Source organism: Streptomyces sp. NPDC002076, assembly GCF_053593835.1.
Window position 1 is genome coordinate 169299 of the sequence record NZ_JBSFDI010000001.1, and the last position, 112973, is coordinate 282271.

Sequence of the window (112973 nt, forward strand, 5' to 3'; positions counted from 1 at the left end):
CCCGTGCCGGGCGCCTTGGCGAAACCGGGCACGGTCTCGAACTTCCCGGAGCCCTTCAGCGTGGCGCTGAGCGGGTACGTCCGGTCCATCTTCTGTTCGTACGACAGTGTGACCGTGCCGGGCGAGGCGGACGGGGCCTCACTGCCGGGGGTGCGTGCGTCCCGGGCCTGGTCGGTGGCGGAGCTCGGCTGTCCACCGCCGTGGTGCTGCGACCCGGTGACCTGGCCGGCAACGATCACCGCGAGCACGGTGGTGACGGCGGCCGCCGCGATTCCGGTGAAGGCCCGCCCCTTGCCGCCGGGACGCTGCGCCGGCAGGCCGACGGAGGGCTGCGCGGGCGGGCCGGCCGGGGGTGCGTCACCGCCGTCTGCCTCCAGCGCGTCGGCCGGGTGCCCCTCGGCGGGGCGAGGCTTCCCCGTGCGGGGCGTGAAGACGTCGATGTCGTCGTCGAGGCCGACGCCGCCGCGCCCGTCGGCGAAGGCGTCGAGGTACTCCTGCCGGGGCCCGGCCCCGGCCCCCGGACCAGCCGGCCGCTGCCTCGGAACCACGACACCGGGACCGGCAGCCCCCGCGAACTCGCCCCAACCACCACCGGCTTCCCGCTGCTCGGGGTGCCCACCCCGAGCAGCCGGACCGCCCTCACGAAGACGGGGGACACCGTGCGCGGGGGTGCCGTCGGGAAGGCGGGGCATGCCGTGCACGGGGGTGCCGTCGGGAAGCCTCGGAACACCAGGCGCAGGCGTGCCATAAGGAAGCCTTGGCACACCGCGCGCGGGCGTCCCGTCGGGAAGGCGAGGCACACCGTGCGCCGGGGTTCCCTCACCGAAACGCGGCACACCCTGGGCCGGCGTGCCGCCCGGGAACCCCGGAACACCATGGGCGGGACCGCCGTCGGTAAGCCTCGGAACCCCACGCGCAGGCGTGCCGTCGGAAAGCCCAGGAATCCCGCGCGCCGGCGTGCCGTCGCGGAAGTTCTGGACGCCGCCCGTAGGAGTGCCGGGCGGGAAGGTCTGTGGGGACCCGGTGGTGGCTGGCGGTGCCTGTCGCTGGCCCGGTAGCAGGGGCTGCCCGTCTCGGGAGCCGGTCGTCCGCCCGGCGGCGGGTACGTCCGCGGAGTCGTCCTTCGGGGACGGGCCGCGGCGGCTGTGGCGTCCCACGCCGGCCTCAGCTCCCCGTGCCCGAGTCGGTGCCGGTGTCCCCGGTCGCCGCGAGGAGTTCCCGGAACGCCGTGGCCACCACGTCCGGGTACTCCATCATCGCCACGTGCCCGGCGTCCGGCAGGGACAGCAGGCGCGAGTCGCGGAAGGCGCGGGCGGCCCGGTGAGCCATGCGGAAGCCGACCAGCTGGTCACGGCCGCCGTAGATCAGCAGGGTCGGCGCGAGCACCCGCTCGGCCTGGCGCCACAGCCCGTGCTGTCCGCCGAGCGTGTAGGCGTTGACGATCCCGCGCGCGGAGCGGGCCATCGCGTCCCAGAAGTACGGCAGCTGCAGCCGTCGCTCCAGCTCCTCCACGGCGTGCTGGAACGCCTCGGGCGACACCCGCCCGGGGTCGCCGTAGCAGAGCGCCAGGACCCCGCGCACCCGCTGCTCGGCCGTCCACTCCTTGGTGAACCGGGTGAACAGGGCGGCGACACCGGGCACCCCGAGCAGCGCGGTCGGCGCCGCGGTGCGCTGGATGCGCAGCTCCGGCAGGGCCGGGGACACGAGCGTGAGCGTACGGACGAGGTCCGGGCGTACGGCGGCCACGCGCGTGGCGACCGCGCCGCCGAGCGAGTTGCCGAACAGGTGCACCGGGCCGCGGCCGGCCGCGTCGAGATAGCGGATCACCGCACGCGCGTGCCCGGTGACGGAGTAGTTCCCGTCGTCCGGGGGCGGTGAGTCGCCGAAGCCCGGCAGGTCGACCGCCTCGCTGTCGACGACGCCGTCCAGCTCGGCCATGAGCGCCGACCAGTTCTGCGAGGAACCGCCGAGCCCGTGAACGTACAGCGCGGGCGGCAGGCCCTCGCGCGCGGGACGGCGGGACCGGATCGACAGGGTGACCCCGGACAGTCCCACGGACCGCACCCGCTCGCCCTCGCCGACCCGGACGGGCGCCACCCGCGGAAGAACACTGGCGGCCGGCACGGACGGCGACTCGGTCGAAGACATGCGGCAATGTTACGAGGTGATCACGTCGTGGTTCATGTGTTCGCCGTCACAGAGCGACCCGCGAGTGACGGGTGAAGCGGAACCGCACCCGGATCCCAACCGGATCTCAAGCGGATCTCAACCGGATACGAACAGGTCCGCTGCGAACGGGCGAGACGGCATGGCATCCGGTTCCGGCGTCTCATAGGCTCGTACAGAGGGCACCCGTATGTGGCCCCTGCTGTTTCCAGGGACGTTCGTAGGAAGGGAGCCCACCATGGCCTATGACCCCACCGAACCCGACACGATCGAGGATCTGGAGGCCGACGCGGTCCCGGAGATCGACGTCGAAGCCAACGAGGTGGACGCCGCCGAGCAGCACGCCGACGTCAAGCCGGACCGTGACGACCCCCTGACGGGCGTGGATCCGGCCCGCGCGAACGAGGCCGATCTGGTCGAACAGGCGCGTGTGGTCTCACTCGACGAGGACGACTACCGCTGACCTCGCCGACCCCGCGGCCGCACGAGACGCCCGCTGCAGCTCGCACGGAGCCCGACTGCAGCTTTCGCCGCCGTCCGGTACGTGAAATTCTGCGCTCGCACCGCGCACACCACGGTTACCGAAAAGTACGATGGCCGCGCGGCTGACACCGCGAAATGGACGACTTTGGGAGGCGGCGTGACAGCCATCGAGCAAACTGAGGCGGCACGCCCGCGTGGCACCCGTCTGCCACGTCGAGCCCGACGGAACCAGCTGCTGGGCGCCGCCCAGGAGGTTTTCGTCGCGCAGGGGTACCACGCGGCGGCGATGGACGACATCGCCGAGCGGGCCGGCGTGAGCAAGCCGGTGCTCTACCAGCACTTTCCCGGCAAGCTCGACCTCTACCTCGCCCTGCTGGACCAGCACTGCGAGTCGCTGATCCAGTCCGTGCGCAACGCGCTGGCGTCGACGACCGACAACAAGCAGCGGGTCCGGGCGACCATGGACGCCTACTTCGCCTACGTCGAGGACGACGGCGGCGCCTTCCGGCTGGTCTTCGAGTCGGACCTGACGAACGAGCCCGCGGTCCGCGAGCGCGTCGACAAGGTCACCAACGACTGCGCCGAGGCGATCTGCGACGTCATCGCCGAGGACACGGGACTGTCGCGCGCGGAGTCGATGCTGCTTGCCTCCGGCCTCGGCGGCCTCGCCCAGGTGGTGGCCCGCTCCTGGCTGCACAGCGACCGCAGCGTGCCGCGCGACCAGGCGGTGCAGCTGCTGACCTCGCTGGCCTGGCGGGGCATCGCCGGCTTCCCGCTGCACGGCACCGAACACCACTGACGGCCGTTTGTTCCCGTGCGCTGTTCGCTGACGGCGTTCCGGCCCGCGGCGTGCGGGTCCTCTCACCGGGCTAATGTGTGCTGGGTACGGCGCGGAAGATCGCGCACATCACTGACCGTCGGAGGGACATAGCCGTGGAGGTCAAGATCGGCGTGCAGTACGCGCCCCGCGAGATCGTTCTGGAGAGCGGTCAGAGCGTCGAGGAGGTCGAGCGCCTGGTGAGTGACGCGCTGGCCGGAAAGACGCAGCTGCTGACCCTCCAGGACGAGAAGGGCCGCAAGGTCCTGGTGCCGACGGACCGCCTGGCGTACGTGGAGATCGGCGAGCCGACCGTGCGCAAGGTGGGCTTCGGCGCGCTGTAGGCGACGTCACGAGAGGGGCCCGGCGGCCGTGTGCCGCCGGGCCCTTCCGCATGTTCGGGGCGCACGGTCGGAGCACAACTCCGCCACAGCGGATGATTGCACTCCGCAGGTCACGGGTATGACCAGCTACGACCGCATGTGGGCAGGCCGGCCGTGGGAGGAACCCCGACATGATCCTGGAAGCACTCGCGTCCGCAGTGCTCGGTCTGATCCTCTCCTGGGCGGCGGCACACCGTCTGTCCCACCGCCTGCCGGCCCGCCCCATGGTGTTCTCCACGGGCATCGCCGGCGCCCTCTTCGGCGACTTCGTCACCCACACCGCCCTCGGCCCCGGCGCCGCCTGGCTGAGCCTCCTGGGTGCCGCGATCATCTCGGCGGCATCCCTGTCGCTGCTTCTGCGCCCGTCAGGCCGCCTGCGCCGACGATCATTGACGGCGTAGCCAAAGCCGAGCCGTCAGGGACGCGGAGGGTGCAGCGCCCCCGAAGGGGCGCGGGGCTGTTTTTGATGTGCGGCTCCGCCGCGGGGCGCGAGCAACCACACCCCACCCGCAGCCGCGCAACGCACCGCACCCACCCCCACAGAGCTCAGCGGACAGAGCGCACCGGCTCTCAGGCCGCGAGGCCCAGCGCAGCCATCCGCTTCGTGTGCGCCTCGGTGATCCGCGAGAACATCCTCCCGACCTCCGCGAGGTCGAACCCGTCGGCAACCCCGCCCACGAGCATCGTGGACAGCGCGTCCCGGTCGGCGACCACCCGCTGGGACTGCGACAGCGCCTCGCCCATCAGCCGCCGCGCCCACAGCGCCAGCCGGCCCCCGACCCTCGGGTCCGCGTCGATGGCGGCCCGCACCTTCTCCACCGCGAACCCGGCGTGCCCGGTGTCGTCGAGCACGGCGAGGACGAGTTCGCGCGTGTCCGAATCCAGACGGGCGGCGACCTCCCGGTAGAAGTCGCTTGCGATCGAGTCGCCGACGTAGGCCTTGACCAGGCCCTCCAGCCAGTCCGAGGGCGCGGTCTGCCGGTGGAAGCCGTCGAGTGCGGCGACGAACGGGTCCATCGCCGCCGTCGGCTCCTCGCCGATCTCGGTCAGCCGGTTCCGCAGCCGCTCGAAGTGGTGGAACTCGGCCGAGGCCATCTTCGCCAGCTCCGCCTTGTCCGCGAGGGTCGGCGCGAGCTTCGCGTCCTCCGCGAGCCGCTCGAACGCCGCAAGCTCCCCGTACGCGAGCGCGCCGAGCAGGTCCACGACGGCGGCGCGGTACTGCGGGTCGGCGGAGGCCTGCGCCCAGTCCTGGGCGGCGACACCGGTGGGTTCGGCGGAGGCGGCGGACGCGTTCTCAGGCTTGTCAGAGCTAGTCATGAGGCGCACAATAGCCCGCTCGCGCGGCACCGGAAGGTCGTTGCCGATCAGTGTGACGACCATGACGTGACCAAATCGGCCATCGCATGTGCGCGAATCCGGGGTATGGTGGTAATGCGCCTGCCAGAGTGCGTCGACGGTGTTCGACGTCTCCGAACAGGCTGCATGCATGAGGATGCCCGGTCGGTGGCCCGATCGGCTCCGACCCGACAGCCCTCCCTGGCCGTACGGAACAGTACGTACGACGACCGGAGGGACACCCTCAGCGGTACGAGCGCTAGAGCGTCGGCAGAGGTCCCGTGCCTTACGGCTTGCCTTGAGTGGCTCGCCCGTCCGGCAGCCGACGTCCCCGGCACGGTCGCACATGACCCCCGCGCTCGCCTCGCGCCGCGCACACAGAAGAGGCATGACCCTGACTACGACGTTTCGAGACCTTGGGATTCTCCCCGAGACCGCCGAGGCCCTGGAGGCCGTCGGCATCATCACTCCCTTCCCCATCCAGGAGATGACGCTCCCCGTCGCCCTTTCCGGCACGGACGTCATCGGCCAGGCCAAGACCGGCACCGGCAAGACGCTGGGCTTCGGTCTTCCGCTCCTCGAGCGCGTCACCGTCCCCGCCGACGTCGAGGCCGGACGCGCCGCCCCCGAGGCCCTCACCGACGCCCCGCAGGCGCTCGTCGTCGTCCCCACGCGCGAGCTGTGCACCCAGGTCACCAACGACCTGCTGACCGCGGGCAAGGTCCGTAACGTACGCGTGGTGGCGATCTACGGCGGCCGGGCCTACGAGCCCCAGGTGGAGGCCCTGAAGAAGGGCGTCGACGTGGTCGTCGGCACCCCGGGCCGGCTGCTCGACCTCGCGGGCCAGAAGAAGCTGAACCTCAAGCACGTGAAGTGCCTGGTCCTCGACGAGGCCGACGAGATGCTCGACCTGGGCTTCCTGCCCGACGTCGAGAAGATCATCGACATGCTGCCGGTCAAGCGCCAGACCATGCTGTTCTCGGCGACCATGCCGGGCGCGGTCATCGGCCTCGCGCGCCGCTACATGTCGCGGCCCACGCACATCCGCGCCACCGCGCCGGACGACGAGGGCGCGACGGTCGCGAACATCAAGCAGTTCGTCTACCGCGGTCACTCCATGGACAAGCCGGAGATGGTCGCCCGCATCCTGCAGGCCGAGGGCCGCGGGCTGGCGATGATCTTCTGCCGCACCAAGCGCACGGCCGCCGACATCGCCGAGCAGTTGCAGCGCCGCGGGTTCGCCTCCGGCGCCGTCCACGGCGACCTCGGCCAGGGCGCCCGCGAGCAGGCGCTGCGCGCCTTCCGCAACGGCAAGGTCGACGTCCTGGTCTGCACCGACGTCGCCGCGCGCGGCATCGACGTCGAGGGCGTGACCCACGTCATCAACTACCAGACCCCCGAGGACGAGAAGACGTACCTGCACCGCATCGGCCGTACGGGCCGCGCGGGCGCCAAGGGTACGGCGATCACGTTCGTCGACTGGGACGAGATCCCGCGCTGGCAGCTGATCAACAAGGCGCTGGAGCTGGACTTCAACGACCCGGTGGAGACGTACTCCTCGTCCCCGCACCTGTTCTCCGACCTCGGCATCCCCGCGGGCACCAAGGGCGTCCTGCCGCGCTCGGAGCGGACCCGTGCGGGTCTCGACGCGGAGGAGCTGGAGGATCTCGGCGAGACCGGCGGGCGTGGCGCTCGCGGCCGCGGCCGTGGTGGCCGGGGCGAGCGTGACAGCCGTCCCGAGGCCGGCACCACCGAGCGCGAGCGCACGGACCGTGCGGCGCGCCGTCGCCGCCGCACCCGTGGCGGAGCGCCGCTCGACGCCACCGCGGCCACCTCGGTGCCGGCGTCCGAGTCGGGCGCCCCGGAGGCCGCCGGTGTGGAGGAGTCCAGCGCTCCCCGCACCCTGCGCCGCCGTCGCCGTACGCGCGGCGGGGCACCGGCGCAGCAGGTGACGGCCACCGAGGCCGCTGTCGAGTCGGTGGACACGGCGGAGGGCCCGGCCCGGCTGGAGACCCCTGAGGTCCCGGAGGTCCCGGAGAAGCCGCGCCGCCGCCGCACCCGCAAGTCGGCGGAGCCGGCCGTGACCGAGACGGCGCCCGAGACCACCGCGCCGGCGGCGGAGACGGCACCTGTGGCCGCCGAGCCGCAGGCCGAGGCCGCCTCCGTGGAGGCCCCGGAGGCCAAGCCGCGCCGCCGTACGCGCAAGACGGCCGAGCCCGCCGCCGAGACGGCCGCCGCCGCGGCCGAGGGCACGGAAGCGAAGCCGCGCCGCACCCGGAAGACGGCCGCCGCCGTCGCCGAGGCGGCACCGGCCGAGGCAGCACCGGCGGACACGGAGGCGGAGCCCAAGCCGCGCCGCACCCGCAAGAAGGCCGCCGCCGCACCGGAGACGACCGAGGCCGCGGAGGCCGAGGCCGCCGTGGACACGGCCGAGGCCGCGGAGGCCAAGCCCCGCCGCACCCGCAAGAAGGCCGCCGCACCGGAGACGACCGAGGCACCCGAAGCCGAGGCCAAGCCCCGCCGCACCCGCAAGACGGCCGCTACCGTCGTCGAGGCGGACGGAGACGCCGAGGCGGCCACGCCGAAGGTCCGCCGGACCCGCAAGGCCGTCGCCAAGGCGGTCGCCGCGGAGATTCCGACGCAGGCCACCGAGGAGCCGGCGCCGGAGGCCAAGCCGCGTCGCCGTACCCGTAAGGCCACGGCGGCCGTCGAGGTCGCCGAGGGCTGATCCGGCGCACGACAAACGACGGCCCGGTCCCTGATGAGGACCGGGCCGTCGCCTTTCCCGGATGCCGCGCCGCGGTCTGCGCCTGCGCCCCTCCGAGACGCTCCCGCCCAGCCGCAGCACAGCGCGCGGCGCCGCGCCCGGTAGCCTCTCCCCATGAGCAGGCCCGCCACCTTCGTCCCGCCTCCCGGTGCCCGTGCGTACTCGCTGCGGACCGCGCGCGGGGAATTCGCCGTCGTCGACGCTCCCGTGGCCGACGGGGTCGAGCCCCGAGGGGTGGCGCTGTTGCTGCCGGGGTTCACCGGGAGCAAGGAGGACTTCAACCCGCTGCACGTGCCGCTCGCGCGGCGCGGGTACCGGACCGTGGCCGTCGACGGGCGCGGGCAGTACGAGTCGGACGGACCCGACACCGACGAATCGGCTTATGCGCAGCAGGAGTTGGCGCGGGACGTGCTGGCGCAGGCGGAGGCGCTCGGGGAGCCGGTGCATCTGCTGGGGCACTCCCTCGGCGGGCTGATCTCGCGCGCGGCCGTACTGCTCGACCACGCACCCTTCCGGTCGCTCACCCTCATGGCCTCCGGCCCCGCGCAGATCTCGGAACCCCAGCAGCAACGCGTGAAGCTGCTGCGGGACGCGCTCGCGGTGATGACCATGGGCCAGGTGTGGGACGCAATGCGGGCGATGGAGACGCCCGAGGAGACCGAGACGGCGGCGCTCGACGGCGGCCTCGACGACCGGGACGACCTGCAGCGCCGCTGGCTGGGCACCAAGCCCGCCCAACTCATCGCCACCGGACGCCAGTTGTGCGCGGAACCGGACCGCGTCACGGAACTGGCCGCGCTGCCGCTGCCGTTCCACGTCCTGTCCGGCGCGTGGGACGACACCTGGCCGCTGCACCTGCTGGACGACATGGCAGCACGGCTGAACGCACGGCGGACGGTGATCGAGAACGCCGAGCACTCCCCCAACACCGACCAGCCCCTCGCCACGGCCCGCGCGATCGCCGACTTCTGGGACAGCACCGCCGGGCAGGGCTAGTACTGCGTCTGCAGATGCTCCCAGAACCCGTCCCTGAGGGCGCGGCGCAGGTCCGCCTGGCCGCGCAGGGAGTACTGGAGCAGGCCCTCGGCCTCGACCAGCAGGTCCTGGTCGACGGAGCCGGGGAGGTAGGGGTGGCCGGGGAGCAACTCGACCAGGGCCTCGCGGCCTCGGGAGACGAGCCACTTCGCGGCGATCTGGGCGCCGACGAAGCGGACGTCCTCGCGGGTGGGGCGGGTGCCGGCGGTGGCGTCGTACGCGGCGGCCGTGCGGCGGGAGACGTACGGCTTGAAGAACTCCAGGTCGAGGGTGCGTTGGCTGTCGACCTCCCAGAGGAGGGGTTCCGCCTGGTTGCGGCCCTCGGGGGCCTCGATGCCCCACAGGTGGACGCGAGCGCCGTAGCCCTGCGCCGCCTCGACCGCCGAGACCAGGTCCTCGTCACCGCCGAGCAGGGCAGCGTCGCTGATCGCGCGATGCCTCGCCAGTGATTCGAGGTCGCTGCGGATCAGGGAATCGACGCCCTTCTGCTGGTTGTTGGCGTTGAGGTTGCCGAGCCGGACCTTGACGTCGGGGAGTTCGGCGATGGACTGCTGCTCGGCGGTGTGGATGCGCCGGCGGGCGCCGTCGTACCAGTACACACGCAGCAGGCGGCTGTCCGCGAAGACCTGGCGGGCCCGGTCGATGAGGGCCTCGATCAGGCCCTCGGCGTCGAGGTCGAAGGCCCGGCGGTCCTCGGTCCCGGCGACCAGCCGGCCCGCGGCCGCGTACAGATAGCCCGCGTCGACGAAGATCGCGTGGGTGGAGGGCGTCTTCGCCACCTCGGCGAGCATGCGTTCCAGCAGCTCGTTCGTGCGGTCGATGCGGGCGCCCAGGGCCGCCAGGTCGTCGTTCATCGCCTCCATTGTCCCGGTGGTCACGCTGCGAACACAACCGCTCCCGATCAGTCCCGCACCCTCTACTTACCGGTCGGTAATTAGCCGTTCGAAAAATTTCTTTAGCGTAGGGAATGTTTGTAACAAGAAGCACGTTGACTACTCACGAGGCCGGAAGACACTTCCGGCCCGCCAAGTAGTTCTCCGCAGGAGGATGACCAGACGAAGGGAGAAGCCATGCGCTTCGAAATCATGCGACTCGACGAGGTCGACGGCACGACCGTGGACAGCACCGTCGTGGACGCCGCCTCCGTCAACCGGATCGTTCAGCAGGCCGCCGCCATCGGACAGCGCCTGTGGATCCGCCCGGCCGACACCCAGGCCTCGTAACGCTCACGCGCTGCGCGCCACTCAAGCTTTCCGGGGGAGCCGAGCCGACGAGGGCTCAGCTCCCCCGGATGACCTGAGTGATCCCGTTGATGATCTGCTGGACGGCGATCGCGGAGAGCATCATGCCCGCGAGCCGCGTCACCAGCACGACACCGCCGTCCTTGATGACCCGGATGATCAGCAGCGAGTAACGCATCACCAGCCACAGCACGACATGGATCGCGAGGATCGCGCTCCACACCGATACCTGCGTGGCCACGCTGTCGGCCTTCTGCACGGCAAGGATCACGGACACGATCGCACCGGGCCCGGCCAGCAGCGGCATGCCCAGCGGTACGAGCGCCACGTTCACGTCCTTGGTCTGCTTCGGCTCGTCGGTCTTGCCGGTGAGCAGGTCCAGTGCGATCAGCAGAAGCAGCAGTCCGCCCGCGATCATCAGCGCGGGGACGGAGACGTGCAGGTAGTCGAGGATCTGGTGGCCCAGGACACCGAAGGTGGCGATGACCCCGCCCGCCACGCACACGGCCTGGAAGGCCATCCGCTTCTGCACCTTGGCCGGACGGCCGGCGGTGAGGGCGAGGAAGATCGGGGTGATCCCTGGGGGATCCATGATGACAAAAAGGGTCAGAAACAGGGAGCCGAAGACGGCGATGTCGAACATGGGGGAAGTACTGGCCTTGCTGGAAAAGGGTGAACTAGGGGCGCGCGAGGGCCGCTGACGGCCTCAGGCCCCGCCGGTCCCCGGCACGGGAAACGCCCCGGTGGCCCGCCTCGTGATCTCGCCGTACACCTCGGGGTCGGTCGCGTACGCGCCCAGCGCCACGGTCTTGCGGCTGCCGTGGTAGTCCGAGGAGCCCGTGACCAGCAGATCCAGGTCCTTCGCCAGGCCCCGCAGCCGGTCGCGCGCGTCGGCGTCGTGGTCCATGTGGTCGACCTCGATGCCGTCCAGACCGGCCTCGGCCAGCTCCGCGATCCGCGCCTCCGGGACCGTACGACCGCGCTTGGCCGCGGCCGGGTGCGCGAACACACAGACCCCGCCCGCGTTCTTGACCAGCCGGATCGCCTCGAAGGGGTCGGTCTCGTGCTTCTCCACGAAGGCCCGCCCGCCGTCGGCCAGCCACTCCTCGGTGAACGCGTCGCTCACCGTCGGTACGACGCCCAGCTCGACCAGCGCCGTCGCGACATGCGGGCGCCCCACCGAACCGCCGGCCGCGATCCGCTCGACCTGCTCCCAGGTGACCGGCACGCCCAACCCGTTGAGCTTGGCGATCATGCCCTTGGCCCGCGGCACCCGGTCGTCCCGCACCAGCTCGCGCTCGGCGAGCAGCGCGGCCTCCTCGGGGTCGAAGAGATAGGCCAGCATGTGCATCGAGATACCGTCGATCCGGCAGGACAGCTCGGCCCCGGTGACCAGGGTGAGCCCCTCGGGCAGCGCGGCGATCGCCTCGGCGTACCCACGGGTGGTGTCATGGTCGGTCAGCGCGACGACGTCCAGCCCGGCAGCGGCGGCATTGCGCACCAGCTCGGCCGGGGTGTCCGTACCGTCGGAGGCCGTGGAGTGACAGTGCAGATCGATACGCACGCAGACTCCAGGCGGTGACGGACGGAAGGGGACACCTAAGGATACCGGGGTTTTCAAGCCCACTGTCACACCCGCAACCGTTCAGCGCCCCCTACGGCAGCCAACCTGAATGGGGCGCGGGCAACTGCGCGGGCAACCCACCACAACCCGCAGCCGCCATCAGACAGCACCCGGCACCCCAGTGGGCGCTACGGCCGAAGCAAGCGCGGCGACAACGCTCCGAAGGGCACCAGATCCAGCTCCGCCCCCGCGTCCCGCAGATCGGTCAGCACCAGCTCGTCGTACATGAGCAGGCCCGCCTGCTCCGGCCACATCACCGCCCACAGCCACATGCCGAGGGCCTCACCGGCGAAGACGGCGCGGTCGTCGGGGGTGCGGTAGACGTGCCAGAGCGGGGTCGGGCGACCGACGGCCAGCACCTTGGCCTGGGGCGGCTTCTCGACGTTCATGTACGACCCCGGGTCCGGGCCGTCGATGCCCGCGTACCGCGCGCCGAGGCCGACGCCGAGCTCCTCGGCGACCAGGATGAGTTCCGCCGGGCCGCCGAGCGGGCCGGGTCCGGAGCAGGCGACGGCGGTCGCGCGGCCACCGCTGCGGTCGTCACCCGCGTAGGCCACGCCCGTGAAGAGCCAGCCGACGGGCAGCGGCCAGGGCATCCACAACGGCACGTGTGTGCGGTGCACGACGGCACTGAGGGCTTCGACACTGGGCGGGATCACGGGCTGCAGCGGATACACCGTGCCGTGCACATCGCACTGCCACGCATCGGCGAAGAGACCGGGCGCCCTGACCCGGCCACCGCACCTCGGGCAACTGGGTTCGCCCCTCATAGGGCTCCACGGTCCTACCCCCGAACGCCCACGTCAAGGACGATCACCCGTCCGGCAAACTCGATGCCATCTACATCGATCACCTGTGCGGTCGCATTCCTGGGCATCGGCCCGGTCGGCTCGATCCCGCCATCGGCCGCGCAGGGCCGCACGACACCGCGGACGGCGTCACCGTCTTTGCCAACTGGCCGAGTCCAGCCCTGCGTTGGTGAGATCGGTCACTTCCGGATCAGTCGAGCGGGACCGACCTGCGTGCGGGATCCCTCAGATCCGTCCCGTTCGCGAGCCATCGCTCCTGGAGGGCCTGGGCGCCGTGCACCCGCTTCCAGGCCGCCTCGTTCGGGGTCATCGGCAGCAGCGGCAGGAACCGTACGGGCTCCATCGGGTCGTCCAGCTCCAGGTCCTCGACCAGGCCGCCGGGCTCACCCACCAGGACCGAGGTGAAGGGGGCGCCGGGCCACAGCGGGTCACCGACGTCCAGGGAGGCACCCGGGGTCACGACCAGGCCCTCCACCTGCGGGGACGCGGCCAGCACGGCCAGCGGCCGGAGCACCTTGTCGGTGTCGGCGAGGCCCGCGCGGACGGACAGGACCAGCTCGGCGCGGGGGCCCTTGACCGGGTCGGCCAGCATCGCCGTGGGGTCGGTCATGGGGTGCGCGGACATGCCGAGGGTGGCGTACCGCACGACGTCCCCCTCCTGGAACCGGAGCACCTCGATGCGGTCCGTGCCGAGGAAGGTGACGGCGGCGCGCGCGTCCGGCTCGCCCAGCGCGGTGGTCAACCGTGCTTCGACCAGAGGAAGAACATCAACCATGCCGTGAGCATAGAACTCGTCAGTAGCGGGCAAAGCTGCGCCTTGACACATCGGGCGGCTGCTACGCTGAGCCGGTGGTTCGGGACAGCACGCAGAAGCGTCGCTATCGAGTCCCGACGCCGATGAGACTCCCTTACGAGGGACCGGCCGGAGGAGGTGGGGCTGTCATGGATCGAAGTCGACCGTGCAGTACCACTCGCTCTTCCGCCCGTTGATGTAGTCACTGGCTGGTTTCCGGCTGCTCTACGCCTTCCTGTGCGCGTTGCCCTTCGGAAGAGCACTTCGTTTCGCTTTGCCTGATCCGCCTGATCATCCGATCCGTCTGATCACCCGATCTGCCGATCGCATCAGTTCTGCATCAGTAGCGAAGTCGCCACCGCAACGGTGCGGTGCTCCCCGCTTTGTGGACGTGCCAAACATCCCGCAGTCAGGACGTCCCCATTCCGGGTAGTTCCACCCGTCGCCGGCGGTCTTTCGTTGCCTGTCGCGAAGGAGCCTGCCCATGTCGATGATCCGCGACCTGCGCGCCGTGGTCCGTCCGTCCCGCGTCTCGCTGCGCAAGCCCACGAGCACGTCGAGCGTGTCGTACGACACCACCCGCGACCCCGCCACCCCGTCGGCCGTGGTCGACTGCGCCGTCTACCGCGACGGCGTCCGCGTGCGCAACGACAAGCCGCTCAGCCCGCACGAGGCGATGCGGCTGGTGCGGCGCGACGGCGGCTTTGTGTGGATCGGGCTGCACGAGCCGACCGAGGCCGAATTCGCCGGTATCGCCAGCGAGTTCGGGCTGCACCCGCTGGCCGTGGAGGACGCGGTGCAGGCGCACCAGCGGCCCAAGCTGGAGCGGTACGACGACTCGCTCTTCACCGTCTTCAAGACCATCCACTACGTCGAGCACGACCGGCTCACCGCCAACAGCGAGGTCGTGGAGACCGGCGAGGTCATGTGCTTCACCGGCCGGGACTTCTTCATCACCGTCCGGCACGGCGGCCAGGGCTCGCTGCGGGCGCTGCGCCACCGGCTGCAGGACGACCCGGAGCTGCTCGCCAAGGGCCCCTCGGCGGTGCTGCACGCGATCGCGGACCATGTGGTGGACGGCTACATCGCGGTCGCCGACGCGGTGCAGGACGACATCGACGAGGTGGAGACCGAGGTCTTCTCGCCGGGCCGCAAGGGCGGGGTCTCCCGTGGTGTGGACTCGGCGCGGATCTACCAACTCAAGCGTGAGGTACTGGAGTTCAAGCGCGCGGTGGCTCCCCTGCTGCGCCCGATGCAGCTGCTGAGCGAGCGGCCGATGCGGCTGATCGACCCGGACATCCAGAAGTACTTCCGGGACGTCGCCGACCACCTCGCCCGGGTCCAGGAGCAGGTGCTGGGCTTCGACGAACTCCTCAACTCCATCCTCCAGGCCAACCTGGCGCAGGCGTCCGTCGCGCAGAACGAGGACATGCGCAAGATCACCGCCTGGGCCGCGATCATCGCCGTGCCGACGATGGTGACCGGCGTGTACGGGATGAACTTCGACTACATGCCCGAGCTGCACTGGAAGTACGGCTACCCGCTGGTCCTGGGCGTCACCATCGCCATGTGTGTGGGCATCCACCGGGTGCTGAAGCGCAACGGCTGGCTGTGAGCGGGCGCTGGATAGGCTGGGCGCATGACAAGCGAGCTGCTCGACCGGGCCCTCATCGAGGAGGCCTGCAAGAAGTCCGGCCTCATCTGGGTCAGGGGTGCCGGGGCCTCCGCCGCGCGTGCGCTGTGGCACGTGTGGCACGAGGGCGCGGTGTGCCTGGTCGGGGGCGGGCCCGGTGAGCAGCCGCTGGAGGGGCTGGTCGACGGGGGCACCGCCGAGGTGACGGTGCGCAGCAAGGACAAGGGCGGGCGGCTGGTGACGTTCCCCGCGACCGTGTCCGAGCTGTCCTCCGGCTCCGAGGAGTGGGAGGCGGCCGTCGCCGAGCTGAAGGGCAAGCGCCTGAACGCCCCCGACGGCGAGGAGATGCCGGCCCGCTGGGCCCGCGAGTGCCGGGTGCTGCGCCTGGTTCCGGCGGGGTCCGGGGTGCCGTTGCCTGCCGGCAGCCTGGCGGAGGCTCCTGTGCCGACGCCGGCGACCACGCGCCGACCGGTGCCCGCGGGCCTGCCGAAGCTTCTCGCCAAGCGCCGGAAGCGACGGTAGCGCAGAACCCTGCTCAGCCCACCCCTGAGCGGACCCGTCCGAACGCCTACGACGCCGGCAGCTGCTGCCCGTAATCCACGGTCTCACCCTTCGCGGGCTCGGCGACAGCGAAGTCCTTACCCCAGTCCGAGAAGCTGAGCGTGCCCGCGCCGCCGCCGCGGACCAGGCGGAGGGGATACGGGGTGCCCTCGAGGGAGACGTCGAGGCTGCCGCCGGAGCCCTTGTCGCCGGTGATGCGGATGGTGCGGGTACCCGCGTCGTCGTGGTGACCGTCCGTCGCCAGTGTTCCGTGCAGGCTGAGCAGTCCGTCGAGGAGGACGTCCTTGTCCGTGAAGCCGCTGAACTTCCGGTACGCGGGGTCCCCCTGCGGCACCTTCACATACTTGCCGTTCAGCTTCTCGCCCGCGCCGTCGGCGCCGTTCCTGCCGCCGGCCTGGTTCCAGAAGTCCGCGTCGGCCTTCAGGTACAGCTGCTTCCCGACCCGCAGCAGCTTGAAGGTCGCCCCCCTCGAGGTCACGGAGCCGGTCCCGCCGTCGGCCTTCAGCCGCATGTCCAGCTGGTACGTGCGGCCGCTGGTGACCACGGTGCCGGACAGCCGTACCGCCGACGCGCCCTGGGCGGCCGACCGGGTCTTCGCCTGGATCTCGCCGGCGGGCAGCTTGCCCACGCCGTTCGTCCCCGCGTCCGGATCCTCGGCGCCGCACCCGGTCAGCACCGCCGTCCCCGTCACGGCGCCGACGCAGATCGCGGCGACCAGCGCGGCCCGGCGGGTACGGCCCTGGGGAATCGCAGTCACAGGTGGGGTCGCCTTTCTGACGGTTCCTGAGCGGTGCACGGCAGCGTACCGGTGCCCCGGCCACCCGGCGGAGCCAGTCCGTCCGGACCCCCCACCGGGGCGTGTTCGACCGGTACGGGCTAGCCTGAAGCGCACCCGAGCGGGCAAATCCGAGCAATTCACTGATCTATTCACAAAGAAAGCGGAACACCCCACCAAAGGGCGATTCCCAGGCAACGTCAGCAGAGGAAGCAGAGCCATGGCAGCCGGCGCCCCCCGGATCTTCGTCTCGCACCTCGCCGGGGTCCCCGTCTTCGACCCGAACGGCGACCAGGTGGGCCGTGTGCGCGACCTGGTCGTGATGCTGCGCGTGGGCCGCAAGCCCCCGCGCCTCCTCGGGCTGGTCGTCGAACTGACCACCCGGCGCCGTATCTTCCTGCCCATGACCCGGGTCACCGGTGTCGAGTCCGGGCAGGTCATCATCACCGGCGTGATGAACGTCCGGCGCTTCGAGCAGCGGCCCACCGAGCGGCTGGTCTTCGGCGAGCTGCTGGACCGGCGGGTGACGCTGGTGGAGACCCGCGAGGAGGTCACCGTCCTCGACGTGTCCGTGCAGCAGCTGCCGGCCCGCCGCGACTGGGAGATCGACCGCGTCTTCGTCCGCAAGGGCAAGAAGGCGAGCGCCTTCCGGCGGGCCAAGGGCGAGACGCTGACCGTCGAGTGGTCGGCCGTCACCGGCTTCTCCCTGGAGGAGCACGGCCAGGGCGCCGAGAGCCTGCTCGCCACCTTCGAGCAGCTGCGCCCCGCCGACCTCGCCAACGTCCTGCACCACCTCTCCCCCAAGCGCCGCGCCGAGGTCGCCGCCGCCCTGGACGACGACCGGCTGGCCGACGTACTGGAAGAACTGCCGGAGGACGACCAGATCGAGATCCTCGGCAAGCTGAAGGAGGAGCGCGCGGCGGACGTCCTGGAGGCCATGGACCCCGACGACGCGGCCGACCTGCTCGGCGAACTGCCCGAGGAGGACAAGGAACGGCTGCTGAGCCTGATGCAGCCGGGCGACGCGGCCGACATGCGCCGGCTGATGTCGTACGAGGAGCACACGGCCGGCGGTCTGATGACCACCGAGCCGATCGTGCTGCGCCCGGACGCCACCGTCGCCGACGCGCTCGCCAGGGTCCGCAACCCCGACCTCTCCCCCTCGCTCGCCGCCCAGGTCTACGTCTGCCGACCACCGGACGAGACCCCGACCGGCAAGTACCTGGGCACGGTCCACTTCCAGCGGCTGCTGCGCGAGCCGCCCTACTCCCTCGTCAGCTCCATCGTCGACACCGACCTGCAGCCGCTCGACCCGGATGCGGCGCTGCGCCTCATCGCCGGGTTCTTCGCCACGTACGACATGGTCGCCGCGCCCGTGGTGGACGAGTCCGGGTCGCTGCTCGGCGCGGTCACCGTGGACGACGTACTGGACCACATGCTGCCCGAGGACTGGCGCGAGACGGAGTTCCACCTGAACGACGAGAACGAGGGGGTGGGCAGCTATGGCTCCTGAGCGTGACACCGCGACCCGCGAGCGCAACCCGGTGGGCGCCACCGCCGCCACCCGGCCCCGGGCACCCAGGCTGGACCAGCCGCGCCCGCCGCGCCGCCGGATCATCCCCGAGTGGGACCCGGAGGCCTTCGGCCGGCTGTCGGAGCGCATCGCCCGCTTCCTGGGCACGGGACGCTTCATCGTCTGGATGACGATCGTCATCATCGTCTGGGTGCTGTGGAACATCGCCGCGCCCCGCCATCTGCGCTTCGACGAATACCCGTTCATCTTCCTGACCCTGGCGCTGTCCCTGCAGGCCTCCTACGCGGCCCCGCTGATCCTGCTCGCGCAGAACAGGCAGGACGACCGCGACCGGGTCAACCTGGAGCAGGACCGCAAGCAGAACGAGCGGTCCATCGCCGACACCGAGTACCTGACCCGGGAGATCGCCGCACTGCGCTTGGGACTGGGCGAGGTCGCGACCCGCGACTGGATCCGCTCGGAGCTGCAGGACATGGTCAAGGAGCTGGAGCACCGACGGCATCACGACGGGCATGTCCTATTCCCGGCGGAACGGTCAGATCGTTCTCCGGGACGTGACACAGACGACCGCTGAGGGGCATCCCGGACGCCCCTCGGCGCGCCGTACCATCGTTCTTATGGCTACGGAAGACGCGGTGCGCGAGGCACTGGCGACGGTGAACGACCCCGAGATCAACCGACCCATCACCGAACTGGGGATGGTCAAATCGGTGGAGATCGGGGAGGACGGCGCGGTCGCGGTCACCGTGTACCTGACGGTCTCCGGCTGCCCCATGCGCGACACGATCACCCAGCGTGTCACCGAGGCGGTGTCCCGGGTCGAGGCCGTCACCCGTGTCGACGTCACCCTCGACGTGATGAGCGACGAGCAGCGCAAGGAGCTGACGGCGGCCCTGCGCGGCGGCCAGGCCGAACGCGAGGTCCCCTTCGCCAAGCCCGGCAACCTCACCCGCGTCTACGCGGTCGCCTCCGGCAAGGGCGGCGTCGGCAAGTCCTCGGTGACGGTGAACCTGGCGGCCGCCATGGCCGCCGACGGCCTGAAGGTGGGCGTCGTCGACGCGGACATCTACGGCCACAGCGTGCCGCGCATGCTGGGCGCGGACGGCCGTCCCACCCAGGTCGAGAACATGATCATGCCGCCGTCTGCGAACGGCGTGAAGGTCATCTCCATCGGCATGTTCACCCCGGGCAACGCCCCGGTCGTCTGGCGCGGCCCGATGCTCCACCGCGCCCTCCAGCAGTTCCTCGCGGACGTGTACTGGGGCGACCTGGACGTCCTCCTCCTGGACCTCCCGCCCGGCACGGGTGACATCGCCATCTCCGTGGCCCAGCTGATCCCGAACGCCGAGATCCTGGTCGTCACGACGCCTCAGCAGGCGGCGGCCGAGGTCGCCGAGCGCGCCGGTTCCATCGCGGTCCAGACGCACCAGAAGATCGTCGGCGTGGTCGAGAACATGTCCGGGCTGCCCTGCCCGCACTGCGGCGAGATGGTCGACGTCTTCGGCACCGGCGGCGGCCAGGTGGTCGCCGACGGCCTCACCCGCACCACGGGTACGACGGTCCCGGTCCTCGGCAACATCCCGATCGACGTCCGCCTCCGCGAGGGCGGCGACGAGGGCAAGCCGGTGGTCCTGACCGACCCGGACTCCCCGGCGGGCAGCGCGCTGAGGTCGATCGCCGGGAAGCTGGGCGGCCGCCAGCGGGGTCTTTCGGGCCTGTCGCTGGGGATCACCCCGAAGAACAAGTTCTAGCGGCCCTACGGCGAAGGGGCGCCGAGAACAACCGGCGCCCCTCAGTCATGCGTAGGCGGCAACGTCCTTCACCACGGCGAACCCAAGCCCGTACGCGCTCATTCCCCGCCCGTACGCACCCAGGTGCACCCCCGCCTCCGTGGTACCGGCGAGCACCCACCCGAACTCCGACTCCCGGTAATAGAAGGAGGCCGCAACCCCGTCCACCGGCAGAGAGAGCCGACTCCACTCCGGCCCCTCCAGATCGTCGGCCAAAGCCCATGCGGTCTCGGTCTGCTGCTCCAGCCAGTCGTCCCGCAGGCTGTGGTCCATCTGCGCGGGCCAGGTGAACGACAGCAGCCCCACCCCGGCCAGCCACGCCGCCGAGGAGACCGACGTGGCCTCCAGCAGCCCCGTGCCGTCGGCGCTCCTCCGGGACGGCTGTGCGGCCACGGTGACGACCACCGCGAACTTCTCCCGCGGCTCACCTGCGGCGCCGGCCTCGCCCCGTACGGAGGGCTCGTCGCCGTGCCCGATCGAACCGTGCTCGACGGCACCGTCGGCCGCCGTACCGACCTGCATCAGCCAGCGCGGCCCGGTGAACGCCTCGTCGAGGCCATACCACGGGAAGGGTGCCTGCAGATAACCGTCGATCGTACGCCGGGCGAAGGGGAGCTGTTGCGCACCCTCCGCGGCCGGCGCCTGCGCGCCCACCCGACTCGTCGTCTCCATCTGCCCGGACGCCTCCTCGCTCTCGTCGGACCGGGATGGCCCGCCCCCCTTCGGGCGTACTCGCCGGTCCGCACAACAACTCGGCAGCATATCCACACTGGTGAGAGCCGCAGGGCAGGCGCTGGATGCGTGGGTCGCGCGAACGGCCTGTTCAAGCCGTGTGCGAGGGGTGCGCGCTATGAAACGCGTCACGTGCGCGGCGTACGCCCGCGTGCGCGTGTCGGCGCCGGGGCGTGCGCCTAGGTGGCGTCCGCGTCGAAGGGCGGCCGCTCGTGCTTGCCGGGCTCCTCCGGCTTCTTGGTCATGTCGATCCGCCCCGAGGGGGCCGAACCCGAAGAAGACACGGAGGAGGGGGAGGACGAGGACGCTTCGCTCTCCCGCCCGTTTACGGCGTCCGTGACCTCGGCCATCTCCTTCTTCAGGTCGAAGCCGTTGCGGATCTCCTTGAGGCCCAGCTCGTCGTTGTCCAGCTGCTTGCGGATGAACGTCTTGGGGTTGAGGTCCTCGAACTCGAAGTCCTTGAACTCCGGACCCAGTTCGCTGCGGATGTCCTGCTTGGCGCTCTCCGAGAACTCGCGGATCTTCCGGATCGTGCGCGTGACGTCCTGGATGACCTTCGGGAGCTTGTCCGGACCGAAGACGAGCACGGCGAGCACAATGATCGTCACCAGCTCCAGTGGTCCTATGTCATTGAACACCTGACGCTCCTTGCGATGTCCTCGGTCGCTCAACGGTACCCGGCGTTCCTGTCCGACCGGTACCGTCCCGAGGTGAGACTTCTGTCAGTTCTGCTCCGCCGCGCCCAGTCGGAGCGGGACCTCCTGGTCCGTGCCGTCGCGCCGGACCGTCAGCCGCAGCCGGTCACCGGGCCGGTGGCTGCGGATCTTGACGATCAGCTCCTCGGCCGTGTGCACACGCTGCCCGTCGACCTCGGTGATGATGTCGCCCGCCTTGAGACCGGCTCGCGCACCGGGGCCGCCCCGGGTCACGGCGGGGCCGCCGTCCGCGCTCCTGCCGTCGATACGGGCGCCGTCGCCGGTGTACGCCATGTCGAGCGTGACGCCGATCACCGGGTGGGTCGCGTGGCCGTCGTTGATGAGTTCCTCGGCGACACGCCTGGCCTGGTTCACGGGGATGGCGAAGCCCAGTCCGATGGAGCCGGCCTGTTCGCTCTCCGAGTCGGAGCCGCCGTCGGCGGAACGAATGGCCGAGTTGATGCCGATGACCTGGGCCCGTGAGTCGAGCAGCGGTCCACCGGAGTTGCCCGGATTGATGGGGGCGTCGGTCTGCAGCGCGTCGACGTACGAGACGTCGCTCCCGTCGCCCTTCTCCCCGCCGGCCGTGATGGGCCGCTCCTTGGCACTGATGATGCCGGAGGTGACGGTGTTGGCGAGGTCGAAGGGGGCGCCGATGGCGACGACGGGGTCACCGACCTGGACGTCGTCGGAGTTGCCGAGGGGCAGCGGGGTGAGCCCGTGCACCCCGTGGACCTGGACGACGGCGAGGTCGTAGCCGCTGTCGTGGCCGACCACCTTGGCCTTGATCGTGTCGCCGCTGCTGAACGTCACGGATATCTCGCCGCCTGATCCGGCCGGCGCGACGACGTGGTTGTTGGTGAGGATGTGCCCCTGGGTGTCGAGCACGAAGCCGGTGCCGGTGTCCGACTGGTCGGTGCCGTTGACATGAAGGGTGACGACGCTGGGCAGCGAGCGGGCGGCTATCCCGGCCACGCTGTACGGCGCCCGCCCGACGGGCACGTGCCCGGCCTGCGGCAGATGTATGTCGTCCCCCAGCCCCTGCCGCTGGACCCAGGCGCCGGCCACCCCGCCGATCCCCGCGGAGACGACGGCGACCGCCAGGGTCCACGCGACCAGCAGTCGACGCCCCCGCCGCTTGCGCTGCTCCGCGGTCAGCACCCCGGCACCGGTCTGCTGCAACGCCCCCTGAGCGAACACCTGCTCCTTGGGCGGACCGGTGGCCCAGGGGTCGTACCGCTGACCCGTCTCCGCCGCCGAAAGGGGCGGTAGCGGGGGTCCTGCGGGGGCGGGGAGGCCGGGGGCGGCGGCGTGCGGCCCTGGTGTGGGCGCGGGTGCAGCGGCTACCGGTGGCGCTCCCTGGGCCGTTCCCTGGGCCGTGGTGACCGCGGGGTGCTGTACGGGCGGTGCGGGCGCCCAGGGGCCCGGCTCGCCGTACGGCGGGGTGCTGTAGGGGTCGGGGTCGTGCAACGGCTTCGGCCGCTCGGTGGGAGCCGCCCAGGCGCTGTTCTCGGGCTCGGGCTCGCTCGACGCGGCGGCCGCGGCGGTTCCGTCCGGTTCGGCCCCGTCGGTCACCTTCGGCACCGGCTTGGCCAGCTCGAAGTCCCCGTCGGCCACGGCGCCGGTGGTGTCCACCCCCGGCTGCTCGGCGTCGGTTCGGCCGGTCGGTGTCACATCCGCCGTTCCCTCCGGGGCGTCCTCCGGCGGGACACGGTTGCCCTTGTTCATGCTCTCCCCACGGCTGGCCGCGACCGCGCGCTTCGGCGGTGGCCGCGGAACGTCGACTACGTCCCCGGGTCAACGCCGCGGGAACGGCCCGCACAGATTCAACCAGGTTCGCGGGCCGTGGCGCAGTGGCCGGTCAGGGGGTCTGGCGGGGTGTGGAGGCGGACGGTGCGGGAGCGGGGGTGGTGCCGGGGACGGGGGCGAGCGGCAGTCCGGAGCCGGTCACTCCGGGAAACCTGGACCAGGCGGCGAGCGGGTAGACCACGGTGTCGTCGAGCGGACGTATCAGTGGGGAGACGGCGGCCGCACCGGCCATCACCGGCGCGGTCAGGCCGCGCGTGGCGTCGTCGCCCCGGATCCCGCCGGTGCCGGGCGCCGGCAGGCCGGGCACCAGTGGCGCGGTCATCGACGTCGGGACGGCCGGCGACGGTCCGAACCGGGTACCGCCCTGGGCGAGCAGCGGTCCCACCGAGCGGCGGCGCAGGCTGTCGGGCGTGACCGAGCCCGCGCCGGTGCCCGCCGGGCGCGCCGGTATCACATTGCTGCCGGTACCGGTGCCGCCGCGTGGGTCCGCGGTGGTGTCACCGGGGACGGCGGTGGTCACGCCGCCGAGGGCGACCGCGGCCAGCGACACCGCGCCGGCGGCGGCGAACGCGAACCGCAGTCCGCGCGAGGCGGAGCGGCCGTCGTCCGGGCGGCCGACGGGGTGGATGCGGAAGCCGCGCTCCTCGGCGGCCGGGACCGGGCTGCCCGGATGCGCGGAGCCGTGCGGGCGGGCCGGGACGTAGCCGAACGCGAAGCGCTCGCCGCGCCTCACCCCGAAGACGCCGGAGACTCCCGCCGGCCCGGTGGTCTCGCCGTCACCCGGGCCGCGGCCGAAGAGTCCTCCCCCCGGCGGCGACATGCCGTCGCCGTCCGGGTCACCTCCTCCGGGGAGGCCCTGGAGGCGGGCCAGGAGGCTCGCCGAGGGAGGTGGCGGGGCCGTCTCCGCGAACACGTTCTTCAGTCGGCGCTGGGCGTCCGCCTCCGCCTTGCACCGGGCACAGGTGGCCAGGTGCGCGAGGACCCGCTCACGCGACTCATGACCGAGCTCTCCGTCCACCAGGGCGGAGAGCCGGTCTCCCAGGTGCTGCTCTGCGAGGTGTGCCTCCGCAGGTTTGGGCCGAGATCCACTCACGCGGTCGCGCCCCCTCCCCCCAGAGCGGGGACACGGGCCACGAAGGAGCGGCGCTCGGCCGCGCGGGCCTCCGGGGACCGGTGGGCGAGCGCCTTGCGGAGCTGGGAGCGGCCACGGTGGATACGGGAGCGGACCGTGCCGAGCTTCACGCCGAGGGTGGCGGCGATCTCCTCGTACGACAGTCCCTCGATGTCGCACAGGACGACGGCGGCGCGGAACTCGGGCGCGAGGGTGTCCAGGGCCTGCTGGACGTCGGCGTCGAAGTGCGCGTCGTTGAAGAGCTGCTGCGGGGTGGGCTCGCGGCTGGCCAGGCGCTCGGCCGCGTCCTCGCCGAGGGCGTCGAAGCGGATGCGCTGCTTGCGCCGGACCATGTCCAGGAACAGGTTGGTGGTGATGCGGTGCAGCCAGCCCTCGAAGGTGCCCGGCGAGTACGTCGACAGGGAGCGGAAGACACGGACGAAGACCTCCTGGGTGAGGTCCTCGGCGTCGTGCTGATTGCCCGTCAGGCGGTAGGCGAGCCGGTAGACCCGGCCGCTGTGCGTGCTGACGATCTCCTCCCACGTGGGCGGAGTCCACGCCTGCCCGTCCGCGTCGGTGGAGAAGGTCGCGGTCTGGGGGGCCTCGCCTGCGGCGAGACCGGCGTGGTGGTCAGCAGCGGTGTCGGTCACGGATTTCGGCCTGCCCGCCGACCCGAGGAAGCGCCGCAGCACTCCACCCCGGTCTCCGGGCGCAGCCGCACCTCCCCTGTCAGCTCTGGTGGTGTCCAGTGGAGCCCCTACCATAGCCACCTCGCCCGTTAGCTCCCCATAAGCGGTTTTACAAGAATTTGATCTGGGCTGATACGGCTCATCCGGCCGCGTCAGCAGTTGCTCGGCGTCCCCATCCACCTCTGGCACCCCCGTCTTACCCCCGTCACGTCCCGGGCCACCGTCTCAACCCTTTAAACGCCTGGTCCTATCTGCGGGTTCCCGCCACCAACGGATACAGTCACGCCCAGGCAACCACGGGGACAGGAGAGGGTCATTACCGGCAACCGGCAGACGAGCTGGGCGTTCGCCGACGCCTTTGTCGCCGAGGACGACGCGCTGCGGTGGGCCCGCGACCGGGCCCGCGAGGCAGGGCTGCGCTCGGTGTCGCCCGGCACCGGCGCCGCGCTGCGACTGCTCGCCGCCTCCGTGGACGCGAAGGCGGTCGCGGAGATCGGCACGGGCTGCGGGGTGTCCGGAATCCATCTGCTGCACGGCATGCGCCCGGACGGGGTGCTCACCACGGTCGACCCGGAGCCGGACCACCAGCAGTTCGCCCGGCAGGCCTTCCGCGCCTGCGGTTTCGCCAGCAACCGGGCCCGCTTCATCCCCGGCCGCGCCCTGGACGTGCTGCCCCGGCTCGCGGACGCCGGCTACGACCTCGTCTTCTGCGACGGCGACCGGCTGGAGTACCTGGACTACCTCGCTGAATCGTTGCGCCTGCTGCGGCCGGGCGGTCTGGTGGTGTTCGAGGGCATATTCGCCAACGGCCGTACGGTGGACTCCGGGCCGCAGCCCACGGAGGTACTGCGGCTGCGGGAGCTGCTGCGCGCGGTGCGCGAGAGCCAGGAACTGGTCCCGTCGCTGCTGCCGGTGGGCGACGGTCTCCTGTGCGCGGTCAAGAGGTGAGGCCCGCCGCGGGGTCCGGGAGCGCGACTGCCCCGGCACCGCGTACGATGCCGGGGCAGTCCGAAGGACAGGATCGCTGGGACGTCAGACGACGACCTTCTTGAGGGCGTCGCCGAGCGCCTCGGCCTCGTCAGGGGTCAGCTCGACGACGAGTCGACCGCCGCCTTCGAGCGGAACGCGCATGACGATGCCCCGCCCCTCCTTGGTCACCTCGAGCGGGCCATCACCCGTCCGCGGCTTCATGGCCGCCATGCTCGTTCCCCTTCCTGAAACCAGCTCATCGTCTGCCGAGAGCCCTGGGAGGGCATCCGCGGTTCCGAAACGGACACGCGACACCGGCATCGAACACATTGCTTCCCAGCCATTATCCCGCATCGCAGGACCCGATGACCAACGTCAGTCGGCATCGCTTGAGCAACGCGCGCGAGCAAAACCACCCAATTCGGCGATGTGGCTGCGATACTGCACCGCCGCACCGACATCAACCGGCCGACTCCGCTCCGGTTTTCTTTGACGCAGGTCACACGTCGGGTCCGGTCCTTCGGTGGCGATCTCCGCCATGCTGTCCTTCGTACAGAGACGTACTGAGCGGTACGTCACCCGCGAACCGGAGGGGATGCGCCATGGCCGACACCGTGCTCTACGAGGTGAGCGACGGACTCGCGACGATCACGCTGAACCGCCCCGAGGCGATGAACGCGCTGAACATCGCGACCAAGGTCGCGCTGCGGGAGGCGGCGGAATCCGCGGCCGGGGACACGGCCGTACGGGCGATCCTGCTGACGGCGGCCGGGGACCGGGCGTTCTGCGTCGGCCAGGACCTCAAGGAGCACATCGGGCTGCTCGCGGCGGACCGTGAGACCGGGTCCGGGCAGACGATGAGCACGGTCAAGGAGCACTACAACCCGATCGTGCGGGCCCTCGCCGGGGCGCCCAAGCCGGTGGTCGCCGCGGTGAACGGGGTCGCGGCCGGGGCCGGCTTCGGCTTCGCCCTCGCCGCGGACTACCGGCTGGTCGCCGACACGGCCGCCTTCAACACCTCCTTCGCGGGCGTAGCCCTGACCGCCGACTCCGGGATCTCCTGGACCCTGCCCCGGGTGATCGGCCCGAGCCGCGCTGCCGACCTGCTGCTCTTCCCGCGCAGCATCAGCGCCCAGGACGCGCTGGAGCTGGGCATCGCCAACCGGGTCGTCCCCGCGGCCGAGCTGCGCGCCGAGGCCGAGAAGACGGCGCGGGCGCTGGCCGAGGGCCCGACGGTGGCGTACGCGGCCATCAAGGAGGCGGTGGCCTACGGCCTCACGCACTCCCTCTCCGAGACCCTGGACAAGGAGGACGACCTGCAGACCCGCGCCGGCCAGTCCGAGGACCACGCGATCGCCGTACAGGCATTCGTGAACAAGGAGAAGCCGAAGTACCTGGGCCGGTGACGCGCCACCCGGCCCGGTGAACCCCGACCACCGCCGCGTCCGTCGGGGCGGCCGGACCGGCGGCGCCATGATGCCTTCGGCGCTGCCCTGCCGCATGCCGACGGGCCGAACGGCGGCCAGCGGCCGGCGGCGGCAACGCGGGCCCGTGCGGCCACGGCCCTGGCGCGCGATGCGCAGGTCCTCCATCCCGACCAGGCGGCCGGGTGGGCAGCAGACCGCTGGCAGCAACAGCGGACCAGGCGACGGCACGCCAGCAGCAACGACCGCGAACCGGGCGACCCCGGAACCCGACGCGCACAGCCACCGCACCGGCCAAGCGGTCGGACCCGCGACACACCTCTACGACGAAGTCCGCATCCTCCATCTCGCCCGCCTCGTCGTGCCAGAGGAAGACGCGCACGGGCCGGCCGGCAACGACGCCGAACCGGACGCCGGCAGCAACAGCGGACCGGGCGGTCCTGGCGCGCGCGATGCGCAGGGGCCGCCACGTCGGCCAGGCGGTCGGGCCGGGCGGCCGGCTCGGGGGCTAGCGTGCGATGAGCAGGGACTCCGCACCCACCGGGCGGTAGCCCGCCGACTGGAAGGCGCGGATGCTGCGGGCGTTGCCCGCGGCCTGTTGCGACCAGATCCAGTGGCCCGGGGGAATGAGGTGCCGGGCGGCTGTGGCCAGAGCCCGGCCCAGCCCCCGGTGCCGCACGGCCTCGTCCACCTCGACCGCCGTCTCCCAGCGGCCCGCCACGCCCCGCCCGAGGACGACCACTCCGCCGTCCGTCGCCCAGACGCGCACGTCGTCCCGGCGCTTACGGGCGCTGTGCACGCGCGGATGGTCCGGGTCGGTCAGTTCGCGCAGGTCCACCGGGGGATCACCGGGCAGGGAGCTCGCCACGGTGAGCAGATCGACGCAGTCCGTCGTGCGTCCCGTGCGGGCCAGGAACGCGGCCAGGAAGCGGGGGTTCATCGCCGCCGCCAGCTCGTCGCAGTCGAGGGATGCGAGCGTGCTGTGCACCCACTGCGGGTCCTCGTCGGTGAACACCACCGAGTGCGCGGTGAACGCGATCGCCCCGGCGTCGCGGTGGCTCGGCTGCGGCACCACGGTCGTTCCGCCGTCGGGCGCCGGGAAGCGCCCCTGCGCCGCCGCGTCCAGGATGTCGGCCAGGGTCGGGGTCACGGCGGTCAGGCGCCCGCTCCTCTCGCCACGCACGTCTCCAGGTGGTCGTCGACCAGACCGCAGGCCTGCATCAGCGCGTACGCCGTCGTCGGGCCGACGAATCTGAGGCCCCGCTTCTTCAGCGCCTTCGACAGCGCCGTGGACTCCGGGGTCACGGCCGGGACGTCGGAGACGTTCTTCGGGGCCGGGCGGCCGGCCGGGTCCGGGGCGTGGGACCAGATCAGCTCGTCCAGTTCGCCCTCCGCCCAGTCGGCGAGCACGCGCGCGTTGGCGAGCGTGGCGTCGATCTTGGCGCGGTTGCGGATGATCCCCTCGTCCGCCAGCAGGCGCTCGCGGTCCTCGTCGGTGAACGCGGCGACCTTCTCGATCCGGAAGCCGGAGAAAGCCGCACGGAATCCCTCGCGGCGGCGCAGGATCGTGATCCAGGACAGGCCCGACTGGAAGGCCTCCAGGCTGATCCGCTCGAAGAGGGCGTCGTCGCCGTGGACCGGGCGGCCCCACTCCTCGTCGTGGTACGACACATAGTCGTCGGTGGACAGGGCCCAGGGGCAGCGCAGCGCGCCGTCCGGCCCGGCGAGGGCGGCGCCGTCGCTCATCGCTGGTCCTCGGGGTGATCGGGCTTCTCCATGTGGACGTGTGCGGCCGCGGCTCTGGCGCCGGCCAGCGCCGACTCCAGGTCGGCGATGCGGGCGTCCCGCTCGGCGAGTTCGGCGCCGAGCCGGCCGAGGACGTCGTCGACGTCCGCCATGCGGTAGCCGCGCGGGGCGACCGGGAAGCGCACGCTGTCCACGTCGGCGCGGTTCACCGGGCGGTCCGGGGGCAGCGGGTCCTGCAGCCGCTCCGGTGCCACCTCGGGCAGCGGGCCGCTGCCGCCACCACCCACCACGCCGAGTGCCACCGCGGCGACCACGACGGCCAGCGCGACGACCAGGAACAAGAACATCACCATCGCCAGGGTCCCCATGCTCTCTGCCGGACACTCCGCCGGACGTCGAAGGTCTCCGTCGAACCTCTCAGGGTCCGATCGTGCCATGCGAGTCTGACAGTTAGGGTCACAGGCGGCCGTGCTGCGGAACGTACTAGGAGAGGTCACAGCGGATGCTCAGGCTGGGCAGGCGGGAATTCGGGCCCCATGAGCCGGTGATCATGGCGATCGTGAACCGGACTCCGGACTCCTTCTACGACCAAGGAGCCACGTTCCGTGACGAGCCGGCCCTCGCGCGCGTGGAGCAGGCGGTGGCCGAGGGCGCCGCGATCATCGACATCGGCGGGGTGAAGGCCGGGCCGGGCGAGGAGGTCACGGCCGAGGAGGAGGCGCGGCGGACGGTCGGCTTCGTGGCGGAGGTACGGCGGCGCTTCCCGGACGTGATCATCAGCGTGGACACCTGGCGGGCCGAGGTCGGCGAGGCGGTGTGCGAGGCGGGCGCGGATCTGCTGAACGACGCGTGGGGTGGCGTCGACCCGGGACTCGCTCAGGTCGCCGCGCGGTACGGGGTGGGGCTGGTGTGCACGCACGCGGGTGGCGTGCAGCCGCGCACGCGTCCGCATCGGGTGACGTACGACGATGTGATGGCCGACATCCTCGATGTCACCGTGGGTCTGGCCGAGCGGGCGGTCGCGCTCGGGGTGCCGCGTGAGTCGGTGCTGATCGATCCCGGGCACGACTTCGGGAAGAACACGCGGCACAGCCTGGAGGCGACGCGGCGGCTGGACGAGATGGTCGCCACGGGGTGGCCGGTGCTGGTGTCGCTGTCCAACAAGGACTTCGTCGGGGAGACGCTGGACCGGCCGGTGAAGGAACGGTTGATCGGTACGCTGGCGACGACCGCGGTGTCCGCGTGGCTCGGGGCGCAGGTGTACCGGGTGCACGAGGTGGCCGAGACGCGTCAGGTGCTGGACATGGTCGCGTCCATCGCCGGGCACCGGGTCCCCGCGGTGGCCCGGCGGGGTCTGGCTTAGGTACCAGGGGGCTCGGCCCCCTGGACCCCCGTCCGCGAGGCCCCGCGCAGGCGGCCCGCTAGCGGCCCGCCTCCTTCGACACCAGTGCCACCGCTTCCTCCACCTCGTCCGTGACGTGGAACAGCAGCAGGTCCTTCTCCGCGGCCTTGCCCTGGGCGACCAGGGTGTTCTTCAGCCAGGACACCAGGCCGCCCCAGTACTCGCTGCCGAAGAGGACGATCGGGAAGCGGGTGACCTTCTGGGTCTGGACCAGGGTCAGCGCCTCGAAGAGTTCGTCGAGGGTGCCGAGACCGCCGGGCAGGACCACGAAACCCTGCGCGTACTTCACGAACATCATCTTGCGGACGAAGAAGTAGCGGAAGTTCAGGCCGATGTCGACATAGGGGTTCAGGCCCTGCTCGAAGGGCAGTTCGATGCCGAGCCCGACCGAGACGCCGCCCGCCTCGCACGCGCCCCGGTTGGCCGCCTCCATCGCGCCCGGCCCGCCGCCCGTGATCACGGCCCAGCCCGCCTCCACCAGGCCCCGGCCGAGCCGCACCCCGGCGTCGTACTCCGGCGAGTCCACCGGCGTACGCGCCGAGCCGAACACGCTGATGGCGGGCGGGAGTTCGGCCAGTGTGCCGAAGCCCTCGATGAACTCCGACTGGATGCGCAGCACGCGCCAGGGGTCGGTGTGGACCCAGTCCGAGGGGCCGCCGGCGTCCAGCAGCCGCTGGTCCGTCGTGCTCGCCGTCACCTGTCCTCGTCGGCGGAGGACCGGTCCCAGACGCTGCTCGTCCGGCGGGATCTTCTTCCCCTCGGGGTTGCCGGTAGGCATGTGCGCTCCCTCCGCTCGGGGGTGGTTCCACCTCAGCGTAGATCCACGCCGGTTACGGAGGGGGGACATGTGTATGTCCGGCACGCGTGCGCCGTACGGGCGTCCTACGACGTCCTATGCGGTGAGCCAGGTGCGCAGCCGTTCCTCGCCCGCCAGGATCTTCGCCGTCTCCACGCGCTCGTCGCGCTTGTGGGCCAAGTGCGGGTTGCCCGGGCCGTAGTTGACGGCCGGGATGCCGAGCGCGGAGAAGCGGGAGACGTCCGTCCAGCCGTACTTGGGGCGCGGGATGCCGCCCACCGCCTCGATGAAGGCGGCGGCTGCCGGGTGGGAGAGGCCGGGCAGCGCGCCGCCGCTGTGGTCGTCGACCACGAACTCCGTCACGCCGCAGTCCGCGAACACCTCGCGGACGTGCGCGATCGCCTCCTCCTCCGTGCGGTCGGGGGCGTAGCGGAAGTTGACCGTCACCACGCACTCGTCGGGGATGACGTTGCCGGCGACCCCGCCGCTGATGCGCACGGCGTTCAGGCCCTCTCGGTACTCCAGGCCGTCGATAACCGGGTAGCGGGGCTCGTAGGACGCCAGGCGGGCCAGGATGGGCGCCGCCGCGTGGATAGCGTTGGAGCCCATCCAGGAGCGCGCCGAGTGGGCCCGCTCGCCGCTCGTCCTCAGCAGCATGCGCAGGGTGCCCTGGCAGCCGCCCTCGACCTCGCCGTCGGAGGGCTCCAGCAGGACCGCGAAGTCCCCCTCCAGCCACTCCGGGTGGGCCACGGCCACGTGCTTGAGGCCGTTGAGCTCGGCGGCGACCTCCTCGTTGTCGTAGAAGACGAACGTCAGGTCGCGGTTGGGGGCGGGGACCGTGGCCGCGATGCGCAGTTGCACCGCGACGCCCGACTTCATGTCGCAGGTGCCGCAGCCCCACAGCACGCCGTCCTCGTCCAGGCGGGCGGGCACGTTGTCCGCGATCGGGACCGTGTCGATGTGGCCGGCCAGGATCACGCGCTCGGCGCGGCCCAGGTTCGTGCGGGCGATCACGTTGTTGCCATAGCGGTCGACCGTCAGGTGCGGCAGGGCGCGCAGGGCGGTCTCGATCGCGTCCGCGAGCGGCTTCTCGGTGCCGCTCTCGGACGGGAAGTCCACGAGCTGCGCGGTGAGCGCTGCGGCGTCGAGCGTGAGGTCAAGCGAGGTGTCGGCCATGGCGTCGACCCTAGCGCGCCGCTCACCGGGGCCGGCGGGTAAGCGCTGTCCGGTAACCCCCGGTGAGGGTCCGCCGGGCCTCCAGTACCTTGTACGCGTGCCAGAGCCGACCCCCACCCGTCCCAAGCGTCGCGGCCGCCTCTTCCGTTTCGGCGCGGCCCTGTTGGTCCTGTGCGGCGTCGCCGCGTACCTCGTGGTGCAGTACGTCACCGGAGGCGGCGGAGCGCGCGGCTGCAAGGTGGTCTCGGCCGACGGTGACACGACGTCGTACGAGTTCACGCCGGAGCAGGCGGTGAACGCGGCGACGATCGCGGCCGTCGGCACCGGACGCGGGATGCCCGAGCGGGCGGTGACGATCGCGCTGGCGACCTCCCTGCAGGAGTCGGGGCTGCGCAACATCGAGCACGGCGACCGGGACTCGCTGGGCCTGTTCCAGCAGCGGCCCTCGCAGGGCTGGGGCACCGCGCAGCAGATCATGGACCCGGCGTACGCGGCCGGCATCTTCTACGCCCACCTCGCCAAGGTGCCGAACTACACCGATCTGCCGCTGACCCGGGCGGCCCAGGAGGTCCAGCGCAGCGGCTACCCGGAGGCGTACGCCAAGCACGAGTCGGACGCGAAGCTGCTGGCAGCGGCGCTGACCGGGCGCGCGGCGGCCACGCTGACCTGCGACGGGCGCCCGGAGACCATGGCCTCGGCGACGGGCCCGGACGCGGTGCGGGCCGCGCTGGTACGGGACTTCGGGCGGGACGCGCTGCAGGAGACCGGTGCGGAGGTGGGCGGTACGCCCGTGCCGTCGCCGTCTCCCGCGCCGAGCGTGACCGCGACCGCGCAGGGGCGGACCGTGACGGTGCCGGTGCCGCAGGGCACGAAGGTCGACGCGATCGGGCGCGGCGAGCGGCAGCGGGGCTGGCAGCTGGCGCAGTGGGCCGTGGCCAACTCCTCGGCGCTGCACATCGAGCGGGTGTCCTACGCGGGGCGGGAGTGGGCCGCGGGGAGCGGCGGCGGGCAGTGGAAGGCGGCCGCTTCGTACGGGGCCCGCGGCGCGGGGGCGTCCCTGGGGGTCGTCCGGATCGTGACCGGACAGTAGTACGGGAGATCACTCCGAGGGGTTGTACGGCGCCGGTCCGGGCGGCGGCTGTGACGATACGCGTACCGTCTCCGGAATCCCTGGGAAATCAAGGGCCGTAAGGATTCTGCGGAATTTCGGGCAGACGTTCTTTGCCCGTTTTTATCCACACCTGATAATGCGATGCGTTACCCATTCTTTACCTGGGGTGTCCGCAACCTTCGCGGGTTTCGAGCGGTAGTCACGGCGTCCGAGCCACGACACGGACCCGGACACAGACACCGTTCATCCCCGTCGAATGGAGCATCATGTCCCTCCCTCTGACCCGCCGGATCGCCCGTGCCGCGCTGCTCGTCGCAGCGGGAGCGGCAGCCGGGGTCGGTGCAACCGGCTCCGCCGGTGCGGCCACGAACCTGCCGGCGGCGGCCCCGAACCTGGGTGGCCTGTCCGCCCTGGACACGGCGCACGCCGGCAACACGGTCGACGGTGCCGCGCAGACCGTCACCTCCCTCGCGGGCCACGCGGGCGGCAAGGCGGTCGAGCAGACGGTGCCGGCCGCGGGCAAGACCACGGGCGGTGCCCTGAAGAAGACGACGCCGGTGGCGCAGAAGGCCGCGGGTGACGCCGCCGGGGCGGCCGGGAGCGTCCTCGGCGGCGCCACGTCCAACGTGACGAAGGGCGGCGTGCCCCACCTGCCGGTGCAGGGGCTGCCGCTGGGTGGCTGAGCGCCGCTTCGACCGGTGACGGGGTCCAGGGAGTTCCCTGGGCCCCGTTCGCTTGTGCGCCTGCGCCGGGATCTACGCCGTCAGGCGCGACACCGCTGCCCGAATGCGTTCGTCCGTCGCCGTCAGGGCCACTCGTACGAACTTTTCGCCCGCCTCGCCGTAGAAGTCGCCCGGGGCGACGAGGATCCCCAGGTCGGCCAGGTGGGCGACCGTCTGCCAGCAGGACTCGTCCCTCGTGGCCCAGAGGTAGAGGCTGGCCTCGCTGTGTTCGATGCGGAAGCCGTGGCCGAGCAGGGCCGCCCGGAGGGCGTCGCGGCGGGCGGCGTAGCGCTCGCGCTGCTCGTGGACGTGGGCGTCGTCGCCGAGGGCCGCCACGACCGCCGCCTGGGTCGGTGCGGGGGTCATCATGCCGCCGTGCTTGCGGATCTCCAGCAGCGGGCCCAGGACGGCCGGGTCGCCGGCGATGAAGGCCGCGCGGTAACCGGCGAGGTTGGAGCGCTTGGAGAGCGAGTGGACGGCCACGATGCCGTCGCAGGAGCCGCCGTTGACGTCCGGGTGCAGGACCGAGACCGGGTCGGCCTCCCAGCCCAGCTCCAGATAGCACTCGTCGGAGAACAGCAGCACTCCGTGCTCGCGGGCCCAGGCCACGATGTCCGTCAGCTCCTGCTTCGACAGCACCTTGCCCGTCGGGTTCGACGGCGAGTTCAGCCAGAGGAGCTTCAGGCCCGTCGGGTCCAGGTCGCGCGGGTCGTCGTAGACCTCGTAGTCGGCGCGGGCGAGGCGGGCGCCGACCTCGTAGGTGGGGTAGGCGAGGCGCGGGTACGCGACCTTGTCGCCGGGGCCGAGGCCCAGCTGGGTCGGCAGCCAGGCGACCAGTTCCTTGGAGCCGACGACCGGCAGGACATGGCGGTGGGTGACGTCGCGGGCGCCCAGGCGGCGCTCCAGCCAGCCGGTGATCGCGTCGCGCAGCGCCGGGGTGCCCCAGACGGTCGGATAGCCCGGGGAGTCGGCCGCGTCGATCAGCGCCTTCTGGATCAGCTCGGGCACCGGGTCGACCGGGGTTCCCACGGAGAGGTCGACGATCCCGTCGGGGTGCGCGGCGGCCGTCTTCTTGTACGGCTCCAGCTTGTCCCAGGGGAAGGTGGGGAGCCGGTCGGAGACTGCGGACACGGGAATCAGGCTCTCTTTCGTACGGTGCGGCAAACGCCTCGGTCCCGTACGGCCGCGATCTGGGCGATCGGGCCGTACGGGACCGAGGCGGCGCGTTCGGTGCGGGCCGCTTGGCGCTTAGACGGTCACTCGCCCTGCGGCGGCAGCGCGGCGACGAACGGGTGGTCGCGCTCGATCAGGCCCAGCTTGCTGGCGCCGCCGGGAGAGCCGAGCTCGTCGAAGAACTCGACATTCGCCTTGTAGTAGTCCTTCCACTCCTCCGGGACGTCGTCCTCGTAGAAGATCGCCTCGACCGGGCAGACCGGCTCACAGGCACCACAGTCGACGCATTCGTCCGGGTGGATGTACAAGGACCGGGAGCCCTCGTAAATGCAGTCGACCGGGCACTCCTCGATGCACGCCTTGTCCTTGACGTCGACACAAGGCTGCGCGATGACGTAGGTCACGCTGTCGTTCCTCCTCGATAGGGCGCTGGCGGGCCTCCTCAGGCTCCGCCGCCTGGCGCGCGGGAGCGCGGCGTCGTCGATGCCCGCCCCTAGTATCTCCGTTCCGGAGCATGATCCGAACAGGAGGGGTGAACTGACCAGTGGAAATCTCGGCTGCAGGACGTCTGGAAGTCCGCATCACCCCTGCTGACGTGGGAAAACGTGTTTCCGTACGGCGGTTGAGCGAACCCGGCGCGGCGCCGGAGAAGTTCACCGACACGGTGGGTGTTCTCACATCATGGGACGCTGGCGTGCTCATGATCACACGGCGGGACGGGCAGAGCGTCCGGATCGCCGAGTCCGCGCTGGTCGCGGGCAAGGTGGTACCGGCCGCTCCGGCGCGCCGCCGGGGGCCCGCCGCCTCGTACGAGGAACTCGCGCGGGTCTGCTCGCGCGGCTGGCAGCCGCTGGAGACCGAGCGGCTGGGCGAGTGGGAGCTGCGGGCGTCCGGCGGGTTCACCCGGCGGGCCAACAGCGTGCTGCCGCTCGGCGACCCCGGTCTCCCCCTCGACGCGGCCCTGATGGCCGTACGACGCTGGTACGGCGAGCGCGGCCTGCCCGCCTACGTCCAGACGGCCACCGGAGCCGAGGGCACGCAGGAGCTGCTGTGCGCGGAGCTGGAGCGGCGCGGCTGGGTGCGGGAGGTGACCGCCGAGGTGTGGACCGGCGGCCTGGCGCCGGTCGCGGACCGGGCCGAGGGCACCGGCGTGGTGCTGTCGCGGCAGGCGGACGAGGCGTGGCTCGCCCGGTACCAGCGCAAGGGGGTGAGCGAGGTGGCCCTGCGGGTGCTGGGCGGCGGGCCGTCGGTGTGGTTCGCGACCGTGCCCGGTGCCGAGGGCGAGGCGCCGGCGGCGATCGGGCGGTGCGTCGTGGACGGGCGGTGGGCCGGGTTCGCGGCGGTCGAGGTGGATCCCGGGCGGCGCCGGCAGGGACTCGCCACCGAGGTGATGGCCGCGCTGGCCCGGCGGGCGCTGGCCGAGGGCGCGTCGGCGGCCTGGCTGCAGGCCGAGACGGGCAACGAGGTCGCCCGCGCGCTGTACGCCGCACTGGGCTTCACACCACACCACGCCTACCACCATTACCGGGCACCGGACGCACCGACGCCCGACGCTCAGGACCACGAGACGGCCAAGTCCACGGGCCGGGGCGGGGCAGCGGCCGCGGTCGGTGGCGGGGAGACGGCTGTCGCTGCGGACACGGCCGACGCTGCGGTCGGCGATCGGGACACCGCCAGCGCTGCCGACACGGCCGGCGCTGCGCACGCGGTCGGCGATCGGGCCCCGGCCAGCACTCCCCACGTGGCCGACGTTGCGGACACGGTCAGCGCTGCCGACACGGCCGGAGCTGCGGAGACGGCCGGCGCTGCGCACGCGGTCGGCGATCGGGCCCCGGCCAGCACTCCCGACGCGGCCGACGTTGCGGACACGGCCGGGGCTGCGGACACGGCTGGCGCCGCGCGCACGGCCGCCGATCGGGACACCGTCAGCCCGGCTGACACTGCCGATACTGCCGGACCTGCGGACAAGGTCGGCGGTCAAAGCACGGTCCTCGATCGGGACACGGCCCGAGCTGCCGACCAAGTCGACGCCGCCCAGACGACCGGAGCTGCCCACGCGGCCGGGGCGGCGGGCTCGGTTGGCGACCGGGACACCGCAACCGGCGCAGCAGGCCGCCGGAGTCACGCGGGCCACCGCGCGGGCCCGGCAGGCGGCGGGTCCAAAGGCCGGGGGCTGGAGGAATCCTGGCCGGTCGGGTCGTAGAACCGTTGTGGAAGGGCATGAGCCTGGCATGCGTCACCCGTATCTGCCGCCGCCGTATCCGCCCCCGCCGGAGCGGTCGGCCGAGTTGCGTCGCAGGTTCGCCGAGGAGGCGCGGTCCGAGCGGCCGGATCTGTCGGCGCTGTGCCTGCTGATCGGCGCCGAGGGGGACGGCACGCTGGACGAGGCCGGGATCGACGCCGCCCAGCTGGAGCTGGACCGGCTCGCGGGCGAGTTGCCGTACCGCCCCGGTGGGCCGCGCGCGTGGGCGGAGGCCGTACGGCGGCTGCTCGGGGAGCGCTACGACTTCCACGGGACGCCCGGCGACTACCAGCGGCTGGAGTCCTCCTTGCTGCACGAGGTGCTGCGGCGGCGGCGCGGGCTGCCGATCCTGCTGTCGGTGGTGTGGCTGGAGGTCGCGCGGCGGGCGGGGGCTCCGGTGTACGGGGTCGCGCTGCCGGGGCACTTCGTGGTGGGCTTCGGCCAGGCTGAGGAGCAGGTGCTGGCGGATCCGTTCGAGGGCGGGCGGGTGCTGACCGGGGCCGACGCGCAGATGCTCGTGGTGGGGGCCACGGGGGCGCCGCTGGACGCCTCGATGCTGGAGCCCGCGGCGCCGCTGGAGGTCGTCCAACGGATCCTGAACAACATCCGCGCGTGGGCCGCCGCCCGGCCGGAGCGGTCGGACGTGGCGCTGTGGGCCGTGGAGCTGGCCCTGCTGGTGCCCGCGCATCCGGCTCGGCTGCGCTACGAGCGTGGGCAACTTCTCGTGCAGCGAGGGGAGTTCGCGTCCGGCGCGGAAGAGCTGGAGTACTACGCCGAGTTGATCGAGGTGGTGGACGACTCGGCCGCGCGGAAGGTACGGGAGCAGGCGCACACCGCTCGCGCGATGCTCAACTGACCCTTCAGAGCCACCCCTTCTCCCGCGCGATCCGTACCGCCTCCGCCCTGTTCCGCACCGCGAGCTTCTGGATGGCCGTGGAGAGGTAGTTGCGGACCGTGCCCTGAGAGAGGTGGAGAGCCTTGGCCAGTTCGGCGTTGGTGGAGCCGTCGGCGGCCGCCCGAAGCACCTCGCGTTCGCGTTCGGTGAGCGGGTTGGCGCCCTCGGCGAGCGCGGCGGCGGCCAGCGTGGGGTCGATGACCCGCTCGCCGGACAGCACCTTGCGGATCGCCTCGGCGAGCTGGGCGGCCGGGGCGTCCTTGACGAGGAAGGCGTCGGCGCCCGCCTCCATGGCGCTGCGCAGATAGCCGGGGCGCCCGAAGGTCGTGAGGACGACCAGCTTGACCTGCGGGAACTCCCGGTGGACCTGGGCGGCCGCCTCGATGCCGGTGCAGCCGGGCATCTCGATGTCGAGCAGCGCCACGTCCACGCCGTGCGCGCCGACGGCGGCCAGCACCTGGTCCCCGCGCGCGACCTGGGCGACGACCTCGATGTCCTCCTCCAGGCCGAGCAGCGCGGCCAGGGCCTCGCGGACCATCGACTGGTCCTCGGCCAGCAGGACCTTGATCGTGCTCGTCATGCCCCGGATCCTATGTCCCCCGGGGAGCCGACGGGACACGGGCGACCAGCCGGAACCCGTGCTTGATCCGGCCCGCCTCCAGGGCGCCGCCGGCCTTCTCCAGCCGCTCGGTGAGACCGATCAGGCCGTTGCCGGGCCCGCTGCCGATGCCGCCGGATCCGTTGTCCTCGACGGAGAGTTCGAGCACCGCGCCGTCCAGGGTCTGGCGGTGGGTGAGCTGGACGAGGCACTTGTCGGCGCCGCTGTGCCGGACCACGTTGGTGATCGCCTCGCGCAGCGCCCAGGCGAGCGCGGACTCGGACTCCTCGGGGACGCCGTCGAGGTCGGGCTCGGCGGGCACCTCGGCGCTGACACCGGCGGCGGTCAGGGCGACCTGGGCGCCGGCGAGCTCGGCGGCGAGCCGGGGGCGCCGGTAGCCGGTGACGGCCTCCCGGACGTCGACCAGGGCCTGCCGGCTGACCTGCTCGATGTCGGCGACCTGCTGGGCCGCCTTGTCCGGCTGGCCGGGCAGCATCCGCCCGGCCAGCTCGCTCTTCAGCGTGATCAGGGAGAGCGAGTGGCCCAGCAGATCGTGCAGGTCACGCGCGAGCCGCAGCCGCTCCTCGTTGGCGGCGAGCTGGGCGACGGTGGCCCGGGCCTTGCGCAACTCGACGGTCGTACGGACGAGTTGGCCGACGCCGACCATCGCGAAGCCGATGAGCACGACGAGGACCAGGCTGTCGTCCGGTTTCTGGTCCCAGTGCCGGCCGACGAGGTACGTCACCACGCCCGTCGACGGGATCGCCCAGTACGTGGCCCGGACCGGCAGGGTGGCCCCGCAGGCGACCGAGAGGTAGACGAACAGGCCGAGCCAGGCGGGGCCGAGGGTGTAGGCCAGGAGGGGGGCGAGGACGGCGAGGACCGAGAGCATCGACACGACGACCCGCGGCGAGAAGGGCCGCCCCATGTTCCGGAAGACCAGCGACAGGTAGGTGACGACGAAGGCGGTCAGGCCGAGCGCGCCTGCCACCGTGCCGCCCGTGGTGTGCCGGCCGCTGGTCAGATCGTGGACCGGGGAGCCGAGAAAGATCAGCCAGACCCCGATCCACAGCGTCTTGACCATGAGCTCGCGCCGGTTGCGCGGCCCCTGGCCGATCCGCACCTGGTGCCGCTGCTCGCGGGCCTGCGGGTCTTCCGTCATCGTGCTCACGCCTTCAGCGTGTCCTTCCGGTACAGCCAGGCCGCGCCGCCCGCGAAGAGGACGAAGTAGACGGCGAGGATGGCGATGTCCGTCGCGTGCGGGGCCTGGCTCTGTTCGATCGCCCGCCCCAGTGCAGCGTACGCGTGCGTGGGCAGCCACTTCGCGATGTCCTGCAGGACCTTCGGGAAGGTGGTGGACGGCATCCACAGGCCGCCGAGGATCGACAGGCCGAAGTAGATGATCATCGTGATCGGGCGGACCGCGTCACCGGAGGCGACATAGCCGATGGCGACGCCGAGCGCGGCGAAGACCAGGCTGCCGGCCCAGATGACCCCGGTGAGGGCCAGCCACTGCCAGGCGTCCAGGTGGACGTGCTTGATCGCGGCCGCGGCCAGGAACACCACGATGATCGACGGCAGGCTCACCACGGCGGCGCTTGCGGTCTTGGCGAGGACATAGCCGCGCCCGGGCAGCGGGGTCAGCCGCAGCTGCCGTACCCAGCCGTTCTCGCGCTCCTTGGCGATGCGTTCGCTGTTGCCCATCAGGACGGCGGTCAGGGCGCCGAAGGAGGCCATGGAGACCATCAGGTACGTGGCGACGGTCAGGCCGGTGCCGTCGACCTTCTCGTTCGAGCCGGAGCTGCTGGAGAAGATCAGGAAGAGGATCGCGGGGTAGAGCACCGAGAAGAACAGGAACTTCTTGTTGCGCAGGGCGCGCGTCAGTTCGAGCTTGATCAGCGCGTTCATGACTGCTTGGCCTCCTCGGCCTCCGTGATGGCGACGAAGGCCTGCTCCAGACCGAGACCGGCGACTTCGAGGTTGCGGGGGTAGACACCGAGGCCGTACAGGGCGTGCACGGTGGCGTCGGCGTCGGACGACTGGATGCGGACGGTCTGGCCCGACACGTCGATGGAGGTCAGGAACGGCAGGGCGCGCAGGGCGGTCTCGTCGATCTCGCCCTCCAGGTCGAAGGCGACCCGGCGGGCGCCCGCCTTGGCCTTGATCTCGGCGGCGGTGCCGTCGGCGAGGAGCCGGCCGCGGTGCAGCACGAGCACGCGGTCCGCGATCGCGTCGGCCTCTTCGAGGTAGTGGGTCGCGAAGAGGACCGTACGGCCCTGGTCGGCCTGCTCGCGCATGGTGGCCCAGAAGGCCTGGCGGGCGGAGACGTCCATGCCGGTGGTCGGCTCGTCCAGGATGATCAGGTCGCTGTCGCCGGCGGTGGCGAGGGCGAAGCGGACGCGCTGCGCCTGGCCGCCGGAGAGCTTGTTGACCTTGCGGTCGGCGATCTGCGTGATGCCCGCTCGGGCCATCACGTCCGCGGCCTTGTACGGCTTCGGGTGCAGCGAGCAGCCCAGCTTGACCAGTTCCTCGACCGTGACCTCGTCCATCAGGCCGCCGCTCTGCAGCATCGCCCCGACCCGCCCGGCGACGATCGCCTCGCGCGGGGTGCCGCCGAAGAGGCTCACGGTGCCGCCGTCGGGCTGCTTGAGACCGAGGAGCAGATCGAGGGTGGTGGACTTGCCGGCCCCGTTCGGGCCGAGGAGGGCGACGGTCTCGCCGGGGTACAGCCGGAGCGAGAGGCCGTCGACGGCCCGCACGCTCCCGTACGTCTTGGTCACCTGGTCGAAGCCGACCACCGGGGTGGTGGTGGCCGGTGCCGCAGTTGTCGTCATGGCATCCATGCTCGCGGCGACGGCCGGGTGCGGGGCAGTGTCGGGGATCCCGAGTGGCGGATGACAGATGTCATACGGATCGGGTGACGGGCATGACCAAGGGGGTGCCCGCCGAACGCCGGACGCCCCCTTGTGCGGCTGGTCTAGCTGGGGTTGGTGGAGATGACCGCGACCCGGTTGGTCTTGCTGATCAGCGCCTGGCGCAGGGCGACGTACACGTCCTGCGGAGTGACCGGCGTCTTCTTGCCGTTGGCGCGGGTGATGAGCACACCGTCGAAGGTCTTGCCGTACAGCTGCTTCAGGGCGGCCAGGTCGGGCTTGTCGACCAGCTTCCCGTCGACTGCCGTCACCCGGAGGAACTTCCACAGCGAGTTCTGCGGGCTCATCAGGACCGTGTGCGCCGCGTCGGTCTTCACGACCACGTTGGCCGACATCGCCGGCTGCGCGAACAGTTTCATCTCCTGGTCGACCGCCGCGTTCGACACCGTCGGCTGACTGGTGGTCGTCGGGACGGTGATCGGCGTCGGCGTGCCCGTCTCCACCAGGGTGCGGTAGGCCTGTTCGACGGCCTGGGTGGACTGGGCGGCGTCGATGGCCTTGCCCGCCTTGCCGTAGACGGCGACCGCCTTGCCCGGCTTGAAGTCGATGCCGCCCTCGACGACCGAGCCGGATCCGCCGCCGGCCTGCTGGAGCGCGGCCTGGAGCTTCTCCTCGTCCACCGGCATCTCGGGCTCGATCACCCGCTTCTGCCCGAAGAGCGAGCCGATGACGTGGACCGGGTTGTAGTCGCTGGTCGCGGCCTTGCTCACAGTGGCCTGGAAGTCGAATTGGAGACCGGCGTTCTCCGGCGTGAGGGTGACCGTCCTGCCGCCGACGGAGAGCTTCAGCGGCTTGTTCACCCGGCTGCCGAAGGCGTCGTCGAGCTTCTTGACGGCGTCGTCACGGGTGCCGCCGCCGATGTCCACGCCGAGGACCGTGGTGCCCTTGGGCACGTCGGTGTGGTTCATCAGCAGTCCGGCGCCGTAGGCACCGCCCGCGACGACGACCACGCCGACGCCGAGCAGCACCAGCTTGCTGCGGCCCTTCTTCTTCGCCTTGGCCTGCGCCTTGGGGGCGGGGGCCGACGCCGGCTTTGCCTGGGTCTGCCCGGCCGGACCGTCGGCGGAGAACGGGGAGCCGGCGGCCCCGGGGACCACCGGGATACCGCTGGTGACGGTGTGTCCGGAGACGTTGTCCACCGGGCGGTAGCCGGGCGTGCCCGGTTCGGGGGCCGGCTTCTGCGGGGTGAGGATCGCGGTGTCGTCGCTGAGTCCGCCGCCCGGGCCGAGACCGATGGGACCGGCGCCGCCGGCCGGGGCGCCGGGGCCGCCCGGGATGGCGGGCCCTTCGAGGTCGGCGAGGTCGGCGAGGGCGCTGCGCGGGGGCTGGGGAGCCTGGGTGTGCCGACCGCCGGGAGCGTCGAAACCGCCCATGCCGGACAGGGCGTCGAAGGGTTCGCCGGCCGACGGGACGAGGGGGCCGTCACCGGTGACCGGGCCGCTGGTGGGGCCGGCCGGGCCCTGGGGGCCGCCCGGACCGCCGTGGCCGTTCGGGCCGTTGAAGCCGCTGGGGCCACCGGGGCCGCCGAGGCCGCCCGTTCCGCTCGGAGCGGCCGGGCCGCCGAAGCCGTCGTGGCCGCTCGCACCGGTGCCGGGGAAGCCGCTGCTGCCGTGTGCACCCCGGGTGCCGAAGTCCTCCGGGCCGCTCGCACCGGCCCTGCCGGTGCCGCCGACGCCGTCCTGGCCGCCGTTCTCCGCGAAGTACGGCAGGTTGTCGCGGCGCGGTTCGCCGCCCGACGCGCCGGGGCGGGAGCCGGTGCCCGCGTTCAGTGCCTCGGTCACGTCGAAGGAGCCGGTGCCGCCGCCGTGTCCGGGGGCGACGGGGCCGCCGGTGGCACCGGGCAGGCCCTTGCCCTTGCCGGCGCCGGGGCGGGAGGTGCCCGGGACGCTCATGGAGCCGACCACACCGCCGGGGCGGGCGCCGGGGCGTGCGCCGGTGGTACCGGACGCCCCGGTTGCTCCCGGACCACCCGGACGGGTGCCCGACGCGCCGGGGGCGGTGGTGGAAGCTCCGGGCGTTCCGGCCCCGTTCGTGCCGCCGCCGCCCGGACCGGCCTTGCCGGCGGAGGACTTGCGGGGCGCGAACCAGTCGCTGGTCTTCTCCTCGGCCTGGGCCGGGGGCTCGGCGGGGGGCTCGGCGGCGGAGGTGGCCGTCCGGTCGGGCGCCGGGCGCGGCTCGCGGGCGGGCGCCTCGTCCCCGGCGCCTTCGGCGTCCCCGACGGGCTTGCGCACGACGACCGGCGGGATGGGCCGGGAACCGGGGATGTTGATCCGGATCCGGGTCGTCAGCGTGGTCTCGGTCTTCTTCTCCTCCGGGCGCGTGGCCGAACGACCGGCGTCCGTACCGTCGTCGGAAGCCATGGGGGTCCCGTACGGCGGCGTGCCGGAAGGGTATGCGGCACCGCCGCGCCCGTTGGGCCCGGAGGACGGAGTGTCAGTTTCACGACTCAAGGCAGGTTCTCCCAGTTGGCTTCGCCGCCCGTTTCGACCTCAACTAGCTCGGGCGGCTCGGCGGCGCGCACCACCATACTGGCCACTTCTGGCGCTTATCCCATGACCGCCGAGGAAACCCACACCGGACTCGCACCTGCGCCGCACGGCGAAGTGGTACGTCACTTGCCAAGTCGGGCGGGACCGCCCCGAGGTTGCCGCCCGGCGCCAAGGGTGGCACAGATCACAGCGAGGGCCATACCGCCGAGCAGGAAGAGATAGGAGCCGAGTCCCGCGCCGAACAGGAAGTCGCCCTCGGGGCGTGAGGTGGTGAGCAGGATGACGGTGATGATCCAGCCCGCCACCGGGGCGACCGCCCCGCCCCGGCCGCCCGTGGCGTACGCCCCGCCGAGGAACAGCCCGGCCGCGCCCGCGAGAGCGAGCAGCAGCCCGCCGGGGAACCAGGCGGCCTGGAGCAGGGAACCGGCCAGGCCGATGACGGCGCCGAGCAGGAAGAGTCCGGCATAGGCGGCGATCCGCCCCGCCGAGGGCCGCTGCAGCGGCTGGGCGAGCAGCGGGCCCTGTCCGTTGTTGCTCATGCCGCCGCCTCCTCGATGCCCGCGAACAGGTCGGTCTCCCCGGGGCGGCCCGCGCCGCGCACCAACTCGTAGTACTCGGTGGTGAACAGCGGCTGGGCCAGTTCGTTGGAGAGCGCGAAGTAGGGCTCGGCCACCTCGATCTGGGTGACGTGGGCGCGCATCGCGGCGGCCTTGGCGGCGGCGTGGGCGGACCCGTCGACGACGGTGGTGACCCGCTCGTCGTCCACCACACCGGGTACGTCGGCGACGGTGGCGCTCTTCTCGAAGGGCAGCGCGGCCAGCTCGTCCTGGAGCCGGGCGAAGGCGTCCTCGGCGACGGAGCGCGGGACGCGGTTCCAGTAGACCTTGGCGATGCGGTGGCCGCGTTCGGCCGCGAGCTCGACGGCACGCATGGCGACGCGGTGGGCCTGGATGTGGTCCGGGTGGCCGTAGCCGCCGTTGTCGTCGTACGTCACGAGGACCTGGGGGCGGATCTCCAGGATCACCTCGGCCAGGTACCCGGCGGCCTCGTCGAGGTCGGCCTGCCAGAAGCACCCGGGGTCCGCGTTGTCCGGGATGCCCATCATCCCGGAGTCGCCGTAGCGGCCGGCGCCGCCGAGCAGCCGGGCGTCCGTCACCCCGAGCGCGCGCACGGCCGCGGCCAGCTCGCCACGCCGGTGCGCGCCCAGCGCCGGGCCGGTCAGGTGCCGAAGCTCCGGCGGGATGACCTCACCCCGCTCCCCGAGGGTGCAGGTGACCAGGGTCACATGCACACCCTCGGCCGCATACCTGGCCATGGTGGCGCCGTTGTTGATCGACTCGTCGTCCGGATGCGCATGCACCAGGAGAAGACGCCGGGCGGGGAGTTCCGTCATGGGACCACCCTACGAGGCGGGGGGCGCCTTGGGGGGTGGCTGGGGTGGGGGTGGTGTCGGGGGGCCGGGGGTTGATTGGTTGCCGTGGGGCCGCCCGGGAAAGTGGCCGGCCTGCCGGTACCGGGCCCTGCCGTCGGGGAGTCACATCCGTCCCATGGGTTCCGCGCCCGGAGCGATTGGCAGGTTTGTGCCACTCGACGGCCATCCATGCCCTTTTGACCTGCGGGTCTGCATCATGGGGGTGGCACGAATCTGCCAATCATCGCTCGCCCACCCCAGAGGTGGGGCTGGTGAGGCCTCTGTGAACGCCCGCCGGGGACCGCCCAGGGACCCCGGAACGGGGGCCGAGGACCGCCTCAGAACTTGATGCTGCTGATCATGCTGGCGACGTTGGTCGTCAACTGGCTGATCGTGGGGGCGACGGTCGAGGAGGCGAGGTAGAAACCGAGCAGCATGCAGACGAGCGCATGACCACCCTTCAGCCCTGACTTCTTGATCAGCAGGAAGACGATGATCGCCAGCAGCACCACCGCCGAAATCGAGAGTGCCACGGCGGCTCACCTCCAAAGATCGTCAGATCTAGATCAGTTGAGCAAATCCATGCAGACGCCAGCAGGTTCATACCCACACAGCGGTAGTGATCATAACTATCCGTGCTCGCGCATCGCGCGGCGCACGGCCGCACAAGGGGGCGCATGGCCAATATGGTCGGGGTATGACGACCGAGTCTGACTCCTTCCCCCGTCGGTACGCCCGCACCCAGCGGTTCACGCTCGGCGCGCCGCGTGCGTTCACGGTGGCACCCGACGGTGCGCGTGTCGCGTTCCTGCGCTCCGGCTCCGGCACCGACCGGGCCAACTCCCTTTGGGTCATGGACCTTCCGGACCGCGCAGAGCGTCTTGCGGCCGATCCCGGCGCCCTCCTCGGCGGCGCCTCCGAAGAGCTCTCGGCCGAGGAGCGGGCGCGCCGCGAGCGCAGCCGGGAGGGCGGTGCCGGCATCGTCGGCTATGCCACCGACACCGCCGTGGAGTTGGCGGCTTTCGCCTTGTCGGGGCGGCTTTTCGCGGCCGAGCTGCGGGCCGGTACCGCACGCGAACTCCGGGTCCCGGGACCGGTGATCGACCCTCGCCCCTCCCCCGACGGCCGGCACATCGCGTATGTCGCGCAGGGCGCGCTGCGGGTGGTGGGCGCCGAGGGCGAGGGTGACCGGGCGCTCGCCGAGCCGGAGCCCACGGACGGACCGGGACGGGTCACGTACGGGCTCGCCGAGTTCATCGCGGCCGAGGAAATGGGCCGTTCGCGGGGATTCTGGTGGGCGCCGGACGGGCGCCGGCTGCTCGTGGCGCGCGTGGACGACACGCCGGTGAAGCGGTGGTGGATCGCGGACCCGGCCCACCCGGAACGTGAGCCGATCGACATCGCGTACCCGGCCGCGGGCACGCCGAACGCGGACGTACGGCTGTTCGTGCTCGGGCTCGACGGGGAGCGCACGGAGGTCGCGTGGGACCGGTCCCGCTATCCGTATCTGGCCCGTGTGCACTGGTCAGCGGCGGGTGCGCCGCTGTTGCTGGTGCAGGCGCGGGACCAGCGCAGCCAGCTGTTCCTGGCGGTGGACCCGGACACGGGGGCCACCCGGATGGTGCACGCCGATGAAGATCCAAGTTGGCTGGAACTTTTCCCTGGAGTGCCCTGCTGGAGCCCGTCCGGGCAGCTTGTCCGGATCGCGGACGAGGGCGGCGCACGGGTGCTGACGGTCGGCGAACGGCCGTTGACCGGCGGTCAGTTGCACATCCGCGCGGTGCTGGACGTGGGCGACGACGACGTGCTGGTTTCCGCCTCGGCGGGCATGGAGGCGCAGGAGCCGGAGACCGGCGAGGTCCATGTGTACCGGGTGAACGAGCTGGGTGTGGAGCGCGTGTCGCAGGAGCCCGGGGTGCACTCGGCGGTGCGCGCCGGCGGGGTGACCGTGCTGGTGTCCGCGACACCGGACACTCCCGGCTCCCGTGTCCAGGTACTGCGTGACGGAAAACCGGCGGCGACTGTCCCCTCGTACGCCGAAAGTCCTGGTTTCTCCCCGCGGGTGACGCTGACCCAGGGGGGCGCACGCCGAATTCCGTGCGCCGTGCTTATGCCACGGGACTACCACGGTGACACTCCTCTGCCCGTCCTGATGGACCCCTACGGCGGCCCGCACGGCCAGCGGGTGCTCGCCGCGCACAACGCCCACCTCACCTCCCAGTGGTTCGCCGACCAGGGTTTCGCGGTGGTCGTGGCGGACGGGCGGGGCACTCCGGGGCACTCGCCGACCTGGGAGAAGGCCGTCCGGGACGAGCTGGCGGCCGTCGTACTCCAGGACCAGGTGGACGCGCTGCACGCGCTCGCCGGTGAGTTCCCGCTGGACCTCGACCGGGTGGCCATCCGCGGCTGGTCCTTCGGCGGCTATCTGGCGGCACTGGCGGTGCTGCGCCGCCCGGACGTCTTCCACGCGGCGGTCGTCGGCGCCCCGGTCACCGATCTGCGGCTGTACGACACGCACTACCAGGAGCGCTATCTGGGCCTGCCGGACGAGCAGCCGGAGGTCTACAGCCGCAACTCGGTGATCGACGACGCGGGCCTGGTCGGCCCGGCCGAGCCGCACCGCCCGATGATGATCATTCACGGGCTTGCGGATGACAACGTCGTCGTCGCCCATTCCCTGCGGCTGTCCTCCGCCCTCCTCACCGCCGGCCGCCCGCACGAGGTCCTGCCGCTGTCCGGGGTGACGCACATGACCCCGCAGGAGACCGTCGCGGAGAACCTGCTGCTGCTCCAGCTGGACTTCTTCCGGCGTTCGCTGCCCCAGCAGGGAAAATGACCGTGAACTGCGTTAACACGCAGGCAACTTCACGGAAGCGGCACCGATATACGGACGCGGCACGCTGATCAGCGTACGGCCGTGCGGGTGCCGTAAGCGGGCCGGGGTGCGCCATGTCATCCCGGCCCGCTGCCGTACGCGTACCCCTACGAGTCCTCCGCCGGCACCACCCGCTTCTCCTCCGCGAAGTGGCAGGCCGAGGCGTGGGCCGCCGGGCCGGAGGTGTCGCGGAAGACGGCCGGTACCGCCAGGGCCGGCACCTCCCGGACGCAGCGCTCCTGCGCCTTCCAGCAGCGGGTGCGGAAGCGGCAGCCGGAGGGGATGTTCGTCGGCGAGGGCACGTCTCCGCTGAGGATGATCCGCTCGCGCTGTTCCCGGGCCGCGGGATCCGGTACCGGGACCGCCGAGAGCAGGGCCTGGGTGTAGGGGTGCGTGGGGTGCTCGTAGATCTCGGCGTCCCTGCCGATCTCCATGATCCGCCCGAGGTACATCACCCCCACCCGGTCGGAGATGTGCCGGACGATGGACAGGTCGTGCGCGATGAAGACATAGGAGAGGTCGAACTCCGACTGGAGGCGGTCCAGGAGGTTGATCACCTGGGCCTGGATCGAGACGTCGAGGGCGGACACCGGCTCGTCGGCGACGATCACCTCCGGGCGCAGCGCCAACCCCCGTGCGATGCCGATGCGTTGGCGCTGGCCGCCGGAGAACTGGTGCGGATAGCGGTTGACGTACTCCGGGTCGAGGCCGACCACGTCCAGCAGTTCCTGGACACGGCGGCGGCGGTCGCCCTTGGGCGCGGCCTCGGGGTGGATGTCGAACGGCTCCCCGATGATGTCGCCGACCGTCATACGGGGGTTGAGAGAGGTGTACGGGTCCTGGAAGACCATCTGGATGTTGCGGCGTACGGCCTTCAGGGCCTTGCCGGACAGCTTGGTGATGTCCTCGCCCTTGAACCTGATGGAGCCGGCCGTGGGGCGCTCCAGGTTGCAGAGCAGCTTGGCGACCGTGGACTTGCCGCAGCCCGACTCGCCGACGATGCCGAGGGTTTCGCCCTTGCCCAGGGTGAAGTCGACGCCGTCGACGGCCTTCACCGCGCCGATCTGCTTCTTGAAGAGGATGCCCCGGGTGAGGGGGTAGTGCTTGACCAGCCCGATCACTTCGAGGATGGGCTCAGTGGTCGAGGTCGTCGACGTCATCGAGGCACTCCCTCCAGAAGTGGCAGGCGCTGCCGCGGGTTCCGGAGACCTCGTACAGCGGGGGTTCGTCGGTGCGGCAGACGTCCCGCGCCATCGGGCAGCGCGGGTGGAAGGAGCAGCCCGGCGGGATGTGCATCAGGTTCGGCGGCAGGCCCTTGATGGCGTACAGCTGCTGTCCCTTCTGGTCCAGGCGCGGGATGGAGTCCAGCAGGCCGCGGGTGTAGGGGTGGGCCGGCGCCTTGTAGATGTCGCGGACGGGCGCGGACTCGACGATCTTCCCGGCGTACATGACCGCGATCCGGTCGGCCACGTCCGCGACCACGCCCAGATCATGGGTGATCAGGATCAGCCCCATGTGGTACTCGCGCTGCAGCTCCGCGAGCAGGTCCATGACCTGGGCCTGGACGGTGACGTCCAACGCCGTCGTCGGTTCGTCGGCGATGATGAGCGCCGGTTCCAGGGCCAGCGCCATGGCGATCATGATGCGCTGGCGCATACCGCCGGAGAACTGGTGGGGATAGTCCCGCACCCGCTGGGCGGCCGCCGGGATGCGCACCCGCTCCATCAGCTCGACCGCCTTGCGCCGCGCGTCCTTCTTGGACATCCCCCGGTGCACGACGAACATCTCGCCGAGCTGGTCCCCCACGGAGAGCACCGGGTTGAGCGCCGACAGCGCGTCCTGGAAGATCATCGCCATTTCGGCGCCGCGGATCCTCCTGCGCTCCTCTTCTTTCAATGTCAGCAGATCCCGCCCCTGGAACAGGATCCGACCGCCCGTGACCTTGCCCGGCGGGGTGTCGAGGATCCCCATCACGGCCTGCGCGGTCACGGACTTACCCGACCCCGACTCGCCGAGCACGGCCAGGGTCTCCCCCGCGTCCACCTCGCAACTCACCCCGTTGACGGCATGCGCGATCCCGTCCCGGGTCCGGAACTCCACCCGCAGATCCCGCACTTCGAGCAGCGCGCCGCCATCGCCTCGCACGGCCGTCACCTCAACTTCGGATCGAGGGCGTCGCGGACCGCGTCGCCGAGCATGATGAAGGCCAGGACCGTGACGGCCAGGGCGCCCGAGGGCCACAGGAGGGCGTGGGGGGCGTTGCGGATGTAGGGGGAGGCGGCGGAGATGTCGATGCCCCAGGAGACGCTGGGCGGTTTCAGGCCCACGCCGAGGTACGACAGGGTGGCCTCCAGCGCGATGTAGGTGCCCAGCGCGATGGTCGCCACCACGATCACCGGGGCCACGGCGTTCGGGGCGATGTGGCGCAGCAGGATGCGGGAGTCGGAGGCGCCGAGGGCGCGGGCGGCCTGGACGTAGTCGTTCTGCTTGGCGGTGATGACCGAGCCGCGGGCGATGCGGCCGATCTGCGGCCAGCCGAGCAGCACCATGAAGCCGATGACCGGCCAGACCGTGTTGCTGGTGACCACGGAGAGCAGGACCAGACCGCCGAGGACGACCGGGATGGCGAAGAAGATGTCGGTGATCCGGGACAGGATCGAGTCCCAGACGCCACCGAAGTAGCCCGCCAGGGCCCCCAGGACCGACCCGAGGACGCCCACCCCGAGTGTCGCCAGCACGCCCACCGTGACGGACGTACGAGCGCCGTACACCGTGCGCGTGTAGACGTTGCAGCCCTGGCCGTCGTACCCGAAGGGCGCGCCCGGGCCCGGGCCGTCCTGAGCCTTGGCGAGGTCGCAGGTGAGGGGGCTGCCGGAGGCGATCGCCGAGGGCCAGACGGAGATGAGGACGAGGAAGAGGATCACCACGGCGGAGATCAGGAAGACCGGGTTGCGGCGCAGGTCCCGCCAGGCGTCGGACCACAGCGAACGCGGCCTGCCCTCCGGGCCCCCCGGGGGCCGCTCCAGCGAGGCGGCCTCGCTCGCGCCCAGGTCCATCGCGCCTCCCATGCCGGTCCCGGCGATCGCGCCCTCGGGCTCGTACGGCTTTTCAGGCATAGCGGATCCTCGGGTCGAGCACGGCGTACAGGAGGTCGACCAGGAGGTTGGCGACGAGGAAGACCAGGACGAGGACCGTCACGAAGCCGACGACCGTCTGCGTGTTCTGGCGCAGGATGCCCTGGTAGAGCTGGAAGCCGACGCCATGGATGTTGAAGATCCGCTCGGTGACGATCGCACCGCCCATCAGCGCGCCGATGTCGGCACCGATGAAGGTGACCACGGGGATCAGCGAGTTGCGCAGCAGATGACGGACGACGACCCGGCGCCGGGGCAGGCCCTTGGCGACCGCCGTACGGACGTAGTCGGCCCGCTTGTTCTCCGCGAGGGAGGTCCGGGTCAGCCGGGTGACGTAGGCGAGGGAGACGGAGGCGAGGACCAGGCCGGGCACGATCAGCTCGCCGAAGGTCGCGTACGCCGAGACGGACGGCCTGATCCAGCCCCACTGGACGCCGAGCAGCAGCTGGAGCAGCAGACCGGTGACGAAGGTGGGGACGGAGATCACTACCAGGGTGGCCAGCAGCACCCCGGTGTCGACGGGCCGGCCGCGCCGCATGCCCGTGAGCACGCCCAGTGTCACACCGACGACGATCTCGAAGAGGATCGCGACGATCGTGAGCCGGATGGTGACGGGGAACGCCGTTCCCATCAGCTCGGTGACCTTCTGGCCGTTGAACGCCGTACCGAAGTCTCCGGTGAAGACGTTCCCCATGTAGGTGAGGTACTGCTGCCAGAGCGGCTTGTCCAAGCCGAACTCCCGCTTGAGCTGGGCGGCCGTCGCGGGATCGCAGGCCCGCTCCCCGCACAGGCCGGCGATGGGGTCGCCCATCACGTTGACCATGAGGAAGATCAGCAGGGTGGACCCGATGAACACGGGGATCATCTGGAGCAGCCGCCGCGCGACATAGCGCCCCATGGGGATCAGCCCACCTTGATCTCGTTGTAGACCGGAACGCTGAAGGGGTTGAGCGCCACGTGGGAGAGCCAGGAGGTGTAGCCGGCGCTGCCGTTCTGGTACCAGAGCGGGATGGCCGCCATGTTGTCGCGGACGACCTCCTCGGCCTGCTGGAACAGCCGGACGGCCGCGGCCTGTCCGGTCTCGGCGTTGGCCCGGTCGACGAGGCGGTCGAACTGTCTGTTGGACCACTTGCCGTCGTTGGAGGAGGCGCCCGTGTAGTACAGCGGCTGCAGGAAGTTCTGGATCAACGGGTAGTCCATCTGCCAGCCGGCCCGGAAGGGGCCGGTCATCTTGTGCTGCCCGATCTGGTTGCGGAAGTCGGCGAAGGTGCCGACGGGGTTGCCCACGCAGGCCTTGTTGTTGCCGAGGGCGTTGTTGACGGAGTTGCACACGGCGTCCACCCATTGCTTGTGCGAGCCGGTGTCCGCGTTGTAGGTGATCTTCAGCTGGCCGCCGGGGATCCCGCCGCCCTCCTGGATGAGCTTCTTGGCCTGCGAGGGGTCGTAGTCGCAGGCGTGGCCGCACAGTCCGGGCTGGTAGCCGCCGGCCGTGCCGAGGACCGGGGAGGTCCAGTCGGTGGCGGGGGTGCGGGTGTTCCGGAAGATGGTCTCGGTGATCTGCTTGCGGTTGATCGCCATGGACAGGCCCGTGCGGACCTTCCGCGCCCCGGGGGTGTTCCACTTCGGGTCGTAGTACGGGAAGGCGAGGGTCTGCAGGATGCCGGCCGGGGTGTTGATGTAGCGGCCGTTCAGGTCGGTCTCGACGTTCTTGAGCTGGGTGGAGGGCACGTCGTCGACCAGGTCGAGGTTGCCGGCCAGCACGTCGGTGTAGGCGGTGTTGTTGTCGGTGTACACCAGGAGGGTCACGCCGACGTTCCGCGCCGGGTCGGGGCCGGGGTAGCCGTCCCACTTCTTCAGGTTCATCGCCGAGCCCCTGGTGTACGACTCGATCCGGTAGGGCCCGTCGCCCACCGGCTTCTTCAGCCAGGCGGCGTGGTCGGTGAAGAAGGTGCGGGGCAGCGGGACGAAGGCCGCGTAGCCGAGGGTGTCGGGGAAGCTGGAGAACTTCTGGCCCAGCCGGACGGTGAAGGTGTGGTCGTCGATCACCTTCAGTCCGGACAGGGTGTCGGCGGTCTGGGCGCCGCTGTCGGGGTGGACCTTGTCGTAGCCGTCGATGTAGGCGAAGAAGTAGGCGTTCTTCTGGTTGTTCCTCAGGCTCGCCCCGTAGTTCCAGGCGTCCACGAAGGAGTGGGCGGTCACCTTCTCGCCGTCGGAGAAGGTCCAGCCGTTCTTCAGCCTGATCGTGAAGTTCTGCGAGTCCCGGGTGTCGATGGAGGCGGCGAGCCAGTTCTGGGCCTTGCCGGTCTTCGGGTCGTACTTCTTCAGGCCCCGGAAGATCATGTCGAGGACCTTGCCGCCCTGCACCTCATTGGTGTTGGCGGGCTCCAGCGGGTTCTGCGGGTCGCCCCAGGACGAGGTCAGCACCCCGGCACCGCCGGAGCCGCCGCCACCACCGCAGGCGGTGGCCAGGAGCCCGGCGGCGATCACACAGGCGGCCCATCGGGCGTGCCTGACACCCCGCATGGCTGCCTCCTCCGAGAGCGCAGATCCGATACCGGTCAATATCGGCTCATACGATCACATACCACACACCGATCGCCGGATTGAGGGCCCGCCAACGGGACACGTCAGCCGAAAGCAGGCAGCGGCCGGGAGCGCCCGGACGATCTCGGGAAGGAGCGCAATAGATCTTCGCACAACGATGCCGAAACGTTGGATTGCGACGTGTCGATGTACGCATGTCGACACACCACCGTCCGCATATCGAACTCATCGTCCGATTAGTTCTGTAAGTCCGATGTGAAGCACGGATTGATTACGGCGCGCTACCCGCGTAGCTACGGAATGATCAAGTACGGGTAAAGAATGTAAAGACGCAACCAAGGCGACCGAGAATTTATTGACCCTGCATGAATTGCGTTGAAAAAGTCCGGCGTAGCCCGTAGGGGAGTGCCCTGCGGAGTCATCAGACCCTCCCTTGGGCCAGGAGCACCATGACCCCCCCAACTCCATCTGCGGCCGCCCCGCTCGAGGTGACCGACGAGACCGCGGCGAAGTCGACCACTTCAGGCGGTCTGAAGGGTAGTGAGAGCCGCTCTCCGGGGCGGCTCGCCTGGAAGCGCTTCAAGCGTGACAAGACGGGCGTCATATCCGCCTACATCGTGATCTTCTTCTTCGTGATCGCGATAGCGGCGCCGCTGATAGCCAAGTTGTACGGCAAGGATCCGTACACCACCTACGCGAGCCAGAACCCCAGCCTGCTGGATGCCTTCTCGTACCCGGCGGGCCCGAACGGCGGCATGAGTTCGCAGTTCTGGTTCGGCGTCGAGCCCCAGCTCGGACGGGACGTCTTCACGTTCCTGCTCTACGGCATCCGGACCTCTCTGGGCATCGCCGTCGCGGCCACGATCCTCACCGTGGTCATCGGTGTCGTGGTCGGCACCACCGCGGGCTATCTGGGCGGCAAGACCGACTACCTCGTCGGCCGGGTCATCGACATCCTGCTGTCGTTCCCGTCCACTCTGTTCTTCATCGCGTTCATGCCGGTCGTCTACGGCATCTTCGTCGCCCCCGACGAGAACATCCCGACCTGGCTGCGCGCCACCGGCCTGATCGTGGTGCTGACCGTGTTCGGCTGGGCCTCCATCGCGCGTCTGCTCCGCGGCCAGGTACTCGGCCTGCGCGAGCGTGAGTTCGTTGAGGCAGCCAAAGTCACGGGCGCGTCTCCGAGGCGCATCGTGTTCAAGGAGCTGCTGCCGAACCTGTGGACGCCGATCATCATCCAGTCCACACTGCTGCTTCCGACCCTGGTGACGACCGAGGCCGGGCTCTCCTTCCTCGGCGTGGGCATGATCGACCCGACCCCGGACTGGGGCGTGATGATCGCCCGAGGCGCCTCTTTCTACTCCCAGGACATCACCTTCATGCTCTTCCCGGGCATCTCGATGGTGATCTTCGTGGTCGCGTTCAACCTGCTCGGCGACTCCGTACGCGACGCGCTCGACCCGAAGTCCAAGCGGTAGCACTCCCGTCCCACCCGGCCCGGTTCGACGACGTCCGGCTGGTCCCGACCCTTCGATCTGACCCGTATAGGCAGGCTCAGCATGTCCTTTTCTCGCAGAAACTTCCTGATCGCCACCGGTGTGGCCGCAGCCTCCACGACTGTGCTGAGCGCCTGCAGCAGCGGCAGCAGCAGCTCCACCGACAAGAACATCCCGTCGGTCAGCAACGCCAAGGCCACGAACATCCCGGTCGGCACCAAGGCCGACTCGACGGGTCCGGCCCCCGAGGTCCCGGGCGCGGTCAAGGGCGGGACGATCTACTCGCTCGACCAGTTCGACATGGACCACCTGGACCCGGCGCAGATCTATGTCGCGACCGAGGGTGCCATCACCCGCCCGATCCTGCGCGGCCTGACCGGCTACAAGGTCGACGACAAGGGCGGGGCCGTCCTCGTCGGCGACGTCGCCACCGACGCCGGCACCATGAAGAACGGCGGCAAGACCTGGTCGTTCACGATCAAGGACGGCATCAAGTGGGAGGACGGCTCCGCCCTCTCCATGGACGACGTCCGCCACACCTTCGAGCGCCTCTTCGCCTCCTTCGTCACCGAGGGTCCGCGCTACGTCCAGCAGTGGCTGGTCGGCGGCGACAAGTACAAGGGCCCGTACGACGGCAAGCACCTCGACTCGCTGGAGATCTCCGGCAACACGGTCACCTTCCACCTGACCGAGCCGCGCCCCGACTTCAACTACACGCTCGCCATGCCGGGCTACGGTTTCGTCAACAAGAAGAACGACACCAAGGAGAAGTACGACAAGCGCCCCTTCGCGCTCGGCCCGTACAAGATCGGCAGCCGTGACATCGGCAAGTCGCTGACCTACGTGCGCAACGAGCACTGGGACCCGAAGACGGACTCCATGCGCAATGCGTACCCGGACCAGTACGTCTTCCAGTTCGGCTTCGAACTGGTCGCCTCCACCGACCGCTACATCGCGGACAAGGGCAACGACCAGTACACGATGTCGATCTTCAACGAGGTCGCGCCCGAGCGCATCGCGCAGGTCATGACCAACGCCACGCTGAAGAAGCGCGTCCTCACCCAGATCGACGCGGTCACCTACTACTGGCCGATCAACACCACCCGGATCAAGGACGTCAAGGTCCGCCAGGCCATCAACTACGCGTGGCCGCACCAGCAGCTGCAGACCATCCGCGGCGGCGCGGCCACCAGCGCGCTGGCCACCACCATCTTCAGCACGATCACCCCCGGCTACGAGAAGTTCGACCTCTACGGCACGGACAAGAAGCCCGGTGGTGACCCGGTCAAGGCCAAGGCCCTGCTGAAGGAGGCCGGCAAGATCGGCCAGAAGCTGGTCATCGCCTACCAGCAGTCCGACAACTCCGTGAAGCAGGCCGTCGCGATCAAGAACGCGCTTGAGGCGGCCGGCTTCCAGGTGGTCAACCAGCAGGTCGACAAGACCACCTTCTACACGCAGATCGGCAAGATCAACAACGGCTACGACCTGTTCGCGGCCGGCTGGAGCCCGGACTGGCCGGCCGGTTACTCGGTCTTCTACCCGTGCTGGAGCGGCAAGAACATCGGCGACGGCCGCAGCAACTACGCCCAGCTGAACGACCCGAGCGTGAACAAGGCGATCGACGCGGCCGCCGCCATCAGCGACATCAACGCCGCCAACAAGGCCTGGGCCGCCATCGACCGCCAGATCATGGAGCTTGCGGCCTGCGTCCCGGACTACCACTCCATCCGCAACTGGATGTACGGGTCCAAGGTCGGCAACGTCGTGTACGACCCCGGCAACACCTGCGTCGCGCTCTGCAAGCTGTACGCCAAGAAGTAAGCACGCTCGACCCACGGGGGCGGCCACGACCTGGCCGCCCCCTCCGGCCCACCCCCCTATCCCGGCGACGGCGCCCCGTCCGGAAAGTCACGCCCCATGCTCCGCTTCCTTGTCCGCCGAGTTCTCGGCGCGCTGGTGATCCTGCTGATCATCAGCGCCGTCACCTTCTGGCTCTTCTACGCCATCCCGCGTGACCCCGCCATGATGTCCTGCGGCAAGAACTGCACGCCCGACATGCTCAAGCAGGTCCGGCACAACCTGGGCATCGACCACCCGGTCCCGGTCCAGTACTGGTACTGGCTCAAGGGCATCTTCGTCGGGCGCAGCTACGGCGACTTCGGCAACTGCAGCGCCCCCTGCCTCGGGTACTCGTTCGCCAACCGCGAGCCCGTCCTCGGTACGATCATGGACCGGCTCCCGCTGACCCTGTCGCTCGCCTTCGGCTCGGCCGTGGTCTTCCTCGTCTTCGGTGTCGGCGCGGGCATGATCGCGGCGGTCAAGCAGGGCAAGTGGCAGGACAAGCTGGCCAGTTCGGGCTCGCTGATCGCCTCCTCGCTGCAGGTCTACTTCGTCGGCTACATCGCGATGTACTTCTTCGTCGCCAAGCTCGGCATCCTCGACAACCCGTCGTACACCCCCCTCACCGACAACCCCGTCCAGTGGGCCTCGGGGCTGCTGTTGCCCTGGCTGGTGTTGGCGATCATCTTCACCGCCAACTACACCCGTATGTCCCGCTCCCAACTGGTCGAGACGCTCAACGAGGACTACGTCCGCACGGCCCGGGCCAAGGGACTGTCCAGCCGCGCCGTCTTCTTCCGGTTCGCCTGGCGCGGCGCGATGGGGCCGATCGTCACCATCTTCGGTATCGACCTCGCCACGCTCATCGGTGGCGCGATCATCACCGAGTCCGTCTTCAGCCTCCAGGGCGTCGGCCGGCTCGCGCTTGACGCCGTCAACAAGAGCGACCTGCCCATGGTGCTGGGCGTGACCGTGCTGGCCGCCGGCGCGATCGTGATCTTCAACATCATCGTGGACGCCGTCTACGCCCTCATCGACCCGCGGATCCGGCTCGCCTGACCTCCGCCCTACTCCCGACCCCTCGCATCACCCCTGGAGCGTCCCCGTGACGAGCACCGATCAGCAGCCGTTCCTCTCGATCAAAGACCTAAAAGTCCACTTCTCCACCGAGGACGGCGTCGTCAAGGCCGTCGACGGCCTCTCCTTCGACCTGGTCAAGGGCCAGACGCTCGGCATCGTGGGCGAGTCGGGCTCCGGCAAGTCGGTCACCAACCTGACGATCCTGGGCCTGCACGACCCCGCGCGCACGACGATCGAGGGCGAGATCCTGCTCGACGGCCAAGAGCTGCTCACGGCCTCCGAGAAGGAGCTGGAGAGGCTGCGCGGCAACAAGATGTCCATGATTTTCCAGGACGCGCTGGCCTCGCTCTCGCCGTACCACACCATCGGCGCGCAGATCGGCGAGACCTATCGCAAACACACTGGCTGCTCCAAGGCCGTGGCACGCAAGCGCGCCATCGAGATGCTGCGCCGAGTCGGCATTCCGCAGCCGGACATGCGCGTCGACGACTACCCGCACCAGTTCTCCGGCGGTATGCGCCAGCGCGCGATGATCGCCATGGCGCTGGTCTGCGACCCCGAGCTGCTGATCGCCGACGAGCCGACCACGGCGCTCGACGTGACGGTCCAGGCCCAGATCATGGACCTGCTCAAGGACCTCCAGCAGGAGTTCGGCACCGCGATCATCTTCATCACGCACGACCTCGGCGTCATCGCCGACATCGCGGACGACGTGCTGGTGATGTACGGCGGCCGGTGCGTGGAGCGCGGCACCAAGAAGCAGGTGCTGAGCGCCCCGGACCACCCCTACACCCTGGGGCTGCTGAACTCGATGCCGAGCCTGGACGGCCCGGTCGACGTGCCGCTCTCCCCCATCCCCGGCTCCCCGCCCTCGCTGCTCAACCCGCCCTCCGGCTGCCGCTTCCACCCGCGATGCGCGTTCGCCGAGAAGGTCGCCGGCGGTCTGTGCTCGACCGAGCGCCCGCTGCTGGAGGTGGCCGAGGGCCGAGGTTCCGCCTGCCACCTGTCCCAGGAGCAGAAGCAGGAACTCTTCGCCGACTTCGCCGCAACCCGGCACAACTGACGGACAGCAGACGGGACTTCACGATCATGAGCAACACGAACCCCCTCCTGGACGTCTCCGGGCTCACCAAGCACTTCCCGATCAAGGGCGGTTTCCCGATCCGCCGTACGGTCGGCGCGGTGCAGGCCGTGGACGGGCTGGACTTCCAGGTCGGCGAGGGCGAGAGCCTGGGCCTCGTCGGTGAGTCGGGCTGCGGCAAGTCGACCACCGGCCGACTGATCACCCGCCTGCTGGAGCCGACCGGCGGCAAGATCACCTACCGCGGGCAGGACATCACGCACGCGGGCCGCAGGGACCTGGCGCCGATCCGCTCCGAGATCCAGATGATCTTCCAGGACCCGTACGCCTCGCTGAACCCGCGGCAGACGGTCGGCAAGATCATCTCGGGTCCGATGGAGATCAACGACATCAACCCGGCCGGCGGCCGGGAGAAGCGGGTCCGCGAGCTGCTGGAGATCGTGGGCCTGAACCCCGAGCACTTCAACCGCTTCCCGCACGAGTTCTCCGGCGGCCAGCGCCAGCGCATCGGCGTGGCCCGCGCACTGGCCCTGGAGCCGAAGCTGATCGTGGCGGACGAGCCGGTCTCCGCCCTCGACGTCTCGATCCAGGCCCAGGTCGTGAACCTGCTGCAGAAGGTCCAGAAGGAACTGGGCATCGCGTTCGTCTTCATCGCCCACGACCTCGCGATCGTCCGCCACTTCTCGCAGCGCGTCGCGGTGATGTACCTCGGCAAGATCGTCGAGATCGCCGACCGCGACGACCTGTACGGCAACCCGCGCCACCCGTACACCCGGGCGCTGCTCTCCGCCGTACCCGAGGCGACGGTGGACGAGGAGCCGCGCGAGCGCATCCGCCTGGTCGGCGACGTGCCCTCGCCGATCAACCCGCCCTCCGGTTGCCGCTTCCGCACCCGCTGCTGGAAGGCGACGGAGAAGTGCGCGTCGGAGGCCCCGCCGCTGGTGCAGGTGGAGGGCAACAAGCCCGGCCATCTGACGGCATGCCACTATCCTGAGACGCAGGAGACGATCCCCGCCCCCCGTGCCTCCCAGGACCGTCTCTCCAAGGACCCCGAGGCGGCGGCCTGACACACCCCTTTTCGTCAGCCGCCCCCTCGCGGAACGGACTTTCACCGGCCCATTGACCCGAGCCCATGGACGTCCGCTTCCAGGGGACGAAGGCCCGTGCCTCTCCAGGCGCGGGCCTTCGTCATACAACGGGACTGCCTCGACCGAGAGTTGAGAGAAGTTCAGAAAGTGCACCGGAACCTGACGCGCCGTTCAACATCATGTGTCAGACTGCCGCGGTGGTAGATCATGTCTTTACCGATCTCACGCTCGCCGCACTCTACGACCGCCTCAACCCCTGGCGGCCGGGCGACGACTTCTACCTCGGTCTGGTGCTTCAGGCCCGCTCGGTGCTGGACATCGGGTGCGGCACCGGGCAGTTGCTGCGCCGGGCACGGGCCGAGGGGCACCAGGGCCGGCTGATGGGGCTCGATCCGGCCCCCGCCATGCTCGTACAGGCGCGGCGGGCCCGGCCGGACGTCGAGTGGGTGCTCGGAGACATGCGCACCCGGCTGTGGGACGGGGAGTTCGACCTCGCAGTCATGACCGGGCACGCCTTCCAGGAACTGGTCGAGGACGAGGAGATCCGGCACTGTCTGCGCGGGGTCCGTGCGGCCCTCGGCGGCGGCGGGCGGTTCGTGTTCGAGACCCGCAACCCGGCCGCCCGCCCCTGGGAACGCTGGACCCCGGACCGGGTGTACGAGATCACCGCCGAGGACGGGAGACCGGTGCGAGTGTGGCACGAGGTGCAGAGTGACGGCCTGGTCGACGGCCGGGTGCGGTTCACCGAGACCTACGACGGCGATGCGTGGCCGGACCCGCAGGTCTGCCACAGCAGCCTTCGCTTCCTGGACGAGGACTCCCTGGAGGGTTTTCTCGCCGAGGCCGGGCTGAGGGTCGTGGAGCAGTACGGCGACTGGGGGCGGGGGCCGGTCACCCCCGCCAGCCCTGAGATCATCACCGTGGCCCGGGCGGCCTAGGTCCTGTCGTCAGCGTGCGTGCCAGGCGTCGCCGAGCAGGCGGGAATTTGACGAAAGGGCCTAGGCCCTTTCGTCCTCCTCCAGCGCCGCCAGCGCCGGGTCCAGCACGATGTCCTCGTCCCGTGCCTCGGTCGTCGGCTCCTCCGGGAAGTGGCAGGCCGTCAGGTGGCCGTCGTGGTTGCCGGAGATCTGGACCAGCGGCGGCTCCTCGGTCGCGCACTTGTCCTGGGCCTTCCAGCAGCGGGTGCGGAAGCGGCAGCCGGAGGGCGGGGAGATGGGGGAGGGCACATCGCCGGCCAGCCGGATGCGCTCGCGCCCGCCCGAGTCCTCGTCCGACAGGTTCACCTCGGGCACCGCGGACAGCAGGGCGTGCGTGTACGGGTGGCGCGGCCGGTTGTAGATGGAGTCGCGGTCACCCACCTCGATGATCTTGCCGAGGTACATCACCGCCACCCGGTGCGAGAAGTGGCGGACGACGGCCAGGTCGTGGGCGATGAAGAGGAACGCGATGCCGAGTTCCTTCTGCACCTCCTGGAGCAGGTTCACGACCTGGGCCTGGATGGAGACGTCGAGCGCGGAGACCGGCTCGTCGGCCACGATCAGCTTGGGCTCCAGGGCGAGCGCCCGGGCCACGCCGATGCGCTGGCGCTGACCGCCGGAGAACTCGTGCGGGAAGCGGTTGTAGTGCTCGGGGTTGAGGCCCACGATCTCCAGCAGCTCGCGGACCCGCTTCTCGCGGCCGCCCTCCGGCTCGATCCCGTTGATCTCCATCGGACCCGAGATGATCTTGCCGACCGTCTGCCGCGGGTTCAGCGACGAGTACGGGTCCTGGAAGATCATCTGGATCTCGGAGCGGATCGGGGCGAGCTGCCCCCGCGTGGCGTGGCTGATGTCCTGACCGCGGTAGGTGATCGTGCCGCCGGTCGGCTCCAGCAGGCGGGTGATCAGCCGGCCGGTGGTCGACTTGCCGCAGCCCGACTCGCCGACCAGGCCGAAGCTCTCCCCCGCGTGCACGGTGATGTCGACGCCGTCCACGGCCTGCACCGCGCCGATCGTCCGGCGGATCGGGAAGCCACCCTTGACGGGGAAGTGCTTGGTCAGGCCGGAGACCTCCAGCAACGGCTCCCCGTCCGCGCCGGCGCTCCTCTCGCGCGGGGCCGGGAGGACCAAGTCCTCTTTCATGACGTGTCCTCCTAGGACAACTGACGGCTGACGGCCGACAACTGACGACTGACGACTGGCGACTAGCCCAGACGGGGCTTGATCTCTTCGATGAAGATGGTCCGCTTCTGCTCCGCCGTGAGATGGCACGCGGAGGCCCGGTCCGGGGCGAGCAGCGGGCGCTCGCGGACACAGCGCTCCGTGCCCTCCACCCGCTCCTGGAAGCCGCAGCGCGGATGGAAACGGCAGCCGGACGGAGGATTGAGCAGCGAGGGCGGGGCGCCGGGGATCGGGGTGAGCTGGGCGCCGAGGTCGGAGTCCAGGCGCGGCATCGAGTTCAGCAGGCCCCAGGTGTACGGGTGCCGGGGCGAGCGCAGCACCTCTTGGGTGGTGCCCCGCTCCACCGCACCGCCCGCGTACATCACCATGATGTCGTCGGCCATGTCGGCGATCACCCCCAGGTCGTGGGTGATGAAGATGATGCCGGATCCGAACTCCTGCTGCAGGTCCTTGAGCAGATCGAGGATCTGTGCCTGGACCGTCACGTCCAGGGCGGTCGTCGGCTCGTCGGCGATCAGCAGGTCGGGGTTGCAGACCAGGGCCATGGCGATCATGGCGCGCTGGCGCATACCGCCGGAGAACTGGTGCGGGTAGTCCTTCGCCCTCTCCTTCGGGTTCGGGATGCCGACCTTGCCGAGCATCTCCACGGCGCGCTCCCAGGCCTCCTTCTTGGTGGCGCCGGTGTGCTTCCGGTACGGCTCGGCGATCTGCCGGCCGACCGTGTAGTACGGGGAGAGCGCGGTGAGCGGGTCCTGGAAGATCATGGCGACCTTGTTGCCGCGCAGCTTCTCCAGCTCGGACTCCCGGGCCGTGGTCAGCTCCCGCCCCTCCAGCAGGATCTCGCCCTCGACCGTGGTGAACATGGGGTTGTGCAGGCCGAGGATGGTCAGGTTGGTCACCGACTTGCCCGAGCCGGACTCGCCCACGATGCCGAGCGTCCTGCCGCGCTCCAGGTCGAAGGAGAGCCCGTCCACGGCCCGTACGACGCCGTCCTCGGTCTTGAAGCTGACGTGCAGGTCCCGGACGGAGAGGAAGGCGCCCGTGCCGGCCGGGACCGGAGCACCGGCTTCCTTGGTCAGAGTGGTCACGACAGTGCTCCTAGGACAGCCGCACGCGCGGGTCGATGTAGGCGTACGCGGCGTCGACGATGATGTTGAACAGCAGGATCATGCTGGCGGAGAAGAGCATCACGCCGAGCAGCAGCGGCAGGTCGCTGAAGAAGACGGACTGGACGGCGAGGTTGCCGAGACCGGGCAGGCTGAAGGTGTACTCGGTGATGATGGCGCCGCCGAACAGCGAGCCGAGGTCGATGCCGAAGATGGTGACGATCGGGATCAGCGAACCGCGCCAGGCGTAGCGGAAGAAGACATAGGGGCGGGACATGCCCTTGGCGCGGGCGGTCCGGACGTGTTCCTCCTGGAGCTGTTCGATCATCGAGGACCGCGCCATACGGGTGTACTGCGCGGCGAAGATCGTGGACAGGACCACCCACGGGATGATCAGGCCGGTGAACCAGGACACGGGGTCCTGGGTCAGCTCGTTGTACGCGGGCTTGTCGAACCAGTGGGTCTGGTAGACGAGGAGCGCGAGGGCCAGCGGGCCGAGGAAGTAGATCTGCAGCGAGCTGATGACCATGGCCCCCGCGGTCGCCGTCTTGTCGATCAGGGTGCCGCGCCGCCAGGCGGCGAGCAGCCCGGTGCCGAGGCCGACGATCAGGAAGCACACGGCCGCGCCCATGGTGAGGGAGACGGTGGTGGGCAGCCGGTCCATCAGGGTGGCCCAGACCTGCTCGTTGGTGTGGTACGAGTAGCCGAAACAGGGGGCGGGGCACGGTCCCTGGGCGAACTGGTTGCTGCCCAGGACGAGGTTGTGCAGGAAGATCCAGTACTGCTCGGTGATCGGTTTGTCCAGGCCGAGCACATGGTGGATGTTCGCGATGCTGTCCGGGTTGCAGGTCTTGCCGCACATCATCAGCGCCGGGTCCCGGGGCACCCCGAAGAACAGCACGAACGTGACGATGCTCAGCAGGAACAGAATGACGACGGCACCGATGATCCGGCGGACGAGGAAGCGCAGCATGACAGGGCAGCTCTCAGACGTCGGCGGCCTTGGCGGTACCCGGCGCGCCCCCTGCTCGGGAGCGCGCCGGGTACCGGACGGGGACGGTTACTTGATGAAGAGGCGACGCGGGTCGACCCCGCCGATCACGTCGTCGTAGACGAGGCCGCCGACCTTGGAGCCGGCGATCTGGGTCTGCTTGTAGTACGCGGTCGGGACCACGTTGACGACCTTGGTGAGCAGGTACTTGTCGAGCTTCTCCCACTCGGCCGCGGCCTTGACCGGGTCGGTGATCGCGTTGATGCGGTCGATCTCGCTGTTCACGTGGGGGTCGTTGATCTGCGAGTAGTTCGACGCACCGTCGGCGATGATGCGGCCGTCGTACAGCAGCGGGAGGACCGTCGAGGCGGACGGCCAGTCGGCGCCCCACGCGGTGTGGAAGATGTCGTAGTTGTTGTTGAGCTTGGAGACCTGGTCGTAGTAGGTCTCGGAGGGGATCTCCTGGCGCTGGACGTCGAAGCCGGCCTTCTTCAGGCCCGCCGCCATGGCCGTGGAGTACTGCTGGCCCTCGGGGGTGTTGGTGTAGCCGAAGGTCAGCTTCATGTTGAGCTTGCCGGCCTGCTTGAGCAGGGCGCGGGCCTTGTCCGGGTCACCGGCCGGCTTCTTCTTCTTGCCGAACGGGTCGAAGGAGGCGTCGTAGCCGCTGACGGTCGGGCTGAGCAGGCCGCCGGCGACCTCCATCGCGTCGGTGCCGCCGAAGGCACGGACGAAGGGGGTGACGGGCAGTGCGTAGGCGATGGCCTCGCGGACCCGGATGTCCTTCATCTCCGGCTTGCTCATGTTGATGTTCATCTGGCCGACGTACGGCTGGTAGCCGGAGACCGTACGGGACTTGAGCTGCGGGTTCTTGAGGACGCTGGACAGGTTGCCCGCGTCGACCTGGTTGCTGAAGCTGAGGCCGGTCTGGTCGGGGCCGCTGTCCGCCAGCAGGGCCTTGGTGGAGGTCTCGAACTGCTGGTTGAACGTGAAGTTGAACTGGTCCACGTACTGGTGCCGGATCGGGTCCGTCTTCGGGTCCCAGTTGGTGTTCTTGACCAGCACCATCGACTTGCCGGACTTGAAGGACTGGATCTTGTAGGGGCCGGTCGCCAGCGGGGCCTTGTCGTACTTCTCCTTGGTGTCGCCCTTCGCGGACACGATGGAGTAGCCGGCCATGGCGAGCGCGTACGGCAGGTCCGCGTGCGGCTTCTTGAAGTGGAAGATGATGGTTTTGTCGTCGGGCGTCTCGAGGATGCTGTTCGGGAGGTGCTTGCCCTTGTACGGGCCGTCCTTGAGCAGCTTGCGGTAGTCGGCGCCCGGCGTGTCGGCCAGCCACTGCTGGAGGTAGGGCGGGCCCTGGGTGATGAAGGGCGCGAAGAGCCGCTCGAAGGTCTGGCGGACGTCCTTGGACGTGATCGGGGTGCCGTCCTGGAACTTGATGCCGTCCTTGAGCGTGTACTTCCAGGTCTTCCCGCCGTCCGTGGTGGTGCCGGAGTCGGTGGCGAGGTCGCCGACGATCTCATGCTTGTGGCCGTCGTTGCTGGTGGCCTTGTAGCCGGTGAGACCTCTGTGGATCAGCTGCGCGAGCGCCATCTGGTCGGAGACGTAGATCTGTCCCGGGTCGAGGTGCGCGAAGCTGTCGCGCTGCAGCACCTCCATGCTGCCGCCGCTCTTGGCGCCCGGCACGTCGGCCGCGGGGCCCTGGGAGTCGGCGGTACCGCCGAACTTGATGGCCGCCTGCTGTGCCTCGGCGTTCTTCTGGTCCTTGTTGCCGTTGGTGCCGGAGTCGCTGCCGCCCTTGCTGCAGCCGGTGAGCACCAGAGCCCCGGCCGCGAGCACCGACAGCGCGCTGTATGCGTGGCGTCCGCCCCTACTCATCACGAAATTTCCCACCCATTCTTGAAACTGACGTTCCGTGTGGTTGACGTACTGCGGTCAGCGCGCGGTCTTGGGATCGAAGGCGTCTCTGACCGAGTCCCCGAGCAGGTTGAACGCGACGACGAAGATGATCATCGATACGCCGGGGAAGAACATGTAGGTGATGTCGTTCTGCATCACCAGTTCGGTGGACGCCTTGGAGAACATCTGCCCCCAGTCCGGCGTCGGTTCGACGATGCCGACACCCAGGAAGGACAGACCGGCCTCGGCCGTCACGAAACCGGGCAGCAGGTACGTCGCCTGCACCAGCAGCGGGGTGACGACGTTCGGCAGGATCTCCTTGCTGATGATCCGCCACGAGGAGGCACCGCTGACCTTGGCCGCCTCGATGAACTCCCGTTCCCGCAGGGCGAGTGCGGTGCCGCGCAGGATGCGCCCGAGCCCCATCCAGCCCAGGAACCACTGCACGATGATCAGGGCCACCACCCGCACGTAGGTGGGTGTCTCGTCGCGGGGACTGACGAACAGGGACACCACGACCGGCATGCTCGCGATGAAGAACAGCTGCGCCGGGAAGGCGAGCAGGAAGTCGATGACCCGGCCGATGAAGTAGTCGGTCCTGCCGCCGAGATAGCCGGCCGCGACACCGAGCAGGATGCCGGTCACCACGACCGCGACGGTGACGGCGACCGAGATCATCAGCGAGGTGCGGATGCCGTAGATCAGCTTGGTGAAGACGTCGTAGCCGTTTCCGGGTTCGAGGCCGAACCAGAACTCGCTGCTGATACCGCCGTTGGGATGCACCGGCACGCCGGCGCTGTCGAAGAGCTCCGGGCGCTCGTCCGCGTACACCGTGTACGGATTCTTGCCGTACAGCTTGGAGATCAGCGGGGCCAGCAGGCCGATCAGGAAGAAGAAGCCCACGACGTAGGCCGAGATCACACCGGTGCGGTCGCGCTTGAAGCGCAGCCACATCAGCTGGCCGGGGGACCGGCCTTCGAGCTTGACGGCTTCGCTCTTCGCTTCCGGCCCTGGTTCGCCGTCGACGACGACCGAAGTCCCGCCGCCCTCAATGTCGATAGGACTTGTCACGGTTCGTCCGTTTCACAGGTATGAGTGTGAGAGGTGCCCTGATACTCCTAGGGCGCGCGTAACCGCGAGGCGGACGCGCGTAGTTCTACAGCCGAATCACACCGCTGGAAGTGACGAACAGACCCGCTTGGTGTTTGTGACACCGCGCATGGGGGTTCCTCCTCATGACTCCACGTGTTCACCAACAGGAGAGGGTTTCCGTCCTGCCTCCGACACCCCTGACGGAGGACCAGACACCCTCTGGGTGCTCGCGAGTCGGCGCGCTGTCCCCACAGCACGAGACCCATTGACCCGAGCGCTACGCGGCTAACTATCTGCCATGGGTCGACCACCGACCACTGCCCGCAGATCTCAATTCAGTCACGGCTCGCGGCTAGACCTTCCAAAATCTGGACAAACTGTTCGACGGATTAAGGCGCGAAACGGACTTGTTACTTGGCTATCGGTCGGGGATCTCCGCATGTCGGACATGTGGTCCTCGAAAATGGGTTGCAAAAAGCCCGGGTCTCCCCATTCTGGGGGGACCCGGGCTCAACTGCCTGGGGATCAGCCGTGCTTGGCGCGGCTCGCGGCGCGCGCCCGCTCCCGCTGGTCGAGGTTGACCTTGCGGATGCGAACGGCCTCCGGGGTCACCTCGACGCACTCGTCGTCGCGGCAGAACTCCAGCGACTGCTCCAGCGACAGCTTGCGCGGCGGCACGATCGACTCGGCCACATCGGCCGTCGAGGACCGCATGTTGGTGAGCTTCTTCTCCTTGGTGATGTTGACGTCCATGTCGTCGGAGCGGGAGTTCTCACCGACGATCATGCCCTCGTACACCTCGGTGCCCGGCTCCACGAAGAGCACGCCGCGCTCCTGAAGGTTCGTCATCGCGAACGCGGTGACCGCGCCGGCGCGGTCGGCGACCAGCGAGCCGTTGTTGCGGGTCTGCAACGTACCGAACCAGGGCTCGTGGCCCTCGTGGATGGAGTGCCCGATACCGGTGCCGCGGGTCTGGGTCAGGAACTCGGTGCGGAAACCGATGAGTCCGCGCGAGGGCACGACGAACTCCATGCGCACCCAGCCGGAGCCGTGGTTGGACATGTTGTCCATGCGGCCCTTGCGGACACCCATGAGCTGCGTGACGGCGCCCATGTGCTCCTCGGGCACGTCGATCGTCATGCGCTCGACCGGCTCGTAGACCTTGCCGTCGACCTCCTTGGTGACGACCTGCGGCTTGCCGACGGTCAGCTCGTAGCCCTCCCGGCGCATGGTCTCGACCAGGATGGCGAGCGCCAGCTCACCACGGCCCTGGACCTCCCAGGCGTCGGGGCGCTCGGTGTCCAGCACGCGCAGCGAGACGTTACCGATCAGCTCGCGGTCCAGGCGGTCCTTGACCTGGCGCGCGGTGACCTTGCGGTCCTTCACGGCCGCCTTCGCGTCGGCGCCCTTGCCGGTGCCGCCCCGGCCGACGAGCGGCGAGGTGTTCGTACCGATGACCATGGAGATCGCCGGCTCGTCCACCGTGATCAGCGGCAGCGGGATCGGGTTCTCGGTGTCGGCCAGCGTCTCGCCGATCATGATGTCCGGGATACCGGCGACCGCGCAGATGTCACCCGGGCCGGCCTTCTCGGCGGGCTTGCGGGTGAGCGCCTCGGTCATCATCAGCTCGGAGATGCGGACGTTGCTGATCGACCCGTCGCGCTTGATCCACGCGACCGTCTGGCCCTTGCGCAGCTCGCCCTGCTCGACCCGGAGCAGCGCGATACGGCCGAGGAAGTTGTCGGCGTCGAGGTTGGTGACGTGGGCCTGGAGCGGCGCGTCCTCCTCGTACGTCGGAGCCGGGATGTGCTCCAGGATCGTGGAGAAGAACGGCTCCAGGCTGTCGGAGTCGGCCGGGACCGTGCCGTTCTCCGGCTTGGTCAGCGAGGCGATGCCGTCACGGCCGCAGGCGTAGACGATCGGGAACTCGATCTGCTCCTCGTCCGCGTCCAGGTCCAGGAAGAGGTCGTAGGTCTCGTTGACGACCTCGTCGATCCGGGCGTCCGGGCGGTCCGTCTTGTTGATGCACAGGATGACGGGCAGGCGGGCCTGCAGCGCCTTGCGCAGCACGAACCGGGTCTGCGGCAGCGGGCCCTCGGAGGCGTCCACCAGCAGCACGACACCGTCCACCATCGACAGACCGCGCTCGACCTCGCCGCCGAAGTCGGCGTGGCCGGGGGTGTCGATGATGTTGATGGTGATCGGTTCCCCGCCGTCCTTCGGGTGATACTTCACCGCGGTGTTCTTGGCGAGGATCGTGATGCCCTTCTCACGCTCCAGGTCGTTCGAGTCCATCATGCGGTCGTCGACGCCTTCGAGCTGGTGGGCGGCGAAGGCGCCGGCCTGCTTCAGCATGCCGTCGACGATGGTGGTCTTGCCGTGGTCGACGTGAGCGACGATGGCGACGTTGCGGATGTCGTGGCGCGTGGCCATAGTGCGACGAACTCCCGGAGTGTGAGGATTGCCCTGCGCGTACGTCTGTGTCGCGCGGGTCCTGCCGGGCTGGACACGCCACGGCCTCACCCCATGGTACGTGGCCCCGAGGGAGTCGGCCTCCTCAGGGCCGTGTGATGATCTCCATGGGAGCTCAGCTGGGCGAAGGTGCGCTGGTGGGACCGCCTGTGACCTTCGCGCCCTTCTTCAGGAAGCCCATGTCCTCGTAGACCGGCGTCTGGAATCCGAACGCTCCGGCGTTGACCAGATTCTTCCGCACCGCCACGAGCTGGGGCCGCTGGTACAGCGGGATCGACGCCGCCGAGGCCCAGATCCGCGAGTCCGCCTTGCGGATCAGCGACACCTCCTCGCCCTCGTCCAGGGTCGCCGCGGCCTCGTCGAAGAGCTGGTCGACCTGGTCGGTGCCCACCCGGGTGTAGTTCTGCTCGACGTTCAGCGAGCCGTCCGCCGCCGGCACCGGCTTCGCGAACACCGGCCGGTCGTCCGTGGCCGGGAACGCGGAGGACGGCCAGGAGTACAGCGCGAGGTCGTAGTCGCCGGAGGCGATGTGGTCCTTGAAGTAGCTCGCGTCCGGGACATTGGTGACCGTCGTCCGGATGCCGACCCGCTCCAGCATGGCCGAGATCCGCTCGGCGACCGAGTCCAGCGTCTGGGAGCCGGCGCCGGAGGGGAGGACGAAGCGGAGCAGGAGCGGCTTGCCGTCCTTGGCGAGCTGCGGGGCCGCCGCGGCGGCGGGCGCGGCCGTGCCCTGCGGGGCGTAGGCACCCTGTGCACCGCCCTGCTTTCCCTCGCGCGCCAGGTGCCGGTCGCCCCCGTCCCCGCGTCCGCCGTTCTTCTCGTCCTGGCCGACGAGGTGCTCGCCGTCCTTGCCGGCGTCGTGCTTGTCCTCCTTGGCCGTCTTCTCGCGCTCGGGGCCGGCCGCCTTGTCGCCCTTCTTCTTCGGCTGCTCCTTGATCGGGCCGCCGGCCACCCAGCCGGCGTCGGTGAGCAGCGCCTGCGCCTCCTTGGTGTCCTGGTCGCCGATCGCGCCGCTGTTGTCGGCGTACGCGGGCTGCCCGGACAGGGCGAGATGGCTGCCGACCGGCACGGCGGGCAGGCCCAGCGGAGTGAGCACCAGCTTGGCCAGCTCCCGGCGGTCCAGGGCGCGGGCGACGGCCCGGCGGACGCGCTCGTCGGCGAGGGGGCCCGTGGAGCCGTTCAGGGCGAGCTGGGTGTAGGCGGGCTCCAGCGACCTGCGGACCTCGACCTCGCGCAGCGCCTGCTGCTCGTCCAGGTACTGGGAGATCGCCTTGTGCAGCTTCGCCCGGTCGGCCTTGACGTCGTCGGCGTCGAAGTCGTGCGCGCGCGCCCAGTCGCGCAGCTTCTTCACCGAGGTCTTGCCGGAGCCCTGCAGCGGGTTCGCCGCGGCGTGGGCGGCGAGCCCGATCCGCTGGGCGTCGCCGGGGTCGACGTCGGCGAGGTCCACACTGCCGTCGGCGAGCGCGGCGGCCCGCTTGTCGCGGGGTACGGCGTGCAGCACGATCTCATCCAGCTTGGCGGGCCTGCCCCACCAGCGCGGATTGCGGGTGAGGACGACGTCCTTCTCGGCGGTGTCGACCTTGTCCACCTTGAAGGGCCCGGCGGTGACCTTCAGGCTGCGGCGGGCGCCGTCGTTGAAGGCGTCCGGGGTGCCCATGACGTCCTTCGGGTAGAGCGGGGAGAACAGCGACTTCCAGTCGGCGTAGGGGCGGGAGAAGGTGACGCGGACCTGGAGGTCGCTCGTGCCGCGCTCGATCTTCTCGATGCGGTCGTAGCCGGCGTTGCGGGCGGTCCAGTAGGAGCTGTTCTTCCCGGACAGGGCGTGCCACTGGGCGACGAAGTCGGGGGCGCCGATCTCCCGGCCGTCGCTCCAGACGGCCTGCTGGTTCAGCTTGTACAGCACGACCTGGCGCGGCTCGGTCTCGATGACCTTGGCCGACTCCAGGTAGGCGCGGTTGGGCACCGGCCGGCCGGTGGCGTCCAGGCGGAACATCGACGGCAGGACGGCCTGGGCGACCCGGCTGGTGCCGGCGTCGGCGTCGGCCTGGAAGGTGTTCAACGTCTGGGGCAGGGCGTCGACTGCCCACTTCAGCGTCCCGCCGTCGGCGATCCGGCCTCGGCCGGCCGGGGCGATGTCCTGGCCGGCGAGGGGCTTGGAGACCTTCTCGTCGGAGCCGCACGCGGCGAGGAACGGCACCGCGAGCGCGCCCGCCGCCAGGAAGGAGACCGAGCGGCTGACGCTCCGCCGAAGGCGCCGCGATGTGCCGTCGTTCGTCTGCCGGACCGTCGTGGCCGGCCGCGCGGTTCCCCGCGTCCCTACGGGGCGCTGGCCGTCGTTGGACATCTCTGGCTACCTCCGGGAAGCCGCGGGTTTATGCTCACATTTGTCGGTATATGGAGCTGATCACCTTTGGCGGTATTTGGAGCTGATCAGATCTATGCGGCCCACTGAAGAGGAAGGGATCCGGCCCCTGCGGGCGACACGGCGACGACGGGCGGCAACCCCACCCGTGCGGCGCAACACCACCCGAGATGCACCAGTGCGCCTCCGCCAATCGCTGCACATGCCTTCACATCGGCAGGTGTGACGCGCAACACTCCAAGGCGCATGAACGTTGCCGCCCAGGGCCCGCCGGACCCACGGAAGTGAGGGCAAGTCATGTCCGTGCACGACGACATCACCTCGGTCCAGCGCTCCCTCGACGACCTGAACCGGTCGCTGGGACGCCTGGAACACCAGCTCGGCAGCGGCGGCCTGGAGATGCGCAGGGTCCGGCTGGACGCCGACCATCTGCGTGAAAGCGTGGCGCTGCTGCGTGCGGCCGCGACCACCGGGGAGGCCCCGCGCCGCCCCGACCTCGTCACCATCTCCGACGCGCCGTACGACACCAGCCTGTGGGTGGGCTCGGACGACGAGGGCCTGGGCGCCCGCGACCGGCACGCCCCCTGATCCCCGACGACCGGAGCCTGCCTTGGCCACTGGTACGGAACCCCAACAGAACAGCGGCGGCGTACGGACCACTGCGCGCGCCGCGATCGCCGCTCCGCATCTGCGGACCGACCGCTGGTGGCTGGCGCCCGCCGTCACCGCGGCCGGTCTGCTGGCGTTCGTCGTCTACTCGACCTGGCGGGCGTTCGCCAACGCGGACTACTACGCGGCGCCGTACGTCTCGCCGTTCTACTCGCCGTGCCTGGCGAGCAACTGCCGGACCATGCACGCGGGCCCGAACGCCGATCTCTTCGGGAGCTGGTGGGGCATCTCCCCCGCGATCATCATCCTGATCTTCCCGCTCGGCTTCCGGCTGACCTGCTACTACTACCGCAAGGCGTACTACCGCAGCTTCTGGGCGTCCCCGCCCGCCTGCGCGGTGGCCGAACCGCACAAGACGTACACCGGTGAGACCCGCTTCCCGCTGATCCTGCAGAACGTCCACCGGTACTTCTTCTACGCGGCCCTGCTGGTCGCCGGCGTGCTCACCTACGACACGGTGCTGTCCTTCCGGGACACGCACTACCGCTGGGGCCACATGGGGCTCGGCACCCTGGTGTTCCTGGCCAACATCGTGCTGATCTGGGCGTACACCATCTCCTGTCACTCCTGCCGGCACATCGTCGGCGGCAAGCTCAAGCACTTCTCCAGACACCCGGTGCGCTACAAGGCGTGGCAGTTCGTCGGCAGGTTCAACGCCCGGCACATGCAGCTGGCCTGGGCGTCGCTGCTGAGCGTGGCGTTCGCCGACTTCTACGTCTATCTCGTCGCGTCCGGGGTCTTCGCCGACCCGCGCTTCTTCTAGGAACAGGTGAGCCGTCTTATGTCCGTGGTGGACCGCCAGGAGTGGGACGTCGTCGTGGTCGGTGCCGGCGGCGCCGGGCTGCGGGCCGCGATCGAGGCGCGCGAGCGGGGCGCCCGTACGGCAGTGATCTGCAAGTCGCTGTTCGGCAAGGCGCACACGGTGATGGCCGAGGGCGGCATCGCGGCTGCCATGGCCAACGCCAACGAGCACGACAACTGGCAGGTGCACTTCCGCGACACCATGCGCGGCGGGAAGTTCCTCAACCAGTGGCGGATGGCCGAGCTGCACGCGCAGGAGGCCCCGGACCGGGTGTGGGAGCTGGAGACCTGGGGCGCGCTGTTCGACCGCACGAAGGACGGCCGGATCTCCCAGCGCAACTTCGGCGGCCACGAGTACCCGCGGCTCGCACACGTCGGCGACCGTACGGGCCTGGAGCTGATCCGCACCCTCCAGCAGAAGATCGTCGCCCTCCAGCAGGAGGACTTCAAGGAGACCGGGGACTACGAGTCACGGCTGAAGGTCTTCCAGGAGTGCACGGTCACCCGGGTCCTCAAGGACGGGGACCGTGTCTCCGGTGTGTTCGCCTACGAGCGCGAGACCGGCCGCTTCTTCGTCCTGGAGGCCCCCGCGGTCGTGATCGCGACCGGCGGCATCGGCAAGTCCTTCAAGGTCACCTCGAACTCGTGGGAGTACACGGGTGACGGGCACGCCCTCGCCCTCCTCGCGGGCGCACCCCTGCTGAACATGGAGTTCGTGCAGTTCCATCCGACGGGCATGGTCTGGCCGCCGTCGGTGAAGGGCATCCTCGTCACCGAGTCGGTGCGCGGCGACGGCGGGGTGCTCAGGAACTCCGAGGGCAAGCGGTTCATGTTCGACTACATCCCGGACGTCTTCAAGGAGAAGTACGCCGAGTCGGAGGAGGAGGCCGACCGGTGGTACGAGGACCCGGAGAACAACCGGCGTCCACCGGAACTCCTCCCCCGCGACGAGGTGGCCCGCGCCATCAACGCCGAGGTGAAGGCGGGCCGGGGCTCGCCGCACGGCGGGGTGTTCCTGGACGTGTCCACGCGGATGCCGGCCGAGGTGATCCGGCGCCGGCTGCCGTCGATGTACCACCAGTTCAAGGAGCTGGCGGACGTCGACATCACGGCGGAGGCGATGGAGGTGGGGCCGACCTGTCACTACGTGATGGGCGGGATCGCGGTCGACTCCGACACGGCGGCGGCGCGCGGGGTGCCGGGGCTGTTCGCGGCCGGTGAGGTGGCCGGCGGTATGCACGGCTCCAACCGGCTCGGCGGCAACTCGCTCTCCGACCTGCTGGTCTTCGGACGCCGGGCGGGCTGGCACGCGGCGGAGTACGCCCAGGGGCTGGCGGATCGGCGCCCGCCGGTGGACGACGCCCAGGTCAACACGGCCGCGGCGGAGGCGCTGCGCCCGTTCTCCGCGGAGGTGGACCGGGCGGGCGAGGCGGGGCCGCCGGAGAACCCGTACACCCTGCACCAGGAACTCCAGCAGACCATGAACGACCTGGTCGGCATCATCCGCCGCGAGGGCGAGATGGAGCAGGCCCTGCACAAGCTCGCCGAACTGCGGGTACGCGCCCGCCGGGCGGGGGTGGAGGGACACCGCCAGTTCAACCCCGGCTGGCACCTGGCCCTCGACCTGCGGAACATGCTGCTGGTCAGCGAGTGCGTGGCCCGCGCGGCCCTGGAGCGCACCGAGTCGCGTGGCGGCCACACCCGCGAGGACCACCCCACGATGGACCGCAAGTGGCGCAACGTGAACCTGCTGTGCGCCCTCGCCGACCCGACCGGCGGCCTGGCGGCGACCGACCCCGCCCGTGGCCAGGTCCGCCTCACCCGCGAGACCACCGCCCCCATCCGCCCGGACCTGCTCGCCCTCTTCGAGAAGGAAGAGCTGGTCAAGTACCTCGCCGAAGAGGAGCTGTACGAGTGAGCAGCTACGAGGCCCGCTTCAAGGTGTGGCGGGGTGATGAGCAGGGCGGCGGCCTGGAGGACTTCACCGTCGAGGTGAACGACGGCGAGGTGGTCCTGGACATCATCCACCGCCTCCAGGCCACCCAGGCGCCGGATCTGGCCGTGCGCTGGAACTGCAAAGCCGGCAAGTGCGGTTCGTGCTCGGCCGAGATCAACGGCCGCCCCCGGCTGATGTGCATGACCCGCATGTCGGTCTTCGACCGCGCCGAGACGATCACGGTCACCCCCCTGCGCGCCTTCCCGGTGATCCGCGACCTGGTGACGAACGTCGGCTTCAACTACCAGAAGGCGCGGGAGGTCCCGGCCTTCGTCCCGCCCGCCGGTCTGGGCCCGGGCGAGTACCGGATGATGCAGGAGGACGTGGACCGCTCGCAGGAGTTCCGCAAGTGCATCGAGTGCTTCCTGTGCCAGGACACGTGCCATGTCATCCGCGACCACGAGGAGAACAAGACGGCGTTCGCGGGCCCGCGCTTCCTGATGCGGATCGCCGAACTCGACATGCATCCACTGGACGCGGCCGCCGAGACCGGCCTGGACCGGGGGCGCACGGCCCAGGACGAACACGGCCTCGGCTACTGCAACATCACCAAGTGCTGCACGGAGGTCTGCCCCGAGGGCATCAAGATCACCGACAACGCCCTGATCCCCATGAAGGAACGCGCGGTCGACCGCAAGTACGACCCGCTGGTGTGGCTCGGCTCGAAGATCAGGAGGCGGTCTTCGTAGGCGCGGCGCGCCCGGGGCGCTGGGAGAGAAGCTGGACCACCATTCCCGCCATCCACAGGCACCACCCGGCGGCCGGAAGGGCGTCCAGGCCCGCGTCGGCGAGCGGCCCGAGGAACATGAACAGGCCCAGCCCCACGGCATTGGCCAGCGCCCCGTATCCCCACAGCCGGGGCCGCAGCACCCGGCGACGGGCCAGCGGCGGTATCCACTCCGCCGCGACGGCCAGGGCACCGAGCACCCCCATGAGCGCCACCGCCAGCACGGCCGCCACCACCAAGAACATGTGCATGCCCATCATGCTCCCACCAGAGCCAGGGCCTCGGCCAGGTTGTACTCCGCGATCCCCCGCATGAACTCGGCCTGCGGGAAGTCGCCGTCGGCGAGCCGCAGCGGGCCGGCGACCAGGTTCAGGTGCATGGCGAGCCGGTACAGCCGCAGCCGGTCCTCGTCCAGGGCGGGGGCGCGCAGGGCGGCGTAGTGCGGCCCGAAGCGCAGCCGCAGGAAGACGTGCTCCCACTCGGCGTCGAAGTACATCAGCCCTTCGATGTCGATCAGTGCGGGACGGCCGTCGGCGTCCAACAGCACGTGGTCCGGGCCGAGTTCGCCATGGACGAGGGGATGGCCGGCGGTGCGCGGGCGGACCCGGTCGGCGAGGGAGCGCACGGCGTCCTCCAGCCGCTCCCGGGCGGCGGCGGCACGCGGATCCCGTACGGCGGTCTCGGCGATGTCGGACAGGGCCCGGTCGGTGACGAGCCGGGCGCAGGAGGTGCCGTACGAGGTGCCGCCGCCGTCGACCAGGGCGACCTTGCCGTGGCCGGCCGAGCGGCAGCCGCGCAGGGTGCGCAGGGCCTCGGCGAGCTCCCGCAGCGCCGGGACCGCCGCGTCCGGCTCCCGGCGCAGGGCTTCCTCCAGACTGCCGCCGGGCAGGTCCTCGACCACGGCCGCGGCTGTCTCGGGGGCCACGTGCAGCAGGCTTGGCGTGCGGACGCCGGCGGCCGCGAGACGGTCGTGGGCGGCGGTGAACAGATCGAGTCCGGAGGCGTGCGAGAAGGGGTCGCGGGGGTCGGCGTCGGGCTGGTCCCAGTAGTCCTCGTCCGGCGACCAGACGTAGGCGATCGCGGTGCCGCCGTCGTCCAGGCGGAGCCGGTAGACACCCTTCTTGGAGCCGCCCCGCAGCCGGGTGACGGCGGTGAGAGTGCGATGGCGGCCGAGACCGGCACGGACGAGCGGGGCGAGGTCGGCGACGGTCCTGTGCTGTCGTGGTCCGGTCACCGCGCCCAGTCTTCCCGATTCACCGGACCCCGTCCTCCCGATTCACCGGACCCAGCCCTCGCGATACGCCGTCCAGTCCGCTTCGGTGGCCGCGAAGTCGACATAGAGGGCGACGCCGAAGCGGGCCCGGTCCTTGTCGGTGCGGGACAGGCCGAGGCGGACGCCGCGCACCGCGGCCGGGACGGTCTCGGCGCGGGCCCAGTGGCCGACGCGGTTCTCGTGGTAGAAGGGCAGGCCCATGAGCAGGTCGGTGGACTCCGGCGTGACCTCCAGGGCCAGCGAGGTCTGCTGGGCGACATAGCCGCCGTACAGGCTCTGCAACGGCTGCATGGTGTCGTACGACATCACCGCGATCTGGTCGACACGGCGCGCGACCTGCCCGAAGTACGCCTGCGACCACCACTTGGGGTGGCCGGTGACCGTGCCCCAGACGGAGTGGAGGGCCGGGAGCGGATCGATCTGGTGGGCGGCGACGGAGAGCACGGCGTGGCGGGCCCGGGTGACGCGGTGCAGGGCGTCCAGGAGTGCGAGGTAGTTCCGGTCGCCGGAGTGCAGGGGCTCCAGGTCGAAGTGGGCGCCCTGGAAGCCGGCGGCGAGGATCTGCCGGGTGGACTCGACGACGGCAGCGCGCGTCGCGGGCCGCTCCAGGTGCATGGCGTACGGCTTCTCGGGGGCGACCTCGTCGCCGAGCCAGGCCTGTACCCGGATGTGCGGCGCCCGGCGACGCACGGCGTCCGTGAACCAACGTGCCTTGGGATGCGCCGACTCGGGGAGCGTCCCGTCGTGTTCCAGGGGGCCCGCGTGGACGTACAGGTCGCGGATGCCGGTGTCGCGCAGCCGGCTGACCAGTGCGGTGACGTCGGCGTCGGTCTTGCGGCCGTCGATCCAGGCGTGGCCGAGCCAGACGGCGTCTCGGTTCCGGGTGTACGTGCCGCGGTCGGGGGTGCCGGTGTAGTTGAGGCGGAGGGCGGTCTCCGCGGCGAGGGTGGGGAGGAGCAGGAGGAGGACCAGGGCGAGCGCGGTGCGCCTGAGGGTGCGCGGCCAGGTGCGTGTGTGGCTCGTACCGCCGGTGCGGGCTTCGTCGTCGGGTGCGGGTGGCTTTTCGCTCGTTCCCCCGTCCACGCCTGCACCGTCCGTTGTCGCCCCTTCCGTTACCGCTCCTTCCGTTTGTGCCCCGCCGCTGTCCCTGGTGTCCATTCCTGACCCCCTGCCCATCCCGTCCCCCACCCGTATCCATCCCGCTCGCGAAGGCGTCTACCTGCCCATACGCTCCGAAATGTGACGTCCTCCCTGATCCGTGGCCGGCCTCGGCGCGCCAAGGCGCACATATGCGTGCGGGTGGCGCATGCCGTACTGGGTGTCGTGGTCGGGGCCGGGTGGCTGGTGTTGCCGGTGATGACGGCCGGCGCGCAAGATCCGGTTCCCGTGGCGCCCACCGGAACCGTCGCGAGCGCCGCCGCGCCGCAGCAGGACGGGCCGTCCACGGCCGACCTCGTGCTGCCCCTGATCGCCGTGGTCGCCGCAGTGGGGCTGGCCGGATACGGCTACCTGCGCCGCACCCGCCGCGCCCGCACCCGTACGACCCCCGGGATCGTCTCCGCCGCCCCGCCCGCGCCCACCCAGGCCGACTCCGAGCGCCAGGCGCGCGCCGCGCTGGTCCTGGCCGACGACTGTGTGCGCACGAGCCGGGAGGAACTCGCCTTCGTCCAGGCACGGTTCGCGGAGGCGGACACCGAACCCTTCCGCCAGGCCCTGCGGGCCGCCGAGACCGAGCTGGCGGCCGCGTGCGCGATCTGGCGGCGGTACGAGCAGGGGGTGCCGGAGGACGACGTGGCCCGGCGGCAGGCGCTGGTCGGCGTGGTCGGCCGGTGCGCTGAGGCGGGACGCGGGCTGGATGCGCGGGCTCCCGCGCTGGACCGGCTGCGGGAGCTGGAGGGGCCGGGGCAGGCCGGGGCCCTGGAGGTCGCCGAGGGGCGGTTCCGGGAGCTGACGGGGCGCACGCTCACCGCCGAGGACACCCTGACCGCCCTGCACGACCGCTGGACGCCCGCGGCCGTCGCACCGGTCACCGGGTACCTCGAACAGGCCAAGGACCGGTTGGTGTTCGCCACCATGCGGCTCAACGAGGCCCGCCAGTCGGCCGATGCGGGCGCGGGCGCACGGGCTGCCGGCCTGCTGCGCGCCGCCGAGGGCGCGGTGGCCCAGGCCGATGTCCTGGTCACCGGGGTGGAACGGCTGGCCGCGGAGCTACGGGAGGCGGCGGAGCTGGTGCCGGCCGCGCTGACCGGCGCGGAGGCGGAGATCGCGGCGGCCCGGAAAGGAGGCGTGCCGGCTCCCCTGACCAGCGGGGAGCTGCACGCCCGGCTGGCCCACGCGGACGGTGTGCTGGCCACCGTACGGGAGCAGCTGACGGCGGGCCCGTACGACCCGCTGGACGCCCTGCGCCGGATAGCGCGGGCGGTGGAACGGCTGGAGACGGGGCACGCCGGTGCGCCGTCCGCGGCGGCGCTGCTCGTGGCGAGGAGTTCCGTCGCCGGGGCGGAGGACTTCGTCACGGTGCACCGGGGTGCGGTGGGCCCGGAGGCGCGGGTCCGCCTCGCGGAGGCGGCACGCGAGCTGGGCGCGGGCCGGGCCGGCCGGGCCGACACCCTGGCCCGCGAGGCCCGGGACCTGGCCGAACGGAACGTACGGGCCCACGGCAACCCGCACACGAGCGCCGACGGAGACACACCGGGCCTGGCCGCCGCGGTCCTGGGCGGAGTCCTCCTGGCAGAGAACCCGGACGGGGGGCCGCCGACGAGCTACGGGGGGCCGGAGACAAGGACCCGCCGCGGCTTCTGAGCAGCGGCCGGCGGAGTCGGGCGGCTGGGCAACGCGGGGGCTGGGGGCAAAGCCCCGGGTAGCCGGTGTCAGAAGAGGCTCAGCAGTGCCTCTGCCGGGTCGGTCAGGCCTGCCTCCGCGCCGGGCAGCGGCAACTCGAACCACACCGTCTTGCCGCGAGGCGTCCGGCGCGACCCCCAGGCCGCGCTGAGCAACCCCACCAGCTGCAGCCCCCGGCCCCCCTCGTCGGTGTCCCGGGCCCGCCGACGCCGGGGCTGCACCAGCCCGGAGTCCCACACCTCGCAGACCAGCGTGCGGTCCAGCAGCAGCCGTAGCCGTATCTCCCCCTCGCCGTACCGCAGCGCGTTGGTGACCAGCTCGCTGACGAGCAGTTCCGTGGTGTCGACCAGCGGCTCCAGACCCCAGCTCAGCAACTGCCCCCGGGCATACTCCCGCGCCCGCCCCACGCTCCGCGGCTCACGCGGCAGCGTCCAGTCGCCGACGGACTCGGCGGGCAGCCCCTGCACCCGGGCCATCAGCAGCGCGATGTCGTCCTCGCCATGGTGGGTGTCGAGGGTGTTGAGGACGTGGTCGCACACGTCCTCCAGCGGTCGGGAGGGGTCGGTGAGCGCGCCCACGAACGCCTGGAGCCCCTCGTCCAGTGGATGGTCCCGGGACTCGACCAGGCCGTCCGTGTAGAGCGCCAGCAGCGCGCCCTCCGGCAGCTCGACCTCCACTTCCTCGAACGGCTCGCCGCCCACCCCGAGCGGCATGCCGGGCGGCACGTCCAGCATCAGGGCCGGCTCACCGGGCTCGACCAGCACCGGGGGCAGATGGCCGGCGTTGGCGAACGTACAGCGTCTGGTGACGGAGTCGTACACGGCGTAGACGCAGGTCGCGAGGTAGACCTCGGAGAGGTCGGCGTCCCTCGGCTGGCGGGCCGTGCGGGTCGCCTGCTGCACGCCACCCGGGGTCCCGAGCCCCCGCGCGATCTCGTCCAGCGCCGAGAGCACCTCGGCCGGTTCGAGATCCAGCAGGGCCAACGTCCTTACGGCGGTGCGGAGCTCGCCCATCGCGACCGCCGCCCGCAGGCCCCGCCCCATCACGTCGCCCACGACCAACGCCGTACGGTGGCCGGGCAGTTCGATCACGTCGAACCAGTCGCCGCCCACCTCGGTCGCCGCGTTGCCGGGCAGATAGCGGCAGGCGATGTCCAGCCCGGAGGCCTCGGGGTCGCCCGGCGGCAGCAGCGAGCGCTGCAGTATCAGCGCCCGTTCGTGCTCACGGCGGTACAGGCGCGCGTTGTCGATGCACACCGCCGCGCGCGCCGCCAGCTCCACCGCCAGATCCCGGTCGCGGTCACCGAAGGGCTCGCTGCCCTTGGCGCGGGCGAACTGGGCGAGGCCGACGACCGTGTCGTGGGCGACCATCGGCACGGCGAGCGTGGACTGCACGAGCCCGCCCTCCTCGGGGGGCACATGCTGCGGCCGGGCGGTGCGCAGGGCGTCCGCACAGGGCGAGTTGAAGGGAAAGTGGTGGACCGCCCCGACCTCGACGGGTTCGCCGGAGCCGGCGAAGGGAGCGCCGGAGACGGCGCTCGCGAAGGCGACGCGGCGCAGTTCGGCGCTGCCGTCGGTGAGCCCGGGCGGGGTCTCGTCGCCGGTGAGCAGGCCCTGGTAGAGGTCGACGGTGGCGAGGTCGCAGAAACCGGGGACGACGACGTCGAGGAGTTCCCGGGCGGTGGTCTCCAGGTCGAGGGAGTTCCCTATGCGGGCGCCGGCCTCGTTGAGCAGGGCGAGGTTGCGCCGGGCGGCGGCGGCCTCGCGGGCGGCGGCCCGGCGGGAGGTGATGTCGGTGCCGAGCCAGGCGATGCCGATGGGCCGGCCGCTGCCGCTGTGCACGCGGTAGAGGTTGACGGACCAGTGCCGGCGTTCCTCGGAGCCCGGGACATGGCCGGTGACATGCATGTCGGTGATGGACTGGCCGGTCTCCAGCACCCGTCGCAGGGTGGCCGAGACCCGCTCGGCCTCACCGCGCGGCAGATAGTCGTGGACTCCCTTGCCCCGGTGGTCGTCCGGGGTTCCGCCGAAGATGGAGGCGAACCGCTCGTTGGCCCGACGGACCCTCAGATCGGTGTCGATCAGCAGGAATCCGAAGGGGGATTGACCAAAAATGGCCTGCGAGGCGGCCAGATCGGTCTCGATGCTGCGCAGGGTGCGGACGTCCACGACGATGCACACGGCGGCCTTGTCGCCCTCGGCGGTCCGGGTGGGCATGACGTAGACCTCGGCCAGGCCCTCCTCGCCGCGCCCGCCGTCCGCCGTGTCCGGCATCCGGAAGGGCACGACCCCGGTCCACTCCCGCCCGTCGAGGATTTCGGCCATCTTGCGCTGGCCGCGCTCATGCAGGTCGGGGTCGATGAAGGCCTCTATCGGGTCCATGCCGACGGCGCGTGCGGCGGGGATGCCGAAGAGCTGCTCGGCGCGCAGGCTCCACTGGTCGACCAGCCCGCCGGGACTGATGGAGAAGGACGCGACCCTGATGTAGTCGTAGATGGAACCGGGCGGACTGCTCTGCCACATGGCGTCGCCGGGTGCGGCGGCTTCCGCGGCCTGGTTCATCGCGCCGTCCGACGGGTCCTCGGACTCCGTGGCCTTCGCTGGTATCTCGCTCACGCGAACCGTCCCCTCCAGCTCACCGCGTCCGGCACCGGTCACCGACAGCGGCTGCCCGCAGTATCCAGCACTACGGCGTCGCACGACACGGTGTTCACGATCACAGCTCGGTCCAGATGTTTTTCGGACCGGTCCGTGACAACACTTCCACTCTTCTAACCAGGGAACACGCCCTCGAATCACGCACCTCGGAGCCGGCCGCGCGTCCTCGGCGCACGATGGACGCTCCCCCGCCCGCTGTACATCCCCGCGCTCCCTGGATGCTTCCGGCTCACCCCGGCACCGTCAGTTCGAACCAGACGGTCTTTCCGCTCGCGCCGGGCCGGGTGCCCCAGCGGCGCGAGGACCCGGCGACCAGTTGCAGCCCGCGCCCGCTCTCGTCCTCGTCGCGGGCGACGCGCTCGCGCGGCAGGTCGGGCAGCGGGTCGGACACCTCCACCAACAGCGCGTCGTCCAGCCCGACGGGGCGCACGAGCCGTACCCCGATGGGGCCGGTGGCATGCCGCAGGGAGTTGGTGACCAGCTCGCTGACCAGCAACGCGGCGAGATCGGCGAGGCAGTCGAGGTGCCAGCCGTGCAACTGGCGGCGTACCGCGGCGCGTGCGGTGCGCACGGCGCCCGGTTCCGCGGGAAAGGTCCACTCGGCGCAGTCGCCATCCGTGTCGATCACGCCGATCACTTCCCAGGCCAGCGAGCCCCCACCCATGTCCGGTTTCGTGGGGTTAATGGGCACATACCCGATATCCAGGGGGCAGTACCGTGCGGGAGGGCGCGCAGTGGCACGAACGGCGTAGGAGGCGTTCAGCGCAGGCCGGTGGTGAGCCGGGGCGAGACTTCACGGACCGCCGGGACGTCCTGGTCGAGCCAGTCCACCTCCCAGATCCGGTCCGGGGTCAGCCAGCGCAGCTCGTCATGGTCCTGGAGGGGTCTTGGCGCGGGCGAGCCGGGGCGCAGGCGCGCGGTCCACACCTGCAGGACGTACGGCGCCCGCAGCGGCCACTCCCCCGGCACGCGCTCGACCGCTTCAGCGTCGATGCCGAGTTCCTCGCGCAGTTCACGCACCAGAGCGTGCTCGGGCCGCTCGCCCGGCTCGACCTTGCCGCCGGGCAGCTCCCAGCGTCCGGCAAGGTCGGCGGGCGCACTGCGGCGCGCGGCGAGCAGCCGGCCGCCGTCGAGCAGGGCGGCTCCCACCACCACGATCCGGTCCGTCATGGGTGTGCCGGGCGTCTTGGGCGTCATGAGGCGGAGCCTACGGGAGGGCGCGCGAGGTCAGTTGGGGCGCCGTCCCCGTGTCAGTTGCGGTCGCCGTCCCCGTTCTGACTGATGCGCTCGACCGAATAGATCTGTTTGTGCCCCCGGTCGTCGAGACTGTCGGCGATCTTCTGGGCCTCGGCGCGGGTCGCGTACCGGCCGACGCGATAGCGATTGCCGTTGTCGTCCTGCCGTATCACGATCCAGGGCAGGGAGACCGTCCCCTCACTCATGGTCCCCACCGCCCGCGCCGCTCCTTCTCGCACCGCCCCACCTGCTTCCGCTTCCTGTCCCGGGCCCCCGCCGTGCCCCGCCTAAGGAAACCGCAATACGCATATGCCCGAGCGTACGCCCTACCTTTACGCAGCGAACACGCCTTTTCACAAAGAGGTATGCAACCAGCCAGTACGCAGGGGGCGCACGAAAGCGAACGCGCCGTCGTGAGCGCCCCTGTCCCGAGTCGGGGGCATATCCGTGTGACCCCTGGTCACCTGGCAAAACGGCTGAATTACGGCGCCGGGCCAGCCCCGCGCGAAGGTCACACACCCGGCCTTCCACCGCCGAAGGCCGCCAGGGGTGTGCGCTACCTCACTCAGGGGGCGCACACCGGGCCGGGCGCGGCGGAACAAATCTGCCGATCATCGCGTCCCTGCGACCGCCCCGGCCGTCCCGCGCCCCCAAACCCCCTCACCGGACAGGCAAGTGATAGGCCACCCGATACCGGTCCGCCGGAATCACCACGTCGGCCGTCTCCACCGCCCGGCCGGAGGCGTAGTACGTGCGGTGGACGACCAGGACCACATGGCCGGGGACTCCGCCGAGTACATGGAGTTCCTCGGCGAGGCCGGGGCGGGCGCCGACCTCCTCGGTGACGTTGTCCACGATGACGTCGATGGCGCGCATGCGCTCGACCACGCCCATGCCGCCGAGCGGCCCCTCCTCGGGCAGCATCACCGGGGTGCGGCCGGTGACGGCGAGGGGCTCCCAGGAGGTGGAGAGCATCATCGGCTCGCCGGCCTCCCGGAACAGGTACTTGGTGCGCATGACCCGGTCGCCGACCTCGAGGCCCAGCCGCTCGGCGATGGCGGCCCCGGCCTCGGTCTGTTCACTGCTGGACTCCCAGGTGCCGCGCACCGAGGCGTCGGCCTGCTCCTGCCGGAAGGGCGTGGCGCCAGCGGACGGGCGGTATCCGGAGCGGGCCACGCGGCGCGGCACCGGGCGCTCGCGGACATACGTCCCGGAGCCGGAGCGGCCCTCGACCAGGCCCTCGGCCATCAGCACCTTGCGGGCCTCCAGCGCGACGGTGTCCGAGACGCCGTACTCCTCGCGGATGCGGGCCTGGGAGGGCAGGCGGGTGTGGGGCGGCAGTGAACCGTCGACGATCTTCTTGCGGAGATCACCCGCGACACGCAGGTACGCCGGCTGCTCACCGAAAGTCACTGGCCGCTCCCATCAGGTTGTACAGACAGCAACAGCGTGGCAACCGTGGGTTGTGCCATGCAAGCAAAGGCCAGAGAATCACCCGATGTGATGACAGTGGATGTCGGAGGGCTTTACCCAGGCACTTTCTCCCTATAAATGCGCTCCCACGGCTGCGCTCACACCTGGATGCCGGTGTCGGGCACGGTCGTCCTCCGGGCAGGTACCGTGCTCCTGGGGCGGTCGACGGCAGCACGGGACCGGTGAACGGCCGGTGGCCGGGCCGACGTACGACTGGGCGCAAGGCGAGCGGGGCACGAACGGGGGCGGAATGAGGGTGGACACCCAGACCCGGAGCCGGTTGGGCGGCGAGGTCGTCCGGGCGGTGAACGGGCTCACCACGCGGTGGGCGGCGACGACGCAGGACGGCACGGTCGTGTCGGCGGCCGGGGTCTGGCCGCTGCTGGCCTTCCTGGCCGACGGCGCCGCGGGTCCGGCGCGGGCCGAGCTGAGCGAGGCCCTCGGGCTGCCGGCGGATCAGGCGGCCGGCGCCGCACGGGAGTTGCTGGCGGCACTGCGGTCGGTGTCCGGGCTGGACGCGGCGCTCGGCCTGTGGACACACCAGGCGCTCACCCTGCGGGAGGAGTGGCGGGCCGGGCTGCCGGCCGGGACGTACGGGGTGTTCGGGGACGATCTCGTCACCGCACAGGAGCGGCTGGACGTCTGGGCGGCCGAGCGGACCGGCGGGCTGGTGGAGCGCATGCCGGTGACGCTGACCCGGGAAGCGCGGCTGGTGCTGGCCAGTGCCCTGGCGCTGCGCACGACCTGGCGGCAGCCGTTCACCGAGCTGCCGTTGCGTCCCGCCTCCGGCCCCTGGCAGGGGCGTACGCTGCGCGGCCTGCACCGCCGTAGCGTCCGTCCCGACCGGGTGGGGGTGGCGGGCACCGCGGACGGTTTCGTCACGGCGCTGACAGTGCCCGGCGACAACGGCGTCGACGTCCATCTGGTGCTCGGCGAGGAGCACATGACCCCGGGTCAGGTACTGGCCGCCGGGGTCGGGATCGCGGAGCGGGCGGTGCCGCTGACCGCGGGCGGCGCGCTGCCGCACGGGCATGTGGGGCCGGGCCTGCACGTCGAGCAGGAACCGGCCGTGGCGCCGCAGCCGCTGACGCTGGATGTGCGGACGGTGGCGTACGAGGTGCGGGCCGATCACGATCTGCTCGCGCCGGCGGGGTTGTTCGGCCTGACGGCGGCGAGGGATGCCCGAGTCGGTCACTTCCCGGGGGTCAGCGACTACCCCCTGGCCGTCGAGGAGGCCCGCCAGTCGGCGGTGGCCCAGTTCAGTGCGCTCGGCTTCCGTGCGGCGGCGGTGACGGCGGTCGCTGAGGTGTACGGCAGCGCCCCGCCCCAGTACCGCTACGAGACCACGGTCGTCCGCGCCGTCTTCGACCGCCCCTTCGGCTTCCTCGCCGTCGACCGCGAGTCCCGGTTGGTGCTGGTGGCCGGCTGGGTGACGGATCCGGCGCCGGAGCCCGTCATGAGCTTCCCGGGCGCTGTTCCTCCAGGACTCTGACACAGCGGGCGAGCAGCCCGGTCAGGGCCTCGCGCTCGGCGTCGGTGAACTCCGCGGCGAGGGCGCGTTCGACGCGTACGGCGGCCGTGTCGGCCTCGGCCATGACGGCGCGGCCTGCGTCCGTGAGACGGGTCTCCAGGACGTTCCTGTGCCATTCGTGCGGGCTGCGGGTGATCAGATCGCGGTCCTGGAGGTTCTTCAGGACCGTGTTCATGGTCGGCGGGGTGACCCCGCACAGCCGGGCCAGGGCCGCGGCGGAGATGCCGGGGTTGTCGGAGAGGTGGAGCAGCGCGGCGTACTGGGCGACGGTCAGGCCCGCGGGCTTGAGGACCGCGGCCTTCGTGGCGTTGAGGGCCTGCTCGGCCCGCTTGAGGTGGGAGCCGAGGCGCTCGGACGCGGGCATTGAGGTCACCCGGCACAGATTAATGCGTGAGCGAGGATTCGCACCCTGGCGGTGATTAATGCACTGGCGAGGATTAGAACTCTAATGTAGCTTCGTGCTCGTCCTGGAGAGAGCAGCCGAACCGAGAGGCACTGCCGTGTCCCGTTCGATCCACCGCCGTACCTTCCTGACCGGCGTCGCAGCCACCGCCGTCGCCCTCGCCGCACCCCGGGCGGCCGCGGCCACCGGCCATCCCCGAATCTCGACCGCCTTCACCCTCCCCGACGACCGGGCCTACCCCGAGGGCATCGCCCTCGACCCGCGCACGGGCGACGTGTACGTCGGCTCCTTCACGACCGGCGCGATCTACCGGGCCGCCGCCGGCAGCCGCACCGCCGATGTCTTCCTGCCGGCCGGCACGGACGGCCGTACGACGGCCAACGGGCTGAAGGCCGACCGGGCGGGCCGCCTGTGGGTCATCGACCACACCACCGGAATCGACGTCTACGACCTGCGCGACCGCTCCCTGCTGGCCCGCTTCGAGGTACCGGAGGGCGATCAGCGCTTCATCAACGACCTCGTCGTCACCGCGGACGGCACGGCGTACGCCACCGACAGCGTGCGTCCGGTGATCTACCGGGTCACCCCCGCCGAGGTGGCGCGCGGCGGCAGCGCGCCGCTGGCCGCACACTTCGACCTGAGCGGGGCGATCCCCCCGCACTCACCGACCGACTACACCCTGAACGGCATCGTCGCCGACCCCACCGGACGCCTGCTGTTCGCGGTCGACATGACCGGCGGCGGTCTGTACCGGGTCGACGTGACCGACGGGTCGGTGCTTCAAGTCGCCCTGCACGGTGGTGACTTGGTGAACGGCGACGGCCTGGAGCTGTCCCACCGCACCCTGTGGGCGGCCCACAACAGGACCGACACCCTGACCCGCTGGCACCTCTCCCCCGACGGCACCGAGGCCCGCCTGACCCGCACCCTGACCACCCCCGCCCTCCAGATCCCCACCACCCTGGCCCGCACCCCCGGCGCCCTCCTCGTCGTCCGCTCCCAGTTCGACAAGGGCGGCCCGATGGGACCGGGAACACCGACCACGCCGTTCACGGTGGCACGGGTCACGGGGATGTGAGCTGCGAGGATCACCATCCTCTTGATGAGTGGAGAGAGCCTCGCAGGGGAAACAGGGAGGGGGTCGGCTCCCGGAGGAGCCGACCCCCCTTGGGTCACACGTTGAAGGTCACACGTTGAAGCGGAACTCCACCACGTCGCCGTCCTGCATGACGTACTCCTTGCCTTCCATGCGGGCCTTGCCCTTGGCGCGGGCCTCGGCGACCGAGCCGGTCTCGACCAGGTCGTCGAAGGAGATGACCTCGGCCTTGATGAAGCCCTTCTGGAAGTCGGTGTGGATCACGCCGGCCGCCTCGGGGGCCGTGGCGCCCTTCTTGATGGTCCAGGCGCGGGACTCCTTGGGGCCGGCCGTGAGGTAGGTCTGCAGGCCGAGGGTGGCGAAGCCGACACGGGCCAGGGTGGCGAGGCCGGGCTCGTGCTGGCCGACGGACTCCAGCAGCTCCAGCGCCTCCTCCTCGTCCAGCTCGGCGAGGTCCGCCTCCAGCTTGGCGTTGAGGAAGATCGCCTCGGCGGGGGCGACCAGAGCCCGCTGCTCGTTCTTGAAGTCCTCGTCGATCAGTTCGTCCTCGTCGACGTTGAAGACGTAGAGGAACGGCTTGGTGGTGAGCAGGTGCAGGTCGTGGAGGAGTTCGTTGCGCTCGGTGCCCTGGACGATGCCGTGCGCGAAGAGCGTGTCGCCCTTCTCCAGGATCTCCTTCGCCTCCTCGACCGCCTTGACCTTCGGGGCCACGTCCTTCTTGATGCGGGACTCCTTCTGGAGGCGCGGAAGGACCTTCTCGATGGTCTGGAGGTCGGCGAGGATCAGCTCAGTGTTGATCGTCTCGATGTCGTCCTTCGGCGAGACCTTGCCGTCGACGTGCACGACGTTCTCGTCCTTGAAGGCGCGGATGACCTGGCAGATCGCGTCGGACTCACGGATGTTCGCGAGGAACTTGTTGCCCAGGCCCTCGCCCTCGGAGGCGCCGCGCACGATACCGGCGATGTCCACGAAGTCGACCGTGGCCGGAAGGATGCGCTCCGAGCCGAAGATCGACGCCAGCTTGGCCAGCCGGCCGTCGGGGACGCCGACCACGCCGACGTTCGGCTCGATCGTGGCGAACGGGTAGTTGGCCGCCAGCACGTCGTTCTTGGTCAGGGCGTTGAACAGGGTCGACTTGCCGACATTCGGCAGGCCGACGATTCCGATCGTGAGCGACACGTTGCGACTTCCCGTAGATGAGTGGGCCAGAGGCTGCCAGGGGCCAGAGACCGACACTGGCCGATCCACCAGTCTACGGCGTCCGCGCCGGGCGCCTCGAGGGAGCTTCGAACGCCTGGCCAAGCTCTTCCCACCGGCGTGTCTGATGGGCTATTCGGCACATAAACAGACCTAAGTTGGTCGAGTGCAGCAACGCAGAACGCGACCCCACAACGACGGACCGCGACGCGGCACGCCGCAGCAGCCCGCGCGCCTGCCCCCGCAGGCGCGGCGCGGGGCCGGCAGCGAGCGCAGGCCGGGCCAGGGCCGGGGCCCAGGCCCGGGGCGGGGGACGCGGCTGCCGGCGCTCCGGCTCACCGGGCTCGGCGGCGGGCTGTTCTGCGTCCTCGTGATGGTCCTGCTCGGCTGTCTGGACGGGCTGCTGTTCGGTGGGTCCATGAGGGTCTACGGCGTGCTGTTCCTGCCGGTGTGCGTCCTGACCGCGCTGTGGGTGCGGGCCGGGGACGTGCTGACCGCGCCGGTGGTCTTGCCGATCGCGTTCGCCGTGGGGATACTCCCGGTCGCCGATGGCGGCGGGGGGCTGCTCGGTAGCCTGATGGGCCTGTTCACCGGGCTCGCCACGCAGGCCGGCTGGCTGTACGGCGGGACGCTGGTCGCCGGGGTGATCGTGCTCGTACGTCGGGTGCGGTGGGTACGACAGCGCCGGCGGCGTGGCTGAGGCGAGGCGCGTGACCTGCTCACCCGGGTCAGCTGTCCCGGCTGGGCGGGTGACCTGATGCCCTCGGCCGCGGCCAGCCGGGCGGGCGGGGTGCCGCTTGCCCGCGCCGGCGGGGTGCCGCTGGTGCGACCGCCGCTGCCCGGTGGCCGCCGCCCGACCGCCCTGCTGCCCACCCCCTACGCGTTCTCCTGCGCCGCTCTCATCGCCGCCCCCACGATGCCCGCGTTGTTCTGCAGTTGCGCGGGGACGATCTCGGCCTTGATGCCCTCGATGAGGTGCAGGAACTTGTCGGCCTTGCGGCTGACCCCGCCGCCGATGATGAACAGCTCCGGCGAGAACAGCATCTCCACATGGGCCAGGTACTTCTGGACGCGGCGCGCCCAGTGCTCCCAGGTCAGCTCGTGGTCCTCCTTGGCCTTGCTGGAGGCTCGCCGCTCGGCCTCGTGGCCGTCCAGCTCCAGGTGGCCCAGCTCCGTGTTCGGGACGAGGATGCCGTCCACGAAGACGGCGCTGCCGATGCCGGTGCCGAAGGTGAGCAGAATGACCGTGCCCCTGCGGTCGCGGCCGGCGCCGAACTGCATCTCGGCGACGCCCGCCGCGTCCGCGTCGTTGACCACCGTCACCGGCAGGCCGCCCAGCTTGCCGCTGAACAACGCGCGTGCGTCGGTGTCGATCCAGCTGCTGTCCACGTTCGCCGCCGTACGCACCGTGGCGCCGCCGGTGACCACTCCGGGGAAGGTCAGGCCGACCGGGCCGGTCCAGCCGAAGTGGTCGATGACCTGCTTGACCCCGTCGGCCACGCCGTCCGGCGTCGCCGGGTGCGGGGTGAGCACCTTGCAACGGTCCTGGGCGAGGTCGCCCCTGTCGAGGTCCACAGGGGCGCCCTTGATCCCGGATCCGCCGATGTCCACGCCGAAGATCTGCATGGCACCACGTTACGACGGAGGACTGACAGTCACTCCTCGGAAGTGCCGGTGCCGCCCCGCTCGGCGACCAGTGCGGCGGCCTCGTCGCGCAGATCGCGGCGGAGCTCCTTGGGGAGGGAGAACGTGATGGACTCCTCGGCGGCCTTGACGATCTCCACGTCGGCGTAACCGCGCTCGCCGAGCCATTCCAGGACCTGCTCGACCAGCACCTCGGGGACGGAGGCGCCGGAGGTGACGCCGACGGTCGTCACGCCCTCCAGCCAGGCCTCGTCGATCTCGTCGGCGAAGTCCACCAGGTAGGCCTCGCGGGCGCCGGCGAGCTTGGCGACCTCGACCAGCCGCTTGGAGTTGGAGGAGTTGCGCGAGCCGACGACGATGACCAGCTCGGCCTCGGCGCCCATCTGCTTCACGGCGAGCTGGCGGTTCTGCGTGGCGTAGCAGATGTCGTCGCTGGGCGGGGAGACCAGGCCCGGGAACTTCGTCTTCAGGGCGTCGACGGTCTCCATGGTCTCGTCCACGGACAGGGTGGTCTGGGACAGCCAGACGACCTTCGACGGGTCGCGGACCTCGACCTTGTCGACATCCGCGGGGCCGTCGACGAGCTGGATGTGGTCGGGGGCCTCGCCGGAGGTGCCGATGACCTCCTCGTGGCCCTCGTGACCGATCAGGAGGATGTCGTAGTCCTCCTTGGCGTAGCGGACGGCTTCCTTGTGGACCTTGGTGACCAGGGGGCAGGTGGCGTCGATGGTGGCGAGGCGGCCCCGTTCGGCCTCCTCGTGCACGACCGGCGCGACGCCGTGCGCCGAGAACATGACGATGTTGCCGGGCGGCACCTCCTCCGTCCGCTCGACGAAGACGGCGCCCTTCTTCTCCAGGGTCTGCACGACATACTTGTTGTGGACGATCTCGTGCCGGACGTAGATCGGGGCCCCGTACTGTTCCAGGGCCTTCTCGACGGCGATCACGGCCCGGTCCACACCGGCGCAATAGCCTCGGGGGGCGGCGAGCAGGACACGGCGGCCAGACGAAGCGGTCATGCGTCCCATCGTAAGGGTGCGTTCGGCGGCGCCGGTTTCGCGTGCCCGGTGCCGCCACTGCCCGCGGCCACGGCGCGAATGCGGCGCGGCGGCTGCGACTCCACTGTCGGTACTCCCCGTTACCCTCAACCGCATGGCTGCGAAAACCACCCCCGAAGCCCCACTGCCCGTAGGTGAGGTCTCCCGGCTGATCGGGGGCTGGATCGATCGGCTCGGTGCGGTGTGGGTCGAGGGGCAGATCACGCAGTTGTCGCGGCGGCCCGGCGCCGGGGTCGTGTTCCTGACGCTGCGGGATCCGTCGTACGACATCTCCGTGAGCGTGACCTGCTACCGGCAGGTGTTCGACGCCGTCGCCGATGTCGTCGGGGAGGGCGCCCGGGTCGTCGTACTGGCCAAGCCGGAGTGGTATGCGCCGAGGGGGCAGCTGTCCTTGCGCGCCGCCGAGATGAGGCCCGTGGGCGTCGGTGAGCTGCTGGCCCGGCTGGAGCAGCTGAAGAAGGCGCTCGCGGCCGAGGGACTGTTCGCGCCGGAGCGGAAGAAGCCGCTGCCCTTTCTGCCGCAGCTGATCGGCCTCGTCTGCGGTCGCGCCTCCGCCGCGGAGCGGGACGTGCTGGAGAACGCCCGCCACCGCTGGCCCGCCGTCCGCTTCGAGGTGCGCAACGTCCCGGTGCAGGGCGTGCACGCCGTCCCGCAGGTCGTACAGGCGGTGAAGGAGCTGGACGAGATCGAGGACGTGGACGTCATCATCGTCGCGCGTGGGGGTGGCAGCGTCGAGGATCTGCTGCCCTTCTCCGACGAGCAGCTCGTGCGGGCCGTGGCCGAGTGCCGTACGCCCGTCGTCTCCGCCATCGGGCACGAGCCGGACAACCCACTGCTGGACCACGTCGCCGACCTGCGCGCCTCCACCCCCACCGACGCGGCCAAGAAGGTCGTACCGGACGTGGGCGAGGAGTTCGAGCGGGTGCGGATGCTGCGGGACCGGGCCCGGCGCTGTGTGAACGCCTATCTGGAACGGGAGGAGCGTGGGCTGGCGCACGCGCTGGCCCGCCCCTCGATAGAGGATCCGCACCGGATGCTCGACGAGCGCGCCGGCCACGTGGCCTCTCTTGTCGAGCGCAGCCGGCGGACCCTCGGGCATCTCCTCGACCGCGCGGACTCGGAGCTGACGCACACACACGCGCGCGTGGTGGCTCTCTCCCCCGCGGCGACGCTCAAGCGCGGCTATGCGGTGCTGCAGAAGACGGACGGGCACGTGGTGCGCGGCCCGGACGAGGTGACGGAAGGCGAGGCGCTCCGGGCCCGCGTCGCCGACGGCGAATTCACAGTGAAGGTGGGCGAATGACCGGCAAGGTGGACGAGGCGCTCTCGTACGAGCAGGCGCGGGACGAACTGATCGAGGTCGTACGGCGCCTGGAGGCGGGCGGTACGACGCTGGAGGAGTCCCTGGCGCTGTGGGAGCGCGGCGAGGAGCTGGCCAAGGTGTGCCGGCGCTGGCTGGAGGGGGCGCGGGCCAGGCTGGACGCGGCGCTGGCCGAGGAGGAAGCCGGGGAGGAGGCGGACGCCGAGTAGGCATCCGTCTGCTGCGCCTGTGAAGCGGGTCACCGCACCACAGTTTTTGTTGAAGGTTGAACTTAGCTGCCGTAGGGTCATCCCTGTCAGCCGATCCGGACCGCGGTCCGGTACGTCGGATCCAGGCGCCACCTAGGAAGTTCACGCATGTCTCTCGTTCTTGACCCCGCCGCCCAGGACCTGCTGTTCCGTGAGGCCCGCACCGCGAACACCTTCACCGACGAGCCGGTGACCGAGGAGCAGGTCCAGGCGATCTACGACCTGGTCAAGTACGGCCCGACCTCCATGAACCAGTCGCCGTTGCGGGTCACCCTGGTCCGCTCCCCCGAGGCCCGCGAGCGTCTCGTGCAGCTCATGGCCGAGGGCAACCAGCCGAAGACCGCCGCCGCCCCGCTGGTCGCGATCCTCTCCGCGGACAACGAGTTCCACGAGGAGCTGCCGGCCCTCTTCCCGCACTTCCCGCAGGCCAAGGACCTCTTCTTCGGTGAGCGCTCGGTGCGCGAGGGCAGCGCCGCCCTCAACGCCGCTCTCCAGGCCGCCTACTTCATCATCGGCGTCCGCGCCGCGGGCCTCGCCGCCGGCCCGATGACCGGCCTCGACTTCGCGGGCGTCCAGAAGGAGTTCCTGGACGACGACCACACCCCGCTGATGGTGGTCAACATCGGCAAGCCGGGCCCGGACGCCTGGTTCCCGCGCTCCCCGCGTCTGGCGTACGAGGACGTCGTCACGACCGTCTGAGCCTTCGGACACACCGTCTGAGCCCCACCGGACACACGAAGAGGCCCCCGGCACCGCCGGGGGCCTCTTCGCATGACCTGTCACGCGCGGCTCACTGCATCTTCAGCGCCGCCGCCAGCTTCGTCAGCTCCTCGAAGGACGCCGTGCCGGCCACCACCGTGGTGGAGCCGGGCGTGCCGTTCAGGACGAGGGCGTCGTAGCGGCCGCCGGTGTAACGGGTCCAGGTGTGGCCGCCGATCGTCTGCGTCTGCTTCGTCGCCGACGCGCCCTGGCTGGCCTGGTCGATGAAATCGGCCGGCTTCTGCGTGGACTGCTCGATCTGCACATACTGGCTGTCCGGGGTCTGGAAGCCCAGATGCCAGCGGTCGCCGTTCTCGCCCTGGAAGCGAACGGAGGTCGCCTTCCAGGTACTGGGCAGGCCCTGGGGCGCGGCCACCGGGTAGCTCGCCGCGCGACGGGCGGTGAGCAGCTCGACCCGGTAATCGACCCGCTTCAGGTCGGGAGAGTGATCGTCGTGCGGGATGCCGAGGAAGTAGACGACCAACGCCGCGATGCCGATCAGGGCCAGGGAGAGAATCATGTCCCGGGCCGTCTTCTGCTTGCCGTTCGAACCTGCCACGCCCCCTATCGTCGCAGGTGCCCCCGGCGCTCATCCGTGGGGTCCTCTGCTCATTTTGTCTGCCTAACGATAGAGTCGGGGCCAACACCCTCATCCGGCCGTCGTCGTATCAGAAAGGTGCGCTCCGATGACCGAAAATCATCATCTGCCGTCCGAGCTCGATGTTCCCTCCGAGGCTCCCGATCGCAACCTCGCCCTGGAACTCGTCCGGGTGACCGAAGCCGCCGCCATGGCAGCGGGCCGTTGGGTGGGGCGCGGCGACAAGAACGGCGCCGACGGTGCCGCGGTGCGCGCCATGCGGACCCTCGTCTCCACCGTGTCGATGAACGGCGTCGTCGTCATCGGCGAGGGCGAGAAGGACGAGGCCCCGATGCTCTTCAACGGGGAGCACGTGGGCGACGGCACCGGTCCCGAGGTCGACATCGCGGTCGACCCGATCGACGGCACCACGCTGACGGCCAAGGGCATGCCGAACGCGATCGCCGTCCTCGCCGCGGCCGAGCGGGGCGCCATGTTCGACCCGTCCGCCGTGTTCTACATGGACAAGCTGGTCACCGGCCCGGAGGCCGCGGAGTTCGTCGACATCGACGCGCCCGTGGCCGTGAACATCAAGCGGATCGCCAAGGCCAAGAAGGCCACGCCCGAGGACGTCACGGTCGTCATCCTCGACCGGCCGCGGCACGAGGGTCTGATCAGGGAGGTCCGGGAGGCCGGCGCGCGCATCAAGCTGATCTCCGACGGCGATGTGGCGGGCTCGATCTACGCGCTGCGCGAGGGCACCGGCGTCGACCTGCTGCTCGGCATCGGCGGTACGCCCGAGGGCATCATCTCGGCCTGCGCCGTGAAGTGCCTGGGCGGCACCATCCAGGGCAAGCTCTGGCCCAAGGACGACGAGGAGCGGGCGCGGGCCATCGACGCCGGGCACGATCTGGACCGCGTCCTGACGACCGACGACCTGGTGTCCGGGGAGAACGTCTTCTTCGTCGCGACCGGGATCACCGACGGTGAGCTGCTGCGGGGTGTCCGGTACCGGTCGGAGACCGCACTGACCGAGTCGATCGTGATGCGGTCGAAGTCCGGCACGGTTCGCCGGATCGACTCCGAGCACCGGCTCGCCAAGCTGCGGGCCTACAGCGCGATCGACTTCGACCGGGCCAAGTAGCACCTGATCGGAGGGGGCGCAGTTCCCTGCGCCCCGCAAGGACCACGGCGCCCTCTGTGCGGAGAGGGCGCCGCTCGTTCACTCAGCCCGCTATGCGGCCCGCCGCCGTCGCCCGTGCCGCCTTCTTCAGTTCCATCTCCCGGCGGCGCCTTCGCGCCAGGACCACACGGCGCTCCGCCGCCGTGAGGCCGCCCCAGACGCCGTACGGCTCGGGCTGGAGGAGGGCGTGTTCGCGACACTCGACCATCACCGGGCAGCGGGCGCAGACGCGCTTGGCCGCCTCCTCGCGGGACAGCCGGGCGGCGGTCGGCTCCTTCGACGGGGCGAAGAACAGGCCCGCCTCGTCGCGCCGGCACACTGCCTCGGTGTGCCAGGGAGCGTCTTGGTCCCTGTCTCGCGCCGGCATCCGCTGGACCGGAAGGGCAGCTACCTGCAAGGACGAATGCGGCGGTTGCAGCACGGTCTACTCCTGACGACGGCTTCGCGAGCGAGAGACGATGCAGCAAGGCCTACCCGCTGTGCGCGCGCCTATGCACAGCGTCCCCAGTCGTGGTCGCGCGAGCGGCTCGTTCGCGCCCCCAGCGCCCCGCTCAGGAGGAGCGGAACCGTCCGGTCACCATCGGATTCGCGACCGTCAACGGCCCAGGTGTCTGCGCAGCTTCCGGTCGACCTTGTCCTGGACCCGCTCCAGCTTCCGGTCGACCTTGCTCTGCACCCGGTCCAGGATGTCCGCCACGCGCTTGCCGCGCTTGGGGCGCGCCTCGACATTGCCGAGTACGGCCCAGCCGTCGACGTAGACGACCGGCGCCTCGGACTCGACCGAGTCCAGCGTGTCCACCTCGAAGTTGCCGAGGACGCCGCCTCCGGTGCCGCGCAGCGACACGTTTTCCGGGACGCGGATCTGGACGTCGCCGAAGACCGAGACCGCCTTGATCACGACCTGCTGGTACTCGAAGATCGCCTCGCTGAGGTCGATCTCGACGCTGCCGAAGACCGAGTACGCATGGATCCGGCGGCCGGCGTGCCAGCGGCCCCGGCGCACGGCGCTGCTGAAGACCGCCACCACGTTCGCGTCCGCCTCCGCCGGGATCGCACCCGGGGAGGGGCGGGGCGGGGCGGGCGTGTACGCGCCGGCGGCGGGGCGCTGGTGGGCGGCGGGCAGGTCCCGGATGAAGGCCTCCAGCTCGCCCACCGTCTTGGCGGCGAGGACGCCCTCGATCCGCTCGGCATGCTCGTCGGCGGTCAGCCGCCCCTCGGCCAGGGCCTCGCGGAGAATCTCGGCGATGCGATCACGGTCGGCGTCCGAGGCGCGCAGCTCGGCGGCAGGTGCTTCGGTGTGCTTCTGAAGGTCCACGGGAACAGCGTACCGAAACGCGATAGATCGCGACTAGGGGCTGTGGAAAACCGCGGCGTGCCGGACTGAGCCCTACCTCACAGGTTCCGTGTCGGCGGCAGGTTCTAGGCTGGTGAGGCCCGCCAGCGTCGGCGGGCGCCGTCCGTCAGAGTGAGGAATGGGCTGAGATGCCTGAGTTCGCGTACACCGATCTGCTCCCCCAGGGAGAGGACACCACCCCGTACCGGCTGGTGACGTCCGAGGGCGTCTCCACCGTCGAGGGCCCGGACGGGCGGACGTTCCTCAAGGTGGAGCCGGAGGCGCTGCGCAAGCTGGCCGAGGAGGCCATCCACGACATCCAGCACTACCTCCGCCCCGCCCACCTCGCCCAGCTGCGCCGGATCATCGACGACCCGGAGGCGTCCAGCAACGACAAGTTCGTCGCCCTGGACCTGCTGAAGAACGCGAACATCGCGGCGGCCGGCGTGCTCCCGATGTGCCAGGACACCGGCACGGCGATCGTCATGGGCAAGCGCGGGCAGAACGTGCTGACGGCCGGCGAGGACGAGAGGCACCTCTCCCACGGCATCTACGACGCCTACACCAAGCTCAACCTGCGCTACTCGCAGATGGCTCCGCTCACCATGTGGGAGGAGAAGAACACCGGCTCCAACCTGCCGGCCCAGATCGAGCTGTACGCCACCGACGGCGGCGCCTACAAGTTCCTGTTCATGGCGAAGGGCGGCGGCAGCGCCAACAAGTCCTTCCTCTACCAGGAGACGAAGGCGGTCCTGAACGAGTCCTCCATGATGAAGTTCCTGGAGGAGAAGATCCGTTCGCTCGGTACGGCCGCCTGCCCGCCGTACCACCTGGCGATCGTCGTCGGCGGCACCAGCGCCGAGTACGCGCTGAAGACCGCGAAGTACGCCTCCGCGCACTACCTGGACGAGATCCCGGCGGAGGGCTCGGAGCTCGGCCACGGCTTCCGCGACAAGGACCTCGAGGAGAAGGTCTTCGAGCTGACGCAGAAGATCGGCATCGGCGCGCAGTTCGGCGGCAAGTACTTCTGCCACGACGTCCGCGTCGTCCGCCTGCCGCGCCACGGCGCATCCTGCCCGGTCGCCATCGCGGTCTCCTGCTCGGCCGACCGCCAGGCCGTGGCGAAGATCACCGCCGAGGGCGTCTTCCTGGAGCAGCTGGAGACCGACCCGGCGCGCTTCCTGCCGGAGACGACGGACGAGCACCTGGACGAGTCGTCGGACGTGGTCGAGATCGACCTGAACCAGCCGATGGACACGATCCTCGCCGAGCTGACCAAGTACCCGGTCAAGACCCGACTGTCCCTCACCGGGCCGCTGGTCGTCGCCCGTGACATCGCGCACGCCAAGATCAAGGAGCGGCTGGACGCGGGTGAGGAGATGCCGCAGTACCTGAAGGACCACCCGGTGTACTACGCGGGCCCGGCGAAGACCCCCGAGGGCTACGCCTCCGGCTCGTTCGGCCCGACGACGGCCGGCCGCATGGACTCCTACGTGGAGCAGTTCCAGGCGGCGGGCGGCTCCAAGGTGATGCTGGCGAAGGGCAACCGGTCGAAGCAGGTCACCGACGCGTGCAACGCCCATGGCGGCTTCTACCTCGGCTCGATCGGCGGCCCGGCCGCCCGTCTCGCCCAGGACTGCATCAAGAAGGTGGAGGTCCTGGAGTACGAGGAGCTGGGCATGGAGGCGGTCTGGAAGATCGAGGTCGAGGACTTCCCGGCGTTCATCGTCGTGGACGACAAGGGCAACGACTTCTTCACTTCGCGGGAACCTGAGCAGCCGACGTTCACCAGCATCCCGGTGCGGGGTCCTGGCCTGGTCTGAGCCATCCCGTAAGCGCCTCACAGACCCCTCGGCGTGGCCGGGGGGTCTGCTGCTGTCCGTGGGGTGGGTGGCAATATGAGCCCCCCGCTCCCGTGGCTTAAAGCGCACCCTTGACGCCAGCACGACAGCATCGGGAGGGTCCGTGCGTAGAAGTCCGTGCAATCCGCATAGCCCGGGAGGCTGCTGTGTCGCTACGGTTCATCGCCAAGGACCCGAACACGGACGGGGCGAACTGCCCCACGGTCTGGGTCGACGAGGAGAAGCAAGAGATCGTGTTTGCAGGGTTGGACGGTGGACGAGGCGACGCGCGCCGAGTGCCTGAAGACCGGCCCCATCCCCGACAGTGAGACGGTCGTCCGGCTGCCCAAGCGCATGGTCGCCGCCATCAGGGAGGCTTGTGATGCCGCAGACGGCCCCACCGTTCAGTGAGCTGCTGGCGAACTGCCAGCGTTCGGCCGTGCATCTGGAGATGCGCGACTTCTACGACGACCCCGACGAGGCCCCGCGCGTGGCAGCGTGGAAGGCCGGTCACCGGCCGGACCCGAGCGACCGGGAGTCCTGGTGGCGTCCCTGGCTCGACATGGTGTCCGAGGCCGTTTCCCGTGGCGTCGTGATCCGCCGCGCCCGGATCGTCTCCGAGCCGGTGAGCGAGTACACCCGGTACCTCCACGACGGCACGTTCACCAACATCGCCGCTGGTGAGCAGATTCGTTGGCTTCCCCGGCGGAACGCATCGGATCTGGCACTCCCCGGCAATGACTTCTGGTGCTTCGACGACCGTCTGGTGAGGTTCGGCTACTTCTCCGGTGAAGGTGTCTACCTCGGCGACGAAGTGGACGACCGCGCCGAGGTGGTCAAGCTGTGCGCCTCGGCGTTCGAAGCCGTCTGGGACCGGGCTATTCCGCACGACCGCTACAGGATCTGAGAACGCACAGCACCAATGGCCCGTTCCCCTTCGTCCAGCGTCCAGGCGGCCCGTGAGGCGCTTGCAGCACGCCTTCGGGATATCCGCCTAGACGCTGGCCTGAAGGCCCGCGAAGTGGCCGTACAGGCCGGCTGGCATCCCTCCAAGGCGAGTCGGCTGGAGAATGCCGTAACGCCCCCCTCAGACGCCGACATTCGCGATTGGTGCCGCATCTGTGGAGCCGACGATCAAGCCGCCGACCTGATCGCCGCGTCTCGCTCGGCGGAGTCGATGTACGTCGAGTGGCGACGGCTCCAGCGCACCGGGCTACGCCGACTCCAGGAGTCGTACGTCCCACTCTTCGAGCGCACCCGAACCTTCCGGATCTACTGCTCCAACGTGGTGCCCGGCCTGCTCCAGACCCCCGCATACGCAACCGCGCTGCTGACTGAGATCACCGACTTCCGGCAGACGCCCAATGACGTCACGGATGCTGTGGCCGCCCGCATGGATCGGGCGCGGGTCCTGCGTGAAGGAGATCATCGATTCGCCATCCTCGTTGAAGAAGCCGTTTTGCGGTACCGCATTGGTGACGCCGAAGTCGTGGCCGGGCAACTGGGCCATCTTCTGTCGATCATGTCCCTGCCGGCGGTTTCACTCGGAGTGGTGCCGTTCACTGCCTCGCGGCACATGTGGCCGCTCGAGACGTTCTCGATCTATGACAGCGCGCAAGCTCAGGTAGAGCTACTGACTGCCGCTGTGAATGTCACAGCGCCATCGGAGATCGAGCAGTACACGCGAGCGTTCGAACGGCTGTCTGAAGCGGCGGTCTACGGAGGGTCGGCCCGAACCTTGATCACGAAGGCAATCGAGGCGCTCGGCTAATCCGCGTGCAATTTCGTAGAACTTCGTAGAGCCCCGGCATGGCCCGTTCCTAGCGTGGTCTGCACGACCAGAGGAGGGGCGAGCGATCATGGCGAGCGACGCAAGAGCCCGGCTGTCCGAGGCGTTCGACTTGTTCGGCAGCGACGGCAGGCTTCGGGTGTTCCACGACCCGGACGACCCGTTGGGAACGACGGCCGAAGGGGCGGACACTCCCCCGCACTCGGGAGTGGGACGTTCGCGCCTGCCAGATCCCGGGCCGGCGTAAGGCCTGTGCCCGTTGCCCGGCGGCTCCAAGTGACTGTCGGAGCCGCCCCTTGCCTCGGGGTCGGGGCCGGTCGGGGCCGCGAAGTGGGCACCCGGTCCCTCACTCAGGGTAACGACCGGGAACAACCCTGCGTCCCCGGTCGCTATAACCGCCATGAGCGACAGCGACTACCGCATCGAGCACGACTCCATGGGCGAGGTCCGCGTACCCGCCGCCGCGAAGTGGCGGGCCCAGACGCAACGTGCCGTCGAGAACTTCCCCATCTCCGGCCAGCGCATCGAACGCGCGCACATCGAAGCCCTCGCGCGCATCAAGGGCGCCGCCGCCAAGGTGAACGCGCGGGTCGGTGTGCTCGACAAGGAGATCGCCGAGGCGGTCCAGGAGGCGGCAGCCGAGGTCGCCGAGGGAAAGTGGGACGAGCACTTCCCCATCGACGTCTTCCAGACCGGTTCCGGCACCTCGTCCAACATGAACACCAACGAGGTCATCGCCACCCTCGCGACCGAGCGGCTGGGCCGTGACGTGCACCCGAACGACCACGTCAACGCCTCCCAGTCCTCCAACGACGTCTTCCCCTCCTCCATCCACATCGCCGCCACCGCCGCCGTCACCCGCGACCTGATCCCCGCCCTCGACCACCTCGCCGCCTCCCTGAGCCGCAAGTCCGAGGAGTTCGCCGACGTCGTGAAGTCCGGCCGGACCCACCTCATGGACGCCACCCCCGTGACGCTCGGTCAGGAATTCGGCGGATACGCCACCCAGGTTCGCCACGGCGTCGAGCGGCTGCGCGCCTCCCTGCCCCGGCTCGCCGAACTCCCCCTGGGCGGCACCGCCGTCGGCACCGGCATCAACACCCCGCCCGGGTTCTCCGCCGCCGTCATCCAGGAGGTCGCCCGGGTCACCGGGCTGCCGCTGACCGAGGCCCGGGACCACTTCGAGGCGCAGGGCGCCCGGGACGGGATCGTGGAGACCAGCGGGCAGCTCAGGACCATCGCGGTCGGGCTGACGAAGATCGCCAACGATCTGCGGTGGATGGCGTCCGGGCCGCGCACCGGGCTCGCCGAGATCCGGCTGCCCGACCTCCAGCCGGGCTCGTCCATCATGCCGGGCAAGGTCAACCCGGTGATCCCCGAAGCCGTCCTCATGGTGGCCGCGCAGGTCATCGGCAACGACGCGACCATCGCCACCGCCGGCGCCGCCGGGAACTTCGAGCTGAACGTCATGCTGCCGGTCATCGCCAAGAACGTGCTCGAATCCATCCGGCTGCTCGCCAATGTCTCGCGGCTGCTGGCCGACCGGACGATCGACGGCATCACCGCCGACCGGGAGCGGACCCGGGAGTACGCGGAGTCGTCTCCGTCCGTCGTCACCCCGCTGAACAAGTACATCGGCTACGAGGAGGCCGCGAAGGTCGCCAAGAGGTCCCTCGCCGAGCGGAAGACGATCCGGGAAGTCGTCCTGGAGAGCGGGTACGTCGAGCGCGGCGACCTGACCCTGGAACAACTCGACGAGGCACTGGACGTCCTGCGGATGACCCACCCGTAACCACCGGCGGACGTTTCCGGCCACCTGCGCGGAACCGTGATGTGCACCGCAGCGTCGTATGCCCACGGCACCTAATATCTGTCCATGACGGACGACGGAGCGACGACACACGTGGACACGGCGGACACGGCGCACTCGGCGCGCACGGCGGACACACGACCCGTGACGCACTGGACCCCGGGCACCCAGATCCTGTGGCGCTACCGGGAGAACGCCGGCGCGCACATCCACATCGCCCGGCCCGTCACCGTCGTACGCGACGACGCCGAACTGCTCGCCGTGTGGATGGCCCCCGGCACCGAGTGTGTGAAGCCGGTCCTCGCCGACGGCACGCCCGTGCATCTGGAGCCGCTTCAGTCCCGCTACACCAAGCCGCGCTCGGTGCAGCGGGACCGCTGGTTCGGCACGGGTGTGCTGAAGCTGGCCCAGCCCGGCCGGCCCTGGTCGGTGTGGCTGTTCTGGGAGCCGGGCTGGCGGTTCAAGAACTGGTACGTCAACCTGGAGCAGCCCCTGGCCCGTTGGGTGGGCGGGGTGGACTCCGAGGACTACTTCCTGGACATCTCCGTGCACCCCGACCGCAGCTGGCACTGGCGCGACGAGGACGAGTTCGCGCAGGCCCAGCGGGACGGGCTGATGGACGCGCGGACCGCCGAATCGGTCCGGGCGGCCGGGCGGGACGCGGTCGAGGTGATCGAGGCCTGGGGGGCGCCGTTCTCGGACGGCTGGCAGCACTGGCGCCCGGATCCGTCCTGGGCGGTACCTTCTCTCCCCGAGGACTGGGACCGTACGCCCGCGCACGTGTCCTCATGAGACCCTTGATGCGCCCCCGGGCAAGAAACGTAGGATCGTCCTCCGCAAACAGATAATCAGAGTCGGTGCACGGCGCTGTCGTTGAGGGTGGTGGTCGGGTGGCGGGTGGGAGCACAAGTGCAACTTCCGGAGCACACGCCGGGCTTGACCGATCGTCACCGAGGGGCGGCAATACGTGAGCGAGGGGCACCAGGGCACAGGAACCATCTCTGACCACGCGGGAATTCCGTTCCTGGGGCACGTATTGCGGGTATCGGGACTTCTGCGGGAGCAACTGCGCGCCCGGCGCGCAGTGCCGTACGGATGGATGCGACACGCGTGACGGAGCAGCCCACCTCCTTCGAGCGCCCCCAGGGCGCCGACCCCGCGGAGGGCCGCGGGGCGCTCCTGCGTACCCCGAAGCCCGCCGCGACCCCCGCCTTACCGGCACAGGCCCGGGCCGAGGGAGCGTCCTCCGGACCGGGCACGGCCACGCCCTGTGGCAAGGGAAAGGACGGCAAGGGGATTCAGCCCCCGGTCGGCAAGGGGAAGGAGCCCCCAGTCAACGGCCCCGAGCACTCCCAGCCCGCCACCACCGAACCCGGTGCACACCGCCCGCGACCCGCCCCGGAGGCCATTCCGCCGCGCTCCGCGCCGGAGGCCATTCCGCCGCAGCCCGGCGCCGAGCAGGAGCGGACGGCGGAGCGTGCCCCGGGCGGTCAGGAGCGCCGTACCGGGCGCGGCCTGCCGCCGGGCCGGCCGATGCCGATGCGGCGCGACGGCGACCGGCTGAGGTTCGTGGGTGCGGCCACCCGGCGGATCGCCCGCGGACTGGACCTGGACGAGATCGTGATGGGCCTGTGCCGGGCGACCGTGCCGACCTTCTCGGACGCGATCCTGGTCTATCTGCGCGACCCGCTGCCGGTCGGCGACGAGCGGCCCATCGGTCCGGTGGTGCTGCGGCTGCGCCGTACCGACCGGATACCGGAGGACCGGGACACCGACGGTGTGCTGCTGCCCGCCTTCGAACCCGAGCCGGAGCCGAGCGCGCTGGCCGAGCTGTCGTCGCTCACCACCGAGCTGTGCGAGGTGCGCCCCGGCGGCGCGCTGAACGAGGTGCTGCGCGGGGTGCGGCCGGTGTTCGCCGACGCGCCCGCCGCCCGGGCCGCGCTGCCCGAGCTGCTCGGCGAGTGCGCCGAGACGGTCGTACCGTCCGGGCAGCACGCGATCCTCGCACCGCTGCGCGGCCGACGCCGGGTGATCGGCGCGGCCCTGTTCCTGCGCCGCCCGGACCGGCTCGCCTTCGAGGGCGACGATCTGCTGGTGGCGGCCCAGCTGGCCACGCACAGCGCGCTCGGCATCGACAAGGCGGTGCTGTACGGCCGGGAGGCGTACATCGCCGACGAGCTGCAGCGCACCATGCTGCCGGAGACCCTGCCCCGGCCGACGGGTGTGCGGCTGGCCTCGCGGTATCTGCCGGCCGCGGAGACCGCGCGGGTCGGCGGCGACTGGTACGACGCGATCCCGCTGCCCGGCAGCCGGGTCGCGCTCGTGGTCGGTGACGTCATGGGGCACTCCATGACCTCGGCGGCGATCATGGGCCAGCTGCGGACGACCGCGCAGACCCTGGCCGGGCTCGATCTGCCGCCGCAGGAGGTGCTGCACCACCTGGACGAGCAGGCGCAGCGGCTCGGCACGGACCGCATGGCGACCTGCCTGTACGCCGTCTACGACCCGGTGACGCACCGCATCACCATCGCCAACGCCGGCCATCCGCCGCCCGTGCTGCTGCACCTGGGCGGCCGGGCCGAGGTGCTGCGGGTGCCGCCGGGCGCGCCGATCGGCGTCGGCGGGGTCGACTTCGAGGCCGTGGAGCTGGACGCGCCCGCCGGGGCCACGCTGCTCCTCTACACCGACGGGCTGGTGGAGTCCCGGCTGCGGGACGTGTGGACCGGCATAGAGCAGTTGCGGGAAAAGCTGGCCGCGACCGCCCAGTTGACCGGCCCGGACCATCCGCCGCCGCTGGAAGCGCTGTGCGACGAGGTGCTGGACATGCTCGGGCCGGGCGACCGGGACGACGACATCGCCTTGCTCGCGGCCCGCTTCGACGGGATCGCGCCGAGCGACGTGGCGTACTGGAAGCTGGAGCCGGAGGAGACGGCCCCCGGCCAGGCCCGCCGGCTGGCCCGGCGCGCGCTCGCCCGCTGGGACCTGGAGGACCTGTCGGACTCGGTGGAGCTGCTGGTCAGCGAGGTCGTGACGAACGCCGTACGGTACGCGTCGCGGCCGGTGACGCTGCGGCTGCTGCGCACGGACGTGCTGCGCTGCGAGGTCGGCGACGACGTGCCGCAGCTGCCGCGCCTTCGGCAGGCCCGGGCCACGGACGAGGGCGGGCGCGGCCTGTACCTGGTCAACAAGCTGGCCCGGCGCTGGGGTGCGACCCGGCTGAGCACCGGCAAGGTGGTGTGGTTCGAGCTGAACCGGGGCTGAGAGCCCCGCTACCTGCGCGAAGGGCGCCCGGCTGCTGCCGGGCGCCCTTCGCGTGGGTTGCCCCTACTGTCCGCCGACGCCGAGCGGGTCCTGCGGGGTGGCGCCGTCCGAGGGTCCGGACGGCGGCGGCGACGACGTGGTCGGCGGCGGCGAGGACGACTGGCTCGGCGGCGGCGAGGACGTCGAGTGACTCGGCGGCGGAGACGACGCCGAGTGGCTCGGCGGCGGCGAGGAGGACTGGCTCGGCGGCGGCGAGGACGACTGGGTCGGCGGCGGGGAGGACGTCTGCGACGGCTGGACGGCCGCGCCCTGGGTGGTCTCCAGGTCGAACTTGCTGACGCCGCCCATCGCCCCGAAGGTGTACGCGGCCCAGATCTTCGCCGGGTAGCTACCACCGTTGATGCGGCCGCCGCCCGTGGTGATGAGGCCCGTGGCGCCCGTCAGCGGGACCTGTGCATGGGTCTTGGCGTCCTCGCCGAACAGGCCGACCGAGGTGACGAGGCCGGGCGTGTAGCCGGTGAACCAGGCGGACTTGTTGTTGTCGGAGGTACCCGTCTTGCCGGCGACCTGCTGGCCGTCGCGCAGCGGGTTCTGCGCCACGGACCCACTGGCCGTACCGTCGTCGACCACGCCGGTGAGCACCGAGGTGACCGTGTCGGCGGCCTCGCGGGGGATCACCTGGTCGCCGATCGGATCCGGCAGGGTGACGCTGTTGTCCTTGTGGTCGGCCGACTTGATGATCGCCGGGGTGACCTTCCGGCCGTGGTTGTCGAGGGTCGCGTAGATGCCGGCCATCTCCAGCGGGCTCGCGCCCATGGAGCCCAGCGTCTGTGCGGGGACCGGATCCATGCCCTTGGTGTCCATACCGAGCTTGCCGGCCACGGCCATCACGTTTTTCATGCCCACGTCGACGCCCATCTGTGCGAAGACGGAGTTGACGGACTGGTTCATGGCCTTCTGGACGGTGATGGGGCCGTAGTCGTGGTCGTCCTCGTTCGGCGGGCCGAAGCCGACCTTGCTGCCGTGGTCCACGACCTGGCGGCCGCTGGTGCCGTCGTAGATCGTGTTCGCCGTGATGGGCTGGCCGTCCTGCGTCTGGGCGCCCTCGGCCAGAGCGGCGGCCAGGATCACCGGCTTGAAGGTGGAGGCGGGCTGGTAGTCGCGGCGGGTCGCGTTGTTGGTGAAGTGCTTGAAGTAGTCCTCACCGCCGTACATGGCGAGGACCTTGCCCGTCTTCGTGTCGACGGACACGGCGCCGGGCTGGACGTTGCCGTCGACGGAGCGCTTCTTCGCATCCAGCTTGCTGGTCAGCTGCTCCTTGACGGACTGCTCCAGCTCGCGCTGTTTCTTCGGGTCGATGTTGAGCGTGATGGTCCAGCCGCCCTTCTTCACCAACGCCTCGGCGTCACCGAGGGAGTTGGCCCTGCCCTGGGCGACCAGCTGCTTCTCCAGCGCCGCGTTGGCCGCGTCCACCAGGTAGCCGGTCTGCCCCTTCATACCGGGCGCCGCCTTGGGCGCCTTCGGTACCGGGAACTTCAGGGTCTGGCGCTTGCCCGCGTCCAGCCAGTGCTGCTTGACCATGTTGTCCAGGACGTAGTTCCAGCGGGCCACGGCCAGCCTCTTGCCAGTGTCGCTCGCGATGGCCCAGTCGTACTGGTTCGGCGCCTGGAGCAGCGCGGCGAGGTAGGCGCCCTCCTGGACCGTGAGGTTCTTGGCGTCCTTGTGGTAGTACGCCTGTGCCGCGGCCTGGATGCCGTAGGCGCCGCGGCCGTAGTAGCTGGTGTTGATGTAGCCCGCGAGGATGTAGTCCTTGGACTTCTGGCGGTCCAGCTTCAGGGAGATGACCAGTTCCTTCAGCTTGCGCGAGACGGTCTGGTTCTGGTCCAGGTAGTAGTTCTTGACGTACTGCTGGGTGATCGTGGAACCGCCCTGCGTGCCGCGCCCCATGAGGGTGTTGAGCACACCGCGGGCGGTGCCCCGCAGGTCGACGCCGGCGTCGTGGTAGAAGGTCTTGTTCTCGGCCGCGACGAAGGTGCGCTGGACGTCCTTGGGGACTTCGGAGAGGTCGACGCTCTCCCGGTTGAGCTGGCCGGTGCGGGCGAGCATCGTGCCGTCGCTGTACTTGTAGATGTTGCTCTGAAGCTGGGCGTCGGCGTTGCCCGCCGGGATGTCGACGTACATGTACAGCCCGATGAAGGCCGCGATCGCGAGCAGGCACGTCCCGAAGAACGTGCCGAGGATCTTCTTCCAGGTGAAGAGCCGGCGTATGCGGCCCTTGGGCGGCTTGGCGCCGGCCGGTGCACCCGCCGTGGGACCGGAGCGGCGGCGCCTGGGCGCCGCGCGGTGGCCACCGCGCTGTCGCGCTCGTCTCTCTTCCGCTCGTCCCATGGGTTCCTTCGCTCGCTTCCGTCTCGGGTTCCACCTCGGGGTCAGCTCCGAAAGCTAACACCCGTCTATATGACAAAGGACGTCCGATCCGCACTTTTACGGACGTGACAATCAGCACCTGCTCCAAGGGAACCGACGGATCTGGCGGTCATGGGGTTGCTTCCCGCACGCAAAAGTGACCACGGCATCAGCGCCGCGCCGATGCCACGCAGCGCAGGCCCGCTGTTTCGGAACCGTGACAATCGGCTCCCACCTGCGTCGCCGTACAGCGCGCCATGATCTCCACACTGCGCGTATACATACGGCGTATACACCATGTGTAGAGTGCTTGACATGTCCATCGGTCACACTCTCCTGGGACTCCTGGAGTCCGGCCCGCGGCACGGCTACGACCTGAAGCGGGCCTTCGACGAGAAGTTCGGTCACGACCGGCCACTGCACTACGGCCAGGTCTACTCCACGATGTCCCGGCTGCTGAAACACGGCCTCGTGGAGGTCGACGGGATCGAGGCCGGCGGCGGCCCCGAGCGCAAGCGGTACGCCATCACCGACGCCGGCATCACGGACGTCGAGCGCTGGCTCGGCACCCCGGAGAAGCCGGAGGAGTATCTGCAGTCGACCCTGTACACCAAGGTCGTCCTCGCCCTCCTCACCCACCGCGACGCCGCCGTCATCCTCGACACCCAGCGCGCCGAGCACCTGCGCAGCATGCGGATCCTCACCGACCGCAAGCGCAAGGGCGACCTCGCGGACCAGCTGATCTGCGATCACGCGCTGTTCCACCTGGAGGCCGACCTGCGCTGGCTGGAGCTGACCGCCGCGCGCCTCGACAAGCTCCGTGCGGAGGTGGCCAAGTGACCGCTCCCGCCGGCTCCCTGCTCACCGCCGAGAACCTGCGCAAGGCCTACGGCCCCACGGTCGCGCTCGACGGCGCCGAGTTCTCCATCCACCCCGGCGAGGTCGTCGCCGTCATGGGCCCCTCCGGCTCCGGCAAGTCGACCCTGCTGCACTGCCTCGCCGGCATCGTGCCGCCCGACTCCGGGTCCATCGTCTACAACGGCCGCGAACTGGCCGGCATGAGCGACGCCGAACGCAGCGCGCTGCGGCGGTCCGAGTTCGGGTTCGTCTTCCAGTTCGGCCAGCTGGTGCCCGAGCTGACCTGTGTGGAGAACGTGGCGCTGCCGCTGAGGCTGAGCGGCACCTCCCGCAAGCAGGCCGAGAAGGCCGCGCTCGCCTGGATGGAACGCCTTGAGGTGGACGACCTCAAGGCCAAGCGGCCCGGCGAGGTCTCCGGCGGCCAGGGGCAGCGCGTCGCGGTGGCGCGGGCGCTGGTCACCGGTCCCCGGGTGGTGTTCGCCGACGAGCCGACCGGCGCGCTGGACTCCCTCAACGGCGAGCGCGTGATGGAGTTGCTGACCGACGCGGCCCGCACCACCAACGCGGCCGTCGTGCTGGTCACGCACGAGCCCCGGGTGGCCGCCTACTCCGACCGCGAGATCGTGGTACGCGACGGCAAGTCCCGCGACATGGAGCGGGCCATATGAATGCCCGCCCGTCACCCACCACCGCCCTGCCTGAGGCGCTTCGCGCCGCCCCTTTCAATCCCAAGTGGTCCAGGGACCTCGGGATGGGGGTCCGGTTCGCCCTCACCGGCGGGCGCGAGGGCTGGATCCGGATGCTGCTGACGGCGGTCGGCGTCGGTCTCGGCGTGGCGCTGCTGCTGCTGACGACCGCGATCCCGAGCGCGCTGGCGGTACGGCACGACCGCGACGCGGCCCGGCTCGACTACACCTACGGCCCGCACCGCCCGAAGGCCGCGAACACCCTGGTGATCTCCGACGCCGACACGACGTACCGCGGCAAGGACGTCCGCGGCCGGCTGGTGGAGCCGGAGGGGCCGCGCGCACCGATCGCGCCGGGCCTGGCGAGGTACCCGGCGCCGGGCGACATGGTCGTCTCCCCCGCGCTGAAGAAACTGCTCGGCTCCGCCGACGGCACGCTGCTGCGCGAGCGGCTGCCGTACCGGATCGTCGGGACGATCGGCGAGACCGGGCTCATCGGCTCGCACGAACTCGCCTACTACGCCGGTGCGAAGGACCTGGCGCCGCGCATCAACGGCTGGCGGACGGCCCGCATCACCCGCTTCGGGCCGCCGCACGCATCACCGGCGAGCAAGACCGACCCGGTGCTGATCCTGCTGGTGCTGGTCGTGTTCGCGGTGCTGCTGATGCCGGTCGCCGTGTTCATCGCCACCGCCGTACGGTTCGGCGGCGAGCGACGCGACCGCAGGCTGGCCGCGCTGCGGCTGGTGGGCTCCGACAGCCGCATGACCCGGCGGATCGCTGCGGGCGAGGCGCTCGCCGGATCGCTGGTCGGGCTGGTCTTCGGCACCGGCTTCTTCCTGCTCGGCCGGCAGCTCGCGGCCTCGGTCGAGATCATGGACATCAGCGTGTTCCCCAGCTATCTCAACCCCTCCCCGGCGCTGGCCGCCCTGGTCGCGGTCGCCGTTCCGGCGGCGGCGGTCCTGGTCACGCTGTTCGCGCTGCGCGGGGTGGTCATCGAACCGCTGGGCGTGGTCCGTACGGCCAGGCCCGCGCGTCGCCGGCTGTGGTGGCGGCTGCTGCTGCCGCTGGGCGGGCTGGCCTGCCTCGCCCCGATGATCGGCCAGGGCCGGAACAACGGCACCTTCAACGAGTACCTGGTGATCGGCGGCGTCCTGCTGCTGCTCGTCGGCGTGACCGCGCTGCTGCCCTGGGTCGTCGAGGCGGTCGTGG

General features: G+C 70.6%; 105 protein-coding genes and 2 pseudogenes (2 of these 107 cut by a window edge). 48 read left to right on the top strand and 59 right to left on the bottom strand.

Features of this window, described 5'->3' with window-relative positions; translation table 11 throughout:
- Positions 1-1157, bottom strand: the 5' portion of a protein-coding gene (locus ACWCQS_RS00770; RefSeq protein ID WP_451002479.1) for a DUF3152 domain-containing protein. 493 nt of this gene lie to the left of the window's left edge; 1157 of the gene's 1650 nt are visible here — the first part of the coding sequence; the start codon lies at positions 1155-1157; its stop codon lies off the left edge, out of view.
- A 7-nt stretch (positions 1158-1164) separates the two neighbouring features.
- Entirely contained in the window at positions 1165-2148 is a 984-nt protein-coding gene (locus tag ACWCQS_RS00775; RefSeq protein WP_451002480.1) for an alpha/beta fold hydrolase, read from the bottom strand.
- Between the two features lie 256 nt (positions 2149-2404).
- On the opposite strand from ACWCQS_RS00775, the gene ACWCQS_RS00780 reads away from it, so the two are divergent.
- The 4 genes from ACWCQS_RS00780 (at position 2405) to ACWCQS_RS00795 (ending at position 4250) form a co-directional block, all read left to right on the top strand.
- The gene (locus ACWCQS_RS00780) at positions 2405-2629 is read left to right on the top strand and encodes a hypothetical protein (protein WP_388620533.1); all 225 of its coding nucleotides are present in this window, start codon (positions 2405-2407) and stop codon (positions 2627-2629) included.
- Between the two features lie 177 nt (positions 2630-2806).
- Positions 2807-3448 carry a TetR/AcrR family transcriptional regulator gene (locus ACWCQS_RS00785; protein ID WP_132853227.1) on the top strand — a complete coding sequence of 214 codons (642 nt, stop codon included), beginning with the start codon at positions 2807-2809 and terminating at the stop codon, positions 3446-3448.
- A gap of 134 nt (positions 3449-3582) precedes the next feature.
- Entirely contained in the window at positions 3583-3810 is a 228-nt protein-coding gene (locus tag ACWCQS_RS00790) for a DUF3107 domain-containing protein (RefSeq protein ID WP_450981106.1), read from the top strand.
- A 170-nt stretch (positions 3811-3980) separates the two neighbouring features.
- The gene (locus ACWCQS_RS00795) at positions 3981-4250 is read left to right on the top strand and encodes a hypothetical protein (protein ID WP_388620527.1); all 270 of its coding nucleotides are present in this window, start codon (positions 3981-3983) and stop codon (positions 4248-4250) included.
- A 169-nt stretch (positions 4251-4419) separates the two neighbouring features.
- Here the strand turns inward: ACWCQS_RS00795 and ACWCQS_RS00800 are convergent, their stop codons facing one another.
- Positions 4420-5166 carry a ferritin-like fold-containing protein gene (locus ACWCQS_RS00800; protein WP_388620524.1) on the bottom strand — a complete coding sequence of 249 codons (747 nt, stop codon included), beginning with the start codon at positions 5164-5166 and terminating at the stop codon, positions 4420-4422.
- A 406-nt stretch (positions 5167-5572) separates the two neighbouring features.
- Here ACWCQS_RS00800 and ACWCQS_RS00805 point away from each other — a divergent pair, with 406 nt between their 5' ends.
- Both ACWCQS_RS00805 and ACWCQS_RS00810 read left to right on the top strand, forming a co-directional pair.
- Positions 5573-7912, top strand: coding sequence for a DEAD/DEAH box helicase (locus ACWCQS_RS00805; protein ID WP_451002481.1), 2340 nt, complete (start codon positions 5573-5575; stop codon positions 7910-7912).
- 153 nt (positions 7913-8065) lie between these two features.
- Positions 8066-8947 carry an alpha/beta fold hydrolase gene (locus tag ACWCQS_RS00810; RefSeq protein WP_451002482.1) on the top strand — a complete coding sequence of 294 codons (882 nt, stop codon included), beginning with the start codon at positions 8066-8068 and terminating at the stop codon, positions 8945-8947.
- On the opposite strand, the gene ACWCQS_RS00815 is transcribed toward ACWCQS_RS00810, so the two are convergent.
- The gene (locus ACWCQS_RS00815) at positions 8944-9849 is read right to left on the bottom strand and encodes an NYN domain-containing protein (RefSeq protein WP_451002996.1); all 906 of its coding nucleotides are present in this window, start codon (positions 9847-9849) and stop codon (positions 8944-8946) included. The genes ACWCQS_RS00810 and ACWCQS_RS00815 overlap by 4 nt on opposite strands.
- Before the next feature lie 207 nt (positions 9850-10056).
- Between ACWCQS_RS00815 and ACWCQS_RS00820 the strand changes: the two genes are divergently transcribed.
- Positions 10057-10209 (top strand): hypothetical protein, encoded by a 153-nt coding sequence (locus ACWCQS_RS00820; RefSeq protein ID WP_194294011.1) that lies wholly within the window; start codon positions 10057-10059, stop codon positions 10207-10209.
- A gap of 55 nt (positions 10210-10264) precedes the next feature.
- On the opposite strand, the gene ACWCQS_RS00825 is transcribed toward ACWCQS_RS00820, so the two are convergent.
- The 4 genes from ACWCQS_RS00825 to ACWCQS_RS00840 form a co-directional block, all read right to left on the bottom strand.
- Positions 10265-10870 (bottom strand): MarC family protein, encoded by a 606-nt coding sequence (locus ACWCQS_RS00825; protein ID WP_451002483.1) that lies wholly within the window; start codon positions 10868-10870, stop codon positions 10265-10267.
- A gap of 63 nt (positions 10871-10933) precedes the next feature.
- Positions 10934-11791 carry a PHP domain-containing protein gene (locus tag ACWCQS_RS00830; RefSeq protein ID WP_451002484.1) on the bottom strand — a complete coding sequence of 286 codons (858 nt, stop codon included), beginning with the start codon at positions 11789-11791 and terminating at the stop codon, positions 10934-10936.
- A 188-nt stretch (positions 11792-11979) separates the two neighbouring features.
- Complete coding sequence (locus ACWCQS_RS00835) at positions 11980-12621, bottom strand: DUF6758 family protein (protein WP_450981101.1); 642 nt, start codon at positions 12619-12621, stop codon at positions 11980-11982.
- Positions 12622-12850: 229 nt separating this feature from the next.
- Positions 12851-13435 (bottom strand): suppressor of fused domain protein, encoded by a 585-nt coding sequence (locus tag ACWCQS_RS00840; RefSeq protein ID WP_451002485.1) that lies wholly within the window; start codon positions 13433-13435, stop codon positions 12851-12853.
- Between the two features lie 502 nt (positions 13436-13937).
- On the opposite strand from ACWCQS_RS00840, the gene ACWCQS_RS00845 reads away from it, so the two are divergent.
- Positions 13938-15068, top strand: coding sequence for a magnesium and cobalt transport protein CorA (locus ACWCQS_RS00845; RefSeq protein WP_451002486.1), 1131 nt, complete (start codon positions 13938-13940; stop codon positions 15066-15068).
- A gap of 24 nt (positions 15069-15092) precedes the next feature.
- The gene (locus ACWCQS_RS00850) at positions 15093-15608 is read left to right on the top strand and encodes a hypothetical protein (RefSeq protein WP_451002487.1); all 516 of its coding nucleotides are present in this window, start codon (positions 15093-15095) and stop codon (positions 15606-15608) included.
- A gap of 46 nt (positions 15609-15654) precedes the next feature.
- Here the strand turns inward: ACWCQS_RS00850 and ACWCQS_RS00855 are convergent, their stop codons facing one another.
- Positions 15655-16404 (bottom strand): hypothetical protein, encoded by a 750-nt coding sequence (locus ACWCQS_RS00855; protein ID WP_451002488.1) that lies wholly within the window; start codon positions 16402-16404, stop codon positions 15655-15657.
- 238 nt (positions 16405-16642) lie between these two features.
- Between ACWCQS_RS00855 and ACWCQS_RS00860 the strand changes: the two genes are divergently transcribed.
- Genes ACWCQS_RS00860 through ACWCQS_RS00870 form a run of 3 tightly spaced genes read left to right on the top strand, consistent with a single transcriptional unit; the run spans position 16643 to position 19707 of the window.
- Positions 16643-17935: a magnesium transporter MgtE N-terminal domain-containing protein gene (locus ACWCQS_RS00860; protein WP_451002489.1), complete on the top strand. Its 1293-nt coding sequence runs from the start codon at positions 16643-16645 to the stop codon at positions 17933-17935.
- A complete protein-coding gene (locus tag ACWCQS_RS00865; RefSeq protein ID WP_451002490.1) occupies positions 17925-18530 on the top strand; it encodes a DUF1003 domain-containing protein in 606 nt (201 codons plus the stop codon). Before ACWCQS_RS00860 ends, ACWCQS_RS00865 begins: the two co-directional genes overlap by 11 nt.
- 43 nt (positions 18531-18573) lie before the next feature.
- Entirely contained in the window at positions 18574-19707 is a 1134-nt protein-coding gene (locus ACWCQS_RS00870; protein WP_451002491.1) for an Mrp/NBP35 family ATP-binding protein, read from the top strand.
- A gap of 45 nt (positions 19708-19752) precedes the next feature.
- Here the strand turns inward: ACWCQS_RS00870 and ACWCQS_RS00875 are convergent, their stop codons facing one another.
- The 5 genes from ACWCQS_RS00875 to sigE all read right to left on the bottom strand — a co-directional run bounded on the left by ACWCQS_RS00875 (position 19753) and on the right by sigE (position 24785).
- Entirely contained in the window at positions 19753-20418 is a 666-nt protein-coding gene (locus ACWCQS_RS00875) for a hypothetical protein (RefSeq protein WP_451002492.1), read from the bottom strand.
- A 239-nt stretch (positions 20419-20657) separates the two neighbouring features.
- Positions 20658-21116, bottom strand: coding sequence for a sec-independent translocase (locus tag ACWCQS_RS00880; RefSeq protein ID WP_451002493.1), 459 nt, complete (start codon positions 21114-21116; stop codon positions 20658-20660).
- An 84-nt stretch (positions 21117-21200) separates the two neighbouring features.
- On the bottom strand, positions 21201-22901 hold the full coding sequence (locus ACWCQS_RS00885; protein WP_451002494.1) for a S1C family serine protease: 1701 nt from the start codon (positions 22899-22901) through the stop codon (positions 21201-21203).
- Positions 22902-23034: 133 nt separating this feature from the next.
- Positions 23035-24075, bottom strand: coding sequence for a zf-HC2 domain-containing protein (locus tag ACWCQS_RS00890; RefSeq protein ID WP_451002495.1), 1041 nt, complete (start codon positions 24073-24075; stop codon positions 23035-23037).
- The gene (gene sigE / locus ACWCQS_RS00895) at positions 24072-24785 is read right to left on the bottom strand and encodes an RNA polymerase sigma factor SigE (protein WP_451002496.1); all 714 of its coding nucleotides are present in this window, start codon (positions 24783-24785) and stop codon (positions 24072-24074) included. The genes ACWCQS_RS00890 and sigE overlap by 4 nt, the downstream gene beginning before the upstream one ends.
- A 246-nt stretch (positions 24786-25031) precedes the next feature.
- On the opposite strand from sigE, the gene ACWCQS_RS00900 reads away from it, so the two are divergent.
- Positions 25032-25730 carry an O-methyltransferase gene (locus tag ACWCQS_RS00900; protein WP_451002997.1) on the top strand — a complete coding sequence of 233 codons (699 nt, stop codon included), beginning with the start codon at positions 25032-25034 and terminating at the stop codon, positions 25728-25730.
- An 84-nt stretch (positions 25731-25814) separates the two neighbouring features.
- Here ACWCQS_RS00900 and ACWCQS_RS00905 read toward each other — a convergent pair whose 3' ends face one another.
- On the bottom strand, positions 25815-25982 hold the full coding sequence (locus ACWCQS_RS00905; protein ID WP_018544333.1) for a DUF3117 domain-containing protein: 168 nt from the start codon (positions 25980-25982) through the stop codon (positions 25815-25817).
- Positions 25983-26126: 144 nt separating this feature from the next.
- A complete protein-coding gene (locus ACWCQS_RS00910) occupies positions 26127-26291 on the bottom strand; it encodes a hypothetical protein (RefSeq protein ID WP_451002497.1) in 165 nt (54 codons plus the stop codon).
- A gap of 62 nt (positions 26292-26353) precedes the next feature.
- Between ACWCQS_RS00910 and chcB the strand changes: the two genes are divergently transcribed.
- A complete protein-coding gene (chcB, locus tag ACWCQS_RS00915) occupies positions 26354-27157 on the top strand; it encodes a 2-cyclohexenylcarbonyl CoA isomerase (protein ID WP_451002498.1) in 804 nt (267 codons plus the stop codon).
- Between the two features lie 526 nt (positions 27158-27683).
- Here chcB and ACWCQS_RS00920 read toward each other — a convergent pair.
- The 3 genes from ACWCQS_RS00920 to ACWCQS_RS00930 are packed head-to-tail and all read right to left on the bottom strand — an operon-like array spanning position 27684 to position 29274.
- The gene (locus ACWCQS_RS00920) at positions 27684-28325 is read right to left on the bottom strand and encodes a GNAT family N-acetyltransferase (protein ID WP_451002499.1); all 642 of its coding nucleotides are present in this window, start codon (positions 28323-28325) and stop codon (positions 27684-27686) included.
- A gap of 5 nt (positions 28326-28330) precedes the next feature.
- Positions 28331-28921 carry a DNA-3-methyladenine glycosylase I gene (locus tag ACWCQS_RS00925; protein WP_451002500.1) on the bottom strand — a complete coding sequence of 197 codons (591 nt, stop codon included), beginning with the start codon at positions 28919-28921 and terminating at the stop codon, positions 28331-28333.
- Positions 28918-29274 (bottom strand): DivIVA domain-containing protein, encoded by a 357-nt coding sequence (locus tag ACWCQS_RS00930; RefSeq protein WP_388621060.1) that lies wholly within the window; start codon positions 29272-29274, stop codon positions 28918-28920. The genes ACWCQS_RS00925 and ACWCQS_RS00930 overlap by 4 nt, the downstream gene beginning before the upstream one ends.
- A 149-nt stretch (positions 29275-29423) precedes the next feature.
- Between ACWCQS_RS00930 and folP the strand changes: the two genes are divergently transcribed.
- Positions 29424-30284: a dihydropteroate synthase gene (gene folP / locus ACWCQS_RS00935; RefSeq protein ID WP_451002501.1), complete on the top strand. Its 861-nt coding sequence runs from the start codon at positions 29424-29426 to the stop codon at positions 30282-30284.
- A gap of 58 nt (positions 30285-30342) precedes the next feature.
- Here folP and ACWCQS_RS00940 read toward each other — a convergent pair whose 3' ends face one another.
- Positions 30343-31101, bottom strand: coding sequence for an LOG family protein (locus ACWCQS_RS00940; RefSeq protein ID WP_351799286.1), 759 nt, complete (start codon positions 31099-31101; stop codon positions 30343-30345).
- Between the two features lie 114 nt (positions 31102-31215).
- Positions 31216-32295, bottom strand: coding sequence for a succinyl-diaminopimelate desuccinylase (gene dapE / locus ACWCQS_RS00945; RefSeq protein WP_451002502.1), 1080 nt, complete (start codon positions 32293-32295; stop codon positions 31216-31218).
- A 97-nt stretch (positions 32296-32392) separates the two neighbouring features.
- Here dapE and ACWCQS_RS00950 point away from each other — a divergent pair, with 97 nt between their 5' ends.
- Together ACWCQS_RS00950 and ACWCQS_RS00955 are read left to right on the top strand one after the other, a co-directional pair.
- A complete protein-coding gene (locus ACWCQS_RS00950; protein WP_451002503.1) occupies positions 32393-33385 on the top strand; it encodes a heavy metal transporter in 993 nt (330 codons plus the stop codon).
- A gap of 287 nt (positions 33386-33672) precedes the next feature.
- Positions 33673-34089, top strand: coding sequence for an ATP-binding protein (locus ACWCQS_RS00955; RefSeq protein WP_451002504.1), 417 nt, complete (start codon positions 33673-33675; stop codon positions 34087-34089).
- Between the two features lie 72 nt (positions 34090-34161).
- Here ACWCQS_RS00955 and ACWCQS_RS00960 read toward each other — a convergent pair whose 3' ends face one another.
- Positions 34162-35259 carry a bifunctional succinyldiaminopimelate transaminase/glutamate-prephenate aminotransferase gene (locus tag ACWCQS_RS00960; protein WP_451002505.1) on the bottom strand — a complete coding sequence of 366 codons (1098 nt, stop codon included), beginning with the start codon at positions 35257-35259 and terminating at the stop codon, positions 34162-34164.
- A gap of 125 nt (positions 35260-35384) precedes the next feature.
- Positions 35385-35705: a ferredoxin gene (gene fdxA / locus ACWCQS_RS00965; protein ID WP_023546973.1), complete on the bottom strand. Its 321-nt coding sequence runs from the start codon at positions 35703-35705 to the stop codon at positions 35385-35387.
- A 140-nt stretch (positions 35706-35845) separates the two neighbouring features.
- On the opposite strand from fdxA, the pseudogene ACWCQS_RS00970 reads away from it, so the two are divergent.
- A pseudogene (locus ACWCQS_RS00970) lies at positions 35846-36838 on the top strand (GNAT family N-acetyltransferase); the annotation flags it as partial.
- Positions 36839-37532: 694 nt separating this feature from the next.
- Positions 37533-38399: a transglutaminase family protein gene (locus ACWCQS_RS00975; protein WP_451002506.1), complete on the top strand. Its 867-nt coding sequence runs from the start codon at positions 37533-37535 to the stop codon at positions 38397-38399.
- Between the two features lie 4 nt (positions 38400-38403).
- Here ACWCQS_RS00975 and ACWCQS_RS00980 read toward each other — a convergent pair whose 3' ends face one another.
- From ACWCQS_RS00980 to ACWCQS_RS01015, 8 genes are all read right to left on the bottom strand, one after another.
- Complete coding sequence (locus tag ACWCQS_RS00980) at positions 38404-39018, bottom strand: response regulator (RefSeq protein WP_388620448.1); 615 nt, start codon at positions 39016-39018, stop codon at positions 38404-38406.
- Between the two features lie 10 nt (positions 39019-39028).
- Positions 39029-40198, bottom strand: coding sequence for a sensor histidine kinase (locus ACWCQS_RS00985; protein ID WP_451002998.1), 1170 nt, complete (start codon positions 40196-40198; stop codon positions 39029-39031).
- A gap of 5 nt (positions 40199-40203) precedes the next feature.
- A complete protein-coding gene (locus tag ACWCQS_RS00990; protein ID WP_451002507.1) occupies positions 40204-40944 on the bottom strand; it encodes an ABC transporter permease in 741 nt (246 codons plus the stop codon).
- Complete coding sequence (locus ACWCQS_RS00995) at positions 40941-41870, bottom strand: ABC transporter ATP-binding protein (RefSeq protein WP_450981760.1); 930 nt, start codon at positions 41868-41870, stop codon at positions 40941-40943. Before ACWCQS_RS00995 ends, ACWCQS_RS00990 begins: the two co-directional genes overlap by 4 nt.
- Positions 41871-42013: 143 nt before the next feature.
- Positions 42014-44419 (bottom strand): hypothetical protein, encoded by a 2406-nt coding sequence (locus tag ACWCQS_RS01000; protein WP_451002508.1) that lies wholly within the window; start codon positions 44417-44419, stop codon positions 42014-42016.
- Between the two features lie 161 nt (positions 44420-44580).
- Positions 44581-44997, bottom strand: a complete 417-nt coding sequence (locus ACWCQS_RS01005; protein WP_451002509.1) for a DUF6113 family protein — start codon at positions 44995-44997, stop codon at positions 44581-44583.
- Positions 44994-45851 carry an N-acetyl-1-D-myo-inositol-2-amino-2-deoxy-alpha-D-glucopyranoside deacetylase gene (gene mshB, locus ACWCQS_RS01010; RefSeq protein WP_451002510.1) on the bottom strand — a complete coding sequence of 286 codons (858 nt, stop codon included), beginning with the start codon at positions 45849-45851 and terminating at the stop codon, positions 44994-44996. The genes ACWCQS_RS01005 and mshB overlap by 4 nt, the downstream gene beginning before the upstream one ends.
- Before the next feature lie 356 nt (positions 45852-46207).
- On the bottom strand, positions 46208-46402 hold the full coding sequence (locus ACWCQS_RS01015; protein WP_055707280.1) for a hypothetical protein: 195 nt from the start codon (positions 46400-46402) through the stop codon (positions 46208-46210).
- A gap of 164 nt (positions 46403-46566) precedes the next feature.
- Here ACWCQS_RS01015 and ACWCQS_RS01020 point away from each other — a divergent pair, with 164 nt between their 5' ends.
- Positions 46567-48705, top strand: a complete 2139-nt coding sequence (locus ACWCQS_RS01020; protein WP_451002511.1) for a prolyl oligopeptidase family serine peptidase — start codon at positions 46567-46569, stop codon at positions 48703-48705.
- Between the two features lie 146 nt (positions 48706-48851).
- Here the strand turns inward: ACWCQS_RS01020 and ACWCQS_RS01025 are convergent, their stop codons facing one another.
- Genes ACWCQS_RS01025 through ACWCQS_RS01045 form a run of 5 tightly spaced genes read right to left on the bottom strand, consistent with a single transcriptional unit; the run spans position 48852 to position 54401 of the window.
- Complete coding sequence (locus ACWCQS_RS01025; RefSeq protein WP_451002512.1) at positions 48852-49904, bottom strand: ABC transporter ATP-binding protein; 1053 nt, start codon at positions 49902-49904, stop codon at positions 48852-48854.
- Positions 49879-50889: an ABC transporter ATP-binding protein gene (locus ACWCQS_RS01030; RefSeq protein WP_451002513.1), complete on the bottom strand. Its 1011-nt coding sequence runs from the start codon at positions 50887-50889 to the stop codon at positions 49879-49881. Before ACWCQS_RS01030 ends, ACWCQS_RS01025 begins: the two co-directional genes overlap by 26 nt.
- A 5-nt stretch (positions 50890-50894) precedes the next feature.
- Positions 50895-51860: an ABC transporter permease gene (locus ACWCQS_RS01035; protein ID WP_451002514.1), complete on the bottom strand. Its 966-nt coding sequence runs from the start codon at positions 51858-51860 to the stop codon at positions 50895-50897.
- Positions 51853-52776 (bottom strand): ABC transporter permease, encoded by a 924-nt coding sequence (locus ACWCQS_RS01040; RefSeq protein ID WP_388620419.1) that lies wholly within the window; start codon positions 52774-52776, stop codon positions 51853-51855. The genes ACWCQS_RS01035 and ACWCQS_RS01040 overlap by 8 nt, the downstream gene beginning before the upstream one ends.
- A gap of 5 nt (positions 52777-52781) precedes the next feature.
- On the bottom strand, positions 52782-54401 hold the full coding sequence (locus ACWCQS_RS01045; protein ID WP_451002515.1) for a peptide ABC transporter substrate-binding protein: 1620 nt from the start codon (positions 54399-54401) through the stop codon (positions 52782-52784).
- Positions 54402-54871: 470 nt separating this feature from the next.
- Here ACWCQS_RS01045 and ACWCQS_RS01050 point away from each other — a divergent pair, with 470 nt between their 5' ends.
- The 6 genes from ACWCQS_RS01050 to ACWCQS_RS01075 all read left to right on the top strand — a co-directional run bounded on the left by ACWCQS_RS01050 (position 54872) and on the right by ACWCQS_RS01075 (position 61944).
- Complete coding sequence (locus ACWCQS_RS01050; RefSeq protein ID WP_451002516.1) at positions 54872-55900, top strand: ABC transporter permease; 1029 nt, start codon at positions 54872-54874, stop codon at positions 55898-55900.
- An 81-nt stretch (positions 55901-55981) separates the two neighbouring features.
- Positions 55982-57739 (top strand): ABC transporter substrate-binding protein, encoded by a 1758-nt coding sequence (locus ACWCQS_RS01055; RefSeq protein ID WP_451002517.1) that lies wholly within the window; start codon positions 55982-55984, stop codon positions 57737-57739.
- Positions 57740-57835: 96 nt separating this feature from the next.
- Positions 57836-58816 carry an ABC transporter permease gene (locus ACWCQS_RS01060; RefSeq protein WP_451002518.1) on the top strand — a complete coding sequence of 327 codons (981 nt, stop codon included), beginning with the start codon at positions 57836-57838 and terminating at the stop codon, positions 58814-58816.
- 46 nt (positions 58817-58862) lie between these two features.
- Positions 58863-59900: an ABC transporter ATP-binding protein gene (locus ACWCQS_RS01065; protein ID WP_451002519.1), complete on the top strand. Its 1038-nt coding sequence runs from the start codon at positions 58863-58865 to the stop codon at positions 59898-59900.
- A gap of 26 nt (positions 59901-59926) precedes the next feature.
- Positions 59927-60985 (top strand): ABC transporter ATP-binding protein, encoded by a 1059-nt coding sequence (locus tag ACWCQS_RS01070; RefSeq protein WP_451002520.1) that lies wholly within the window; start codon positions 59927-59929, stop codon positions 60983-60985.
- 218 nt (positions 60986-61203) lie between these two features.
- A complete protein-coding gene (locus tag ACWCQS_RS01075) occupies positions 61204-61944 on the top strand; it encodes a class I SAM-dependent methyltransferase (RefSeq protein WP_451002521.1) in 741 nt (246 codons plus the stop codon).
- A gap of 60 nt (positions 61945-62004) precedes the next feature.
- Here ACWCQS_RS01075 and ACWCQS_RS01080 read toward each other — a convergent pair whose 3' ends face one another.
- From ACWCQS_RS01080 to ACWCQS_RS01110, 7 genes are all read right to left on the bottom strand, one after another.
- Positions 62005-63126, bottom strand: coding sequence for an ABC transporter ATP-binding protein (locus ACWCQS_RS01080; protein WP_451002522.1), 1122 nt, complete (start codon positions 63124-63126; stop codon positions 62005-62007).
- 62 nt (positions 63127-63188) lie between these two features.
- Positions 63189-64253: an ABC transporter ATP-binding protein gene (locus ACWCQS_RS01085; protein ID WP_451002523.1), complete on the bottom strand. Its 1065-nt coding sequence runs from the start codon at positions 64251-64253 to the stop codon at positions 63189-63191.
- Between the two features lie 10 nt (positions 64254-64263).
- Positions 64264-65244: an ABC transporter permease gene (locus ACWCQS_RS01090; protein ID WP_451002524.1), complete on the bottom strand. Its 981-nt coding sequence runs from the start codon at positions 65242-65244 to the stop codon at positions 64264-64266.
- An 87-nt stretch (positions 65245-65331) separates the two neighbouring features.
- Entirely contained in the window at positions 65332-67140 is a 1809-nt protein-coding gene (locus ACWCQS_RS01095; RefSeq protein WP_451002525.1) for an ABC transporter substrate-binding protein, read from the bottom strand.
- Between the two features lie 57 nt (positions 67141-67197).
- A complete protein-coding gene (locus ACWCQS_RS01100; protein ID WP_451002526.1) occupies positions 67198-68232 on the bottom strand; it encodes an ABC transporter permease in 1035 nt (344 codons plus the stop codon).
- A gap of 546 nt (positions 68233-68778) precedes the next feature.
- Positions 68779-70686, bottom strand: coding sequence for a translational GTPase TypA (gene typA, locus ACWCQS_RS01105; protein WP_451002527.1), 1908 nt, complete (start codon positions 70684-70686; stop codon positions 68779-68781).
- A gap of 154 nt (positions 70687-70840) precedes the next feature.
- Positions 70841-73069, bottom strand: coding sequence for an ABC transporter family substrate-binding protein (locus ACWCQS_RS01110; protein WP_451002528.1), 2229 nt, complete (start codon positions 73067-73069; stop codon positions 70841-70843).
- A gap of 315 nt (positions 73070-73384) precedes the next feature.
- Between ACWCQS_RS01110 and ACWCQS_RS01115 the strand changes: the two genes are divergently transcribed.
- The 4 genes from ACWCQS_RS01115 to ACWCQS_RS01130 are packed head-to-tail and all read left to right on the top strand — an operon-like array spanning position 73385 to position 77242.
- The gene (locus ACWCQS_RS01115) at positions 73385-73675 is read left to right on the top strand and encodes a hypothetical protein (RefSeq protein ID WP_153538774.1); all 291 of its coding nucleotides are present in this window, start codon (positions 73385-73387) and stop codon (positions 73673-73675) included.
- A 22-nt stretch (positions 73676-73697) separates the two neighbouring features.
- Complete coding sequence (locus ACWCQS_RS01120) at positions 73698-74519, top strand: hypothetical protein (RefSeq protein WP_451002529.1); 822 nt, start codon at positions 73698-73700, stop codon at positions 74517-74519.
- Positions 74520-74537: 18 nt separating this feature from the next.
- Positions 74538-76475 carry a fumarate reductase/succinate dehydrogenase flavoprotein subunit gene (locus tag ACWCQS_RS01125; RefSeq protein ID WP_451002530.1) on the top strand — a complete coding sequence of 646 codons (1938 nt, stop codon included), beginning with the start codon at positions 74538-74540 and terminating at the stop codon, positions 76473-76475.
- On the top strand, positions 76472-77242 hold the full coding sequence (locus ACWCQS_RS01130) for a succinate dehydrogenase/fumarate reductase iron-sulfur subunit (RefSeq protein ID WP_451002531.1): 771 nt from the start codon (positions 76472-76474) through the stop codon (positions 77240-77242). The genes ACWCQS_RS01125 and ACWCQS_RS01130 overlap by 4 nt, the downstream gene beginning before the upstream one ends.
- Here the strand turns inward: ACWCQS_RS01130 and ACWCQS_RS01135 are convergent.
- Genes ACWCQS_RS01135 through ACWCQS_RS01145 form a run of 3 tightly spaced genes read right to left on the bottom strand, consistent with a single transcriptional unit; the run spans position 77223 to position 79711 of the window.
- Complete coding sequence (locus ACWCQS_RS01135) at positions 77223-77531, bottom strand: hypothetical protein (RefSeq protein ID WP_451002532.1); 309 nt, start codon at positions 77529-77531, stop codon at positions 77223-77225. The two genes, ACWCQS_RS01130 and ACWCQS_RS01135, sit on opposite strands and share 20 nt — an antisense overlap.
- Before the next feature lie 5 nt (positions 77532-77536).
- On the bottom strand, positions 77537-78514 hold the full coding sequence (locus ACWCQS_RS01140) for a phosphotransferase (RefSeq protein WP_451002533.1): 978 nt from the start codon (positions 78512-78514) through the stop codon (positions 77537-77539).
- Between the two features lie 42 nt (positions 78515-78556).
- The gene (locus ACWCQS_RS01145; protein WP_451002534.1) at positions 78557-79711 is read right to left on the bottom strand and encodes a hypothetical protein; all 1155 of its coding nucleotides are present in this window, start codon (positions 79709-79711) and stop codon (positions 78557-78559) included.
- Between the two features lie 81 nt (positions 79712-79792).
- On the opposite strand from ACWCQS_RS01145, the gene ACWCQS_RS01150 reads away from it, so the two are divergent.
- On the top strand, positions 79793-81355 hold the full coding sequence (locus ACWCQS_RS01150) for a hypothetical protein (protein WP_451002535.1): 1563 nt from the start codon (positions 79793-79795) through the stop codon (positions 81353-81355).
- Positions 81356-81423: 68 nt separating this feature from the next.
- Here ACWCQS_RS01150 and ACWCQS_RS01155 read toward each other — a convergent pair whose 3' ends face one another.
- The 5 genes from ACWCQS_RS01155 to ACWCQS_RS01175 form a co-directional block, all read right to left on the bottom strand.
- Positions 81424-84009: a SpoIIE family protein phosphatase gene (locus ACWCQS_RS01155; RefSeq protein ID WP_451002536.1), complete on the bottom strand. Its 2586-nt coding sequence runs from the start codon at positions 84007-84009 to the stop codon at positions 81424-81426.
- Positions 84010-84280: 271 nt separating this feature from the next.
- Positions 84281-84715 (bottom strand): ATP-binding protein, encoded by a 435-nt coding sequence (locus tag ACWCQS_RS01160; RefSeq protein WP_388620354.1) that lies wholly within the window; start codon positions 84713-84715, stop codon positions 84281-84283.
- Between the two features lie 95 nt (positions 84716-84810).
- Positions 84811-85221: a (deoxy)nucleoside triphosphate pyrophosphohydrolase gene (locus tag ACWCQS_RS01165; RefSeq protein WP_451002999.1), complete on the bottom strand. Its 411-nt coding sequence runs from the start codon at positions 85219-85221 to the stop codon at positions 84811-84813.
- An 80-nt stretch (positions 85222-85301) separates the two neighbouring features.
- Positions 85302-85493, bottom strand: a complete 192-nt coding sequence (locus tag ACWCQS_RS01170; protein ID WP_388620351.1) for an SPOR domain-containing protein — start codon at positions 85491-85493, stop codon at positions 85302-85304.
- Positions 85494-85947: 454 nt separating this feature from the next.
- A complete protein-coding gene (locus ACWCQS_RS01175; RefSeq protein WP_451002537.1) occupies positions 85948-86700 on the bottom strand; it encodes a GntR family transcriptional regulator in 753 nt (250 codons plus the stop codon).
- A gap of 310 nt (positions 86701-87010) precedes the next feature.
- On the opposite strand from ACWCQS_RS01175, the gene ACWCQS_RS01180 reads away from it, so the two are divergent.
- Complete coding sequence (locus ACWCQS_RS01180; protein WP_451002538.1) at positions 87011-88252, top strand: serpin family protein; 1242 nt, start codon at positions 87011-87013, stop codon at positions 88250-88252.
- On the opposite strand, the gene ACWCQS_RS01185 is transcribed toward ACWCQS_RS01180, so the two are convergent.
- Complete coding sequence (locus ACWCQS_RS01185) at positions 88215-88655, bottom strand: MarR family winged helix-turn-helix transcriptional regulator (RefSeq protein ID WP_450981792.1); 441 nt, start codon at positions 88653-88655, stop codon at positions 88215-88217. The genes ACWCQS_RS01180 and ACWCQS_RS01185 overlap by 38 nt on opposite strands.
- Positions 88656-88791: 136 nt before the next feature.
- Between ACWCQS_RS01185 and ACWCQS_RS01190 the strand changes: the two genes are divergently transcribed.
- Positions 88792-89772: an SMP-30/gluconolactonase/LRE family protein gene (locus ACWCQS_RS01190; RefSeq protein WP_451002539.1), complete on the top strand. Its 981-nt coding sequence runs from the start codon at positions 88792-88794 to the stop codon at positions 89770-89772.
- A gap of 108 nt (positions 89773-89880) precedes the next feature.
- On the opposite strand, the gene ychF is transcribed toward ACWCQS_RS01190, so the two are convergent.
- Positions 89881-90969, bottom strand: coding sequence for a redox-regulated ATPase YchF (gene ychF / locus ACWCQS_RS01195; RefSeq protein ID WP_450981726.1), 1089 nt, complete (start codon positions 90967-90969; stop codon positions 89881-89883).
- 184 nt (positions 90970-91153) lie between these two features.
- Here ychF and ACWCQS_RS01200 point away from each other — a divergent pair, with 184 nt between their 5' ends.
- Positions 91154-91687 carry a DUF6542 domain-containing protein gene (locus tag ACWCQS_RS01200; RefSeq protein WP_451002540.1) on the top strand — a complete coding sequence of 178 codons (534 nt, stop codon included), beginning with the start codon at positions 91154-91156 and terminating at the stop codon, positions 91685-91687.
- A 176-nt stretch (positions 91688-91863) separates the two neighbouring features.
- On the opposite strand, the gene ppgK is transcribed toward ACWCQS_RS01200, so the two are convergent.
- Complete coding sequence (gene ppgK, locus ACWCQS_RS01205; RefSeq protein ID WP_451002541.1) at positions 91864-92613, bottom strand: polyphosphate--glucose phosphotransferase; 750 nt, start codon at positions 92611-92613, stop codon at positions 91864-91866.
- A 29-nt stretch (positions 92614-92642) separates the two neighbouring features.
- Entirely contained in the window at positions 92643-93659 is a 1017-nt protein-coding gene (locus ACWCQS_RS01210; protein ID WP_451002542.1) for a 4-hydroxy-3-methylbut-2-enyl diphosphate reductase, read from the bottom strand.
- A gap of 124 nt (positions 93660-93783) precedes the next feature.
- Between ACWCQS_RS01210 and xseA the strand changes: the two genes are divergently transcribed.
- The 3 genes from xseA (at position 93784) to ACWCQS_RS01225 (ending at position 95957) form a co-directional block, all read left to right on the top strand.
- Positions 93784-94992: an exodeoxyribonuclease VII large subunit gene (xseA, locus tag ACWCQS_RS01215; protein WP_451002543.1), complete on the top strand. Its 1209-nt coding sequence runs from the start codon at positions 93784-93786 to the stop codon at positions 94990-94992.
- Complete coding sequence (locus ACWCQS_RS01220) at positions 94989-95219, top strand: exodeoxyribonuclease VII small subunit (protein WP_451002544.1); 231 nt, start codon at positions 94989-94991, stop codon at positions 95217-95219. The genes xseA and ACWCQS_RS01220 overlap by 4 nt, the downstream gene beginning before the upstream one ends.
- Before the next feature lie 147 nt (positions 95220-95366).
- Positions 95367-95957, top strand: a complete 591-nt coding sequence (locus tag ACWCQS_RS01225; protein ID WP_451002545.1) for a malonic semialdehyde reductase — start codon at positions 95367-95369, stop codon at positions 95955-95957.
- 91 nt (positions 95958-96048) lie between these two features.
- Here the strand turns inward: ACWCQS_RS01225 and ACWCQS_RS01230 are convergent, their stop codons facing one another.
- Positions 96049-96576 (bottom strand): DUF4245 domain-containing protein, encoded by a 528-nt coding sequence (locus ACWCQS_RS01230; RefSeq protein ID WP_451002546.1) that lies wholly within the window; start codon positions 96574-96576, stop codon positions 96049-96051.
- A 127-nt stretch (positions 96577-96703) separates the two neighbouring features.
- Here ACWCQS_RS01230 and glpX point away from each other — a divergent pair, with 127 nt between their 5' ends.
- A complete protein-coding gene (gene glpX / locus ACWCQS_RS01235; protein ID WP_388620318.1) occupies positions 96704-97738 on the top strand; it encodes a class II fructose-bisphosphatase in 1035 nt (344 codons plus the stop codon).
- A gap of 82 nt (positions 97739-97820) precedes the next feature.
- Here glpX and ACWCQS_RS01240 read toward each other — a convergent pair whose 3' ends face one another.
- Entirely contained in the window at positions 97821-98198 is a 378-nt protein-coding gene (locus ACWCQS_RS01240; protein WP_451002547.1) for a WhiB family transcriptional regulator, read from the bottom strand.
- A 174-nt stretch (positions 98199-98372) separates the two neighbouring features.
- A complete protein-coding gene (locus ACWCQS_RS01245) occupies positions 98373-99092 on the bottom strand; it encodes a DUF1707 SHOCT-like domain-containing protein (RefSeq protein ID WP_451002548.1) in 720 nt (239 codons plus the stop codon).
- Positions 99093-99259: 167 nt separating this feature from the next.
- On the opposite strand from ACWCQS_RS01245, the gene ACWCQS_RS01250 reads away from it, so the two are divergent.
- From ACWCQS_RS01250 to ACWCQS_RS01280, 7 genes and pseudogenes are all read left to right on the top strand, one after another.
- Positions 99260-100933 (top strand): fumarate hydratase, encoded by a 1674-nt coding sequence (locus ACWCQS_RS01250; RefSeq protein ID WP_451002549.1) that lies wholly within the window; start codon positions 99260-99262, stop codon positions 100931-100933.
- 185 nt (positions 100934-101118) lie between these two features.
- A pseudogene (locus tag ACWCQS_RS01255) lies at positions 101119-101362 on the top strand (hypothetical protein).
- A complete protein-coding gene (locus tag ACWCQS_RS01260) occupies positions 101334-101858 on the top strand; it encodes a DUF6879 family protein (RefSeq protein ID WP_451002550.1) in 525 nt (174 codons plus the stop codon). Before ACWCQS_RS01255 ends, ACWCQS_RS01260 begins: the two are co-directional and overlap by 29 nt.
- A 15-nt stretch (positions 101859-101873) precedes the next feature.
- Positions 101874-102722 (top strand): helix-turn-helix domain-containing protein, encoded by an 849-nt coding sequence (locus ACWCQS_RS01265; RefSeq protein ID WP_451002551.1) that lies wholly within the window; start codon positions 101874-101876, stop codon positions 102720-102722.
- Positions 102723-103140: 418 nt separating this feature from the next.
- Complete coding sequence (locus ACWCQS_RS01270) at positions 103141-104532, top strand: class II fumarate hydratase (protein WP_451002552.1); 1392 nt, start codon at positions 103141-103143, stop codon at positions 104530-104532.
- Between the two features lie 78 nt (positions 104533-104610).
- On the top strand, positions 104611-105342 hold the full coding sequence (gene fomD, locus ACWCQS_RS01275; protein ID WP_451003000.1) for a cytidylyl-2-hydroxypropylphosphonate hydrolase: 732 nt from the start codon (positions 104611-104613) through the stop codon (positions 105340-105342).
- A 318-nt stretch (positions 105343-105660) separates the two neighbouring features.
- Entirely contained in the window at positions 105661-107811 is a 2151-nt protein-coding gene (locus tag ACWCQS_RS01280) for a SpoIIE family protein phosphatase (protein WP_451002553.1), read from the top strand.
- Positions 107812-107874: 63 nt separating this feature from the next.
- Here ACWCQS_RS01280 and ACWCQS_RS01285 read toward each other — a convergent pair whose 3' ends face one another.
- Entirely contained in the window at positions 107875-110199 is a 2325-nt protein-coding gene (locus ACWCQS_RS01285; protein WP_451002554.1) for a transglycosylase domain-containing protein, read from the bottom strand.
- A gap of 333 nt (positions 110200-110532) precedes the next feature.
- On the opposite strand from ACWCQS_RS01285, the gene ACWCQS_RS01290 reads away from it, so the two are divergent.
- The 3 genes from ACWCQS_RS01290 to ACWCQS_RS01300 all read left to right on the top strand — a co-directional run.
- Complete coding sequence (locus tag ACWCQS_RS01290; protein WP_451002555.1) at positions 110533-111057, top strand: PadR family transcriptional regulator; 525 nt, start codon at positions 110533-110535, stop codon at positions 111055-111057.
- Positions 111054-111743, top strand: a complete 690-nt coding sequence (locus ACWCQS_RS01295) for an ABC transporter ATP-binding protein (protein WP_451002556.1) — start codon at positions 111054-111056, stop codon at positions 111741-111743. The genes ACWCQS_RS01290 and ACWCQS_RS01295 overlap by 4 nt, the downstream gene beginning before the upstream one ends.
- An 83-nt stretch (positions 111744-111826) precedes the next feature.
- On the top strand, positions 111827-112973 hold the start of the coding sequence (locus ACWCQS_RS01300) for an ABC transporter permease (protein ID WP_451002557.1). It continues 1163 nt past the right edge of the window; only the first 1147 of its 2310 coding nucleotides appear in the window; it begins with the start codon at positions 111827-111829; the stop codon falls past the right edge of the window.

Bases quoted from the DNA above. Each gene is read 5' to 3' on its own strand.
- ACWCQS_RS01270 (WP_451002552.1), top strand. From the start codon at position 103,141: ATGAGCGACAGCGACTACCGCATCGAGCACGACTCCATGGGCGAGGTC.
- ACWCQS_RS00990 (WP_451002507.1), bottom strand. From the start codon at position 40,944: ATGAACGCGCTGATCAAGCTCGAACTGACGCGCGCCCTGCGCAACAAG.
- ACWCQS_RS00845 (WP_451002486.1), top strand. From the start codon at position 13,938: ATGTCGATGATCCGCGACCTGCGCGCCGTGGTCCGTCCGTCCCGCGTC.
- ACWCQS_RS00985 (WP_451002998.1), bottom strand. From the start codon at position 40,198: ATGACGGAAGACCCGCAGGCCCGCGAGCAGCGGCACCAGGTGCGGATC.
- ACWCQS_RS00925 (WP_451002500.1), bottom strand. From the start codon at position 28,921: ATGAGCGACGGCGCCGCCCTCGCCGGGCCGGACGGCGCGCTGCGCTGC.
- ACWCQS_RS01040 (WP_388620419.1), bottom strand. From the start codon at position 52,776: ATGGGGCGCTATGTCGCGCGGCGGCTGCTCCAGATGATCCCCGTGTTC.
- ACWCQS_RS01005 (WP_451002509.1), bottom strand. From the start codon at position 44,997: ATGAGCAACAACGGACAGGGCCCGCTGCTCGCCCAGCCGCTGCAGCGG.
- typA (WP_451002527.1), bottom strand. From the start codon at position 70,686: ATGGCCACGCGCCACGACATCCGCAACGTCGCCATCGTCGCTCACGTC.
- ACWCQS_RS01135 (WP_451002532.1), bottom strand. From the start codon at position 77,531: ATGCACATGTTCTTGGTGGTGGCGGCCGTGCTGGCGGTGGCGCTCATG.
- ACWCQS_RS00800 (WP_388620524.1), bottom strand. From the start codon at position 5,166: ATGACTAGCTCTGACAAGCCTGAGAACGCGTCCGCCGCCTCCGCCGAA.
- ACWCQS_RS01265 (WP_451002551.1), top strand. From the start codon at position 101,874: ATGGCCCGTTCCCCTTCGTCCAGCGTCCAGGCGGCCCGTGAGGCGCTT.
- ACWCQS_RS01110 (WP_451002528.1), bottom strand. From the start codon at position 73,069: ATGTCCAACGACGGCCAGCGCCCCGTAGGGACGCGGGGAACCGCGCGG.
- ACWCQS_RS01180 (WP_451002538.1), top strand. From the start codon at position 87,011: ATGAGGGTGGACACCCAGACCCGGAGCCGGTTGGGCGGCGAGGTCGTC.
- ACWCQS_RS01170 (WP_388620351.1), bottom strand. From the start codon at position 85,493: ATGAGTGAGGGGACGGTCTCCCTGCCCTGGATCGTGATACGGCAGGAC.
- ACWCQS_RS01185 (WP_450981792.1), bottom strand. From the start codon at position 88,655: ATGCCCGCGTCCGAGCGCCTCGGCTCCCACCTCAAGCGGGCCGAGCAG.
- glpX (WP_388620318.1), top strand. From the start codon at position 96,704: ATGACCGAAAATCATCATCTGCCGTCCGAGCTCGATGTTCCCTCCGAG.
- ACWCQS_RS00810 (WP_451002482.1), top strand. From the start codon at position 8,066: ATGAGCAGGCCCGCCACCTTCGTCCCGCCTCCCGGTGCCCGTGCGTAC.
- mshB (WP_451002510.1), bottom strand. From the start codon at position 45,851: ATGACGGAACTCCCCGCCCGGCGTCTTCTCCTGGTGCATGCGCATCCG.
- ACWCQS_RS00905 (WP_018544333.1), bottom strand. From the start codon at position 25,982: ATGGCGGCCATGAAGCCGCGGACGGGTGATGGCCCGCTCGAGGTGACC.
- ACWCQS_RS00870 (WP_451002491.1), top strand. From the start codon at position 18,574: ATGGCTACGGAAGACGCGGTGCGCGAGGCACTGGCGACGGTGAACGAC.
- ACWCQS_RS01090 (WP_451002524.1), bottom strand. From the start codon at position 65,244: ATGCTGCGCTTCCTCGTCCGCCGGATCATCGGTGCCGTCGTCATTCTG.
- ACWCQS_RS00820 (WP_194294011.1), top strand. From the start codon at position 10,057: ATGCGCTTCGAAATCATGCGACTCGACGAGGTCGACGGCACGACCGTG.
- ACWCQS_RS01220 (WP_451002544.1), top strand. From the start codon at position 94,989: ATGACCGGCAAGGTGGACGAGGCGCTCTCGTACGAGCAGGCGCGGGAC.
- ACWCQS_RS01070 (WP_451002520.1), top strand. From the start codon at position 59,927: ATGAGCAACACGAACCCCCTCCTGGACGTCTCCGGGCTCACCAAGCAC.
- ACWCQS_RS01055 (WP_451002517.1), top strand. From the start codon at position 55,982: ATGTCCTTTTCTCGCAGAAACTTCCTGATCGCCACCGGTGTGGCCGCA.
- ACWCQS_RS00825 (WP_451002483.1), bottom strand. From the start codon at position 10,870: ATGTTCGACATCGCCGTCTTCGGCTCCCTGTTTCTGACCCTTTTTGTC.
- ACWCQS_RS00775 (WP_451002480.1), bottom strand. From the start codon at position 2,148: ATGTCTTCGACCGAGTCGCCGTCCGTGCCGGCCGCCAGTGTTCTTCCG.
- ACWCQS_RS00975 (WP_451002506.1), top strand. From the start codon at position 37,533: ATGCGTCACCCGTATCTGCCGCCGCCGTATCCGCCCCCGCCGGAGCGG.
- ACWCQS_RS01095 (WP_451002525.1), bottom strand. From the start codon at position 67,140: ATGAGTAGGGGCGGACGCCACGCATACAGCGCGCTGTCGGTGCTCGCG.
- ACWCQS_RS01260 (WP_451002550.1), top strand. From the start codon at position 101,334: ATGCCGCAGACGGCCCCACCGTTCAGTGAGCTGCTGGCGAACTGCCAG.
- folP (WP_451002501.1), top strand. From the start codon at position 29,424: ATGCTCAGGCTGGGCAGGCGGGAATTCGGGCCCCATGAGCCGGTGATC.
- ACWCQS_RS01050 (WP_451002516.1), top strand. From the start codon at position 54,872: ATGACCCCCCCAACTCCATCTGCGGCCGCCCCGCTCGAGGTGACCGAC.
- ACWCQS_RS01285 (WP_451002554.1), bottom strand. From the start codon at position 110,199: ATGGGACGAGCGGAAGAGAGACGAGCGCGACAGCGCGGTGGCCACCGC.
- ACWCQS_RS00995 (WP_450981760.1), bottom strand. From the start codon at position 41,870: ATGACGACAACTGCGGCACCGGCCACCACCACCCCGGTGGTCGGCTTC.
- xseA (WP_451002543.1), top strand. From the start codon at position 93,784: ATGGCTGCGAAAACCACCCCCGAAGCCCCACTGCCCGTAGGTGAGGTC.
- ACWCQS_RS01060 (WP_451002518.1), top strand. From the start codon at position 57,836: ATGCTCCGCTTCCTTGTCCGCCGAGTTCTCGGCGCGCTGGTGATCCTG.
- ACWCQS_RS00910 (WP_451002497.1), bottom strand. From the start codon at position 26,291: ATGGCGGAGATCGCCACCGAAGGACCGGACCCGACGTGTGACCTGCGT.
- ACWCQS_RS00865 (WP_451002490.1), top strand. From the start codon at position 17,925: ATGGCTCCTGAGCGTGACACCGCGACCCGCGAGCGCAACCCGGTGGGC.
- ACWCQS_RS01125 (WP_451002530.1), top strand. From the start codon at position 74,538: ATGTCCGTGGTGGACCGCCAGGAGTGGGACGTCGTCGTGGTCGGTGCC.
- ACWCQS_RS00850 (WP_451002487.1), top strand. From the start codon at position 15,093: ATGACAAGCGAGCTGCTCGACCGGGCCCTCATCGAGGAGGCCTGCAAG.
- ACWCQS_RS00980 (WP_388620448.1), bottom strand. From the start codon at position 39,018: ATGACGAGCACGATCAAGGTCCTGCTGGCCGAGGACCAGTCGATGGTC.
- ACWCQS_RS01210 (WP_451002542.1), bottom strand. From the start codon at position 93,659: ATGGGACGCATGACCGCTTCGTCTGGCCGCCGTGTCCTGCTCGCCGCC.
- ACWCQS_RS00940 (WP_351799286.1), bottom strand. From the start codon at position 31,101: ATGCCTACCGGCAACCCCGAGGGGAAGAAGATCCCGCCGGACGAGCAG.
- ACWCQS_RS01145 (WP_451002534.1), bottom strand. From the start codon at position 79,711: ATGGACACCAGGGACAGCGGCGGGGCACAAACGGAAGGAGCGGTAACG.
- chcB (WP_451002498.1), top strand. From the start codon at position 26,354: ATGGCCGACACCGTGCTCTACGAGGTGAGCGACGGACTCGCGACGATC.
- ACWCQS_RS01020 (WP_451002511.1), top strand. From the start codon at position 46,567: ATGACGACCGAGTCTGACTCCTTCCCCCGTCGGTACGCCCGCACCCAG.
- ACWCQS_RS00930 (WP_388621060.1), bottom strand. From the start codon at position 29,274: ATGGTGATGTTCTTGTTCCTGGTCGTCGCGCTGGCCGTCGTGGTCGCC.
- ACWCQS_RS00815 (WP_451002996.1), bottom strand. From the start codon at position 9,849: ATGGAGGCGATGAACGACGACCTGGCGGCCCTGGGCGCCCGCATCGAC.
- ACWCQS_RS00885 (WP_451002494.1), bottom strand. From the start codon at position 22,901: ATGAACAAGGGCAACCGTGTCCCGCCGGAGGACGCCCCGGAGGGAACG.
- ACWCQS_RS01035 (WP_451002514.1), bottom strand. From the start codon at position 51,860: ATGCCTGAAAAGCCGTACGAGCCCGAGGGCGCGATCGCCGGGACCGGC.
- ACWCQS_RS00795 (WP_388620527.1), top strand. From the start codon at position 3,981: ATGATCCTGGAAGCACTCGCGTCCGCAGTGCTCGGTCTGATCCTCTCC.
- ACWCQS_RS01250 (WP_451002549.1), top strand. From the start codon at position 99,260: ATGCCTGAGTTCGCGTACACCGATCTGCTCCCCCAGGGAGAGGACACC.
- ACWCQS_RS01045 (WP_451002515.1), bottom strand. From the start codon at position 54,401: ATGCGGGGTGTCAGGCACGCCCGATGGGCCGCCTGTGTGATCGCCGCC.
- ACWCQS_RS01115 (WP_153538774.1), top strand. From the start codon at position 73,385: ATGTCCGTGCACGACGACATCACCTCGGTCCAGCGCTCCCTCGACGAC.
- ACWCQS_RS00840 (WP_451002485.1), bottom strand. From the start codon at position 13,435: ATGGTTGATGTTCTTCCTCTGGTCGAAGCACGGTTGACCACCGCGCTG.
- ACWCQS_RS01165 (WP_451002999.1), bottom strand. From the start codon at position 85,221: ATGACGGACCGGATCGTGGTGGTGGGAGCCGCCCTGCTCGACGGCGGC.
- ACWCQS_RS01290 (WP_451002555.1), top strand. From the start codon at position 110,533: ATGTCCATCGGTCACACTCTCCTGGGACTCCTGGAGTCCGGCCCGCGG.
- ACWCQS_RS01160 (WP_388620354.1), bottom strand. From the start codon at position 84,715: ATGGGTGGGGGCTCGCTGGCCTGGGAAGTGATCGGCGTGATCGACACG.
- ACWCQS_RS00835 (WP_450981101.1), bottom strand. From the start codon at position 12,621: ATGAGGGGCGAACCCAGTTGCCCGAGGTGCGGTGGCCGGGTCAGGGCG.
- ACWCQS_RS00955 (WP_451002504.1), top strand. From the start codon at position 33,673: ATGTCCCTCCCTCTGACCCGCCGGATCGCCCGTGCCGCGCTGCTCGTC.
- ppgK (WP_451002541.1), bottom strand. From the start codon at position 92,613: ATGCAGATCTTCGGCGTGGACATCGGCGGATCCGGGATCAAGGGCGCC.
- ACWCQS_RS01225 (WP_451002545.1), top strand. From the start codon at position 95,367: ATGTCTCTCGTTCTTGACCCCGCCGCCCAGGACCTGCTGTTCCGTGAG.
- ACWCQS_RS01025 (WP_451002512.1), bottom strand. From the start codon at position 49,904: ATGACGTCGACGACCTCGACCACTGAGCCCATCCTCGAAGTGATCGGG.
- dapE (WP_451002502.1), bottom strand. From the start codon at position 32,295: ATGGCCGACACCTCGCTTGACCTCACGCTCGACGCCGCAGCGCTCACC.
- ACWCQS_RS01080 (WP_451002522.1), bottom strand. From the start codon at position 63,126: ATGAAAGAGGACTTGGTCCTCCCGGCCCCGCGCGAGAGGAGCGCCGGC.
- ACWCQS_RS00875 (WP_451002492.1), bottom strand. From the start codon at position 20,418: ATGGAGACGACGAGTCGGGTGGGCGCGCAGGCGCCGGCCGCGGAGGGT.
- ACWCQS_RS00780 (WP_388620533.1), top strand. From the start codon at position 2,405: ATGGCCTATGACCCCACCGAACCCGACACGATCGAGGATCTGGAGGCC.
- ACWCQS_RS00805 (WP_451002481.1), top strand. From the start codon at position 5,573: ATGACCCTGACTACGACGTTTCGAGACCTTGGGATTCTCCCCGAGACC.
- ACWCQS_RS00860 (WP_451002489.1), top strand. From the start codon at position 16,643: ATGGCAGCCGGCGCCCCCCGGATCTTCGTCTCGCACCTCGCCGGGGTC.